Source organism: Curtobacterium flaccumfaciens, from assembly GCF_013359815.1.
Taxonomy (GTDB): domain Bacteria; phylum Actinomycetota; class Actinomycetes; order Actinomycetales; family Microbacteriaceae; genus Curtobacterium; species Curtobacterium flaccumfaciens.
The window spans coordinates 1-104,662 of the sequence record NZ_JABMCF010000031.1 but is presented as its reverse complement, the minus strand read 5'-3'; the positions used below and the strand labels follow the sequence as shown (position 1 = coordinate 104,662).

Below are 104,662 nucleotides of genomic sequence, written 5' to 3'. Positions count from 1 at the left end.
AGTTGTAGCCGATGCCGGTGATGACGTCACGGACGAGCTTGGGGATCTCGACGTAGCCGGAGGTCGTGACCTCGCCGGCGACGTGCACGAGCCCGGTGGTCACCATCGTCTCGACGGCGACGCGCGCGTTCGGGTCGACCGCCAGCAGTGCGTCGAGGATGCTGTCCGAGATCTGGTCGCAGATCTTGTCGGGGTGCCCCTCGGTCACCGACTCGGACGTGAAGAGGCGGAGAGCAGCTGCAGTCACCGGGATCAGTCGGTGGGCTGCTGCTGCTTGGTGACGGTGAGCTTGTCCTCGTTGATCTCGTGGAGCGCGACGGACAGCGGCTTGTCGTCGATCGTCGAGTCGACGAGCGGTCCGACGTTGTCGAAGAGCGAGCCCTCGTGCAGGTCGGCGTAGTAGTCGTTGATCTGGCGGGCGCGCTTCGACGCGAAGATGACGAGCGCGTACTTCGACTCGACCTTGCTGAGCAGGTCGTCGATGGGCGGGTCGATGATGCCCTGGGGGTTGGCCATGGTGTCTCCTCGAAGTCAGTGCACCCGTCAGGGCGCAGAGAACAAGTCTACGACCTCACGTGCCGCGGTGCCGACATCGGAGTTCACGATCCGCACGTCGAACTCGTCCTGCGCGGCCAGCTCGACCTTCGCGGTCTCGAGACGACGCGCCTGTTCCTCCGCGGATTCGGTGCCGCGGCCGATGAGCCGGCGCACCAGTTCCTCCCACGTCGGGGGCAGCAGGAACACGAGCACCGCCTCGGGCATGGCGTCGCGGACCTGCCGGGCGCCCTGCAGGTCGATCTCGAGCATGACCTTCTCGCCGGCGTCGAGCGCGCGGTCGATCGGCGGGCGCGGGGTGCCGTAGCGGTACGAGTTGTGGACGGTCGCCCACTCGAGCAGCTCGCGGTCGCGGATCATGCGGTCGAACTCGTCGTCGTCCACGAAGTAGTAGTGCACGCCGTCGACCTCGCCAGGGCGCGGCTTCCGGGTGGTGGCGGAGACGCTGAGGTTGACGTCCGGGTAGTGCTGTCGGATGTGCGCGCTGACCGTGCCCTTGCCGACCGCGGTGGGTCCGGCGAGCACGACGAGCTTCGAGGCACCACGCTTGCGCCCGCGGGCGGCGAGCCAGTCCGCCAGGGCGGTGCGCTGCCGGGTGCCGAGGCCACCGAGGCGCTTCGACGGGGCGATCCGCAGGGTCCCCATGATCGCCTCGGCTCGTGCGGGGCCGATGCCCGGCAGGCTCACCAGCAGGTCACGGACCCGCAGCGATCGTTCCGCCGAGGTCGTCTCGACCAGCGAGTCGTCCCACGCGGCACGGGCGACGTCGAGTGCCGAGCGCTCCCCCGACGCGATCGCGGCCTTCACCGCGGCCCGGGCGCGTCGCGCGGCGACGGCGGCCTTCGCCGCGGCGACGCGGTCCACCTCTGGCGGGGTCCGGTGGGCGGGCAGGCCCTCGTGCTCGTCGGTCACGCTGCCGCCACCAGTGCGGTGCGGATGCGGTCCGCGCGGTCGGTGACGAGCGCCGCGACGCCGTCCGGACCGTCGGTCAGCAGGCCGCGCGACTCGCTCACGAGCACCTGCTCGGCACGCGCGCCGTACAGCGCACGGAGGTCCTCGATGCGGGCGCCCTGGGCACCGAAGCCCGGCGCGAGGACCGGCGCGGCGCCGATCGCGTCCGCGTCGATGCCGAAGTCGTCGAGGTGAAGGGTCGCGCCGAGCACGAGCCCGACGTCGCCGAGGGCCTGATCGCCCACGGACCGGTTGTCGTCTGCCACGTCCAAGACGATACCGGCCGCGACCGTCCGGCCGGTACGCGGTCCTTCCGCGAGCACCGCGGTCTGCAGCACCCGCGCCTCGGGGTTGCTCGTCGCCGCGAGCACGAAGACCCCCGCACCGTTCCGGCGCGCGACGTCGATCGTGCCCCGGAGCGAGCCGTACCCGAGGTACGGCGACACCGTCATCGCGTCGGCCGCGAACGGCCCGTCGCGGTCCAGCCACGCCAGCGCGTAGTCGTCGCCGGTGGTCCCGATGTCGCCCCGCTTCACGTCGGCGACGACCAGGAGGCCCGCATCGCGTGCCCGGCGGATCGTCGCGTCGAGCGCACGGTAGCCCGCGACCCCCGCCGCCTCGAAGAAGGCGACCTGCGGCTTCACGATCGCCGCGCGGCCGGCGGCCGCGTCGACCAGGGTCGCGCCGAACGCCGTCAGGCCCTGCTCGTCGCGGGCGAGCCCCCACGCCGCCAGGGTGGCGGCGTGGGGGTCGATCCCGACGCAGAGCGGTGAACGCTCCCCCATGGCGGACGCGAGGCGGTCGCCGAAGGAGGCCGGGCCTCCCGACCGGTTCGTTGCCATGCTGGCAGCCGTCACCAGGTCGCGCGCTCGAGCGCGTAGTCCTGCAGGCTGCGGACGTTGAGCGGCGAACCGATCGTCTCGATCGCCGCGACGGCGGCCCCGATCTGCGCGATCGTCGTGAACAGCGGCTTGTCCGCCGCGACCGTGGCCGCACGGATCTCGTACCCGTCCGCACGACCGGCGGCACCCGACGGCGTGTTGATCACGATGTCGACCTCGCCCCTGGCGAGCAGGTCGACGACGCTCTCGCCGCCCTGGCTGTACTTGCCGACGATCCCGACCTCGATGCCGTTGCGGCGGAGGATCTCCGCCGTGCCCTCGGTCGCGATGATCGTGAAGCCGAGCTGCTGCAGGCGGTGCACCGGCAGTACGATCGCGCGCTTGTCGGTGTCGGCGACGCTCACGAAGACCGTCCCGCTGGTCGGCAGGCCGCCGTACGCGGCGTCCTGCGACTTGAGGAACGCCCGCGGGAAGTCGCGGTCGATGCCCATGACCTCGCCGGTGGAGCGCATCTCGGGGCTGAGCACCGAGTCGACGACCTGGCCCTCGCGGGTGCGGAAGCGACGGAAGGGCAGTACGGCCTCCTTCACGGCGACCGGCGACTGCGCGGGGACGAACGCCCCGTCACGCTCGGGCAGCATGCCCTCGGCGACGAGCTCGGCGACCGTGGTGCCGGTCATGATGCGGGACGCGGCCTTGGCCAGCGGGATGCCGAGCGCCTTCGAGACGAAGGGCACGGTGCGGCTGGCGCGCGGGTTCGCCTCGAGGACGTAGAGCACGCCGGCGCCGATGGCGAACTGGACGTTGAGCAGGCCCTGCACGCCGATGCCGCGGGCGATCTTCTCGGTCGCGTCGACGACGCCCTGGATCTCTGCGCGGCCGAGGCCGACCGGGGGCAGGGTGCAGGCCGAGTCGCCGGAGTGGATGCCGGCCTCTTCGAGGTGCTCCATGATGCCGCCGATGTAGAGCCGCTCGCCGTCGAAGAGCGCGTCGACGTCGATCTCCACGGCGTCGTCCAGGAACCGGTCGACCAGCAGCGGGAGCTCCGGGCCGATGATCGCCTGGTCGGCCATCCGGTCGAAGTAGTCCGCGAGCGACGGGGAGTCGTACAGGATCTCCATGCCGCGGCCGCCGAGCACGAACGACGGGCGGACGAGGACGGGGTACCCGATCTCCTCGGCCACCGTGGTCGCGCTCGCCAGGTCGTGGGCCGTGCCGTTGCGCGGTGCGAGCAGACCGGCGGCGTCGAGGATGGCGGAGAACTGCCCGCGCTCCTCGGCCGAGTCGATCGCGGTGGGGCTGGTGCCGAGGATCGGGATGCCCGCGGCCTCGAGCGGCTTCGCCAGGCCGAGGGCGGTCTGGCCACCGAGCTGCACGACGACGCCGACGAGTTCGCCGGACGCGGCCTCGGCCTCGATGACCTCGAGGACGTCCTCGGCGGTCAGCGGTTCGAAGTACAGGCGGTCCGAGGTGTCGTAGTCGGTCGACACGGTCTCGGGGTTGCAGTTGATCATGATCGTCTCGAACCCGGCGGCGCTCAGCGCGAAGGACGCGTGCACGCACGAGTAGTCGAACTCGACGCCCTGTCCGATGCGGTTCGGGCCGGAGCCGAGGATGACGACCTTCTTGCGGTCGCTCGGCGTGATCTCGGTCTCGGTGTCGTACGAGGAGTAGTGGTACGGCGTCAGGGCGGGGAACTCGCCGGCGCAGGTGTCGACGGTCTTGAAGACCGGTCGGATGCCCTGGGCGTGCCGCTCGTCACGGACCTGCTGCTCGGAGACCGGAGCCGCGTCCGTGCTGCGCAGGCTCGCGATCTGGGTATCGCTGAAGCCGTGCTCCTTCGCCCAGCGCATCGTGTCCGCGTCGAGGGTGTCGGCGGCCCGGACCTCGTCCGCGACCTCGTTGATGAGCACGATCTGGTCGATGAACCAGGGGTCGATCTTGGTGGCCTCGAAGACCTCGTCCGCGGTGGCGCCCGCGACCAGGGCCTGCTGGACCGTGACGATGCGGCCGTCGGTCGGGATCGACGACTTCGCCAGCAGGGCGTCCTTGTCGAGCTCGGCCGCCGGGGTGTCCCAGTGGAAGCTCGACCCGCGCTTCTCGAGCGAGCGCAGCGACTTCTGCAGTGCCGTGGCGTAGTTCCGGCCGATGGCCATCGCCTCGCCGACGCTCTTCATCGTCGTGGTGAGGGTGGCGTCGGCGGCCGGGAACTTCTCGAACGCGAACCGCGGGGTCTTCACGACCACGTAGTCGAGGGTCGGCTCGAAGCTCGCTGGGGTGACCTTCGTGATGTCGTTCTCGATCTCGTCGAGCCGGTAACCGATGGCGAGCTTCGCGGCGATCTTGGCGATCGGGAAGCCCGTGGCCTTCGACGCGAGGGCCGACGAGCGGGACACGCGGGGGTTCATCTCGATGACGATGACGCGGCCGTTCGACGGGTCGACGGCGAACTGGATGTTGCAGCCACCGGTGTCGACGCCGACGCGACGGATGATGTCGATGCCGATGTTCCGCATGTTCTGGTACTCGCGGTCGGTCAGGGTCAGCGCGGGGGCGACCGTGATCGAGTCACCGGTGTGGACGCCGACCGGGTCGACGTTCTCGATGGAGCAGATGACGACGGTGTTGTCGTAGTTGTCGCGCATCAGTTCGAGCTCGTACTCCTTCCAGCCGAGGATGGATTCCTCGAGCAGGACCTCGGTCGTCGGGCTGGACTGCAGCCCGTCGCCGACGAAGCGGACGAGTTCGGCCTCGTTGTAGGCGAAGCCCGAACCGAGGCCGCCCATGGTGAACGACGGGCGGACGACCAGCGGGTACCCGAGGTCCTTCGCGAACTCCTTCGCTTCTTCGAGCGTGTGCGCGATGTGGCTGCGGGCGACGTCGGCACCGGACTCGAGCACGAGCTCCTTGAAGAGCTGGCGGTCCTCGCCGCGCTGGATCGCCTCGACCTTGGCGCCGATGAGCTCGACGCCGTGCTTGGCGAGGATGCCGGCCTCGTCGAGCGCGATGGCCGCGTTCAGGGCCGTCTGGCCGCCGAGGGTCGGCAGGACGGCGTCCGGCTTCTCGATGCGGATGATCTCCTCGAGCGACGCGTTCGTGATCGGCTCGATGTAGGTCGCGTCGGCGAAGTCGGGGTCGGTCATGATCGTCGCCGGGTTCGGGTTGACCAGGATGACCCGGACGCCCTCGGCCCGGAGGACACGGCACGCCTGGGTGCCGGAGTAGTCGAACTCGGCGGCCTGACCGATGACGATCGGGCCGGAGCCGATGACGAGGACGGAGTTGATGTCTGCGCGCTTGGGCATCAGTTCGCTTCCTTGGTGATGTCTGCTGCGGGGGTCGTGGCGTCGGCGGTGGCCGCGTCGAGCGGCTCTCCGTCGCGACGCTCGCGCACCATGTCCGCGAACCGGTCGAAGAGGTACATGCTGTCGTGCGGTCCGGCGGCGGCCTCGGGGTGGTACTGCACGCTGAACGCCGGCACGTCGAGCGCGCGGAGGCCCTCGACCACGTTGTCGTTCAGCGAGTAGTGCGAGACCTCGACCCGACCGAACCCGGCCGGCGACTCGAGGACCTCGCCGAGGGGCGCGTCGACCGCGAAGCCGTGGTTCTGGCTCGTGATCTCGACCTTGCCCGTGGTCGTGTCGAGCACCGGCTGGTTGATGCCGCGGTGACCGAAGGGCAGCTTGTAGGTGCCGAAGCCGAGCGCGCGACCGAGCAGCTGGTTGCCGAAGCAGATGCCGAAGAACGGCCGGCCGGTGCGCAGGCTGTCCTGCAGCAGCTCCACCTGTGCGTCCGACGCGGCGGGGTCGCCGGGGCCGTTCGAGTAGAACAGGGCGTCCGGTGCGAGGGCTTCCAGCTCCGCAGCGGAGATGTCCTGCGGCACCACGTGCACCTCGAAGCCGCGGGCGGCGAGGTACCGGGTGGTCGAGGCCTTCACGCCGAGGTCGAGCACGGCCAGGGTGCCGATCTGCTCGCCAACGGCGGGGACGACGTAGGTCTCCGGGGTGGACACGACCGCCGAGAAGCTCGCGCCGGCCATCGTCGCCTGCGACACGACCGCGTCCAGCTGCGACTCGGCCGACAGCGCCGCGTCCGCACCGCTGAAGACGCCGCCCTTCATGGCGCCGGCGTCACGGATGCGGCGGGTGAGTGCGCGGGTGTCGATGCCGGAGATGCCGACGATGCCGTCGCGCACCAGGTGGTCGTCGAGCGTGGCGTTCGCGCGGTGGTTCGACACCACGCGGCTGGGGTCGCGCACCACGTACCCGGCGACCCAGATGCGACGGGACTCGGGGTCCTCGTCGTTCACCCCGGTGTTGCCGATGTGCGGAGCGGTCTGCACCACGATCTGTCCGGCGTAGGAGGGGTCGGTCAGCGTCTCCTGGTAGCCGGTCATGCCGGTCGCGAAGACCACCTCGCCGAGCGTGCGCCCACGGGCGCCGTAGGCCCAGCCGTCGTACCGGGTGCCGTCTTCGAGGACCAGGACGGCCCGTTCGCGTGTCATGCTTTCTTCCCTTCGCCCGCGGTTCGCGGAGCATCGGCCGCAGTCGCCTGCGGCCCGGTCTCGGTCAGTCCCTGCAGGGCGTGCAGCGCGGCTGCGTCGCCCTCCGGGAACCGGAAGTAGGTGTCCAGGTCCGTCGCACCTGCGGCGCCGGTCGCCGTCCATCGCAGACGGACCAGTCCCCCGGGTTCGACCACTCGGTCGATGGCCCACGTGGATCGGTCGGCGCCGCGGACCGCGTCGCGCGCGATCCAGCGGTCGTCGGTACCGGCGAGGCGCATCGCCACGCCGGTCGCGTGGACCGTCACCCCGCCGCGGCCGCGGAACCCGAGGCCGCCTGCGGTGATGCGTTCCAACGGCTGGTCGGCGCGGGTCGTCGCGACGGTGAACCCGTCCCACGACCCGACCGCCGGTGCCAGGTCGGCCGGCACCCGGACTGGAGGCACGGCTTCCGCCTGCTTCCTGGTCCGCGTCCGCCAGGTGCGCGCCATCGCGACGAACAGGGCGGCGACCGCGAGCAGGATCACCGCGCCGAGGAGCCAGCGCTGCGCGTCGCCGCTCATGCGCGCGCCCCTGTCCGGAACGCCGCGGCGTGCGCCGCGATCGTGTCCGCGTCGACGACCCGGCCGTCGAGCACCGTCGCGTACCCCTGGTGGAAGGTCGCGACGACCCGGCCAGGCAGGGTCATGCCGAGGTACGGCGAGTTCTGCGACTGGCCGGCGAGGTCGGTGACCGCGAACTCGCGGCTGGCCGACGGGTCGTAGAGCGTGATCTCGGCGGGTGCTCCTTCGGCGATGCGCTGCCCGTGCCCCTCGACCTGGCCGATCCGCGCCGGCGCCTCGGACAGCACCCGGGCGACGTCGGCCCAGTCGAGCCGGCCGTCGTCGACCACGGCGGACTGCACCACGCTCAGCGCGGATTCGAGGCCGACCATGCCGTTCGCGGCGGCGGGCCACTCGCAGCACTTCGCCTCGGCGGTGTGCGGTGCGTGGTCGGTCGCGACGATGTCGATGGTGCCGTCGGCCAGGGCCGCGCGGAGCGCCTCGACGTCCTCGCGGGCGCGGAGCGGCGGGTTCACCTTGTAGCGGGCGTCGTAGCCGGGGGCACCGTCGTGGCCGGCGATGAGGTCCTCGGTGAGCACGAGGTGGTGCGGGGTGACCTCGGCCGTGACGTCGATGCCGCGGGACTTCGCCCACCGGATCACCTCGACGCTGCCGGCCGTCGAGACGTGGCAGACGTGCAGGCGTGCTCCGACGTGGTCGGCGAGCAGGACGTCGCGGGCGATGATCGCCTCTTCCGCGACGGCGGGCCACCCGGCGAGGCCGAGCTCCGAGGACAGCCGGCCCTCGTTCATCTGCGCGCCGATGGTCAGCCGGGGCTCCTGGGCGTGCTGCGCGAGCACCCCGCCGAAGCCCTTGATGTACTCGAGTGCGCGGCGCATGAGCAGCGGGTCGGCCACGCAGGAGCCGTCGTCCGAGAACACCCGGACCTTCGCCCGCGAGGTCGCCATCGCACCGATCTCGGACAGGTGCGTGCCCTGCAGCCCCTGCGACACGGCGCCGATCGGGCGGACCGTCACGTAGCCGGCGTCGTCACCGAGTGCCTGGACCTGCTCGACGACCCCGGCGGTGTCGGCGACGGGGCTCGAGTTCGCCATGGCGTTCACGGCGGTGAAGCCGCCGGCGGCCGCGGCCCGCGAGCCGGTGAGGACGGTCTCGGACTCCTCGTGACCGGGCTCGCGCAGGTGCGTGTGGAGGTCCACGAGACCGGGCAGGGCGATGAGGCCGTCCGCGTCCACGGTGGTGGCGCCGGCCGTGTCGAGACCGGACCCGACCGCGGTGATGCGCCCGGCCTCCAGACGGATGTCGGCACGCGAGCCGTCGACCAGCTGCGCGCCACGGATCAGGTGAGCGGTCATGCGGCGGACTCCTTCGCGTCGGTGCCGGTGCCGGCACTGCCCGTCAGGGCGAGGTAGAGGACGGCCATCCGGACCGAGACGCCGTTCTCGACCTGCTCGACGACGGTCGAACGGGGGTCGTCGGCGGCGACGCCGGCGATCTCGAGCCCGCGGTTCATCGGACCGGGGTGCATGATCAGCGTGCGCTCGGACAGCCGACCGAAGCGTGCCGCCGTCAGACCCCAGTGCCGCGTGTACTCGCGCGGGTTCGGGAAGAAGGCGTCGTTCATCCGCTCCTGCTGGATGCGGAGCGTCATGACGACGTCCGGGTCCTCGGCCAGGGCGGTGTCGAGGTCGTGGTGCACCGCGGCGCCGAACGGGGTCGGGGTGGCGGGCAGCAGCGTCGGCGGCGCGGCGAAGGTCACGCTCGCGCCGAGGGTGCGGAGCAGCCAGGCGTTCGACCGGGCGACCCGGCTGTGCAGCACGTCGCCGATGATCAGGACGCGCACGCCGTCGAGGCCCTGGCCGCGCGAGCCGGCACCGTGCAGGCGGCGGCGCATGGTGAAGGCGTCGAGCAGCGCCTGCGTCGGGTGTTCGTGCGTGCCGTCACCGGCGTTGACCACCGGCACGTCGATCCAGTCGGCGTCGGCGAGCACCCGCGGCGCGCCCGATGCACCGTGGCGCATGACGATGCCGTCGATGCCCATCGCGCCGAGGGTCTGCACGGTGTCCTTCAGGGATTCGCCCTTCGAGACGCTCGAGCCCTTCGCGGCGAAGTTGAGGACGTCGGCGGACAGGCGTTTCGCGGCGGCCTCGAACGAGATGCGCGTGCGCGTGGAGTCCTCGAAGAACAGGTTCACCACGGTCTTGCCGCGCAGGGCCGGGAGCTTCCGGACCTCGCGCGTGTTGACCTCGGCCATCTCCTCGGCGACGTCGAGGATGTGGACGGCCTGGTCGCGGGACAGGTCGGCGGTGGAGAGCAGGTGCCGCATCACGCCACCCCCTGCTCGATGAACACGGTGTCGTCGCCGTCGGTCTCGGCCAGGTGCAGCGTGACCCGCTCGTCGGACGCGGTCGGCAGGTTCTTGCCCACGTGGTCCGCGCGGATCGGCAGCTCGCGGTGGCCACGGTCGACGAGCACGGCGAGCCGGACGGCACGCGGCCGGCCGATGCCCTGCAGCGCGTCGAGCGCGGCGCGGACGGTGCGACCGGAGTACAGCACGTCGTCGACGAGCACGACGACCTTGCCGTCGATGCCGCCGGCGGGGATGACCGTCCGGTGCGGCGCGCGGCCGATGCCGTGGCCGAGGTCGTCGCGGTGCATGGTGACGTCGAGCGTGCCGACACGCTCCGTCCCGATGCCACCGGCGGCCGAGGACCACTCCGGCTCGATGCCGGCCAGGATCCGGCCGAGGCGTTCCGCCAGGACGGCGCCGCGGGTCGGGATGCCGAGGAGCACGAGGTCCGAGCCCCCGTGGTTGGCTTCGAGGATCTCGTGCGCGATGCGTGTCAGGGCACGCGTGATGTCGGGCTGTTGCAGGACCGTTCTGGTTCCCACGTCGACCCCCTTCCCCGCCTCACTGGACGGCATTAAAGGATGCTGACGTGGTCAACCCTACCGGGACTCCTGGTCTCCTGCGACCGTCCGACCGGACGGTGCACGACCGCCGGCGACGGCCCCGAGCACGCCGTTGACGAAGCCGGCGGAGTCCTCGGTGGACAGCGACTGCGCGAGCTCCACCGCCTCGGCGATGGCGACGGCGTCGGGCACCTCCGGGTTGAACCGGAGCTCCCAGACGGCCATCCGCAGGATGCAGCGGTCGAGGACCGGCATCCGGGCGATCGACCAGCCCTGGGCGTGGTCGACGATGACGGAGTCGATCTCGTGACGGGCGTCGTCGACACCGGTGACGATCTGGCGGGCGTAGTCCCAGCTGGAGGCACGCTCCGGCTGGTCCAGGTGCCGGACCGTCTCGGTGGCGAGGACGTCCGCGATCGGCAGCTCGCGCACCTCGGCGACGTACAGCATGTCGAGGGCGCGCTTGCGGGCCTTCGAACGAGCACTCATACGGTCAGCGCCTAGGAGTTGACGCGGCCGAGGAAGCTGCCGTCGCGCGTGTCGATCTTCACCAGGGTGCCGCTCTCCAGGTACAGCGGGACCTGGATGCGGTGGCCGGTCGCGATGATGGTCGCGTCCTTGGTGCCGCCGGAGGAACGGTCACCCTGCAGGCCCGGCTCGGTCTCGACCTCGGTGACGATCGACGTCGGGAGCTCGACGTACAGCGGGTTGCCCTCGTTCATCGCGATGGTGACCATCGCGGACTCGAGCAGGTAGTTCTTGGCGTCGCCGACCACGGTCGCGGAGACCGGGATCTGGTCGTACGTGTCGGTGTCCATGAACACGTAGGAGTCGCCGTCCTCGTAGAGGAACTGGTAGTCACGACGGTCGACGACGGCGGTGTCGATCTTCGCGCCGGCGTTGAACGTGCGGTCCACGACCTTGCCGGAGACGACGTTCTTGAGCTTCGTGCGGACGAACGCGCCGCCCTTGCCCGGCTTGACGTGCTGGAACTCGACGACCGACCACAGCTGGCCGTCGATGATGAGAACGGCGCCGTTCTTGATGTCTGTGGTACTGGCCATGAGTCGTCGGTGTCCCGTTCGGTCGTGTTGTGAAGTGTCCTCGGGCCGCGGACGGCCCCGGACGAGTGTAGCGGACGCCCGCCCGGCGGCCGGAGCGGTGCGCGTGCGTGCCGGACGCGCCGGTCCCGGGCGGGCGCCGGGCCCGCGGTCAGCGTCGCCGTCGAGCGAGCCAGGCGTCGATCGCCGCCCAGCCGAGCAGCACCACCGCCGCTCCCCCGAGCAACCCGCCCGCGACCCCGGTGGACAGGGCCGCCGTCGGTCGCGCCGGCAACGACAGGTAGACGATCGCCAGGATCCCCGCCCCCGCACCGAGCAGCACCAGCAGGATGCGCCGGATCATGCCGGACACGAGCTGCCGGTCGCGGCTGTCCGCGAAGAGCCGGATGTTCACCGTGAACCGGCCGGTCTCGATCGCCTCGCCGATGCGGTCCACCCGGCGGGGCAGGCGACGAGCGGCCGACACGACGCCGAGCAGCTCCTTCGCCGCCAGGTCGCGGAGCTTGCCCGGCCGGAGCTGGTCGGTGATCTGCTCCCGGGCGAGTCCGCGGGACTCCTCGAGCAGGTCGAACGACGGCGCGAGCGTCCGGAGCGTGCCCTCGAAGATGGCCAGGGCGCGGGCCGCGGCGACGAAGTCCGGCGGTGGCTTCAGCCGGTACCGCCCGAAGACCTCGACCGCGTCGTCCACGGTGTCGACGCCGATGCGCGCACCGGGCCCGAGCTCGTCCGCGACGAAGCGGGCGATGTCCCGACGGAAGTCGGGCTCGTCGTGCGCATCGCGCACGGGTGCCATCCGCAGGACCGCATCGGCGATCCGCGACGTGTCGTCCTGCAGGTAGGCGGCCAACAGGTCCTGGACCGTGTCCCGGAGACCCGGGTCGAGCCTCCCGACCGATCCGAAGTCGATCAACGCGGGCCGACCATCGGGCAGCACCAGGACGTTCCCCGGGTGCAGGTCCGCGTGGTACAGGCCGTCGAAGACCACCTGGCGCAGGAAGGCGCGGAGGATGGCGCGCATCGGCGCGTCGAGGTCGCGCTCGGAACGCTCGGCGCGGATCGCGCTGAGCGTGTCGCCCTCCAGGAACTCCATCACGAGCACACGCCGGCCGGACAGGTCCGGGTAGGGGTCCGGGAACCGGACCTCGTCCGGACGCGCGCTGCGGGCCTGGGCCGCACGCAGCGCGGTGAGGTTCCGGAGCTCGGAGACGAAGTCGACCTGCCGGATCAGGTCGTCCGCGTACTGGCCGGCGATGTCCTGCACGCCGACCTGCCGCGCCTCGGTCGACCACCGGGCCATGAACCGGACGACCCGCAGTGCGATGTCCACGTCGCGGCGAACCGCGGCGTCGATCCCCGGCCGCTGCACCTTCACTGCGACCGCCGTGCCGTCGGGCAGCCGGGCGCGGTGCACCTGCGCGATGGACGCCGCTGCGACGGGCACCGGGTCGAAGGTCGCGAAGACCTGGTCGACCGGGGCGCCGAGCTCCTGCTCGAGGAGCGCACGGACCTCGTCTGCCGGCGCCGCCGTGACGTTCCGCTGCAGGTGGGCGAGTCCCTCGGTCCACTCCTCGGGCAGCAGGTCGTCGCGGGTGGAGAGCAGCTGGCCCATCTTCACGAACCCGCCACCGGCTTCCTCGAGGGCCCGGCGCAGGTGCTCGGCCTGGTCGCGACGCAGGTCCGACGTTGCCGGGTCGTGCGAGAAGTCGAGACGACGGAACGGCACCAGGTGGTGGCGGCGGGCGATCGAGAGGAGTTCGGTGAAGCGTCGACCACGGGAGCGCAGGGTGCCGGTGTCGGCGTCGCGCGGGCCGGAGAGGTCGCTCAGTCGGGGTGGGGTGGGCACGCCCGTCAGTCTGCTCCCCGGTGCTGGGTCCGCAGCGTGCGGGTGGCGCGGTCCGTCGCGTCGTCCCATCCTCCTCCACAGCTTGGAGGCCCGGCGCGGCCTCCACAGGTCCGCGTGGGTCCGGCGCGGGGCTCGGACCTGGAGTGGATTCGTCAGGTCCTGCGCTGACCGAGCAGGCTAGACGCCGACCTCCTGGTAGGCGGTGAAGAGCAGGTGGTCCTCGGGGCCCTCGAGCACGACGGGCTTGCCGACGCCGTCCAGGATGATGAACCGCAGCATGCCGGCACGGGCCTTCTTGTCGCGACGCATCGTGGCGAGCAGCCCCTGCCACCGCCCGACACCGTACGAGGTCGGCAGGTCGAGCGACTCGAGGATCGCCCGGTGCCGGTCGACCGTGGCGTCGTCCAGGTGGCCGGTCAGTCGGGCGAGCTCGGCGGCGAACACCATGCCGACCGACACCGCTGCACCGTGGCGCCACTGGTACCGCTCAGCGTGCTCGATCGCATGCCCGAGGGTGTGCCCGTAGTTCAGGATCTCGCGTCGGCCCTGCTCCGTGAAGTCGTCCGAGACGACCTCGGCCTTGAGCGCGATGGCGAGCTCGACGACCCGGCGGAACTCCGGGGTCGTCGGATCGGTGACCCGGTCGACGTCGGCCTCGACGATGTCCAGGATCTCGGGCACGGCGATGAACCCGGCCTTCACGATCTCGGCGAACCCGGTCAGGATCTCGTTGCGCGGTAGCGTGCGGGCGAGGTCGAGGTCCACGACGACGGCACGGGGCGCGTAGAAGGCGCCCACCAGGTTCTTGCCCTCGTTCGTGTTGATGCCCGTCTTGCCGCCGACGCTGGCGTCCACCATGCCGAGCACGCTGGTCGGGACGGCCACGTACGGCACACCGCGCAGCCAGGTCGCGGCGACGAAGCCGGCCAGGTCGGTGACGGCGCCGCCCCCGAGGCCGATCACCGCGTCGGTGCGGGTGAAGTCGGCCTGCCCCATGATCTGCCAGCAGAACGCCGCGACCTCGACTCGCTTGGCGCCCTCGGCGTCGGGGACCTCGGCGATCAGGGCTTCGAGCCCGGCCTCGACCAGGAGCGCGCGGAGCTCGTTCGCCCGGGCACCGAGCGTCGGCGAGTGCACGATGAGGACCTTGGCGACGCGCGGGCCCAGGATCGCGGGCAGGGCACCGAGCAGGTCCGTGCCGACGGCCACCGTGTAGCCGTCGTCACCGCCGACCCGGATCTCGGTGGTCCCGGCGGGCAGGGTCGACTCGGTCACGGTGCTCCTTCGGTGCTGGTGGTGCTGGTGGTGCTGCTGGTCGTGCTGCCGGGCGCGGCGGTGGTGCCGCTGCGCTCGGTGGTGTCTGCGTCGCTGCGCTCGGTGCTGCCGGCGTCGCTGCGCAGCCACGTGACGACCTCGTCGACCACGCGGGACATCGGCCGGCGCGACGTGTCGACCACGACGTGCGCGAGCTCGGCGTAGGTGGCGGCCCGCTCGTCCATGATCGTCTGCCAGGCGTCCATCCCGCCGTTTGCCAGCAGGGGCCGGTCGGACCCGGCGATGCGGTCGGCGACGGCCTCGGGAGACACGGTGAGCAGGACGATGCGAGCCCCGCTCAGGGCCTGCCGGGTGTCCGCGTGGGTGACGGCTCCCCCGCCCACGGCGATGACGCCGCCGGTGGCCAGCGCCGCCCGGACCGCCTGGGCCTCGAGCGCGCGGAACGCCGGCTCGCCGCGGTCGGCGAAGATCCCGGGGATCGGCCCGTGCTCGCGCACGATGACCCGGTCGGTGTCCGTGAACGGGACGCCGAGGGCCTTCGCCACCCGCTTGCCGACGCTCGACTTGCCGGCGCCCATCGGGCCGATCACGACCACGGGCGCGTCGGCGCGTCGGACGTCGGTGCTCACAGGTCGGTCGACGTCGCCGACGGCTCGGTCCGGCGCGTGCGCAGGGTCTCCGGGATCGCCGCGAGGTAGGCGTCGAGGTTGCGCTTCGTCTCGACGACGTTGTCGCCGCCGAACTTCTCGAGCACCGCGTCGGCGAGCACCAGGGCCACCATCGCCTCGGCGACGACACCCGCAGCCGGGACGGCGCAGACGTCCGAGCGCTGGTGGTGCGCCGAGGCGTCCTCACCGGAGACGACGTCCACCGTGTGCAGGGCGTGCGGGATGGTCGCGATCGGCTTCATCCCGGCGCGGACACGCAGCACGGTGCCCGTGGACATCCCGCCCTCGGTCCCGCCGGCGCGGTCGCTCGTGCGGTAGATCTCGCCGTCCTCGCGGTACAGCTCGTCGTGCGCGGCGGAGCCCCGGCGGGCGGCGGTCGCGAAGCCGTCACCGACTTCGACCCCCTTGATGGCCTGGATCCCCATGATCGCGGCGGCCAGGCGGGCATCGAGCCGGCGGTCCCAGTGCACGTGCGAGCCGAGGCCCGGCGGGACGCCGTAGAACAGCACCTCGACGACGCCGCCCAGGGTGTCGCCGTCCTTCTTCGCGGCCTCGACCTCGGTGACCATGCGGGCGGAGGTCTCGGCGTCGAAGCAGCGAAGCTGGTCCTCGTCGAGGCGGTCCACGTCGTCGGGCAGCGGCAGGTCCGTGCCGTCGGGGACCCGGACGGTCCCGACCTGCAGCGTGTGCGCCACCGAGCGGATCCCGAGTTCGGCCAGGAACGACTTGGCGACGGCACCGAGCGCCACGCGTGCGGCGGTCTCACGGGCACTCGCACGCTCCAGGATCGGGCGCGCTTCGTCGAAGCCGTACTTCTGCATGCCGACCAGGTCAGCGTGGCCCGGACGCGGTCGGGTGAGCGGCGCGCTCCGCCCGCGGGACATCTCGGTGGACTCGATCGGCTCGGGGTTCATGACCTCGACCCACTTCGGCCACTCGGTGTTGCCGATGCGGATCGCGATGGGGCTGCCGAGCGAGTAGCCGTGCCGGACGCCGCCGGACACGTGCAGCTCGTCCTGCTCGAACTTCATCCGCGAGCCACGGCCGTAGCCGAGCTTGCGGCGCGCGAGATCGGCACGGATGGACTCGAACGACACCGGGACACCCGCGGGCAGGCCCTCGAGCATGGCGATCAGTTCGGGTCCGTGGGACTCACCAGCAGTCAACCAACGAAGCATGCCGCAATCCTCCCACAGCGTTGGTCCGTGCGACGTCGTCGCCTACTGGTAGTCGGGGTGCGCCCGCAGCCACGCCTGGAACTGCTCGACCGCCACCAGGTGCTGGTCGTAGGTGTCCGAGAAGACGGTCTTGCCCGACTCCAGGTCGACCGTCACGAAGTACAGCCACTTGCCCGGGGCCTCGTTCGTCACGGCCTTGATCGCGATGTCACCCGGGTTGGAGATCGGTGCGGGCGGGAGCCCCTCGTGCACGTAGGTGTTGTACTCGTTCGAGGCGTCCGCACGCTCGGCGTCCGTGGTCGTCACGGTGTGCGTGTTGCCCGTGCCGTACGCGACCGTGGCGTCGGACTGCAGCTTCATCCCCTGGTCGAGGCGGTTCTGGAACACCCGGGCGACCTTGGGGTAGTCGGCCGCGAGGCCGGCTTCCTTCTGCACCAGCGACGCGAAGACGATGGTGCGCTCCTGGTCGGCCTCCTTGACGCCGGCGGCGGACAGGTGCTCCTTCATGGTGTCGACCATCGACTTGAAGTACTGCTCGGCCGTCCAGCCCGGGTTGATCGGGTAGGTCGCGGGGAAGAGCCAGCCCTCGAGCGTCGTGACGCCGGACGGCAGGTCGTAGGCCGACAGGTCCTTCGCGGCCGCGTCGACCTGCTTCTCGGTCAGACCGGCCTTCGAGACCATCCCGGCCTTGATGTCGGCGAGTGCCGTGCCCTCCGGGATGATGATCGACGCCTGGACGCGGTTGTCCTTGTCCTGCAGGGCCGCCAGCGCGGACTTCGAGCTCATCTGCTTCTTCAGCGCGTACGAACCGGGCTGGAACTGCACGTCCGGCGAGGCCAGCAGGAGCTTGTAGAACACCTTCGAGTCCTTGACGACGCCGCTGCGCTGCAGCGTCGCGGCGACGTTCTCGCCGATGTCGCCCTGCTTGATCGTGATGGTCACCTTCGAGGTGCCGTTGCCCGTGTAGTCGTCGGGCTCCTGCGCGCCGCTGATCGCCGCGATGAGCTGCTGGATCTTGGGTGCGGCGAACGTGTACGCCCCGACGCCGGCAGCGAGCACGACCGCGACGATGACGAGCCCCGCGACGAGCGGTCCGCGCCGGCGCTTCGGCCGTGGCTCGCGGGGCGGCCTGGAGGCGCGTCCTCCGCCGCCTCGTCCCCCGCCCCCGCCGCCTCCCGCGGCACCACCGCCGCCGGTCGCGTCACCGTCGTCCGTCCCGTCGGCTCCGGATCCGCCGGCCGCGGCGGTCGCCGCGGACTCGGTCGGCAGCTCGCCGGTCAGCAGTGCGGCGACCTCGGGGTGCAGGTCTTCGGGGCGGGTGGCGATCGGTGCGTCGGCGGGGGACGCAGGGCGTTCGTCGCGTGCGGCTGGCGGAGCCTCGGTGGTCCGTTCGGCGGCAGGCGGCTCCTCGGTCGCTGCGACGCGGGCTCGTTCGGCCTCGAGGGCGCGGGCTTCGCGTCGGGACAACGGAGGCGCCGGCGGTGGGGTCACCTGACCAGCGTCGTCGCGGTCATCGGTGCCTGTCGTGCGGTCGGAAGTCGCCTTCCGCCGCTCGGCGTCGTTGCCGGGCGCGATGATCGCGTTCCAGTCCAGATCGTCTGCCAACGTCCTCGGTCTCTCGGTCGGGAACTCCACCTGGGCACCGTCGTCCTCACAGCTGACGACGAGAGCACCCATGTGCGGTACCGGGCAGCCCTGTCAGGGAAGCGTGGTGCCCGGAGGGGCACCGGCACTGCGCTCGTGGTCGAGCGCGTGTTGCAGAATGATAACAGCGGCTGCTTGGTCGATCACGGCCCGGGACTTCTTCGTGTTCTTGCCGGCCTGGTGCAGCCCTCGCTGGGCGGTCACGGTCGACAGTCGTTCGTCGACCAGGCGCACCGGCCGACGCGCCGCGATCCGGGCCGCGAACACGCGGGCGTCCTCGGTCGAGGCCGTGTCCCCACCCGACATCGACAACGGCAGTCCGACGACGACCTCGAGCACGTCGTACTCGTCCGCGAGCTCGAGGATCCGCCGGAGGTCCTTCGAGTCGTCACGACGGACGGTCTCGACCGGCGTCGCCAGCAGGCCGTCGCGGTCGCACACGGCGACCCCGATCCGGGCGCGTCCGACGTCCACGCCGAGCCGCCGCCCGGACCGGATGCCCACGGTCAGCCCGCGAGCCGTGCGGTCACGGCACGCAGCGCCGCGGGGAGCGCTGCTGCGTCGGTCCCGCCGCCCTGCGCCAGGTCCGGCTTGCCGCCGCCACCGCCACCGAGCACGCCGGCGGCCTCCTTCGCGAGGGGGCCCGCCTGCACGCCCGCAGCACGAGCGGCGTCGTTGGTCGCGACGATCACGATCGGCTTGCCGCCCACGACGGCACCGAGCACGACGACGGCCGCGCCGTCACCGAGCTGGCCTCGCACGCCGGTGGCGAGCGAGCGCAGGTCGTCGCCGGACTGCAGGCCGTCGACCGTCTCGGCGACCACGGTGGTGGCACCGACGGTGGTGGCGTTCCGGGCGATGGCGGGCACGCGCTGCTGCAGGTTCGCCGACTCGTACTCGGCGAGCTTCTTCTGGGCGGACCGGAGGTCCTCCATCAGGTTCTGCACGCGGGCCGGCAGGTCGGCACGGGGAGCCTTGAGCGCGCTGGAGAGCTGCGACACGATCGTGCGCTCGACGGCGAGGTCGCGGAACCCCTCGAGCCCGACCAGCGCCTCGACGCGGCGGTTCGTCGAACCGACGCTCGACTCCCCCACCAGGTTGACGAGCCCGATCTGCGCGCTCGAGGCGACGTGCGTACCACCGCAGAGCTCGCGGGACCACGGGCCGCCGATGTCGACCATGCGGACCTCGGCGCCGTACTTCTCACCGAACAGGGCCTGTGCCCCGAGGGCCTTCGCCTCGTCGATGGGCAGGATGCGCGTGGAGACCTCGAGGTCGGTGCGGATCGCGGTGTTCACGACCTCCTCGATCTCGGAGCGCGTCTCGAGCGAGACCGGCTGCGACCACGAGAAGTCGAGGCGCATGTAGCCGGACTTGTTGTACGAACCGGCCTGCAGCGCCTCCGGCCCGAGGATGTCGCGGAGCGCCGCGTTCACCAGGTGCGTCGCGGAGTGCGCCTGGGTCGCGCCGCGGCGGTACTCCGCGTCGACGACGGTGCTCGCGGCGTCACCGACGCCGACCTCGCCGGAGCGGACCTGGACGGTGTGGCTCCACAGTCCGGAGACCGGTCGCTGGACGTCGAGGACCTCGAGGTCGAACCCGTTGCCGACGATCGAGCCCTGGTCGGCGTCCTGGCCGCCCGACTCGGCGTACAGCGAGGTCTCGCCGAGGATGACCTCGGCGATGTCACCGGCGACCGCACGGTCGACGCTCACACCGCCGACGATGATGCCGAGCACGCGCGTCTCAGCCTCGAGCGCGTCGTAGCCGAGGAACGTCGTCTCGCCCTTGGCCCGGAACGCGCTGTACACGCTCAGGTCGGCGATCGCGGTCTTCTTGCTCTTCGCGTCGGCCTTCGCCCGGGCACGCTGCTCGGACATCAGGGTCTCGAACGCCGTGCGGTCGACGTGGACCCCGGCTTCCTCGGCCATCTCCATCGTCAGGTCGATGGGGAACCCGAAGGTGTCGTGCAGCAGGAACGCCGTGTCGCCGCCGATCGACGGGGCGCCGTCCTGCTTCGCACGCTCGACGGCGACGTCGAGGATGGTCGTACCCTGCGCCAGGGTGCGGAGGAAGGTCTCTTCTTCCGCGTACGCGATGCGGGAGATCCGGTCGTAGTCGGACGCCACCTCGGGGTAGGCGTCGCGCATGGCGTCGCGGGACGCCGGGAAGAGCTCGGGGAACGTGGGCGCCTCGACACCGAGCAGGCGCATCGCGCGGACGGTGCGACGGAGCAGACGACGGAGGATGTACCCACGGCCCTCGTTCGACGGGCTCACGCCGTCGGCGATGAGCATCAGCGAGGAACGGACGTGGTCGGCGATGACGCGCATCCGCACGTCGTCCTCGTGCACGGCGCCGTAGCGTCGGCCGGAGATCTCGGCTGCGCGGTCGAGCACCGGGCGCACCTGGTCGATCTCGTACATGTTGTCGACGCCCTGCTTGATGAAGGCGACGCGCTCGAGCCCCATGCCGGTGTCGATGTTCTTGTTCGGCAGCTCGCCGGTGATCTCGAAGTCGTACTTCGACCGCACGTCGGCGATCTGGTACTGCATGAAGACGAGGTTCCAGATCTCCACGTAGCGGTCGTCGTCCGTCGCCGGGCCGCCGTCGATGCCGTACTCGGGGCCACGGTCGAAGAAGATCTCCGAGCAGGGACCCGCGGGTCCGGGCTGTCCGGTCGACCAGTAGTTGGTGTCCTTGCCGAGGCGCTGGATCCGCTCGTCGGGCAGCGAGGAGTGCTGCTTCCAGAAGCCGATCGCCTCGTCGTCCTCTTCGTAGACGGTGACCCAGAGGTCGTCGGGCGAGAAGCCGAGCCCACCGTCGGTCTCCGGCTTGGTCAGGAACTCCCAGGCGAACTGGATCGCCTGCTCCTTGAAGTAGTCGCCGAACGAGAAGTTGCCGTTCATCTGGAAGAACGTGCCGTGGCGAGGGGTCTTGCCGACCTCTTCGATGTCGTTCGTGCGGATGCACTTCTGCACGCTCGTCGCCCGCGGGAACGGCGCCGGGATGAGACCGGTCAGGTACGGGATGAACGGCACCATGCCGGCGACCGTGAAGAGGAGCGACGGGTCGTCGGAGACGAGGGACGCGGACGGGACGACGGTGTGGCCGCGGTCACCGAAGTACTGGAGCCAACGGCGGCGGATCTCTGCGGTCTGCATGGTGCTTCCTGGGTTCAGGTCGTGGGTGGAGGAGGGTCGAGGCTGCTCGGTCGGAGCGCTCAGACGTCGGTACGGAGCTCGGCCTCGCGCGACCGGTAGCCGTCCGCGACGGCACCCGTGAAGGCCTTCGTCTTGGCGTTCACCTCGGCGAAGAGCCGGGCGCCACCGGAGGTCTGGGCGACCCGGTGTGCGACGGCGAACCCGATGACGATGCCGACGGCGACGAAGAACAGCTGCTTCACGGGGCCTCTCCCTCTGTGCACCCGGGCGGTGCATGCCCGCACAAGCTTAGTCGCCGGTGCCGGAACGCCGAACGGCGGGTCGCCCTCGAGAGGACGACCCGCCGTTCGGGTGTGATCAGTGGATCAGCGAGCTGCGTAGTACTCGACGACGAGCTGCACTTCACAGGTCACGGGGACCTCGGCGCGCTTCGGGCGACGCACGAGGCGGGCCTGGAGCTTCTCGATCTCGACCTCGAGGTAGCCCGGGACCTTCGGGAGGACTTCCTGGTGGCCACCGGCAGCGGCGACCTGGAAGGGCTCCATCGACTCGGACTTCGCCTTGACGTGGATCAGCTGGCCCTCCTTGACGCGGAAGGAGGGGCGGTCGACGAGCTTGCCGTCGACCAGGATGTGGCGGTGCACGATCAGCTGACGGGCCTGCGCGGTGGTGCGGGCGAAGCCGGCACGGACCACGAGGGCGTCGAGGCGCTGCTCGAGGAGCTCGACCAGGTTCTCACCGGTCAGGCCCTTCGTCTTGCGGGCCTCTTCGAAGACGATGCGGAGCTGCTTCTCGCGGATGCCGTACTGGGCGCGCAGACGCTGCTTCTCACGGAGGCGGACGGCGTAATCGCTGTCCGCACGACGGCGCGTACGGCCGTGCTCACCGGGCCCGTAGGGGCGCTTCTCGAGGTAACGGGCGGCCTTCGGCGTCAGCGGGATGCCGAGTGCGCGCGACAGGCGGGTCTTGCTGCGGGTACGTGACTTGGTAGACACAGGGTCCTTTTCTCTGTTCGAACTGAATACTCACCGGAGGCCGGGCACGCGAGTGCCGGTGGCCCCGACGACGGGATCCAGAGGGATGAGCCTGTGGGATCGGACGGCTACAGTCCGAACCTCTGCCCCCGTACCACCGGAGTGGCACTCTGTCCTCGACGCAGCCGTGCTCGAGGACCAGGACGTAGGCCCGGCAATGCTAGCAGCATCGGGGCGAGCGCAGAAGCACCGACGCTACTGGCCGCGTGTGATCTTCCGGAGTCGTTCGAGCCGCGGCCCGACCTCGCGCTCGTGGCCGTTGGCCGTCGGCGTGTAGTACTCGGTGCCCTCGAGGGCGTCCGGCAGGTACTGCTGTTCGGCGACCCCGTGCTCGGCGTCGTGCGAGTAGACGTACCCCTTGCCGTGCCCGAGGCGCTTCGCTCCGGCGTAGTGCGCGTCGCGCAGGTGCATCGGGACCGTGCCCATCCGCCCGGCCTTGACGTCGGCCATCGCCTGGTTGATGCCGTTGTAGGCGGCGTTCGACTTCGGCGCCGTCGCCAGGTACACGACGGCCTCGGCCAGCGGGATCCGCCCCTCTGGCATCCCGATGAGCTGCACGGCCTGGGCCGCGGCGACCGCGATGGGCAGCGCCTGGGGGTCGGCCATGCCGATGTCCTCGGACGCGGAGATGATGATCCGCCGCGCGATGAACCGGGAGTCCTCGCCGGCCTCGATCATCCGGGCGAGGTAGTGCAGGGCCGCGTCGACGTCGCTCCCCCGCACCGACTTGATGAACGCGCTGATGACGTCGTAGTGCTCGTCACCCTGTCGGTCGTAACGCAGCAGGGCCCGGTCGACCGCGGCCGCGACGGTGTCGGCGTCGACGACGGGCACGGTGTCGTCGTCCTCGTCCTGCGCGGCGGTGGCCGACGCCGCCGCGGCCTCGAGCGCGGTCAGGGCACGTCGGGCGTCGCCGGACGCGAGCCGGATGATCGCACTGCGGGCCTCGTCACCGAGGACGACGGCACCGCCGAGCCCGCGGGGGTCCTCCACCGCGCGGTCGACGAGCATGCCGAGGTCGGGATCGGTGAGCGGTTTGAGCGTCAGGAGCAGTGAGCGGGACAGCAGCGGCGAGATGACCGAGAACGACGGGTTCTCGGTGGTGGCGGCGATCAGGATGACCCACCCGTTCTCGACGCCGGGCAGCAGGGCGTCCTGCTGGGCCTTGCTGAACCGGTGGATCTCGTCGAGGAACAGCACCGTGGTCGATCCGTACAGGTCGCGGTGGGCCAGCGCCTTCTCCATGACCTCGCGCACGTCCTTCACGCCGGCGGTCACGGCGGAGAGCTCGACGAACTCGCGGCCGGACTGCCGTGCGATGGCCTGCGCCAGCGTGGTCTTGCCGGTGCCCGGCGGTCCCCACAGGATCACGGAGACCCCGCCGGGGTTCTCACGCGTGCCGGTGGCCAGCTGCACCAGGGGCGAACCGCGGCCGAGCAGGTGCTGCTGACCGGCGACCTCGTCGAGGCTGGTGGGGCGCATCCGGACGGCGAGCGGGACGGAACCCTGCGCGAGACCGGCGCGACCACCCGTGGTGGGCGCGTGCATTCCCGAACGATCCGCTGCCATCCTGCAATCGTAGGCCGGTCCACCGACGCAGGCCGCGCCTCCCGGCTGGTGGCGGTGCCCCTTCGGCTACGCTCGTTGCACACTGCGACGAGAGGGCAGACCAGCACCGTGGCACCGAAGAACCCAGCGCGTGACAACCGTGAGGCGCGCGAGCGCCTCCGCCTCTACCAGGCCCGCCAGGGCCTCCACGAGCGGCAGCGACGCCGCCGCGTGCGGGACAACCTGATCGGTGCCGGTGCCCTCGTCCTCGTCGCGGCCCTCGCCACCGGGTCGCAGATCGCCTTCGCTGGATCGCGGGGGTCGGATGCCCCGGCCCCGAGCGCCTCCGCGACGTCGACGGCCACGCCGTCGGCCAGCGCCACGGCCGGCAACACCGGCGACGTGCCGAGCAAGTCGATCGCGAAGGGCGCGACCTGGACCGGCAGCCTCACGCTCAACAAGAGCATCGACCTCGGCATCGAGCTGGACGGTGCGAAGGCGCCGCAGGCCGCGAGTGCCGAGATCTCGTTGATCCGTGAGCAGTTCTACAACGGCACCACCTGCCATCGGCTCGCCGACAGCGACGGCCTGAAGTTCCTGCAGTGCGGCTCCGCGAACGGCGACGGCACCGGCGACGCCGGCTTCGAGTACGGCCCGCTCGAGAACGTGCCGGAGGACGGCGTCTACGAGAAGGGCACCATCGCGATCGCGCGGTCGGACTCCCCGTACTCGCAGTCGACGCAGTTCTTCATCGTCTACGGGGACACCACGCTCGACGGCTCCACGGGCGGCTACACGGTCGTCGGCAAGGTCACGAGCGGTCTGTCCGAGCTCGAGTCGGAGATCGCCTCGAAGGGCATCGCGTCCCCCGGCAGCGACGGCACCGGTGAGCCGAAGGTGGCGACGAAGATCACCGACGCGACCATCGCGGAGCAGAAGTAGTCCACAACCCGTGGCACCGGTCGGGCGGCGGAGCCCGTCCGTGCAATAGGCTGACGACCTGACCGTGCCGACGGTGACGTCGGCGATGCACGACCACGATCGAGGCGAGACCTGTGGGATCTGACGAAGCAACGACCTGGGGGCGGGTCGACGAGAACGGGACCGTGTACGTCCGGTACGAAGAGACCGAACGTGCTGTCGGTGAGTACCCGGACGCCACCCCCGAAGAAGCCCTCGCCTACTTCGCGCGGAAGTACGCCGACCTCGAGGGGCAGGTGAAGATCGCCGAGCAGCGCGTCCAGCGCGGTGCGTCGGCGAACGACGTCGCCCGGACGGTCGAGCACCTGACGGCCCTGGTCGCCGACGCGCGGGTGGTGGGTGACATCAAGTCGCTCGAGACCCGCGTCGGCGTCCTCGCCGAGCAGCTCGGCTCGCTCACCAAGGAGCAGGCGGAGCAGGCGCAGCAGGCCCTGCAGGACGCCCTGGCGCACCGCACCGCCCTGGTCGAGGAAGCCGAGGCACTCGCCGCGGTGGACCCCGCACGCGCGCAGTGGAAGCAGATCACGGCACAGCTCGACGACGTGTTCGCGCGCTGGCAGCAGCACCAGCACGACGGGCCGCGGATCCCCAAGAACGAGGCGAACGACCTGTGGAAGCGGTTCCGCGCAGCGCGGTCCACCGTCGACCAGCACCGTCGTGCCTTCTACTCCGAGCTGGACGCACAGCACCGTGACGCCCGGACCCGCAAGCAGGAGCTCGTGGCGCAGGCCGAGGCCCTCGCGCCCCGCGGTTCCGACGCGATCCCGGACTACCGCCAGCTGCTCGACGACTGGAAGAACGCCGGACGTGCCGGCAAGCGCCACGACGACGCGCTCTGGGCACGCTTCAAGGCCGCCGGAGACGTGCTGTTCGAGCAGCGCCACGCCGAGAGCGCGGCCGAGAACGAAGAGTTCTCCGCCAACCTCGAGGCGAAGCAGGCCCTGCTGACCGAGGCCGAGCCGCTCCTGCAGGCGACCGATCGTGTCGCGGCGCGCAAGACCCTCACCGGCATCCAGCGCCGCTGGGACGAGATCGGCAAGGTCCCCCGCGGCGACGTCCGTCGGGTCGAGGACCGCCTGCGTGCGATCGAGGACCACGTCCGTGGGCTCGAGGACGCGCACTGGAAGGAATCGAACCCGGAGCGCAAGGCCCGTCAGAACGGCCTCGCGAGCCAGCTGGAAGACGCGATCGGCAAGCTCCAGTCCGAGCTCGCCGCGGCGCAGGCCACCGGTGACGCGCGGAAGATCAAGGACGCGCAGGAAGCCCTCGACGCCCGCAAGATCTGGCTCGACGCCCTGGGCGGCTGAGCCTCCGCAGCACGAACGACGCCCCCGTGACCGATGGTCACGGGGGCGTCGTTCGTGGTGGCCGCTTCAGCGTGCTCGGCAGGTCAGACCGGCGCGGGCAGTCCGAGCAGCAGCCGGATGTCCAGGTCGTCCTGCCGCATCTGCGCGGCGAGCTCGTCCATCGACGAGAACTTCACCATGCCGCGCACGTACGACACGAAGAGCACGGAGATCCGATCGCCGTACAGGTCGATGTCGACGTCGAGCAGGTGCGCCTCGATCTGCTTCGCGGGCACACCCTCGAACGTCGGGTTGTTGCCGACCGACACCGCCGCCGGGTAGACGGTGCCGTCGTGCAGCACCCGGGCGGCGTAGACACCGTCGGCGGGGACGAAGCCCTCGCACGCCGGGTCGAGGTTCGCTGTGGGGTACCCCATCGCACGGCCTCGCTGGTTGCCGTGCACCACGACGCTCCGCACGGCGTGTTCCCGCCCGAGGAGTCGTGCGGCTTCGGCCACGCGGCCCTGGCCCAGGAGCTCCCGGATCCAGGTGGAGGACACCCGGCGCTCACCGTCGGGTCGGACGTCGTCGATGAGGTCCACGTCGTCGATGAGCTCGACGGTGAAGCCGTGCTGCTCCCCCAGGGTCCGCAGCAACGCGACGTCACCGGCGCCCTTCGCACCGAAGCGGAAGTCGCTGCCGACGAAGACGAGCCGGGCGTGCAGGGTGTCGACGAGGATCTCGGACACGAACGCCTCGGGCGACTTCGACTGCAGTTCCTGGTCGAAGCGGAGCAGCAGGGTGGCGTCGACCCCAGCCTCCTCGAGCAGTTCGCGGCGCTGCGCGGTGCTGGTCAGTGCCGGCGGGACGTGCGGCGGGTCGATGACGTTGAGCGGGTGGCGGTCGAACGTGACCACGGTGGCCACGAGGTCGTGCTCGCGGGCGGCGCGCTCGAGGTGTGCGATGACGGCTCGGTGCCCGACGTGCACGCCGTCGAACTTCCCGATGGTGACGGCGCTCGGGCCGAACCCGTCCGCCACGTCGGCGGTGTCCTCGTAGAACTGCACGGTGGCTCCTACTCGCTCGCCGGGGCGGTGGACGAGGACGCAGCCGGTGCCGACGGCTCGGTGACCGTGCGGTGGTGCTTGCGGAGCCACCAGAGCCCGGCGATCGGCAGCACGAGCGGCGCGAAGGCGTAGCCCAAGCCGTAGTACGACCAGATGGTGTCGTCGGGGAACAGCTGGCGGTCGAACAGCGACAGGGTGCCGATGACGAGCACGCCGGTCATCTCGAACACGATCGTGACGCAGGCGACCCGGTACCAGAACCGGCCGGGCACGATGAGGGCGATCATCGCGACGATGTAGACGACGGCAGCGATGGCACTGAGCGTGTAGGCGAACGGTGCGAACGAGAACTTCTCGATGATCTGCACGACGCTGCGTCCGGTCGCCGCCAGCGCGAGGATGCCGTACACGGCGATGAGGACGCGGCCGATGCCGGTCGCGAGTGAGGATCTGGTCGCCATTGCACCGATTCTACCGACGCGCGGCTGCGCGCATGACCTCCGGCGTCAGTTCAGCGCGAACCAGATCTGGTACATCCGGTAGACCATCACCGCGACGGTGAAGGCCCCGGCGCCGAGCACCACGGTGCTCCACTTCGTGCGGTCGATCAGTGCCCACACGACCGCGGCCGGCGGGACGAGCAGGACAGAAACGGCGTACACCCCGAACTCGAGCGCGTTGCCGTCGGGCGGACTGCCCGTCGCCGGCAGCACGATCGAGATGACGCCCTGCACCAGGAGCAGCAGCTCGATGAGCACGAGGGCGCCGACGGTGTAGTCGTTCGGCTTCCAGCCGATGAACCCCACGACGACCGCGAAGAGCCCCACCACGACGGCGAGCACCAGCTGCACCCACATGTACCACTCGATCACGCGCGGGCTCCGGTCTGCGAGGAGGACGACGCACCGGGCGTCGGGAAGTTCGTGATGACCCGGAGCAGTCCGCGGCGGACGGAGACGAGGCCGACCAGCCGGTCGTCGGACGCCGTGACCGCTGCCACCGGCCCGTCCGAGTCGGGGTGCTCGGCCGCGACGCGCTTGCCGTCGGTGAGGTCCTTCGCCGAGGCTGCGTCGAGCGTCACCGACGAGAAGAGTCGCCGGGCGATGTCCGCCGGACGTGCGAGCGCGGCGCGGACGTCGACGGCGTCGTCCTCGAGGTCGATGGCGTCCTGCACGTCGAACGGTCCGACGCGTGTCCGACGGAGGGCGACGAGGTGCGCCCCGGTTCCGAGGGCAGCGCCGACGTCACGGGCGAGCGCGCGGACGTAGGTGCCCGACGAGCAGGTCACGACGACGTCGAGGTCCGCCACGGCGACGTCGGTGCCGTCGACCGCGACGGTCCGCTCGTTCCGCGTCGTCACGTCGAACTGCGAGACGGTCACCGTGCGGGACTTGAGCTCCACCGCCTCGCCCTTGCGCGCCAGGTCGTAGGCGCGGCGCCCGTCGACCTTGATCGCGCTGACCGTGGACGGGACCTGGTCGATCACGCCCCGCTGCGCCGCGACGGCGGTCTCGACGGCGTCGTCCGAGACGTCCGCAGCGGCCACACCGACAGCAGCGATCGGCGTGCCGTCGGCGTCGTCGGAGTCCGTGGAGACACCGAGCCTGATGGTCGCCGTGTAGGTCTTGTCGAGGCCCACCAGGTGCGTGAGCAACCGGGTGGACGGCCCGATGCCGAGCAGCAGCAGCCCGGTGGCCATGGGGTCGAGGGTGCCGGCGTGGCCGACCTTCTTCAGGCCGAGGCGCCGACGGGCGATGGAGACCACCCGGTGGCTGGAGATCCCCTGCGGTTTGTCGACGAGGAGGATGCCGTCCGGCGCGGTTTCGAGCACCAGGCGAGATTACCAGCGCCGGTCAGCAGGCGTCGTTCCACTCGCGGCGGGGGTGCTCGGGATCGGTGACGTCGAGCACCGCGGAGGCCGCGATCTTCACGTCGGCACGGCGCTCGAGTCGGCCGGACTCCTGCTCGACCCACAGCGACCAGCGCCACAGGGTACGGACCCCGGGGGCCAGGATGCCCCGCCCGTGCACGATCAGGACACCGTCACCGGCTCCGGTCGTGCGGAAGGGCGTCACCAGGTCGGACCGGAGCGTGTCCTGGTCGGCGGACGGCGCGGCGGCCGCCATCGCGGAGATCCCGTGCTGCTCGAAACCGGTGACGAGCGCGGCCGCGACCCGCTCGAGGTCGGTGCCGTCCTGCCCGTCGATGCCGATGACGGTGCGGTTCGTGCCGACCTGCGCGATCGCCTCTGCGGCGATCGCAGCCATCGTGTCGGTCTCTTCGGGTGCCCAGCGTGCCATGCGTCCACCGTAGGCTGTCGAGGTGAACGCGAGTCGGGCCTCCAGACCGGATGTGGACAAACCGACCGCGCGACGCGGTGTGCAGGAGCCGGCCACGCCGGAACGGCCCGACATCGCGACCCCGCTGATCGCGTGGTTCCGGCAGCAGGCGCGCGACCTGCCGTGGCGCCGCCCCGGCTTCCCCGCGTGGGGGACGCTCGTCAGCGAGATCATGCTGCAGCAGACGCAGGTCGCCCGCGTGGTCCCCCGACTGGAGGCCTGGCTCACCCGGTGGCCGACGCCTCGCGACCTCGCGGACTCGCCCCCGTCCGAGGCGGTGCGTGCCTGGGACCGGCTCGGCTACCCGAGACGCGCGCTCGCGCTGCACGCGGCGGCGACCGCGATCGCGACCGACCACGGCAACGTCGTGCCGCGCGACGTCGACGCGCTGCTCGCACTGCCGGGCATCGGCGACTACACCGCCCGCGCCGTCGCGGTCTTCGCGTACGGCGACCGGCACCCGGTCGTGGACGTCAACGTGCGCCGCGTGCTCGCACGTGCGGTCCTCGGCCAGGGCGAACCCGGGCCGGCGAAGGCGAAGCAGGACCTCCCGCTCATGGAGTCCGTGCTGCCGGCGGACCGCGACGACGCAGCTGCCACGAACGCCGCCGTGATGGAGCTAGGCGCGCTCGTGTGCGTTTCCCGCTCCCCCGCGTGCGATGCGTGCCCCATCGCGGACCGCTGCGCGTGGCGTGCGGCCGGGTACCCGGAACACGACGGGCCGCGGGCTCCGCGGCAGGCGAAGTTCGCCGGCAGTGACCGCCAGGTGCGCGGCCTGATCATGGCCGAGCTGCGCGCCAGCGACGTGCCGGTCACCCGGTCCGAGATCGAACCGGTGTGGCCGGACGCCGACCAACGGGACCGGGCGCTCGCGTCGCTCCTGCGTGACGGACTAGCCGTCGGGGACGACGCGAGCGGCTACCAGCTGCCCGGGGTCTAGGAACGCGGCTCGGCGGAGCCGTCGGTCTCGGCCGCGTCGTCGTCGGCGTCGTCGTCCTCGTCGCGCTTGTACGGGTCGGCGTCCCCGGCGTACGTCGCGCCGACCGAGGCTGCGCGGACCTGCTCGTCGCGCACCTGGGCCTGCACGAGCAGGTCCTCCATGTGCGCCGAGGTCTCGGGCAGGGCGTCGGCGATGAACTCGAGCGACGGCGTCAGCCGGGCGGTGATGTTCTTGCCGACCTCGGACCGGAGCATGCCGGTCGCGGCCTTGAGCGCCGCGGCGGAGTCCGCACGCTCCTCGTCGGTGCCGTACACGGTGTAGAAGATCGACGCGTGCTGCAGGTCACCGGTCACACGGACGTCGGTGATCGTGACGAACCCGAGTCGCGGGTCCCGCAGACCCTTGTCGAGTCGACGTGCGACGACTTCCTTGATGCGGTCCGCCATCTTGCGTGCGCGCTGCGGATCGGCCATTGGGTGCCTCCTGAGGCAGTGGCGGGACGCTTCCCGCCGGTGGTCCTGCGTGGGAAAGGGGTCGGGCCCCGGCCTCCCGCGTGGGGAGGCCGGGGCCCAGAGGAGTCACGCGATCAGTCGCGCGGCTTCTCGACGAGTTCGGTCGTCTCGACCTCGTCGCCGATCTGGATGTCGTTGAACTTGCCCAGACCGATACCGGCTTCGAAGTCCGTGCGGACCTCGGTCACGTCGTCCTTGAAGCGACGCAGTGACTCGATGGCCAGGCCATCGGCGACCACAACACCCTCGCGGATGACGCGCGCCTTGGCGTTGCGCGTGATCGTGCCGGAGCGGACGATGACACCCGCGATGTTGCCGAACTTCGAGGAACGGAACACCTCGCGGATCTCGGCGACGCCCGACTGGACCTCTTCGTACTCGGGCTTGAGCATGCCCTTGAGGGACTGCTCGATGTCGTCGAGTGCGTTGTAGATGACCGAGTAGAAGCGCACGTCGATGCCTTCGCGCGCCGCACGTTCACGGGCCTTGACGTCCGGACGGACGTTGAAGCCGATGACGATGGCGTTGTCGATCGTGGCGAGGTCGATGTCCGACTCCGTGATCGCACCGACACCGCGGTGCAGGATGCGGAGCTGGACGCTGTCGTCGACCTCGATGTCCAGGAGCGACTGCTCGAGTGCCTCGACGGCACCGGAGACGTCACCCTTGATGATGAGGTTGAGCGACTCGACCTTGCCCTCTTCGAGCGCACGGGTGAAGTCCTCGAGCGAGATGCGCTTGCGCGACTTCGCCAGCAGGGCGTTGCGCTCGGCGGCTTCACGCTTCTCAGCGATCTGACGCGCCGTGCGGTCCTCTTCCGTGACGAGGAAGGTGTCACCGGCGCGGGGCACCGAGGACAGACCCTGCACCTGGACCGGGCGGCTCGGCGTCGCGGCCTTGACCGCGACCCCGTTCTCGTCCGTCATCGCACGGACTCGACCGTAGGCCGTGCCCGCCACGATGGCGTCACCGACGTGGAGCGTGCCGGACTGGATGAGGACCGTGGCGACTGCACCGCGACCCTTGTCGAGCCGGGCCTCGATCGCGACACCACGGGCGTCCTTGTCGGGGTTCGCTCGCAGGTCGAGACCGGCGTCCGCGGTGAGCAGCACGGCGTCCAGGAGCTCCTGGATGCCGATGTTCTGCCGCGCCGACACGTCGACGAACATGACGTCGCCGCCGTACTCCTCGGCCACCAGGTTGTACTCGGTGAGCTGCTGGCGGACCTTGGCGGGGTTCGCGCCTTCCTTGTCGATCTTGTTGACCGCGACGACGATCGGCACACCGGCCGACTGCGCATGGTTCAACGCCTCGATGGTCTGCGGCATGATGCCGTCGTCCGCCGCGACCACGAGGATCGCGATGTCCGTCACCTGGGCACCACGGGCACGCATGGCCGTGAAGGCCTCGTGACCCGGGGTGTCGATGAAGGTGATCGGGCGGTCGATGCCCTCGTGCTGCGCGACGATCTGGTACGCACCGATGTGCTGGGTGATGCCACCGGCCTCGCCCTCGACGACCTTCGAGTTGCGGATCGCGTCGAGGAGGCGGGTCTTGCCGTGGTCGACGTGACCCATGACGGTGACCACCGGCGGCCGCTGCTGCAGCACGTCGTCGTCTTCGTCCTCGAGTTCTGCGTCGAGGTCGATGTCGAAGCCCTCGAGGAGCTCCTTGTCCTCGTCCTCGGGCGAGACGATCTGGATCTTGTAGCCCAGCTCGTCACCGAGGACCTCGAACGTGGCCTCGTCCAGCGACTCGGTCGCGGTCGCCATCTCACCGAGGTGGAACAGCACCGTCACGAGGTTGCCGGGCATGGCGTCGATCTTGTCCGCGAAGTCCGAGATGCTCGCACCACGACGGAGTCGGACGACCGTGTTGCCGTCGCCGCGAGGGACCTGCACACCGCCGAGCGACGGGGCCTGACGCATCTCGTACTCGGCGCGCTTCGTCCGCTTCGACTTGCGGGCACGGCTCTTGCCGCCACCGCGACCGAACGCACCGGCGGTACCACCACCGGGGCCACGACCACGGCCACCGCCACCGGCGGGACGCGGGCCGCTGAAGGCCGGACGCGGGAAGCCGCCACCGGCACCGCCGCCGGCACCCGGACGGGCACCGGGGCCGCCACGGCCACCACCCTGGCCCGGGCGCTGCCCGAAGCCGTTGGGACGGTTGCCCTGACCGGGACCACCCGGACGCGGAGCACCCGGACGGGGCGTGCCCGGACGCGGGGGCTGCGGACGCGGGATGCCACCGCCACCGGCTGCGCCGGCGGCCGGGCGCTGGCCCATGCCCTGGTTGGACGAGTACGGGTTGTTGCCGGGGCGCGGCGGGCGCGAGCCCATGCCCTGGTTCGACGAGTACGGGTTGTTGCCCGGACGTGCACCGGGCTTGGGGCCACCCGGCTTCGGACCGGCTGCCGCGGGAGCCTTCGGGCTGGTGCCCGGCTTCACGGCGTCGGACTTCGGAGCAGCGTCGGTCGACCCGCCTGCCTGCTCGGCGGCCTGCTTCTCAGCGGCCTGCTTCTCGGCACGGGCCTTCTGCGCAGCCTCTGCCTCGGCCTGTCGCTGGGCGACGGACTTCGGGGCGGCCGGCGCGGGGACGTCGGCAGCGGGTGCTGCCGGGGCCTCGGGCTCGGGAGCCGGTGCCGGACGAGCCGGACCCGGACGGGGGCCGCCGGGCTTGGGTGCACTCGACTTCGGCGCGCTGGCCTTGGCGGGTGCGCTCGGCGCGGACGCCGAGGCGGCGGGCTTCGCCGCGGGGGCGCCGTCTGCCTGGAGGGCGGCACGGAGCTTCCGTGCCACGGGGGGCTCGATGCTCGAGCTGGCACCCCGGACGAACTCGCCGAGCTCCTTGAGCTTCTCGAGTGCGGTCTTGCTGTCGACGCCGAGTTCGCTTGCGATCTCGTGTACGCGTGGTTTAGCCACTGTTCTCCTTCACGGGTCCCACCCCGTGAAGGGGCAGGACTCAATGGATGACGGGTCTCATTTCGAGCCGCTCATCAGTTGTCCATAAGCCGTTCAGCCTGTTCTGTCATGTCCGGGCGCTCGGCCGGTTCCTGTGGGAGACCGACGATGTGGTCGAGCACCGCGGACGTGTCGGGATCGCGATCCAACCGGAGCGCACGGCGGAAAGCCCTGCGCTTGACGGCCAGATCGTAGGCATCGACGGTCGGTGTGAGCCACGCTCCCCGGCCCGGCATGACTGCCTTCGGATCCGCCACGACACGGCCATCGCTCAGGGCGACGACTCGGAGGAGGGAGGATCGGGAAGCGCGACGACGACTGCCGATGCACGTTCTGACGGGAACCACTCTACTCCTTGCCTCGGACGTGCGCGATCCGGCGCGCCCTCGCAGGGCGCGCCGGGAGCGAAATCGTCCTAGTCCTCGCCGTCCAGGATGGAGTCCGGCTGGATGTCGATGCGGGCACCGGTGAGCTTCGCGGCGAGACGGGCGTTCTGCCCCTCCTTGCCGATCGCGAGCGACAGCTGGTAGTCCGGCACGAGCGCGCGGACGGCCTTCGTCGAGGCGTCGAGCACGAACGCGCTCGTCACCTTGGCCGGCGACAGGGCGCTCGCGACGAACGATGCGAGGTCGGACGAGTAGTCGACGATGTCGATCTTCTCGGCACCGAGCTCGTTCGTGACGGCCCGGACACGTGCGCCGAGCTCGCCGATGCAGGCACCCTTCGCGTTCACGCCGGGCTCGTTCGCCTTGACGGCGATCTTCGTGCGGTGGCCGGCCTCGCGGGCGAGCGAGGTGATCTCGACGACACCGGACGCGATCTCCGGGACCTCGAGTGCGAAGAGCTTCCGGACGAGGCCCGGGTGCGTGCGCGACACGATGATCTGCGGGCCCTTGTTGCCACGGGCGACGCTCGTCACGTAGACGCGGATGCGGGAGCCGTGCTTGTACGACTCCCCCGGCACCTGCTCTTCGGGCGGCAGGATCGCCTCGATCGTGCCGAGGTCGACGTGCACCATCTTCGGGTTCGGGCCCTGCTGGACCACGCCCGCGACGATGTCGCCTTCCTTGCCGCGGAACTCGCCGAGGATCTTGTCGTCGCCGATGTCGCGCAGGCGCTGGTTGATGACCTGCTTCGCTGCGAAGGCCGCGATGCGTCCGAAGTCGCTCGGCTGGTCGACGGCTTCACCGATGACGGTGCCCTCGTCGTCGAGCTCGGGGACGTAGACGCTGACCTCGCCGGACTTGCGGTCGAGCTCCACACGCGACTGCGCGTGGGCCGGCTCGCCGTTCTCGTCGGCGTGCTTCTGGTAGGCGGTCAGGATGGCAGATTCGATGATCTGGACGAGCTCGTCGAACGGGATCTCCCGCTCGCGCTCCATGAGTCGCAGGACTGCGAGATCGATCTTCACCGAGGTGCCTCCGTATTCAGATGAGTCGCTCCTGCGGGGTGGAACTGCGCAGAAGTCGGCCACAAGCGTACCCCAGAACCAGGAGGCGGACAGGAGGCCCGTGGCGGCGTCGCACCCCTCCCTCGCAGGCTCGGTCGGCGCGCCCCGCGTGACGCTGGCGCGTCACCGCTGAGCGGGGCGCGCCCGTCCGTCAGGGGTCGCGTCTAGATCGCGCGGACCGCGTCGAGCAGCTCGGCCACCGGCACGTCGCGGCGGTCGCCGGTCGCGCGGTCCCACAGCTCGACGACGCCCTCGGCGGCGCCGCGACCGGCGACGACGACGATCGGCATGCCGAGCAGCTCGGCGTCGCGGAGCTTCACGCCGGGCGAGACCTTGGGGCGGTCGTCGTACAGCACGTCGAACCGCTCGCCCTCGAGCTCGGCGACGACGGAGGCCGCCAGCTCGTAGGCGACCTGGTCACGGCCGGTGGCGACGATGTGCACGTCGAACGGCGCGACGTTCTTCGGCCAGACCAGGCCCTTCTCGTCGTTGTGGGACTCGGCCAGGATGGCGAGGATGCGGGTCACGCCGATGCCGTACGAGCCCATCGTGACCGTCGCGAGCTTGCCGTTCTCGTCCTGCACCTTGAGACCGAGCGCCTCGGCGTACTTCCGGCCGAGCTGGAAGACGTGCCCGATCTCCATGCCGCGCGCGGTCTCGAGCGGGCCGGAGCCGTCCGGGGACGGGTCACCGGCGCGGACGTCGGAGACCTCGACGACACCGTCGGCCACGAAGTCACGGCCGGCGACGAGGCCGGACACGTGCACGCCGCGTTCGTTGGCGCCGGTGATCCAGCTCGTGCCGTCGACCACACGCGGGTCGACGAAGTAGCGGAGGCCGGTGGCGCTGTCGGCGCCGAGGACCTGCGGGCCGATGTAGCCCTTCACCAGGCCACGGTGCTTCTTGAAGTCGTCGTCGCCGGCGGCCTCGACCTCGGCCGGGGCGAACGACACCTCGGCGCGCTTCAGGTCGACGTCGCGGTCACCGGGCAGCCCGACGACCACGACCTCGCGCGTGCCGTCGAGGTGGGTGAGCGCCAGGACGACGTTCTTCAGCGTGTCGGCCGCGGTCCACGGGGCACCCTCGCGCGGCGCGACCTGGTTCGCGTGGGCGACGAGCGTGTCGATCGTCGGGGTGTCCGAGGCGGGCAGCAGCACGGGCTCGGGCTGGCCCTCGATCGGCAGCGACTCGGGGACGGGGGTGACGTACGCCTCGACGTTGGCCGCGTAGCCGCCGGCACTGCGGACGAAGGTGTCCTCGCCGACGCCGATCGGGTGCAGGAACTCCTCGGACTTGGAGCCGCCCATCGCGCCGGCGTCGGCCTTGACGATGACGTAGTCGAGCCCGAGGCGGGCGAAGATCTTCTCGTACGCGTCGCGCATGACCTGGTAGCTGCGCTCGAGGCCCTCGTCGGTCAGGTCGAACGAGTACGCGTCCTTCATGGTGAACTCGCGGCCGCGCAGGAGTCCGGCGCGGGGCCGGGCCTCGTCGCGGTACTTGTCCTGGATCTGGAACAGCGTGACCGGCAGGTCCTTGTAGGACGAGTACAGGTCCTTCACCAGGAGCGCGAACATCTCCTCGTGCGTGGGTGCGAGCAGGTAGTCGGAACCCTTGCGGTCCTGCAGGCGGAACATGCCGTCGCCGTACTCGGTCCAGCGGTTCGTGGCCTCGTACGGCTCACGCGGCAGGAGCGCGGGCAGCAGGACCTCCTGCGCACCGGCTGCGACCATCTCGTCGCGGATGATCGCCTCGATCTTGGCGCGCACCCGGAGGCCGAGCGGCAGCCAGGCGAAGATCCCCGGGGACTGGCGACGGACGTACCCGGCGCGGACGAGCAGCTTGTGGCTCGTCACCTCGGCGTCGGAGGGGTCGTCGCGGAGCGTACGGAGGAACAGATGCGAAAGCCGTGTGACCACGGGGCAAGCCTAGTGGCGGCGGGCCGAGGGCGCGGGTTCCCTGCGGTGTGCCCGCCGCTGGGCGCGAGCGGCGCCGTTCGGCACGGTGCGAGGTTCGCTGGCCCGTGGGGCGGCAGCCGCTGCGTGCGCGCCTGCACGCTCGCACCGGGCGATCAACGCGGCGGCCGCTCGCGAAGTCCGCACCGTGCGGAGGGGACGCACGTCGAGCAGCCGCAACGGGCCTCCGGGCCGGGCCCCGGTCCGGCACGCGCGTCGCGGGCGCCGCCGGCGACGCGGAGCGGAGCCGCACCGTGCGAGGTTCGTCGGCCGGTGCGGCACCAGCCGCTGCGTGCGCGCCTGCAGGCTCGCACCGGGCGATCAACCCGGCGGCCGCTCGCGAAGTCCGCACCGTGCGGAGGGGACGCGCGTCGAGCAGCCGCAGCGGGCCTCCGGGCCGGTCCGCGGTGTGTCGCGCGCGCTTCGGGCGCCGCCGGCGACGCGGAGCAGAGCCGCACCGTGCGAGATTCATCGGCCGGTGCGGCACCAGCCGCTCCGTGCGCGCCTGCAGGATCGCACCGGGCGATCAACCCGGCACGGAACCGCGAAGCACGCACCGTGCCGACCGGCGCTGGCGCCAGCGCCAGCGCCGCCCGAGGACGGACCGGAGGCCCGGTGCCAGCTGGCACCGGGCCTCCGGTCCGAAGGGGTGGTCGCGCCTACGGCGCCATGATCACCTGGGGCGTGCCGGTGGCGGCGGCCGGACCCATCTCGTCCGCGATGCGGTTCGCCTCGTTGATGAGCGTCTGGACGATCTCGGCCTCGGGCACGGTCTTGACGACCTGGCCCTTGACGAAGATCTGCCCCTTGCCGTTGCCCGAGGCGACGCCGAGATCGGCCTCGCGCGCCTCGCCCGGGCCGTTCACGACGCAGCCCATGACGGCGACGCGGAGCGGGACGGTCATGCCCTCGAGCCCCTTCGTGACGTCGTTCGCGAGCTGGTAGACGTCGACCTGCGCGCGACCGCAGCTCGGGCAGGAGACGATCTCGAGCTTGCGCTCGCGCAGGTTGAGCGACTGCAGGATCTGCAGGCCGACCTTGACCTCTTGCGCGGGCGGGGCGGAGAGCGACACGCGGATGGTGTCACCGATGCCCTCGGCCAGCAGGATGCCGAACGCGGTGGCGCTCTTGATCGTGCCCTGGAACTCCGGGCCGGCCTCGGTCACGCCGAGGTGCAGCGGCCAGTCACCGGCGGCGGCGAGCTGCCGGTAGGCCTTGACCATCACGATCGGGTCGTTGTGCTTGACCGAGATCTTGAAGTCGTGGAAGTCGTGCTCCTCGAACAGGGAGGCTTCCCACACCGCGGACTCGACGAGCGCCTCGGGGGTGGCCTTGCCGTACTTCTGCAGCAGGCTCGGCTCGAGCGACCCCGCGTTCACGCCGATGCGGAGCGAGACGCCGGCGTCCTTGGCGGCCTTGGCGATCGCGCCGACCTGGTCGTCGAACTTGCGGATGTTGCCCGGGTTGACGCGGACGGCGGCACAGCCGGCGTCGATCGCCTGGAAGACGTACTTCGGCTGGAAGTGGATGTCGGCGATCACGGGGATCTGCGACTTCTTCGCGATGATCGCCAGCGCGTCGGCGTCGTCCTGCGTGGGCACGGCAACCCGGACGATGTCGCAGCCCGAGGCCGTGAGTTCGGCGATCTGCTGCAGCGTCGCGTTGATGTTGGTGGTCTGCGTCGTGGTCATCGACTGCACGGACACCGGGGCGTCGCCGCCCACGAGCACCTTGCCGACCCGGATCTGCCGCGACTTGCGACGCGGAGCGAGGGTTTCGGGGGACTTGGGCATACCGAGGTTGACTGCGGGCACGTGAGCACTCTACGCGCTCGGTCTGACCGTGCCGGGTCCGGTCCCCGTGCGTCCGTTCAGAGCTCCCTGACCGAGTCGACGACCGTGATGAGCGGGGCGTAGAGCCGCATCACCGCGAGCGCGCGGTCGTGGTCCTCGTCGGTCCCACCGGCGCAGGCGTCCGCCACGACGGTCACCGTTGCACCGGCGTCGGCCGCGGCCAGCGCGGTCGACAGCACGCAGCAGTCGGTCGACACCCCCGTGAGCACCAGGTGCGGGTGGTCGCCGACGACGGCCTGGAGGCTCGTCCCCCACTTGGCGAAGGTCGGTTCCGTCACGACGGGGTCGTTCCGGTCCGCGGCGGCCGACGCGAACGGCTCGGTGAGCGCGTACAGCGGGTCGGCGTCCGGCACCAGTGCGAAGGGCCAGTCACGGTAGTAGGGCACCCACGCACCCTCCGGCTCCGCCGGTGCCACGAAGCGGGTGAACACCGTGCGGCCCGTGAACCGCGGGAGGAGCCGCTCGATACCGGCGCCGGCGTGGTCGTACCGCGGGGCGGCCCACGGGTTCTCGCCGGTGAAGACCTGCTGCATGTCGATGACGACGAGCCAGGCGTCGTCGGGGATCTCCGCGCTCATCGCAGGTCGTCCGGGGTGGCGAGTGCTTCCTGACGGCGGATCGAGCCGCGCGCGAACAGCAGCGTGCCGAGGAACCCGACGACCAGGGCGACGAGGACGCCGAGGTTCGCGTAGGCCCAGGGCCCCTCGCGTCCGCCGAGGCCGAACGGGCCGAGCAGGTAGCCCTGCCAGGTCAACCACGTGGGTGACGCCAGCGTGACGAGGCCCCACCCGAGCGCAGTGCCGACGACGACCAGGGCGATCGCGCCCCACCGGACGTCACCGTACCGGCCGCGGCGGTCGTCGAGCTCGGCCTCTGCGTAGGCGCGACGACGCAGCAGGACGTCGGCGACGAAGATGCCGGCCCACACCGCGATCGGCACGCCGAGGGTGATCAGGAACGCCTGGAACGGCTTCGCGAAGCTGGTCGCGAAGAAGGCGATGTAGATCGCCCCCGCCACCATGAACACGCCGTCGACCCCGGCGGCGACCGGCCGCGGGATCTTCACGCCGACGCTCAGCAGCGCGAGGCCCGACGAGTAGATGTCGAGGACCGCTCCCCCGACGAGCCCGAGGATCGCCACGATCGCGAACGGGATGAGGAACCAGATCGGCAGGATGGTGGTGAGCGCGCCGATCGGGTCGTCCTGGATGGCGGCGTTCAGGTCCGGCGACGACCCGGCGAGCAGGACGCCGAAGACCACGAGGATCGCCGGGGCCAGTGCGCCGCCGAAGGTCGTCCACCCGACGACCCCACCGGTGGACGCGGCCCGCGGCAGGTACCGGGAGTAGTCGGCAGCAGCGTTCACCCAGCCGAGGCCGAAGCCGGTCATCACCAGGACCAGGGCCCCGATGACCTGCTGACCGCTGCCGGACGGCATCGCGGCGATCGCGGCGAAGTCGATGGAGGGCACCGCGAGCACGATGTAGACGACGGTGAGCACCCCCGTGATGACCGTGATCCAGGTCTGCAGGCGCATGATCACGTCGAAGCCCGCGACGCCGGCCCCGACCACGAGCGCGGCGACGACGACCAGCGCGACGACCTTCGTCAGCACCCCGCCGTCCCAGCCGAGCTCGGTGAAGACCGTCGAGGTCGCCAGGACCGCCAGTGCGGCGAGCGAGGTCTCCCACCCGACGGTGAGGATCCAGCTGAGGAACGAGGGCACCCGGTTGCCCCGCACGCCGAACGCCGCACGGCTCAGCACCATCGTCGGCGCCGACCCCCGCTTGCCGGCGATCGCGACCACGCCGCACAGCAGGAACGAGAACACCACCCCGACGACCGAGACGGCGGTGGCCTGCCAGAAGGAGATGCCGAACCCGATGACGAACGCCCCGTAGGCGATGCCGAGGACGGAGATGTTCGCGGCGAACCACGGCCAGAACAGTCCCCGTGGGGTGCCCTTCCGATCGGACTCGGCGATGACGTCGAGGCCCTGGCGCTCGACGGTGCGAACCTCGGGAGGGTTCGGGGCGGCTGTGGTCATCCGCTGAGCGTAGCGCCGGAGCGACTACCCGAACAGGTTCACCGGCCGCACGATGTCGGCGTAGATCAGCAGCGCGCTCATCCCTGCCAACAGCACCACGACGACCATCGTCAGGGGCATCGTCTTCGCCAGGTCGATGGGCCCCGGGTCCGCCTTGCCGACGAGCTTGAACGACCGTCGCTTGATCGCTTCCCAGAGCGCACCAGCGATGTGTCCGCCGTCGAGCGGCAGCAGCGGCACCATGTTCAGCACGAACAGGCCGATGTTGAGCGAAGCCAGCAGCCCGAGGATCGTGTACGCCTTGTCGACCACGGGGACGCCGCTCATCGACGAGACCTCGCCGATCGCACGGCCCACGCCCACCACCGACACGGGGCTGTCCTGTGACCGCTCCTGGGCACCGAACGCGGCGTTCCACACGGCGACCAGGCGCTGCGGCAGGTCGATGATCAGGTGCGCGGACGCCGCGATCTGGGCACCGGTCGCCGGCAGCACCTCGGCCGGGGACTGCCGCACCAGGGACTGCCCGATGCTGACGCCGACCACGCCGACGCGCTGGGTCTTCGTGGTGCCGTCGTCGTTCTTGACGACCTTGCCCTCGGCGTCGTAGACGTCGCGGGTGGCGGTCGTCGGGGTGATCTCGAGGGTCTTGCGGGCACCGTCGCGCTCGACGACCACGGTGACCTGCTCACCGGCGGACTCCTGGAAGACCTCGGAGACGCGGCTGATGGTGGGGTCCTGCTCACCGTTCACCGAGAGCACGACGTCGCCGGACTCGATGCCCGCCTGCTTCGCCGGGGACACCGCGTCGCCGGGCGAGCACTCGGTCGTCCGGCTGTTCGGCAGCACGCACCCCACGCTCGACGTGAAGGTCGTCGTCGGTGCCCCGAACCCGCACAGCAGCACACCGAACAGCACGATGCCGATCACCAGGTTCATGGCCGGGCCTGCGACCATCACGATGATCCGCTTCCACGGCGTCAGGCGGTAGAAGGCGCGGGAGTCGTCACCGCCGGAGTCCGCGATCTGCTCGGCGCTGGCCTGGCGGGCGTCCTGCACGAACGCGCCGTACATGCCGGTGTTCGTGATGGCGTTCGCCCGGCCCGAGGCGCGCGGCTTGAGCATGCCGACCATCGAGATGTACCCACCGAGCAGGATAGGGCGGATCCCGTACTCGGTCTCACCCCGCTTGAACGACCACATCGCCTTGCCGAAGCCCAGCGAGTACTGCGTCACCTTGACGTTGAAGAGCTTCGCGAAGGACAGGTGCCCCAGCTCGTGGAGTCCGATCGAGACCAGCAGGCCGATGATGAAGACGACCACGCCGAGGACGAAGAGCAGGACGGATTCGACGGTCACCGGGAAAGAGTACGGGACTGATTCCATGACGGAGCCGAGCGCCGTCTGAGAGGCGAGCTGGGCCTCCAGGCCTGTGCGTCACGTCCGCGATCTGCCGCCTCCGCGTCGGACGGGAGGCGCGACTCGCGTCAGCGGGTCAGCGCGCGGTCCGCAGCGGTGCGGGCCCACTGCTCCGCGGCGAGCACGCCGTCGAGTGACGGCTCCCCCGCGGTGTGCTCCTCGACGACGCGCTCGACCGTGTCGACGATGTCGAGGAAACCGATCGCACCAGCGTGGAACGCGGCGACGGCCTGCTCGTTCGCGGCGTTGAACACGGCCGGGAACGTGCCGCCCAGCTCACCCACCCGCTTGGCGAGGGCGACGGCGCCGAAGGCGTCCTGGTCGAGCGGCTCGAACGTCCACGTGCTCGCGGTCGTCCAGTCGAGCGGCACGCCGACGCCGGGCACCCGGTCCGGCCAGGCCAGGCCGAGCGCGATCGGCAGCCGCATGTCCGGCGGCGACGCCTGGGCGATGGTGGAACCGTCGACGAACTCGACCATGGAGTGCACGATCGACTGCGCGTGCACGGTGACGTCGATGCGGTCGTACGGCACGTCGAAGAGCAGGTGGGCCTCGATGACCTCGAGCCCCTTGTTGACCAGGGTCGCGGAGTTCGTCGTGACGACGAGACCCATGTCCCAGGTCGGGTGCGCCAGTGCCTGGGCGGGGGTGACGTCACGGAGCTGTTCGCGGGTGCGCCCACGGAACGGACCGCCACTCGCCGTCAGGACGAGCCGCTGCACCTCGGCGTCGGCGCCGGAGCGCAGCGCCTGCGCGATGGCGGAGTGCTCGCTGTCCACGGGCACGATCTGCCCGGGCGCCGCGGCGTGCTGCACGAGGGAGCCGCCGACGATCAGGCTCTCCTTGTTCGCGAGGGCGAGCACGGCACCGGTCTCGAGGGCCGCGAGCGTCGGGCCGAGGCCGACCGAGCCGGTGATGCCGTTCAGGACGACGTCGGCCTCGACGCTCCGGACGAGCTGCTCCGAGTCGGCCGCGCCGAACGCCGTGTCGCGGACGCCGAACCGAGCGGCCTGCTCGGCGACGAGGTCGCGGTTGCTGCCGGCGGTGAGCCCGACGACCTCGAACCGGTCGGGGTTGCGGGCGACCACGTCGAGCGCCTGGGTGCCGATCGAGCCGGTGCTACCGAGGACGACGATCCGCCGACGGTCCGGACCGGTGGTGCCGAGGCGGCCGTCCGTCACGGTCAGCCCTTGGCGAGGATGTCGACCACGAAGACGAGCGTGGCGTTCTTCGGGATGCCCGAGCCCTCCTGCGGGTTCGCGCCGTAGGCGTCCTCCGGCGTGGCGACGATCAGGACCTGCGAGCCGACCTTCTGCCCGACGAGCCCGGTGACGAAGCCCTTGATGAGCGCGCTCTCCGACACGGTGAAGGTGGTGGGGACACCCTTCGACCACGAGGAGTCGAACTCCTTGCCGGTGTCGTAGACGACGCCCTTGTACTGCACGAGTGCGGTGTCGCCGTCGGCGATCTCGGTGCCGTCGCCCTGCTTGAGCACCTCGACCGTGGTCTTCGTGGGCGCCTTGACGCCGTCGGGGACCGTGATCTCCGGCTCGCCCGAGGCCTTGTCCTTGACCGTGGGCAGGCCCGGGTCCTGGTCCTGCGGGGTGCCGGTCGCCTTGGTCGGGGTCTGTGCGACGACGTCGGCGACCACGACGATCTCGCCGCCGGTGTTGAAGCCGAGTGCGGAGGACTGTCCGACCGCGGCGACGCGGTCGCCCACCTTCGAGCAGGCGAGGAGCGCACCGAAGCCTGATCCGCCGACGGAGAGCACCTGCGGGTTGCCCTCGTCGAAGCCGACGGTGCCGAGCTTCTTGGCGTCCGAAGCCTCGTACACGCTGTAGGAGACCTGCGCGTAGTCGCCCTCGTCGAGCGCCGCGCCCTTGCCCTTCACGAGGCGGGTGGCCTGCGGCGTCTTCGCGGACAGGCCGGACGAGAACTTCACGGTCGGGGCCTTCGGTCCGCCGAACGACCCGGTCGCCTTGATGGCATCGGACGACTTGCCCGGGTCGGGGCAGGAGGTGATCGCCGAGGCCGTGGCACTGGCCGACGGGGTCGGCGAAGCCGAGGACCCGTTCGAACCGGAGCCGGAGCAGGCGGCGAGTCCCAGCACGACGGCGGGGACGATGGCGATCGGGAGCAGGCGGAGACGCTTCACGAGGACCTAGTCTGCCCCACCTGTCGAAGAGTCCCCTGCCAATGACGCAGGTCGGACGACCAGCTGCGGCTCGTGGTGCACCGGGAACGCCACGGACCGCGCGATGAAGCAGAGCTCGTTCGCGGTGACGTGTGCTGCTTCGGCGTCCGCGGCCCGGTCGGCTTCGAGGATGGTGACGACCGGGTGCAGGGTCGCCTCGGTCAGTTCACCCGAACCGTCGCGGTTCAGGCGGAGCGACGCGGTCGCGGTGTCCTGGTAGTCGACGACGGTGAAGCCCTTCGTCACCGCGACGTGCAGGTAGCTGAGCATGTGGCACTGGGCCAGCGCCGCGACCACCATCTCCTCGGGGTTCCAGCGGTCACGGTCCCCGCGGAACGTCGGGTCGGCGGAGCCGGGGACGTCGGGCTTGCCGGTCGCGGAGACCACGTGTTCGCGGCCGTAGTCGCGGTACCCGGAGGTGCCGGTCCCGCGGTCGCCGGTCCAGCTGACGGAGACCTCGTAGGAGTGGTCGTGCACGGGTGCGCCCCTTCGCCTTGGCTAGCATGGCGGCATGACGGTGAGCCCCGAAGTCCGCAGTGATCGCCATCCTCTCACCGCCGACGGTTCCGTCGAGCTGGCGGTGCTCGAACGCTCAGGGTTCGACGAGAGCCGGCACGTCGGCGCCGGCGTCGTCGTCGACGCGAGCGGCACCGTGATCGACTCCGTGGGCGACGTGACCGCGAGCATCTACCCGCGTTCCACCATGAAGCCGTTCCAGGCCCTGGCCGTCCGACGTGCCGGTGCACTGTTCTCCGACGAGGAACTCGTCCTCACCACCGCGAGCCACGCCGGCACCGCGGCCCACCAGGCGCTCGCCCTGCACATGCTCGAGTCCTTCGACCACGTCGAGGCCGACCTCGGCTGCCCGCCCGACATGCCCTTCGACCGCGGGACCGCCCGGACGATGGACGGCCCCCGCCGACTGGCGATGAACTGCTCCGGCAAGCACGCCGGCATGCTCGCGGCCTGCCGGGTGAACGGCTGGGACGAAGCCACGTACCTCGACATCGAGCACCCGTTGCAGCAGCGGGTGCGTGCCGTGGTCGAGGAGTACACGCACGAAACCGTCGACCTGGTCGGTACGGACGGATGCGGCGCCCCCGTGTTCCCGCTCACCCTGACGGGGTTGGCACGCGGGTTCGCCGGTGTCGTGGCACGGGCCGACGACGACTCCGCTGCCCTGACCGACGCGGTCCTGGCGCACCCGTGGGCGATCGACGGCGTCGGACGCGCGAACACGGTCACCATCGAGCGACTGCAGGTGCTGGCGAAGCTCGGTGCCGAGGGCGTCATGGTCATGGGGTTGCCCGGAGGCGCCGCCGTGGCCGTGAAGGTGCTCGACGGCTCGCAGCGGGCCGGCACCCTGGCGGCCCTGGCGCTGCTCGAGCGGAACGGACTCGTCGCGTCGGACGGGGTGGCCGAGGTGCTCGAGGCGACCGGTGAGCGGGTGCTCGGCGGTGGCATGCCCGTCGGCGCGGTGCGGGTCGGCGCAGGGTTGCGCTGATCATTGCTCGGCGCGGTGCGGGTCGACGCGGGGTTGCGCTGATCGTTGCTCGGCGCCGGTCAAGGGACGGCGCTGGTCATCGCTCGGGGCTGGTCATCGATCGGCGCTCACGGGGTCGGGGACGAGGACCGGCAGCGCCGGGGACGCCCGGACGACCGCGTGGTCGTCGGGTCGTCGGACGGAGCAGCCGTACCGTGAGACCTCGACGGTGACGTCCCGCTGACGAGGCGCCGATCCGAGTCCGGCCACGAGCACCACGGAGCCGTGCGGTCGGCCGTCGGCCCCCATCCGCACAGCGACCGAGGTCCCCGACGGCAGGGCGTGCACTGACAGGCTGCTCGCTGCCCGGGTGCTCGCTGACCGGGCGCTCGGGGCTGGATCGGCGCTGCTGGTCCCCACGGCGTCGAGGACCTCGGGAGCAGCGGCCCAGCGCAGGTCCTCGTCGGTGTGGGCGGCAGCGGCTCGGAGCTGCTCGGCGAGCCCGCGGAACACCGCGACGGCGAGTGCTCCGGCACCGACGACCACGACGTGGGACGCGGCGTCGACCCGGAGTACGCGGCCGCCCGGACCGTGCCCGAGGACGAGTGCCTGCGTGCCGTCGCCGTCCTCGGGAACGGCGCCCACCAGCGTTTCCGGCGCACTGAGCGGTTCTGGCTCGGCGGGCTGGTCGGGTCCGCGCGGAGCGACGACCGCGACCGGGTCCGGGTCCGGGTCCGGGTCCGACGAGGACGAGCGGTGCAGCACCACGTCGACCAGCGCGCAGCACGCACCCGCACCGAGCAGGACGCCCTGCCCTGTGCCGCTGATCGGCGCGAGGACCCCGGCCACGACGAGCGCGACCGCGGCCCCCACGATCACGCAACGTGCGGTGAACCGGGACATGACCCCATCGCACCAGGAACGAGCAGCTCAGCGCTGGCCCGGGACCCGATCTGTGGAGAAGTCGCCTACTGCACCAGGAAGAACTGCTCACCGATGTCGACGCGGGCACCACGCTCGACGCGGTACCGGCGACCGGGCTCGCAGCGGCGGATCGATCCGTCGATGTGCCGGACGACCGTGCCGTTGCCGGAGAACCGGTCGGAGACCCACAGGTCGTCGCCGTCGCGGCCGAGCTCGAGGTGCGTCTTCGACACGGACTTGCCCGGGTCGTGCACGGTCAGCAGGTCGTCGTAGCGCTCCCCCGGCTGCGGTCGCGGCAGCCGGCCGAGCAGGCCCGTGCCGTGGACGCCGAGCCGCTCACCCGTGCTGAAGTGCAGCACGAACGGTGCCCGCGTCGGGGTCTTCGCGACGATGCGGGTCTCGTCGACGTCCTCGTCGAGGTCGTCGAGCGCGCCGGCCGCTGCGGGCGACTCCGACCGGTCGACGGGCGGGAGCGGCAGCGCGGGTCCGGTCGCTCCCGGGATCGGGGGCAGCGGTGCAGCGGAGGGCACGCCGGCGGTGTCGGCGGACGGTGCCGAGGAGGGGACGGTGGCGGAACCGGGCACCGGCGGGATCGGCGTGCGCGGCACGGCGGACGCCTCGGTCGGCGGCTCGGGCTCGGTCACCGGTGCAGCGTGCGCTCCGCGGGGACGTCGACCGGCATCGGACTGCTCGACCTCGGCGCGGAGGGACTCATCGTCCACCGGGATCTCGTCGTCCGGCTCGTCGCCTGCAGCGCGCTCGTCGGACTCGTTCGGACCCGCGGGCTCGGCGGAACCCGCGTCGGGCTCGTCCGGCTCGTCCGGCTCGTTGCCCGCGTCGGGGGCCTGCGTGCTGTCGGGCTCCTCGGCTGCCCAGTCGGGTCGGGTCATCGGCAGCGGCATGACCGGGCCGGTGAAGGCCGCGGTGACCGCCGGACGGACGGCTCCGCACTCGCCGCAGAAGATGTCGTCGGGTTCGAGCCGGTTGCCGCAGACGTGGCAGATGGTCGTCTCGTGCATGCCCGGGGTGACGAGCGGGGCCGGACGGGGCGGTCGACGGTCGATCAGCGGCTCGACCACGGCGGTGTCCCCGGGCTGCGGGGGCGACACGACGGGCGGCTGGTCGTCGGTGGCGCTCGTCTCCGACGCGGCCACGATCGCTTCGTCGGGCTCCGGCTCGGAGTCGCCCAGGGCAGCCTGTGCGTCGTCCCGGGCGCTCTGTGCGTCCCGGGGTTCCTGGGCGTCCTGTGCGTTCTGGGCTTCCTGCGCGCCGAGTTCGTCGGGGGCAGGAGCCGCAGCATCCTGCTCGGGAGCAGGTTCGGCGGGTGCTCCCGGCATCGGCGGGACGACCGGCTCGGCGGGCGCCTCGGCAGCCGGGGTACCGCGACCGACCCACCAGGACGGACCGGCGGGTGCCGCCGGGGGTGCGGTGGCAGCTGGCGGTGCCCACACCGGCACGGAGGGCTCGGCAGCGGGCGGCGGCTCGACGGGCTGGGGCATGACGGGCTGGGGCTCGACGGGCTGTCGCGCCGCCTGGTCCGAGACCGACGACGCAGCATCGCGGATCGGGTCCTCGGGCGTCTCGGGGCGACCGGGAGCCGGGGCGATGCGGGTGCGCTCGGGGTCGTCGGCATCGAGGGGTTCGGACGGGTACGCGTCGGGGTCGAGGGGAGGCTCGGACTCGCCCGGCGCACCCGACCAGTCCTCGAGCCCGGAGCCGGCACCGTGCACATGGGAGGGGGCCTGGCGCGGCGCGAAGTCATCGGGACGCTGCACCGGCACGGGTGCCGGCGGTTCGGTGCCGCGACGGTCGGCACCGGTGAGCCACGCACGCGTGGCGGGATCGAGCGTGGCTTCGGGCAACCAGGCGTCGGAAGCCGGGTCGGACCGTCGGCCGTGGGCGTCGGGCTGCTGCAACGGTGGCGGCGGTGCCTGTTCGACGGGGGTCGGCGCGACCGGGCGACGGCTCGCGGCGGCGGTGACCGCGCGACCGCACTCACCGCAGAAGATCGCTCCGTCCGGGAGCATTGATCCGCAGTGTTCGCATCTGATCACGTGGTGCCTCTGTCCTCACTCGGCCGTCCACGACGCTCGTCCGGCCTCTGGACATCGTAGTCGCCGCGCCCCGACGCAGCCTGGCGGTCGGTCCTCCGACGGGACCGTGCCGTCGGACGGCGTCCCGTTCCCCGCAGGGACCGGAGCGAGACGGCGGTGCGGAACCGCTCCCGCCGGGTCCGCCCCGTCCGGAGCGAACCGATCGCGTCGTCGGTCGCCGCCCACATGCGGTCGGCGGTGGTCTGGTCGGCGTCACTCGGACCGAACACCGCACGGTCGGCCAGCGCCGCCAGTCCGGTGCCGCCGTCACCCGGTGCACCGACCACGGCTTCGCGTCGGGTTGCTGCCTGCCGCACGTCGTGCCCGCGGTCGAGCAGTGCGTCGCGGTACTCGTCCCAGGCGCCGACGATGCGGCCGCGGGGCGTGGTGGCGTTCCGCCGTCGGCGGCGCCGCAGTCGCTTCAGCAGCACGATCACGGCGTACGGCAGCAGGACGAGCGCGACCACGCCGAGGGTCCCGAGGGCCCAGGGCAGCACCGCGAGCAGGATCTGGAGCCAGAGCGGCTGCACCGGCGGCGTGTTCCGGTCACTCTCCGGCGGCGTCTGCTGGTCCTGGTCCTGCCGGTCGACCGGGGGCGGCGGCACCACCGTCTCCGGTCGGGTGACCGGCTGCGGGGTCTGCTGCTGCTCGTTCGGGATCTCGCGCACCTCGGGGTTGGGGTTGAGCATCACCCATCCCCACTGCGCGGTGTCCACCTCGATGCGAGCCGTGACGTCGGACCCACGGAAGGTCGTCGTCCCGCCACGCGCTGCGGTGCCGTCGCGGCCCGAGTCTCCCCCGGCCGTGAAGCCCATCACGACCCGTGCCGGGAACCCGATCTCGTCCGCCATCAGTGCAGCCGCCACGGCGTACTGCTCCTGGTCCCCGATCATCAGGGGTGCGGTGAGGAGCTCCTGGACACGGTCGGCACCGTGACCGGACCGACTCAGCCGGTCGTCGCCGACACCGTGGCTGACGTACCCGTTCCGCTGCAGCGACTGCACCGCGGCGAGGAGCTTCGCACCCGGTGCCGACACGTCCTTCGTCGTGGACTCCACGGTGTCGCGCACGGCGTCGGGGACGTCCCGTGCGGTGGGCACGGCGGCGCTCCCCGGCCGTGCGGTGGCCAGCTGCCGTTCCGTCGGCTGGTCGGGCAGCACCGCCGTCAGGTCGTAGGAGGTGCCGTCCTCCACTCCGCCGACCACGGCGCCGGTACCGGTCGACCCGTTGTAGAAGAAGGCGCCGCGCTCGTCGTCGGCGTCCTGCCCGGTGAACTCCACGCGCTCCAGGTCACCGACCGTCGGCAGCCACACACCGCGGTACCCGTCGACCGTCACGCCGACGTCGACCGTGGTGCCCCGGACGCCACGGACGTCGACCGCGGTCGGTACCCGTTCGAAGGTGCCCGAGCCGGCGGAGCCATCGGTCCCACCGACGCGGTAGACGACGCCGTCGTAGGTGTCGAGCGTCGCGATGCGGACGAACCCGCCCTCGGGCAGGCCGGTCACCCGGAGCTGGGTCGCGTCGGAGGCGGTGGACTCCTCGTAGGCGCGGAACCCGCTGAGCGGACTGACGTAGTCGCGTGGGTCGAACGGCTTCACGACGTCGGTGCGTGCGACGGTGCGCTCACCCGACGGAGGTGCCACCAGGCCGAGTCCGGTCGCGACGACCGCCGCGGCCACGATGGTGCCGGTTCCCACGAGGGCGGGGCGGACGATCGACCGCGCGACCGGCACGCGTGCACCAATGGTGGCCGCCACCGCGACGGCGCGACGCGCGTGCCGCACCGTCAGCGCCCAGACGAGGGCGAGGCCGACCAGGACGACCGCCGTCACGATCGACGTGTCGAGTCGGCTCGGCCCGACGACGACCCCCACCGCGAAGAGCACCAGTGCCGGGATGCTCGCGAGTTCCTGCTTGGAGGCGCGGGTCGCCACGCTCACGGCGGTCACCGCCGCCACGAGCAGCGTCACGAAGTAGGGCACGAGGAGCGCTTCGTAGGAGCCCACCGGCAGGCTGATGGTCACCAGCTGCTTCCAGCCGAGGGCGACGCCGGCGAAGAGGTCGAGGAGTCCGCGTCCGGTGGGCAGCAGGCCGTTGGCCTGACTCGGCACGGCAGCGGGGACGCCGGTGAGCGTGAAGGCGGCGACGGTCGCGACCGCCACGACGGCCGTCGGGAGCCGGAACAGGGTGCCGAGGAGCGCGACGACCGTCCCGATGACGATCGCGGTCACCGCGGCGGTGATCATCGTGCCGTCCCGGTACACCGGCCACCAGGACGTGCTCGCGACGGCCAGCAATAGCCAGACCGCCAGTGTGCCGCCTGCGAGCCGGAACGGCACGAGCCGCCGTGCGTCGCGCCGGTCGGAACGCCGGGTCGAACGTCTCGCCCGGTCCGCGGCCGGGGCCGGGTTGGTCACGGGTGCGGCGCTCATGCTGCCGACGCCGATCGGTGCAGGGCGTGCCGGAGGTCGTCCAGGTAGCCGATGGTCATCACCGTCAGACCCGCGACGCGCAGGAACCGCGGCTGGGCCTCGGGCTCGCAGATCACCGCGACGACCTCCACCCCGACGGGGAACCGCGTGGCGGCGAGTCGGAGCGCGGGCAGGCCGACGGTCGACCCCACCACGAGGAACGCGACGGAGATGCCCTCGGTGTCGCTCCCGACGATCCGGGAGACCTCGGCGATCGGCAGGCACGCGACGGCGAGGCCGACCGAGGCGAAGTCGTCGAGCAGGCGCGTCGGCGTGACGGTGGGGAGCGTCCGCACGGCGTACACGGCACGCTTCGCGAACTCGGGCGTGCGCTGCGACACCACGACCGAGACCTCACGGCCGTCGCGGATCGCCCGCGCCCCGAGGGAGGCGGCCGCGCTGACTGCGAGCTCGAACTCCTCGTCGTCGGCGAACTCACCGCGGGCGATGCCGAGCGCGACGACGAGGTGCGAGCGACGGGTGTCCTCGAACTGCCGGACCATGAGCGCGCCGGACTTGGCGGTCGACTTCCAGTGGATGGTGCGCGGATCGTCGCCGGGCATGTACTCGCGGATGGCGTGGAAGGCGATGTCCGCGGGTGACAGGTCCGTCGTCGCCTGCCCCTCGAGGTCGCGCACCAGGCCGGTGCTCGTCGACGGGATCGCGATGGTGCGCGGGTGCACGATGACCTGCTCACGGGCGGTCCAGACCAGCTCGCGGCGGACGAGTCCCACCGGGTCGGCGCGGACGCCCGTCACGGGACCGACGTCGAGCACCCCGCGGCGGAGCGTCGGGACCGGGACCTCCCGCTCGAAGGTGCCGTGCGGCCCGATGGCCGGGATCGCGACGTCGACCAGGCCGGATCCGACCGGCACCTCGACCGTGGTCGGCACCGACGGCAGACGCGTGGGGTTTTCAGCCGTGATGATCACGCCGGCGTCGTCGCCGACCGCCACACGGTGCTGCGGCAGCCGCATCCGGATCGCCAGCCGCGACCGGCCGATCAACGCCACCGCGGCGACCACAGCGAGCACGGCGCCGGCGAACCCGACGACGACGATCTCCCGCAGGCCGAACCGGTAGCCGGTCACGAACGCGACGAGCGTCAGGGCGGCGACCGTCCACCCGAGCCCGGTGACGACGGACGAGACCTCGCCCCAGAGACGCAGGACGAGCCTCCAGGCCGTTGCCCAGAGCCGGACGATCCCGATGACCGCATCCGCTGCGACGCCCTCGCGGTCGCCGACGATGCGCGTCCGGACGTTGGTCATGCCGGTGACCGTCCCCGTGCGCTCGTACGCCGTCGTGCCACGACGCGACCGCGTCGAGGACGGACGGCGCGAGCGCGTGGAGACGGGCCGGCGGTCCGTCACGTCGTGACTCGGTCGGCGGGCGGCGGGGTCTCCACCAGGAGCTGCGCGATGACGCTCGGCGCGCTGACGCCGTCGAACTCGGCCTCGGCGTCGAGCACCAGGCGGTGCGCGAGGACCGGGACGGCCAGTGCCTTCACGTCGTCCGGCGTGACGTAGTGGCGACCGCTCAGCGCCGCGAGGACACGGGAGGCACGGATCAGGCCCATCGCCCCACGGACGCTGACGCCGAGCCGGACCTCGCTCGCCGAGCGGGTCGCGTCCACCAAGCGCGCGACGTAGTCGGCGATCACCGCGTCGACGTGCACGGTGCGCGCCAGGGCGGCCATCTCGGTGATGGTCGCGGCGGGTACGACGCTCGCCAGCGGGACCGACGCCGACGGAGCCGACGAGGTCTCGAGGATCTTCACCGTCGCGGCGTGGTCCGGGTAGCCGATCGACGTCTTCATCAGGAAGCGGTCGAGCTGCGCCTCGGGCAGACGGTACGTGCCGGCCTGCTCGATCGGGTTCTGGGTCGCGATGACCATGAACGGAGCGACGAGACGGTGGTTGACGCCGTCGACCGTGATCGCGGACTCCTCCATGGCCTCGAGCAGCGCGGACTGCGTCTTCGGGCTCGCACGGTTGATCTCGTCGGCGAGCACGATGTTCGCGAAGACCGGCCCGCGGTGGAAGTCGAACTCCTGCGTCCGCTGGTCGTAGACGCTGATGCCGGTGATGTCGCCCGGCAGCAGGTCGGGGGTGAACTGGATGCGGTTCGTGCTGCCCTGCACGCTCTGCGCCATCGCCCGGGCGAGGCTCGTCTTGCCCGTTCCGGGGACGTCCTCGAGGAGCAGGTGCCCCTCGCTGAGCATCGCCGTGACCGCGAGGCGGATCACGAACGTCTTCCCGAGGAGCACCTGCTCGACGTTGGTCACGATGCGGCCTGCGACGTCGGCGAACCAGGTGGCCTGCTCCGGGGTCATGCTCATGCGGGGTGGTCCTTCGGTCGTGGCGGGAGGTGTGCGGCGGCGGGAGGGTCGGGGCAGGTCGGGCGGGCGTCAGCCGCCTGGAGCGGGTTCCGGGGCGGGCTGCTCGGGAGCGGGCTGCTCCGGTTCGGGTGCCGCATCGATCGACGCGCTCGGCGGGTTCGGGTCCTCGTGGCCGTCGACGATCGCCGCGACGTACACGTAGCGCGAGAGCGGTGCGTCCTCGACCGTCGGCAGGGCGTCCGGCGCGTAGACCGTGCCCTCTCCGCAGAGCTGGTAGTACCGCGAGGCGCAGAAGACGACGCGGTAGCCGGTCGGCTGGAGCCCGGCGTTCTGCGGCGGCGCAGTCACCGCCAGTTGTGTCCCGGCCGTCACAGAATCCGGCAGCGTGGCACGGGTCTGCACCGGGCGCAGCCCGCCCACCGTGGAGCCGTCCCCGCAGAAGTTGGACGTGCCGTCCGCGCAGGCGACCACGGTCACGCTCACCGTCGAGCCGAACGCGGCACCGGTGACCCAGGAGCCGTTCCCGCCGAAGGACACGAGGCCGCCGCCGTTGACCGAGTAGGCGTAGTGGTCGATCGATCCGTTGGGGCTCGGCTGGGCCCGAGGGTTCCGGATGCGGATCGCGTACGTTCCGTCGTCCTCACTGAACCGCTCGACGCCGATGTCGGCCGACGCCGTCCCCGGGGCGGAGTACCCCTGCACGGACGCCGCACGGCTCGGCGTGCAGAACAGACCGTTGTCGGCAAGCGCGACGTACTGGAAGTTGCCGTTCGAGTTCAGCGTGTCGCTGGCGCTGCCGCCGTCCCAGCGCTTGTCCGAACCAGTGGTCGAGCAACCGTTCGGGATGTTCGCCCCGGGCGGGTACCGAACGATCGTGAGCGTTCGACCGCCCCCGGCCCAGTCGTTCTCGGCCGCACTGAGCGACACGTTGGTCCGCCCGGGCGACACGTCACGCGACGCGTTCAGCGTCGGGACGCCCGGTGTCCCGACGGCACTGCCGGTGGCGGACGCGGAGTTCCACTGCACGACGGTGCCGTTGCGGTCGGCGTCGTTGCGAGCGGACACGGTGACCTTGTACTGGGCAGCGCTCTGGGCGCCGGTGAACGAGGTGTTCGTGGCGGTACCGGTGTGCCGCGTGGTCGACAGGCCCGGGCCCTCGATCGTGACGATGTAGTCGTCGACCGCGCTGCCGTTGTTCGGCGCGGACACCTTGCCCCACTTGACGTCGAGCTGGTTCGGTGTCGCCTTGCTCGGCGTGACCGTGATGCCCTTCGGGGGTGCCGGCACGAAGTCCGCACTCATCGGACCCGAGCGGGACGAGGGCTTCGAGTCACCGATCGCGTTGGTCGCCACGACCTGGAACCGGTACGACGCCTTCGGGTCGAGTCCGGTCAGCGTGCACACCGTCGCGGTCCCGCAGTTCTTCGAGACGCCGTTGGTCCCGACGACCCGGTAGCCCGTGATGGGCGAGTTGTTGCCCTGCGGAGTCGACCACGTGAGCGTGACCTGACCGCCGTCGTAGGAGCCGGTGCGGGTGGGTGCACCCGGAGCGTCCGGGACGTCCTGCACCGAGATCGTGACGTCGCCCCAGACGTACCGGTCGGGGTCGTTCGTCGCGTCCGCCACCTGGTACTGCAGGTGGGCGTCGCCGGGCTTCGCGGTGTCGGCGACCGACACCTGCAGGCGCGTGCGGTCACCGCTCGGGGTCACGGTGACGCCGCTCGGCAGCCCGCCGGACAGACCCCGGATGTTCACGACGCGCAACCGCTCACCCGGGAACGGGTTGGTCGGCTGGTCGTTCGTGAGCACGTCGATGGTGGTGGTCGCCCCGCGCTTCGTCACCGACCGGTCGGCACCGGGCTGGACAACGGGACGGGTGGAGGCGACGACGCCGACGGTGACGGTGCCGGCGCGACCGGTGTTGGCGTCGTCCGCGACACCGATCCCGATCGACGCGGTGGTGTTCTTCTTCGCGGTGTCGGCGACCGAGATCGTGAGCTGCTGCTTCGCGATCGACGCGGTCGTCCCCGCGGCGGGCCGGCCGACGATCGAGTACCGGAGCTCGGGCAGGTCCCTGGGGTACGGGTAGTCGGTCAGCTTCGTCAGGTCGATCTTGCGCGTCTCGCCCGGCTGCATCTCGACCGAGGATCCCGTGAAAGCCGGCGGCTGGTTCGACCGGGGCGTGACCGTGATCGGGAGCACGAGGGTGGCGACGCGGCCCTTGCCGCCGTTCGCCGACGACCCGTCGGTGACCTCGAACGAGATCGACGCCTTGCCGTAGTAGAGCTTCGACGACGTGAACTGCAGCGTCGACGAGTCCACCACCAGGCTCTGCCCGTTGGCGTGGGTGGCCTTGACCGTGCCACGGTCGGTGATCTTCGCGGTCTCGCCGTTCGCCGTCACCACGAAGTCCTGCAGCGGGATGCGGACGGTGGCCTCGCTCTTCACCGTGACCGCACCGGCGCTGCGGTTGATCTGCGGCAGGGCGTCGTCGAAGCCCGGCACGTTGATGAAGCCGTAGGAGACGATGTCCGGGTGGTCGGCCCGGGCGACCGAGAACGGGATCACCTGCGAGTCGTCGGTCAACCGGACGGTGATGCGGCCGTCGTCGGTGGGCGTCGCGGTGTCGCCGTAGCCGGGGACGACCCCGACCCGGAGGTCGGCCGCGGTGCCCTCGGCGAAGAAGACGTTGTCGAGCACGTCGACGGTCACGCTCTGCCGGTGCAGGATGTCCTGCAGGTCGAGGGTCGTGTCGTCGACCTCGGGCCGGAGCGGCTGGGCGTCGGGGTCGACGGTCACCGTGAGGAAGGCCGTGCTCGACCCCCCGCTGCTGTTCGCGACGGTGTAGAGCACCGCGAAGTCACCGCTCTTCGCCGACTCCGGCGGCGTGACGCGGATCTGCTGCTTCCGGAGGACCTTGGCGGTGACGTCCTCGGCCGTCGGCTCGGCCTGCGCGACGGTCAGCTGCCCGCCTTCCGGGTCGGAGTCGTTCTGCAGGACGCGCACCGTCACCGACCCACCGGGGCGGATCGTGACGTGGTCGGCCTCGGCCACGGGGTTCGAGGCCTGCTCGGCGCGGGGTGCGATGCCGACCCGTACGGTGCCGGTGGCGCGGGCCCCGAGGGCGTCGACGACGGTGTAGGTGAACTCGTCGGTGCCGGCCGAGTAGTCGCCCGCCTCGTAGGTCAGGGCATCCGAGGCGACGTCCGAGACCGACCCCTTGTCGGGGTTGGAGCCCACGCCGACCAGCTGGACGGAGTCGCCGTCCGGGTCGATCCCGTTCAACGGCACGCTGACACGCACCGACGACCCGGCGACGACGCGCGCGGTGACGGTCTGCGGGACGGGCGGGTTGTTCGTGGCGGCGTCGCGTTCGCGCACCGAGATCGACACCGCGGCGTCGGCGTACTGGCCGTCCGGGCCGGCGACCCGGTAGACGGCGGTGTAGTTGCCCGGCGTCTTCGGGGCGAGGTACCGCAGGTGGTCGCCGGAGACGAACAGCAGGCCGCCGTCACCGGGGACGTTCTGCACCAGTTCGGGCTGCAGCGTCAACGGCTCGCCCTCGGGCTGGGTGTCGTTGTCGAGCACGTCGATGTTCGCGACGTCACCGACACGGACGGTGGCGCTGTCCGGCTGGGCGACCGGTGGCTGGATGCGGTCGGGCTTCGGGATCTCGACGACCGTGATCGTGCCGGGTGACGACGCCAGGCCGTTCGTCTCCGTGTACCCGAACGAGACCGGCCCGTCGAGGGGTGCCGTGAGCGTGACACGGACCGTGTGCTGGTCGAGGATGCTCGCCTGCACACCGCTGCCCCGTGGGGGTCCGTCGAGCGCCGTCACGAGCAGCACCCCGCCCGCCGGGTCGATGTCGGTGGCGGTGACGTCCGTGTCCTTGGTGGACAGGGTGTTGACGAACACCGTCTTCGGCGTGGTGATCGGCGCCGTCGAGGCGTCCGGTGGCGCGAGGACGGTCACCCGGACGATGCCGCTCGAGGTCTTGACGCCGTCGGTCACCGTGTACTCGAGCTGGTGGTCGCCCGCCCGCTCCCCCTGCACCCGGAAGGTCCCGGCGTCGTAGCTCGGGGTGACGGTGAGCCCGGACGCCGACGACACGCTCGTCAGCGTCACGGTGCCGTTGCCACCGCGCACGTGGTCGAGCGGCTCGACCGTGAAGGCCTTGCCGGCGTACCCGGACACGGGGAACGGATCGGCGCGCAGCGGGACGGTGCCCTGCTTGGCGACCCGGACCGTCACGGCACCCCGGCCGTCGGCGCGACCGTCGCTCACGACCAGCTGCACGGAGCGCTCACCGGTCCGGCCGCTGTCGTTCCGGAAGTCGAGCAGGCCGTCCGGTGTGGTCGACACCCGGTCGCCGTTCGACGCGGTCGCCGACTCCAGGTAGACCGGGTCGCCGTCCGGGTCGGCCCAGTCGCCGAGGACGTTCGAGACGACGTGCCCGTTCTGGACGACGTCGGCCGAGGTGTCACGGACCTGCCGCGGCGCCTCGTTCTGACTGTCGGGGCGCACGCTGATCCGGACGGTCGCGGTGTCCGATCCGCCGTTGCCGTCGGTGATCGTGTACGGGAACGTCACGGTGCCGGTGGCCCGCGACGACAGCGTGACCTGCAGACGTTGGCCGTCGCCGACGATCGCGACGCGGCCGGCGGACTTCGAGATGGCGCCGACCTCGCTCACGATGATCGGGTCACCGTTCGGGTCGTAGTCGTTGAGCAGGACCGGGAGGCTCGTGGTGCGTCCCGGACGAGCGCCCAGTTCGTCGTCCACCGCCACCGGCGGCTTCTGGTCCTTGTCGACCTCGGGATCGTCGTCGGAGACCTGCTCCTGCTGCTGCTCGTCGTCCTGCTTGATCAGGTCGGCCCAGTTGTCGATGAGCTGACCGCTCCGGTCGATCGCCCAGGAACGGCCACTCGTCGGGTCGTTGGCGACGACGGTGTCGCCGTTGTGCAGGATCTGCAGTTCGCTCGTGCCGCCGGTGCTCGCCAGCCGCTGCAGCGCGTTGCCGTCGCACGTGTCGATCGCCTGCCCGCCCGCCCACGCCGCGTACGTGCAGGAGCCGTCGACGTAGGGCCGCGCGGCTCGTCCGGCCACCTGGAGCGCGGTGGCGTCCACGGTGCCGGAGTCGCTGACGCGGACCAGGCCCGCCGTGCCCGCGACCGTGACCTGGGCTGTGCTGTCGGAGGACCGCTGGAGGGCCGGCGACGACCCCACCCGGTCGCCGAGCTCGACGGTGCGGCCGTCGACCGACAGGGCACCGCTCGTGCGGTCGAGCACGGCGAGGTGACCGTCGAACGTGGCGACCTGGAAGTCGTCGCCCCGGTCCATGTCGACCTTCCACCGTTCGGCGACGGTGAGTGTCGTGCCGACGTCGACCAGCGACGCCGTCCCGGTCTTCGCCGAGTAGACCGCGACGTGGCCGTCGGAGGCGTCGAAGACGGTGTCTGCGCCCAGGGTCAGATCAGCCTTGGCCGACGCGTCGAACTCCGCGAGGTCGTTCGCGGGGGTCGCCCAGAGCTCACCCGTGTCGGCGTTGCCGATGACCGCGGTGTCGCCCGCGAAGAAGACCTGCGGCGCCCCCGCCGGCAGCGTGATCGCATCACCCACGGTGGCGTCGGCGACGTCGACCCGGGCGACCGTGCCCTTGGTCTCGTCCACGCTGTAGACGGTGGAGCCGCGCTGCAGCAAGGACAGGTCGTCGCTGGCCGTCTCGACCGCGGTGTTGAGCTGCAGGATGCCGGTGTTCGCCCGGCCGACCGCGCCGTACTCGGCCGAGGGCACCCAGACCGTGCCGTCGCCCAGGTCGACGCGTTGCGTGTGGTACCCGGTGGAGACGATGGCGGTGGTCGCGACGACGGCGGCGACGAGCACCGAGGCACCGGTCGTCACGGCGGCGGAGCGGTGCTTCGCGAGAAGGGCGCGGATCACCCGGCGCTCCCGATCGTCGCGCACTTCTGCGCACTCGCGGCACCCGTCTTGCCGTCGCGGTTCACGGCGACGGCGATGCACTCCTCGTCGCCCCGCTCGCCCGAGACGACGAACGTCGTGCCGGTCTGCTGGCTCGACGACCCGTTGGAGGAGATGACGTACGTGTCACCGCTGCGCAGCCCGGGATCGGTCCAGCTGAAGGAAACGGACTGCGGCGACGGCTCGGCTCGGACCTCGGCCACGACCGGGATCGCCCCGGCGCCGAGCCGACCGACGACGACGACCGTGGCGATCGCGAGGGCGGCGACCACGACGACGGCGAGGGACGTCGCCCAGACCAGGGTCGAACGTGTCCGGCGCCGGGCACGCGTCACGGACCCGGTGCGGTGCACGGTGCCGACGCTGTGCGAACCGCCGGCCACGACCCCGCCCTGCACCGCACGGCGGGTCCGACGACGCCCGCCGACCCGGGTGGGTGGCTGCAGCTCACGGATCACGGTGCGCTCACCGTGCGGGGTCGGCGTCGAGATCGCCCAGGCCTCGACCGCGACGTCGGCGGACGTCTGCGGGATGCCGAGCTCGGCCTCGACCTGCTGGAACCCGCGGACGAGTTCGATCACCGTCGCGGGGCGTCCCTGCGGCTTGCGGGACAGCGCCGAGGCGAGCAGGCGCTCCAGCGAGGGCGGCACGTCGGTGCGACCGGTGGGCTTCACACCGCCCTTGTCGATCCGGTGCATCAGGTCGTTCGCACCGTTCTTGCCGCCACGGACCTCGAACGGGCTGCGCCCGGCGAGGAGCGAGTACACGGTCGCCGCGAGCGAGTACACCTCGGACTGGATCGTGCCGCGCGACTCGTCGATCAGGACCTCGGGCGCGGACCAGGGGATCGACATGCCGATCGGCTCGTCGGGGTCGGTGCCCCCGATCGTCGCGGCGATTCCGAAGTCGGAGAGCACGGGGTTGCCGTAGGCCGTCAGCAGGATGTTCGACGGCTTGATGTCGCGGTGCAGCACGCCCTCACGGTGTGCGGTCTCGAGCGCCGACCCGATGCGGATGCCGATCGACAGCACCTCGGACACCGGGATCGGTTCGCGGCGGTAGCGCTCACTGAGGGACGAGGAGCAGAGCTCCATGACCAGGTAGGGCCGACCGTCGGCGGCGACGCTGGCCTGGAGGACGGTGAGGATCGACGGGTGCGTGCTGAGCCGGGCCATCAGGTTGGCCTCGGCCTGGAACATCTGCCGGACGCGGTCGTCGACGACCTCGTCCAGCAGCACCTTCACCGCGACCTGTCGTCGGGGCATGTCCTGCTCGTAGAGGAAGACGTCGGCGAAGCCACCGGACCCGAGGACGTGCACGGGACTGAAACCGCCGATCACGGGCGGGTTGGACGGCAGGCGTCTCGCCATGGTCCTCTCCTCCCCCGGCCGAGCGGCCAGCTCTCTCGACGTGGCCATGTCATTGTACGAAGCGTGGGTGACCGACATTCCGCACGCCGATCCCCCACAGCTCGACGCGTTCCCCCAGTTCGGGGGCCAGCTAGTGGCGCGGCAGCGTGTCCTCGAGGTCGCCGTCGTCCGGTGCGGCATCGACCTGCAGCACCACCACGGTGACGTTGTCACGACCGCCGGCCACGACGGCGTCGCCGACGAGGCGCGCCGCAAGGTCCTGCGCGCCCGGCTCACGTGCCGCGATGCGCGCGATCCCGGCGTCGCCGAGCTCCTTGGTGAGCCCGTCGGAGCAGACGATGTAGCGGTCGCCGGCCCGCAGGGGCAGGGTCCACCAGTCCGGCGCCGGCGGTTCGCCGAAGCCGACCGCACGCGTGATGACGTTGCTGTCCGGGTGCTGCTCGGCGTCCTCGGCACGCAGCAGGCCGGCGTCCACCATCTCCTGCACCACCGAGTGGTCGACGGTGACGCGGCGGAGCACACCGTCCTCGATGCGGTAGGTGCGGGAGTCACCGACGTTGAACACGAGCGCCGCGGGCTGCCCGAGCGAGGCCACGAGCGCGATCCCGGTGACGGTGGTGCCCGCGCCGATGGCGTTGCCGCCGGCTGCACGCTCGATGTCGGCGGTCGCGAGGAGCAGCGCACGCTGGATGCCCTGACGCGTGGTGAACGGTTCGGCCGTCACCTGCTCGAGCCGACGCACGACCGCGTCACTGGCACGGTCGCCCGCGAGGTGTCCGCCCATGCCGTCGGCGACGACGAAGAACGGCGCGCCCACGATGTAGCTGTCCTCGTTGTGGTCACGCCGCCGACCGACGTCGGTCGCGGCTCCCCACGAGAGTGTCAGGGTGGCGCCGTCGGCACCGGGGACGTCGATGGCGTGCGCAGTGGCTGCTCGGCCGAGTTCGGTCACGTGTCAGGATCGCTCTCTGGTGGGTCGGGGCGTGCCGTGTGCTGTCTGATCGGAGGGCCACGGGGGAACCGGAGGCAGCCCCTCTGCCGTCGGTGCGACCCGGAGGTACGGCGAGAGGACCTCGATGGCGTTGCCGTCACCGATCTCGACTACCGTACCCGTCAGCGCGACGATCGACGCACCCGACGCCATGCGGTAGGCGGGTGCCCCGGCCGGGCGGACGACGGTCCCGTTGGTGGACCGGAGGTCCTGCACGACGACGGCTTCGCCCTCGGCGTGCATCCGGACGTGGGACGACGACACCTGCCCGTACGTCGACCGCACGGTCACGAGTTCGGGCTGCGGGCCACGGGTGACCCGCGGCAGCGACGGCCGTCGCCCGATGACCACCGGGTGGTCGAGCCGGAAGGTGCGGTCGCCGATGCGGATCGAGGGCACGCGTGCCGTGGGGGCGGCGGGCACCGCCGGGACGGCCGGGAGGCCCGGGGCGGCACCCAGGAACGGGCTCGCTCCGGCGCCGGGTCGCGCCGGCACCCGGACGACGGTGTCCTCCGGATCGACGTCATCCACCGCTGCGGGTGGCTGGTCGGTCGCCCCGGCCGCGGGCCGGATGACCGTGTCACCGAGGACCCCGTCGTCGGAACCGGGGTCAGAGTCGGAGTCGGGACCGGCTCCCGGAACGACGGGACCTGCGCGCCGGATGACGGTGTCGTCGACGGCGTCCGCCGTCCGGTCGCCCAGCGATCGTCGGGGTCGCCGGATGACGGTGTCCTCGATGTCGTCGTCGTACAACCGGAGCCCTCCCAGTGTGGTCTCCCCCACCGTAGACGATCCGGTCGACCCCACGTCATCGACGCTCCCACGACGGCCCGCTGCCCGCGACGACCGAGCGCAGGACGAGCCCCGCGAGCGGGTCGTCCGCGCGGGTCTCGAGGGCGTACCGGGCACGCGTCTCCGCCCGGGCCCACGACCCGAGCGCCCACGCACACCAGGCGCCGAGCGACAGGGCGCCGGCAGCGCCCGACGATCCGTCGAACGGGCCGTCCTGCGCCCGCCACACGCGCCACGCATCGGCACACCGGTCACCGGCGAGCCGCACGCGGGCCCGATCGGGAGCCGGGCCGAAACCGTGGAGCGCCGGCGGTGTCGGGTCCGCGAAGGGGTCGAACACCCGGATCGACCGGGGATCGGGCGTGCCCTGCGCCGCGATGAACGGCACCAGGGCCATCCGGGGCGCGAGTGCGCCGCACGCGGTCACCACGGCCGTCGCAGCGGCCGTCGACAGGTCGGCGCGACCGGGCGCGACAAGCGCGGCCGCCGCAGCGGGGAGGGTGACCGCCGCGGCGATCTCGCGAGGGAAACGGACTGCGGAGCCGGGGCCGGACTGTGCCGTGAGAGGGATCATGCACGCCATCGAAACGTGCTGGGAGCCTCCAGGCAGGGTCGCCCCGACCATCTGTGGACCGGAGCGAGCCCGCTCACGCCTGTGGAGGACGAGCCGACCCGGCACCCGCTCAGGCGACGACGGGCTCGAGGCTCTCGGCGACCAGGTCCCAGCCACCCTCGTTGCGCTCGACGACCACGCCGTTCGCGGCCGCCCAACCGACCAGGTCGTCCATGCTGCCGATGCTCGCGCCGGTGCGGGCGAGCAGCGCCACCAGGCGACCCTTCGCGGTCTTGTTCCAGTGGTTCAGCGCACGACGACGACCGGAGCCGTCGACGCTCACCACCCGTGGTGCCACTGCTCCGGACACGGGACCGAGCTGCCGGTACCCCTCGGACCGCAGGTCGAGCACCAGGCCGTCCGCACGGGTCAGCAGGGAACGGGTCGACACCGCGGGCCAGTGCGCGGCCAACCGGATCGAGCCGAGCCGGGAGTCGTGCGAGAGCCGGTACGCCGGGATCGGGTCACCGGCACCGATCGGACCGAACATCGCGGACTGCACGATCACGTGTTCCGCCCACCACGCACGGGTCGCCGCATCCGCGTCCTGCGCGCTCAACGGGTCGTAGAGGACCCCGGTGTACCGCTCGATCGCGGGCATGGTGCCCGAGGTGTCGAGCTCGAGGTTCCTGAGCCGCTCGGCGATCGACTTCGGACCGAGCTTGAGCGCCGTCCTGGCCGAGGACTCCTCGGAACTGACGAAGCGGGCCGCGGTGATCACCGCGGCCCGCTCATCGGCCAGTTCCGGGAACGAGAGTGCACGCAGATCGAGCGTGCGCCTCGTGTCCCCGCCCTCCCGCTTCGTCTCCGAAGGCGGGAGCAGGACGGTCAGTCCGGTCAGGACGCCAGCGCGGCCTGCCGCGCGACGATCGTCACCGTGTCGTGCTCGACCGACAGGAAGCCGTCCTCGGCGTCGACCGCGACGGTCGACCCATCGGCCCGCGTGATGCGGACCTGACCCTGCGCCAGGATCGCGAGCATGGGCTCGTGTCCGGCGAGGATGCCGATCTGGCCCTCTGTCGTCCGTGCGACGACCATGGTGGTGTCGCCCGACCAGACCTCACGGTCCGCCGAGACGACGCTCACGCTGAGACCCGCCATGTCAGCGGTTCTCCTTCTGGATCTGAGCCCACTTCTCTTCCACGTCGTTGATGCCACCGACGTTGAAGAACGCCTGGGTCGCAACGTGGTCGAACTCGCCGTCGGCGATGGCGCGGAAGGACTCGATGGTGTCCTTGAGCGGCACCGTGGAGCCCTCGACACCCGTGAACTTCTTCGCCATGTAGGTGTTCTGCGAGAGGAACTGCTGGATACGACGAGCGCGCTCGACCGTGATCTTGTCCTCTTCGGAGAGCTCGTCGACACCGAGGATGGCGATGATCTCCTGCAGTTCCTTGTTCTTCTGGAGGATCTGCTTGACGCGCGTGGCCGTCTCGTAGTGGTCGGCACCCAGGTAGCGCGGGTCCATGATGCGCGACGTCGACGCCAGCGGGTCGATCGCGGGGTACAGACCCTGCGATGCGATCTCACGGGAGAGCTCGGTCGTCGCGTCGAGGTGCGCGAACGTGGTGGCCGGAGCCGGGTCGGTGTAGTCGTCAGCCGGCACGTAGATCGCCTGCAGCGAGGTGATCGAGTGACCACGCGTCGAGGTGATGCGCTCCTGGAGCACACCCATCTCGTCGGCGAGGTTGGGCTGGTAACCCACGGCGGACGGCATGCGGCCGAGCAGCGTCGAGACCTCGGAGCCGGCCTGCGTGAAGCGGAAGATGTTGTCGATGAAGAGGAGCACGTCCTGCTTCTGGACATCGCGGAAGTACTCCGCCATCGTCAGCGCCGACAGGGCCACGCGGAGACGCGTTCCCGGCGGCTCGTCCATCTGGCCGAACACGAGGGCCGTCTTGTCGAAGACACCCGCCTCTTCCATCTCACCGATGAGGTCGTTGCCCTCACGGGTGCGCTCCCCGACACCGGCGAACACCGAGACACCGCCGTGGTCCTGCGCGACGCGCTGGATCATCTCCTGGATGAGGACGGTCTTGCCGACGCCCGCACCACCGAAGAGGCCGATCTTGCCACCCTGCACGTACGGGGTGAGGAGGTCGATGGACTTGATGCCGGTCTCGAACATCGAGGTCTTGGACTCGAGCTGGTCGAAGGCCGGGGCCTTGCGGTGGATCGGCCAGCGCTCGGTGATCTCGAGCTTCTCGTCCGTGTTGAGCACGTTCCCGAGGACGTCGAAGACCTTGCCCTTGGTGACGTCGCCGACGGGGACCGAGATCGGAGCGCCCGAGTCACGGACCTCCTGGCCACGGACCAGGCCGTCGGTCGGCTTCAGGGAGATGGCACGGACGAGGTCGTCGCCGAGGTGCTGCGCGACCTCGAGGCCGATCTCCTGCGACGAGTCACCGATGGTGATGGTCGTGAACAGGAGGTTGTACATCTCCGGGATTGCGTCGTGGGGGAACTCGATGTCGACGACGGGGCCCGTGACACGGGCGATCCGGCCGACACCGGGCGCCGACGACGTCTCGACCGCGGTGGTTGCGGTGTCGGTCATGGCTGGTGCCTTCCTGAGGGTGGGTATCTGTCCGCGAACGACGCGGACTACTTCTTCTTCGACGAGAGGGCGTCGGCGCCGCCGACGATCTCGGAGATCTGCTGGGTGATCTCCGCCTGACGCGCGTTGTTCGCGAGTCGGGTGAAGTCACGGATCAGCGAGTCGGCGTTGTCGCTGGCCGCCTTCATCGCCTTCTGACGCGCGGCGTGCTCGGAAGCAGCCGACTGCAGCATGGCGTTGAAGATACGGCTCTCGATGTAGACCGGGAGCAGCGAGTCGAGCACCGCATCGGCGTCCGGCTCGAACTCGTAGAGCGGCAGGGGCTCGTTGCCCTCGGGCTCGTCGATGCCCTCGACGACCTCGAGGGGCAGCAGGCGAACGACCTGCGGCTCCTGGGTCGCCAGGCTGATGAACCGGTTGAACACGATGTGGATCTCGTCCACGCCGCCCTCAGCGGTGTCCTGGAGGAACTTCGCCACGACGGCGTCGCCGATCTCCTTGGCCGTCGAGAACTCCGGCTGGTCGGTGTTGCCGACCCACTGCTGCTCGGACGGACGCTCACGGAACGCGAAGTACCCGACGGACTTGCGGCCGACCAGGTAGTAGACGACGTCCTTGCCCTCGCTGCGGAGCAGGGAGGCGAGCTCCTCGCCCTGCTTGAGGACGTTCGTGCTGAACGCGCCGTTCAGGCCGCGGTCCGAGGTGAAGAGCACGACGGCAGCACGGGTCGACGACTCCGGCTCGGTGGTCAGCACGTGGTCGACGTTCGAGAACGTCGCCACGGCCGACACCGCACGCGTCACGGCCCGCGAGTACGGACCGGACGCAGCCATGCGGGCCTGCGCCTTCTGGATCCGCGACGCCGAGATCAGCTCCATGGCGCGGGTGACCTTCTTCGTGGTCTTCGCCGACTTGATCCGCTGGCGGTAGACCCGGACCTGCGCTGCCATCTAGCGACGACCCTTGACGATCTGCTCCTGGTCGACGTCCTCGGCGTCAGCCGCGTCGAACTGCTCGGAGCCGAGGGTCTTGCCGTCGCTCGTCTGGAAGCTCTTCGTGAACTCGTCGATCTGCTTGTCCATCTCGGCGACGGTCTCGTCGCTGAGCTGGTTCGTCTCGCGCAGGGTCGTGAGGACGTCGGAGTTGCGACGCAGGTGGTCGAGCAGTTCGGACTCGAAGCGGAGCACGTCCGGCACCGGGACGGTGTCGAGCTTGCCGTTCGTGCCGGCCCAGATCGAGACGACCTGCTCCTCGACCGGGTACGGCGAGTACTGCGGCTGCTTGAGGAGCTCGGTCAGCCGCGCACCGCGCTCCAGCTGGCGACGCGACGCCTGGTCGAGGTCGGACGCGAACATCGCGAACGCCTCGAGCGAGCGGTACTGCGCGAGCTCGAGCTTCAGCGTGCCGGAGACCTTCTTGATCGACTTCACCTGGGCGTCACCACCGACGCGGGACACCGAGATGCCCACGTCGACGGCCGGACGCTGGTTCGCGTTGAAGAGGTCCGACTGCAGGAAGATCTGGCCGTCGGTGATGGAGATCACGTTCGTCGGGATGTACGCCGAGACGTCGTTCGCCTTGGTCTCGATGATCGGGAGACCCGTCATCGAACCGGCGCCGAGCTCGTCGGACAGCTTCGCGCAACGCTCCAGCAGACGGGAGTGCAGGTAGAAGACGTCACCCGGGTATGCCTCGCGGCCCGGCGGACGACGCAGGAGGAGCGACACCGCACGGTAAGCCTCGGCCTGCTTCGACAGGTCATCGAAGATGATGAGGACGTGCTTGCCCTGGTACATCCAGTGCTGGCCGATGGCCGAACCGGTGTACGGGGCGAGGTACTTGAAGCCGGCCGGGTCGGAGGCCGGGGCGGCGACGATGGTGGTGTACTCCATCGCACCGGCGTCCTCGAGCGCACCCTTGACCGAGGCGATCGTGGAGCCCTTCTGGCCGATGGCGACGTAGATGCAGCGAACCTGCTTCTCCTCGTCGCCGGACTCCCAGTTGGCCTTCTGGTTGATGATCGTGTCGATCGCGATGGCCGTCTTGCCGGTCTGGCGGTCGCCGATGATCAGCTGACGCTGACCACGGCCGACGGGGATCATCGCGTCGATGGCCTTGATGCCGGTCTGCAGCGGCTGGTGGACCGACTTGCGGGCCATGACGCCGGGAGCCTGGAGCTCGAGGGCACGACGGCCCTCTGCGGCGATCTCGCCGAGACCGTCGATCGGGGCGCCGAGCGGGTCGACGACGCGACCGAGGAAGGCGTCGCCGACGGGGGCGGAGAGGACCTCACCCGTACGGGTGACCTCCATGCCCTCCTCGATGCCGCCGAACTCGCCGAGCACGATGGCACCGATCTCGTCTTCGTCGAGGTTCTGCGCCAGGCCGAGCGTGCCGTCCGCGAAGCGGATGAGCTCGTTCGCCATGACGCCGGGGAGACCCTCGACGTGGGCGATGCCGTCACCGGCGTCGGTGACGTGCCCGACCTCGGCCGTGGAGGCCTTCGTCGGCTCGTAGTTCGAGACGAAGTCCTTCAGGGCATCACGGATCTCATCGGGGCTGATGGTGATGTCTGCCATGGGATTTTCCTTGTGGTTTTCCGGGGCCCTTCGGCTCCGAGAGGGTGACGCTGCCGGACTCGGCAGTTCCCGTTGTGGACTTGGGGAGGAGCGGCTTCGACCGTACGCCTAGCCGGCGAGCTGGAGCCGGAGCTCCGAGAGTCGCGTGGACACGGTGCCGTCGATGACGTCGCCGCCGATCTGCACCCGGACCCCGCCGACGACCGTGGGGTCGACGACCTGGTTGATGCTGATGTCCTTGCCGTACCGCTCGGACAGACCGCGCGTGACGCGGGCCGACTGGGCGGGGGTCAGTGGCGTCGCCGTGACGACGGTCGCGACGAGCTTGCCGGCCTGCTCGGCCACGATGCGCGAGGCATCACGGACGATCTCACCGATGCGGCGGCCGCGGGGCTGCTGCACCAGGGCCGACACGATCGTGATCGTCTGCTCCGATGCCTTGGCACCGAGGAGCCGCTCGACGAGCGCGCCCTTCTGCTGGGGGCTGCCGAGCTTGGTGCCGAGCGCCAGCTCGAGGCCGGCGTCCGAGCGGACGGCGGTCTCGAAGGCGAACAGCTCCGACTCGATCGACGAGTCCGGACCCGCGGTGGCGGCGACGGCGCGGATGCCCGCGTCCTCGATGCCCGCGAGCAGGTCCTGCTGCGAGGACCAGCGCGAGCCGGCCACCGCGGTCAGGACCGCACGCGTCGCGTCCGACTGTCCGGCGAAGACGCGGTCGATGAGGACCTTCTTGCCGGCCGCGTCGGCCGTGGGGTCGGACAGCAGCCCGAGCAGCTGCGGCGCACCGGCGATCGCACGCCCGGAGGCGAGGATCTCGGCACCCGCGGCCAGGCCGGCGCTCGGACCGAGGTCCGACAGCACCGCCCTGGTGGACGCGAGTGCTTCTCTGGTAGCGCTGCGCATGCTCAGTGCTCCCCCGTCTTCGTGGCCTGCGAGGCCTCGAGGTCGGCGAGGAAGCGGTCGACCACTGCGGTCGACTTGGCGTCGTCCTTGAGCGACTCACCGATCACACCGGACGCGAGGTCCAGCGCGAGGGTGCCCACTTCGGACCGGAGTGCCTGGACGGCGCTCTGGCGCTCGGCCTCGATCTGCGCCTGGGCGTTGGCCGTGATGCGTGCTGCATCGGCGGCCGCCTGCTCGCGGACCTCGTTGCCGATCGCCGTGGCGTCGGCGCGGGCCTGCTCACGGATGCGCGAAGCCTCGGCACGTGCGTCAGCGAGCTGCTTGTTGTACTCGTCGAGCGCAGCAGCGGCCTGCTCCTGAGCGGCCTCGGCCTTCTTGATGCCGCCCTCGATGGCCTCGGTGCGCTCATCGAGCATCTTCGTGATGCGCGGCGTGACGACACGCCACATCACCAGGAAGATGATGACGAAGGCAAGCGCCGACCAGACGACGTCGTACAACGGCGGGATCAGCGGGTTGTGCGTCTCCTCCGCCGCGATGATGAGTGCGTTGTGCATCGAGGAGCCTTAGTTGGTGCCGGTGAAGATGAAGTACGTGGCGATACCGATGAAGGCCAGGGCCTCGGTGAAGGCGATACCGATGTACATGAGGGTCGTCAGGCGGCCCTGGAGCTCGGGCTGGCGAGCGACGGACTCGATCGTCTTACCGACGACGATGCCGACACCGATGGCCGGGCCGATCGCTGCGAGGCCGTAGCCAACCGTCGCGATGTTGCCGTTGATCTCCGCGAGAACGGTCGTTGCGTCCACGTGTTTTCCTTTCGAGGTGCGGGTCCGACGGTCGCCGGTCCCGTAGGGGGTCAGTGAGGAATCAGTGCTCGTCAGCCAGCGCCAGCTGGATGTAGACGGCGGTGAGGAGCATGAAGACGTAGGCCTGCAGCAGCGCGACGAGGACCTCGAAGAAGCTGAACGCGATGCCGAACGCGATGGTCCCGACGCCGAAGGCCTTGAAGCCGAGCGAAGCGTCGAAGAAGAAGAACTGCGTGGCCGAGAAGAACAGCACGAGGAGCAGGTGCCCCACGACCATGTTCATCAGGAGTCGCAGCGTCAGGGTGACGGGACGGAGCACGAAGGTGGAGACGAGCTCGATCGGCGTCACGATGATGTACAGCGGCCACGGCACCCCGGGCGGGAAGAGCGAGTTCTTGAGGAACGTGCCCGGGTGCTTGCGGAGGCCGGCGTAGATGAAGGCGAGGTACGCGACGATCGCCAGGATCATCGGCATCGCGATGCGGCTGGTGCCCGCGAGGTTCATGAACGGGACCAGACCGGTCAGGTTCATGAAGAGCACGCCGAAGAAGATCGTCGCCAGGAGCGGCAGGAAGCGCTTGCCGTCCTTCTCTCCGAGGTTGTCGAAGGTGTTGCGACGGACGACGTCGAACGCGTACTCGATGAACGCCTGACCGCGGTTCGGCACGAGCTTCAGTGCACGGGTGCCCACGAACGCGAACACCAGGAGCACGGCGACGGCGAAGAAACGGATGAGGACGAGCCGATCGATCTCGAACGGCGTCCCGGCGAAGAAGATCGCATCCGGGAAGAACTCGTTGATCGACGGACCATGGAACTCGGCGGCCTTGCTGCTCCCCGCCGCGACGGTGTCAACCGCAGCGGAGAGGGACAGGGGAAGAGCGTGGGATAGCAGCGCTGTCTCCTGTGTCGGCGCGCGCACATCATGGCACGCGATGGTGGACGTTGTGGAGGCTCGTCCGCCCCGAGCGAAAGGCTCCGGTAGCGGACTTCGAGAAGCCTATCAGGTGCGAGAGGCTTCCCGGCTTCTCAGACGCGGGGGGTCGGGTTCCCAGCGTCCGCGGAGTCGTCGAGGCCGTCGCCCGGCAGCCGGACGCCGATCGGGGTGCGGGCCTTCGCGACGGCGACGACGTCGATCACCAGGGAGCCGACGACCCCCGCGATGATCACGATCGCCAGCACCGGGAAGTCGACCCAGTCGCGGTCCTTGAGCAGGACCAGCAGCACGATGAAGACGATGAACTTGAGCAGCCAGGTGCCCATCACGATGCCGAAGAAGGCACCGGAGATCATCTGGCCCTTCGAGACGCGCAGCGCGACGAGGACACTGACCGCGGTGAGCCCGAGGAACACGACGCTCAGCACGGCGCCGAGCAGTCCCCCGACCAACCCCGGGCCGTCCGCGACGAGGAACCCGATGAGCCCGCCGACCACCGCGAGGGCGACGGCGAGGACCGCTCCCCAGGTGATGATGCGGCGGAACACCGGACGGACGTGGTCGAGCGCGTTCGGTGCGGTCACGTGATGTCTCCAGGGATCGTGCGGTCGTTGGCGGCCCGGTCGAGCGGGTCGAGGCTGGCGTCCACCACGGCGGCGGAACGGTTGGCGGTCTGGGCGGCGATCTCGGTGCGTTTCCGGCCGAGCGGCGCGAACGTCGCGACGGCGCAGACGGTGAAGCCGACGGACACGAAGACGACGACCCAGTACCAGTCCACGAAGAGGAACAGCAGGCACCCGAAGGCGACGGTCGCGGTCCACGCGTAGAAGATCAGCACCGCGTGGAAGTGCGAGTGCCCCATGTCGAGCAGGCGGTGGTGCAGGTGCTTCCTGTCGGCCGAGAACGGCGACTTGCCCGCGCTGAGCCGTCGGGTGACCGCGAGACCGAAGTCCAGGATCGGCACGATCAGGATCGCGAACGGCAGCAGGATCGGGATGAACGCCGGCAGCAGCGCCTGGCGTGTCTGCACCGCGGCCGGGTCGATGTTGCCCGTGACCGAGACCGCGCTCGTGGCCATCAGGAACCCGACGAGCAGCGCACCGGCGTCGCCCATGAAGAGCTTGGCGGGGTGCCAGTTCAGGATGAGGAAGCCGAAGCAGGCCCCGACGAGCACCGCGGTGAGCAGCGACGGCAGGTTGAAGAAGAACTCGGTCTGCACGACCACGCGGTTGATGAAGAACGTGTAGAGGAAGAACACCCCACCGGCGATGATCGCGACGCCGGCCACCAGGCCGTCGAGCCCGTCGATGAAGTTCACCGCGTTCATCACGAGCACCACCGCCAGCACGGTGAAGATCAGGCTCATGTACGACGAGCCGACGCCCAGCGTGTTGCCGATGGGCAGCGAGACGATCGCGACGCCCTGCCAGGCGAGGATGCCCGCCGCGATGATCTGCCCGGCGAGCTTCGTCATCCAGTCGAGGTCCCAGATGTCGTCCGCGACACCGAGGACCACGATGATGGTCGCTCCCCCGAGCACCGCGAGGACGCGGCCGGGTTCGGAGAACACGAGCCGGAAGTAGTCGGTCCCCGCGATCGACGGGAACAGGAACCAGGCCGCGAGCAACGAGACGATGACGCCGATGTACATCGCGATGCCGCCGAGCCGCGGCGTCGGGGTGCGGTGCACGTCCCGCTCGCGGACCTGCGGGTACCACTTGTACTTCAGCCCGAGCTTCCAGACGATCAGGCTCATCACGAAGCTCACGACCGCGGCGATGGCACCCGCGAGCAGGTAGTACTTCATGTGACGAGGTCGGCTCCGACGACCCGGACGATCTCCTCGTCGGGGATCACCCCGTGCCGGACGATGCGGAGCTTCCCGCCGTCCGACAGCCCGGTGGCGTCGACGATCGTCGAGCCGGTGCTGGCCTCGAAGCCGTCGTGCACCTCGACGGGTCCGCCGTCCAGGTAGATCGCGACGCTGTCACCGAGCATGCGCTCAGCGGCGTCGACGTCCATCGCGGCCGGGTCGCCCGTGGAGTTCGCGGACGAGACCGCGAGGGGCCCGACCTCCTGCAGGAGCTCGAGGGCGATCCGCGAGTCCGGCATCCGCAGCGCGACCGTACCGCGCGTCTCGCCGAGGTCCCAGTCGAGCGACGGCTGTGCGTGCAGGATGACGGTCAGCCCGCCCGGCCAGAACTCCGCCACCAGGTCGCGTACCGGCTGCGGGACCTCGCTGGCGAGGGCGTCGAGCGTGGGCGGACCGGGGATGAGCACGGGCGGCGGCGACTGCCGCGTGCGGCCCTTCGCGTCGAGCAGCCGCTGCACGGCCGTCGCGCTGAAGGCGTCCGCGGCGAGGCCGTAGACGGTGTCGGTGGGGACCACGACGAGCTCTCCGCGTCCGAGGGCGGCACGTGCGAGCCGCATCCCGGTCAGGAGCCCGTCGGAGTCGGTGCAGTCGTATCGGGATGCCATGACTCGACGATGATAGTGCGACACAATGGTGGACATCGTGAACGAGACGCCCGCACCCCCGCTCCTGTTCCTCTTCGACATGGACGACGTCCTGGTCCGGTACGACTGGCAGGTGCGCATGGCCGCACTCTCCGACTTCACCGGACACGAGTTCCAGGAGCTCCGTCGCCGCTGGTGGGACTGCGGTCACGAGATGCGCGCCGAGGCCGGTGGGTTCGCCGACGGCGACGAGTACCTGGCTGCGTTCGAGCGTGCGATGGAGTGCGACGTCCCCGAGGCCGACTGGGCCCGGATCCGCGGATCCGCCATGACCGAGCTGCCCGAGCGCATCGAGGCGGTCCGGATCGCGAGCGAGCACGGGCGTGTCGGGCTGCTCACCAACAACGGTCCGCTCGCCGGCCGCTGGATCCACGAGTGGGCGCCGTCCCTGCCCGAGGTCTTCGGCGAGCACCTGGACACCTCGAGCAACTTCGGCGCCCGGAAGCCCGAGCCCGAGGTCTTCCAGCGCGCGATCGCCCACCACGGCGTCCCCGCGGAGCGCACCTTCTTCGCCGACGACATGCCCGAGAACATCGCGGGTGCGCGGAGCGTCGGCATCCACGCGGTCCTGGTCGAGCACGACACCGACCTGCGGGAGCACGTCCGCGCCTTCGTCGCGGCGCAGCAGCGCGAGGCCTCCCCCGTCTCGTAGCCCACCACGCCCGTTCCTTCCCATCGCGGTCGCGCTGGAAAGCAGGAACGGGCACACCTGGTCATCCCGAACGACCCGGTACGCCCGATCCCACCAGGTACGCCCGGATCCGCCCAGCACACGCACGCGGCCGAGCGACGGGAGGCCCGCCCAGCGCCCGCCACGCCCGTTTCTTCCCATCGCGGTCGCGCTGGAAAGCAGGAACGGGCACACCTGGTCATTCCGAACGACCCGGTACGCCCGATCCCACCAGGTACGCCCGGATCCACCCGGCACACGCACGCATGGCCGAGCGACGGGAGGCCCGCCCCACGCCCGCCACGCCCGTTCCTTCCCATCGCGGTCGCGCTGGGAAGCAAGAACGGGCACACCTGGTCATTCCGAAAGACCCGGTACGCCCGATCTCACCAGGTACGCCCGGATTCTCCCGGCACGCCCGGATCCACGCGGCACCGGCCTGGAGGCGCGGCTCGGCTCCGGCTAGCGCGTCGCGGTGGTGGTGCGGTCGCGCCCCGTCAGGTCGACGTGCGTCTCCGGGGTGCGGAACCCCCGGCGCGCCAGGACCTCCCGGACGCCGGCGCCCTGCGGCTCGGCGTGCTCGACGACCAGGACTCCCCCGGGCACGAGCAACCGCCAGGCCGTCTCGGCGAGAGCCCGGACGGCGTCGAGGCCGTCCGGCCCGCCGTAGAGGGCCATCGCTGGGTCGTGGTCGCGGACCTCGGGGTCGATCGGGATCGCGTCGTCCGGCACGTACGGCGGGTTCGACACGACGACGGACACGGTGCCGTCGAGCTCCGGCAGCGCGTCGGCGAGGTCGCCCTCGACGAGCCGGACCGTCCCACCGTGGGCGTCGACGTTCCGCCGGGTCCAGGGCAGGGCCTCGGCGGACCGCTCGACGGCGTAGACCACGGCGTTCGGCACCTCGGTGTCCATCGCGATCGCGATCGCACCGCTGCCGGAGCCCAGGTCCACGGCGATCGGCTCGGGGACCGCGGTCGCCCGCAGCGCGTCGATGCCGAACTGCACGACGCCCTCGGTCTCCGGACGGGGCACGAACACGCCCGGTCCGACGGCCAGGGTGAGCGCGCGGAAGTACGCCTGCCCGGTGATGTGCTGCAGCGGCTCACGGGTGGCCCGACGGGCGACGGCGTGCCGGAAGCGCTCGACGTGCTCCGGTGCGATGCCGCCGCCGATGAGCGCACGGGCCTGGACGGCGCCGCGCGAGGTGTCGGTCGCCCACGCGAGCAGCAGCTCCGCGTCGACCCGGGGCGTCGGCACGCCGACGGCGACGAGCGCCGCGGTCGCCTGCTCGAGCAGGCGATCCGCGGCGTACGTGAGGGGCGTGTCGGCGGTGATCCTCCCCACCGGCTCGGCCGGGCCGTCGCTCCGCAGGCTCCGCGACGCCCCGGTACCGGCCGGCGTGGGCCCAGCCTCCAAGGTCACGCGTCCTGGTCGCCGATGGCGGCCAGACGCGCCTCTTCGTCCGCCTGGATGGCGGACTGGATGACGGGCTCGAGGGCACCGTTCATCACACGGTCGAGGTCGTACGCCTTGTAGCCGGTGCGGTGGTCCGCGATCCGGTTCTCCGGGAAGTTGTACGTGCGGATGCGCTCCGAACGGTCCATCCCGCGGATCTGCGACTTGCGCGCGTCCGAGGCGATCGCGTCGAGCTCCTCCTGCTGGCGCGCGAGGATGCGTGCGCGGAGCACGCGCATGCCGGCCTCGCGGTTCTGCAGCTGCGACTTCTCGTTCTGCATCGCCACCGTGATGCCCGTGGGCAGGTGGGTGATGCGGACCGCGGAGTCCGTCGTGTTGACGGATTGTCCGCCCGGGCCGGAGGACCGGTAGACGTCGATCTTGAGGTCGTTCTGGTTGATCTGGACCTCTTCGGGCTCGTCCACCTCGGGGAACACCAGCACGCCGGTGGTCGAGGTGTGGATGCGCCCCTGCGACTCGGTCTGCGGCACACGCTGGACGCGGTGCACACCGCCCTCGTACTTCAGGTGCGCCCAGACGCCCTGGGACGGATCGGTCGTGTTCGACTTGATCGCGACCTGGACGTCCTTGTAGCCACCCAGGTCGGACTCGGTGCGCTCGAGGAGCTCGATCTTCCAGCCCTTGGTCTCGGCGTAGTGCGAGTACATGCGCAGGAGGTCGGCCGCGAACAGCGCCGATTCCTCGCCGCCCTCGCCGCCCTTGATCTCCATGATGACGTCACGGCCGTCGTCGGGGTCGCGCGGGATGAGCAACCGCCGGAGACGCTCCTGGCGCTCCGACAGCTGCTCCTCGAGCCCGGGGACCTCGTCCGCGAACGCTGCGTCTTCACGGGCGAGTTCCTGGGCGGCGGCGAGGTCGTCCCCCGCCGCCTGCCAGGCCTCGTACGCGGACTTGATCTGGTTGAGCTCGGCGTACCGCCGGTTCACCTTCTTCGCCCGGGCCGCATCGGCGTGGAGCGCGGGGTCCGACAGCTGCTGTGTCAGGTCCTCGTGTTCCGCCAGCAGCCCCGCTACCGACTCGAACACGCGTTACTCCTGGTGGCCGTTGTGGTGGGCGCCGGTCGAGGGGACCGACTTCTGCACCTGCACCAGGAACTCGACGTTCGACTGCGTCTCCTTGAGGTTCCGCAGCACGATCTCGAGGGCCTGCTGCGGGTCGAGCCCGGCGAGGGCCCGGCGCAGACGCCAGGTGATCTTGACCTCGTCGGCGGAGAGCAGCTGCTCCTCGCGACGGGTGCCCGAGGCGTTCACGTCGACGGCGGGGAAGATCCGCTTGTCGGCGAGGTGACGGTTCAGGCGGAGCTCCATGTTGCCGGTGCCCTTGAACTCCTCGAAGATGACCTCGTCCATCTTGGAGCCGGTCTCGACGAGCGCGGTCGCGAGGATGGTCAGCGAGCCGCCGTCCTCGATGTTGCGCGCGGCACCGAAGAAGCGCTTCGGCGGGTAGAGCGCCGCCGAGTCGACGCCACCGGAGAGCACGCGGCCCGACGGCGGGGTCGACAGGTTGTACGCACGGCCCAGGCGGGTGATCGAGTCGAGCAGCAGCACGACGTCGTGGCCCAGCTCCACCAGGCGCTTCGCACGCTCGATGGCGAGCTCGGCGACGGTGGTGTGGTCCTCGGCGGGACGGTCGAAGGTCGAGGCGATGACCTCGCCCTTCACCGTGCGCTGCATGTCGGTGACCTCTTCGGGCCGCTCGTCGACGAGGACGACCATCAGGTGCGCCTCGGGGTTGTTCTTGGCGACGGCGTTCGCGATGGCCTGCAGCACGACGGTCTTGCCGGCCTTCGGCGGGGACACGATGAGACCGCGCTGGCCCTTGCCGATCGGCGACACGAGGTCGATGATGCGGGTCGACAGCTTGCCCGGCTCCGTCTCGAGGCGCAGGCGCTCGTTCGGGTACAGCGGGGTGAGGTCGTTGAAGTCGACACGGGCCGCGGCCTCGTCGGCGGACTGGCCGTTGATCGACTCGACGGCGACGAGCGCGTTGTACTTCTGGCGGCTCTGCTGCTCGCCGTCACGCGGCTGCTTGATCGAACCGACGACGGCGTCGCCCTTGCGCAGGTGGTACTTCTTCACCTGGCCGAGGGAGACGTAGACGTCGCTCGGGCCCGGCAGGTACCCGGTGGTGCGGACGAACGCGTAGTTGTCGAGGACGTCGAGGATGCCCGCGATCGGGATCAGGACGTCGTCCTCGGTGACCTCGGGCTCGAAGTCGTCGTTCTGGCCGCCACGGCCGCGCTTGCGGTCGCGCTGGCGACGGCTGCGGCCGCTCTCGGCCTCGTCGGCGTGCTGTTGCTGCTGCTGCTTCTGCTGGCCGCTCGTCTGCTGCTTCTGCTGACCGGCGTTCTGCTGCTGCTTCTGGTCGGCCTTGTCGTCCTGCTTGGCCTCGGCCTGCTTCGGCTGGTCGTTCTGCTTCTGGCCGCCGTTCTGCTGACCGTTCTGCTGCTCGCCGCCGTTCTGCTTCTGCTGGCCACCGTTCTGCTGGTCGGCACCGTTCTGCTTCTGCTGGCCGGCGTTCTGGCCGCCGTTCTGGCCGCCGTTCTGCTGCTCGGCGCCGTTCTGCTGCTCGCCGTTCTCGGCGTTCTGGCCACGGCCACGACCGCGACCACGGCTGCGACGACCGCGACGCGAGCCGCCCTCGCCCTGCTCGGAGTTCTGGTCGCCCTGGTCGCCGGACTCGTTCTGGTCCTGGTCGGCCTGGACGGCGGACGTCGGAGCCTGCTGGCCCTGCTGGCCCGCCTGGCTCGGCTGCTCGGCCTCGGCGGGTGCCGACGCCTGCTGGCCCTGGTCGGCGGCGCGCTGCTCGGCGCCACGCTGCTCGGTGCCACGCTGCTCGGTGCCACGCTGCTCGGCGTTCCGCTGGCCACGGCCACGGCGCTGGGAGCCGGACTGCGCGGCTTCCTGGGCGTCCTTCTCGGCGCGGACCTGGTCGAGCCCGGCGAGGAGGTCCTCGGTGCCGGTCTGGCCGTGGTTGGTGTGCTCGGCGGCCGAGGTCGGCGCGGCGTTCACGGTGCCACCGGACGACGCGCGGCGCGAACGACGGGCACGGCTCGGGGCTGCCGACTCGGCGGGTGCCTCGGGGTCGGCGACGGGTGCCTCGGCAGCGGGCTGCGCGGGGGTCTCGGCGGGCTCCGGCAGGGTCGGCTGCTCGGTGGCGGCCGGCTCGGCGGGGGTCTCGGCGACGGCGGCGGCCGGGGCGGCCGGCGTCTCGTCGACGGGACGCTTGTCCTCGATGGAGGCGATCAGGTCGCCCTTGCGGAGCTTGGAGAGCCCGGTGATGCCGAGCGAGGAGGCGATGCGCTGGAGCTCCGGGAGACGGAGGGCACGCAGATCGCTGGGGATCTCCACCTGGGCGGAGTTGTTGTCGGTCAAGGTCGGTGTTTCCTTTCGAACCGCAGAACGCGGAGAGTTTCCACCGTCCCGGATGCAGGGTGAGCATCGACCGCCGTTCAGACGACGGATCGGGATTCGGTGATCAGAAAGAGATGCACACTCGCGCACCGGACCCTGCGACGTCGCAGGAGCTGTCCTGAGGACGAGCGATCCGTACGGTTACGCGGGTTCGGCTTCGAGCGCCGAGTGCGCTGCCACTGTAGCACCACCGAGATCGACGGCCAGCATGAGCGGCCGCCAGTCGGATTCGGCGTGTCGCTGCACCAGTTCGGCGGCGGTCAGGCGCTGCGCCGGGTCGCTGCCGAGGACGAGCAGGCTCGGCCCGGCACCGGAGACCACCGCGGCGAGGCCGTGCTGTCGGAGCAACCGGATCAGGGCGTCGGTCTCGGGCATGGCGCTGGCGCGGTACGCCTGGTGCAGACGGTCCTCGGTCGCAGCGAGCAGCAGTTCGGGGCTCTGGATGAGTGCCGCCACGAGCAGCGCCGAACGGGAGACGTTGAACGCGGCGTCGGCGTGCGGGACCTGCTCGGGCTGCAGGGAGCGCGCGAGCTTGGTCGAGAGCGTCGAGGTCGGCACGAACACCACCGGGGCGACACCGCGGTGCACCAGGAGCCGCTTGTAGGCCGGGCCCTCGGCGGTCATCCACGCGATCGTCAGCCCGCCGAAGAGTGCCGGCGCGACGTTGTCCGGGTGGCCCTCCATCTCGGTGGCCAGGGTCAGGAGCGTCGAGGCGTCCAGGTCGACGATGCCCTCGAGGAGCCCACGGGCCGCCATCAGCCCGGCGACGATCGCCGCGGCGGAGGAACCGAGACCGCGGCCGTGCGGGATCGCGTTCGTGGCGTGCAGCTCGAGACCGGGCTGGTCGACACCGGCGTGCTCCAGACCACGGCGGACCGCACGGACGACGAGGTTCGTGTCGTCCGTGGCGACCTCACCGGCACCGACGCCCTCGACCGTGACGGTCGCGCCGGGTTCGGAGCGCACGCGCACCACGACCTCGTCGTAGAGCGAGAGCGCGAGGCCGAGCGAGTCGAAGCCGGGGCCGAGGTTCGCCGACGTGGCCGGTACCCGGACGCGGACCGCCGACCCGGTCGGCAGCGCACGGACCGCCCGTCCGGCCGGTACAGCACTGCGGGCGGTCATGCCCTCACCCGGTCCGGACGAGCGGTCGGAGATCACTGCTCGCTGACCAGACCGAGCACGTCGGCGATCGACTTCGTGTCGACCGGCACGCTCGTCGGGGTGACCTCGCCGCCGTCCGGCGTGCGGAGGGCCCACTGCGGGTCCTTCAGGCCGTGGCCCGTGACCGTGATGACGACCTTCGCGCCCTTCGGCACGACACCGGCGTCGGCACGCTCGAGGAGCCCGGCGACACCGATGGCCGATGCGGGCTCGACGAAGACGCCGACCTCGGCCGACAGGATGCGGTGTGCCGCGAGGATGGCCTCGTCGGTGATGGCACCGAAGTAGCCGTCGGTCTCCTCCCGCGCCTCGAGCGCGAACTGCCACGAGGCCGGGTTGCCGATGCGGATCGCCGAGGCGATGGTGTCGGGGTGCCGGACGACCTCGCCGTGCACGATCGGGGCGGAACCGGCGGCCTGGAACCCGAACATGCGGGGCAGCTTGGTGCTGCGGCCGGCGGCGACGTCCTCGCGGTAGCCGCGCGAGTACGCGGTGTAGTTGCCCGCGTTGCCGACGGGCAGGAAGTGGAAGTCCGGTGCGTCACCGAGGACGTCGACGACCTCGAACGCGGCGGTCTTCTGCCCCTCGATGCGGTCGTTGTTGACGGAGTTGACGAGGTGCACGGGGTAGTTCGCCGCCAGGTCGCGGGCGATGTCGAGGCAGTCGTCGAAGTTGCCCTGCACCTGCAGCAGCTGGGCGTCGTGGGCGACGGCCTGGCTGAGCTTGCCCATGGCGATCTTGCCCTCGGGTACGAGCACCGCGGCGGTGATGCCGGCGTGCGTGGCGTACGCGGCGGCCGAGGCGCTGGTGTTGCCGGTCGAGGCGCAGATGACGGCCTTCGCGCCGTGCTCGACGGCCTTCGAGATCGCCATCGTCATGCCGCGGTCCTTGAACGAACCCGTCGGGTTCATGCCCTCGAACTTCACGTAGACCTCGGCGCCGGTGCGCTCGGAGAGCCGACGAGCCGGGATGAGCGGCGTGCCGCCCTCACCGAGCGTGACGATGGGCGTCGCCTCGGTCACGTCGAGTCGGTCGGCGTACTCGCGCAGGACTCCCTGCCACTGGTGGGCCATCAGGCTTCTCTCTCTGTCCGGTGGGGTGGATCTGGTGGTGGTGCGGCTGGGTGGGCCGGCTGGTCGGCCTGGAGGCCCGTGGTCGCGTCAGCGACCGACGACGCGCAGGACGCTGGTGATGTCCAGGACGACGTCCTCGCCGCGGAGGGCGACGACGGTGTCGGCCAGGTCGGCCTCGCGCGCCAGGTGGGTGCCGATGACGAGCGTCGCGGTCCCCTCGGCTGCGCCGGTGGTGGTCTGTTCGACCGTCTCGACGCTGACGCCGTGCTTCGCGAGCACGCCGGCGACCGTCGACAGCACGCCGGGGGCGTCCGTGACGTGCAGGGTGATCTGGTAGCTCGTGCGGACGGTGCCGATCGGGAACACCGGCAGCTCGGACTGCGTCGACTCGGCGACACCCGGGCCGCCGATGACGTGCCGACGGGCCGCGGAGACCAGGTCGCCGAGGACCGCCGAGGCCGTCTCGACACCACCGGCACCCGCGCCGTAGAACATCAGGTCGCCGGCGGCCTCGGCCTCGACGAACACGGCGTTCTTCGCACCGTGCACGCTCGCGAGCGGGTGCGACTCGGGCACGAGGGCCGGGTAGACGCGGGCGCTGACACCCTCGCGGCCGTCCTCGTCGGTGAGCCGCTCGGCGGTCGCCAGGATCTTCACGACGTAGCCGGCCTTGCGGGCGGCGCGGACCTGGTCGATCGTGACGTGGGTGATGCCCTCGCGGTGCACGGCGGCGAGCGGCACCGAGGTGTGGAACGCCAGCGAGGCCAGGATCGCTGCCTTCTGCGCGGCGTCGTAGCCCTCGACGTCGGCGGTCGGGTCGGCCTCGGCGTAGCCCAGTTCCGTCGCGGTGGCCAGGGCGTCCTCGAACGTGGAACCCTTGCGGTCCATCAGGTCGAGGATGAAGTTCGTGGTGCCGTTGACGATGCCCATGATCCGGACGATGCGGTCACCGGCGAGCGAGTCGTGCAGCGGACGGATGATCGGGATCGCCCCGGCCACGGCGGCCTCGTAGTAGAGCTGCGCGCCGACCTGCTCGGCCGCGGCGAAGAGCTCCGGGCCGTGGGTCGCGAGCAGCGCCTTGTTGCCGGTGACGACGTCCGCGCCCGACTGCAGGGCCTGGAGCACGAGGGTGCGTGCCGGCTCGATGCCGCCGATGAGCTCGACGACGATGTCCGCGCCGAGGATGAGCGATGCCGCGTCCGTGGTGAAGAGCTCCGCCGGCAGGTCGACGTCGCGCTTGGCGTCCACGTCGCGCACGGCGATCCCGACCAGCTCGAGCCCGGCACCGGCGCGCGAGGCCAGCTCGTCGCCGTGCTCGAGGAGCAGTCGCGCGACCTGGGAACCGACCGAGCCGGCCCCGAGCAGCGCGACACGGACGTTGCGGTATTCGATCATCTGGTAGCGGTTCCTGTCGGTGGGGGTGCGCCCTGCGGGGTGGGCGGACCCGGTCGGGTCGGGGGTCAGCGGCCGGTGCCGTCGGCGGGCACGGCGGCGACCCCGGTGTCACGGGCGAGGAGGTCGTCGATCGTCTCGCCCCGCACGAGGATACGGGCTGCGCCGTCCGCGACGGCGACGACCGGCGGGCGGCCCACGTGGTTGTAGTTGCTCGACAGCGCCCAGCAGTAGGCCCCGGTGGCCGCGACGGCGAGCAGGTCACCGCGCTGCACGTCGCCGGGCAGGTACTCGTCGTTCACCACGACGTCGCCGCTCTCGCAGTGCTTGCCGACGACGCGGCTCAGCACCGCCGGGGCGTCGGAGGTGCGGGCGAGCCGGGCCGTGTAGTCGGCGCCGTACAGGGCGGGACGGATGTTGTCGCTCATCCCGCCGTCGACCGAGACGTACGTGCGGGTCGCGCTGCCGCCGTCCTCGGTCTCGAGCGTGACCGGCTTGATCGTGCCGACGGTGTAGAGCGTCACCCCGGGCGGGCCGATGATGTAGCGGCCCGGCTCGACGGCGATGTCCGGCACCGGGATGCCGCGCTCGGCGCAGGCCTCGCCGATGATCGTGGCCAGCGCGTCGGCGACGTCCTCGGGGGCGAAGGCCGAGTCGGCCTCGGTGTAGTCGATGCCCCAGCCGCCGCCGAGGTTCAGCTCGGGCACCGGACCGGAGGCCACGAGCGTCGCGTGCACGTCCATGAGCCGACGTGCGGCCTCGCGGAAGCCGGCGTCGTCGAAGATCTGCGAACCGATGTGGGAGTGCAGGCCGACGAAGGCGAGCGAGGGCTCGGCGCGGACGGCTGCCGCGGCCTCGACGGCCTCGGACAGCGGGATGCCGAACTTCTGGTCCTCGCGGGCGGTCGCCAGGTACTCGTGGGTGGACGCGTGCACACCGGTGTTGATCCGGATGCGCACGCGCTGCACGACGCCGGCGGCGGAGGCGGCACGGGCGACGCGCTGCACCTCTTCGTGACTGTCGAGCACGATCGTGCCGATGCCGACCTCGACCGCGCGGGCGATCTCGGCGTCGGACTTGTCGTTGCCGTGGAAGCCGAGCCGGCCGGGGTCGATGCCGCCGGCCAGGGCGACGGCGAGCTCACCGGCGGTGCAGACGTCCACGCGCAGGTCGGCCTCGGCCATCCACGCGACGACCTGCGTCGTCAGGAAGGCCTTGCCGGCGTAGTACACGTGCGCGTGGCTGCCGATGCGCTCGAACGCCTCGGCGAACGCGTTCCGCACGCGGACGGCACGGGACTGGACGTCACGCTCGTCGACGACGTACAGGGGCGTGCCGAACTGCGCGACCAGGTCCGTCGCGCTGATGCCGCCGATCGCCAGGGTGCCGTCGTCCGTCCGCGTCGCGGACGCGGGCCAGATGCGGTCCACCAGTTCGGAGGCGTCCGTCGGGAACCGCAGCCGCGGCGGTGCAAGGGGGTTCTCGCTCACGGGACCCGATCCTACCGACGCGAGCCGTTCCTCCAGGCCGCGTTACGCACCCGTCCGCTCAGCCGCAGCTGCCGACCGTCCGCAGGCCGTCCTCGTTGAGCGGCAGCGCGTCCGCGGTGATCCGGACCGTCGCGTCCGACCGCGACACGTCGAGCGAGCGCACGCGCAGCGCCTCGGGCAGGAACTGCGCGGTGCAGACCTGCACCGGGACGCCGGTGACGCCCGGGATCGAGTCGACCTTCAGGCCGAGGTCGGAGTTCGTGATCCGGACGCTCTCCGGGGTGATCGAGATGCCACGGCCGTCGTCCTGCGCGACGACGGCGCCCTTCGCCGCGTAGGTGATGTCGTAGCCGAGCACCGACGACGACCCCGTCAGTTCCACCCCGCCGTCGACCAGGTTCAGCCGGTCGAACAGCGGGCTGTACTTCGCCAGGTCCTTGACGCTCGACGACGCCAGCGTGACCGTGCCGTCGACGTCACGGACGTCGCCCTTGCCGTCCACCGGCACGTCCTGCGCGGTGACGTCGGCGGCGAGCGGGATGCCGTCCACCGTGAGCTTCTCCGAGGAGATCTCGACGCGGTCGAGCGTGCCGCTGATGAGCTGCGGGATGACGATGCCCTCGGCGTGGGCGTCGACCTCGCCGGTCGTGCCGTCGGGCAGCGACTGCTCGACCTGCTGGGCGATGATCCGGTCGACGACGCCGCGCAGCACGAACTCGGCGATCACGACGAGGGCGGCGAGCACGACGACGACCACGAGCAGGACGACGGGCCAGCGGCGGCGCGTGGTGGGGCGTTCGGTGGCTGCGGGCATGCGTCCCACCCTGCCAGTCCGTCCCGGCAGCCTGCCTGGAGGCCCGGTGCGCGTCCGGCGCAGCGGCTGCCGGGATGCAAAACACCGGTGTTCGCGCTCGACACCGCGGAATGCAGGTGTTCGGTGCGCGAACACCGGTGTTTTGCGGAAGGAGTGCCGCTACATGCGGGACGGAGCCGACACGCCGAGCAGGCCGAGGCCGTTCCGGACGACCTGGCCGGTGGCGTCGTTCAGCCACAGGCGCGTGCGGTGCAGGTCGGTCACGGGCTCGTCGCCGAGGGGCGTGACACGGCAGGAGTCGTACCAGCGGTGGTACAGGCCGGCCAGCTGCTCGATGTACCGCGCGATGCGGTGCGGCTCGCGCAGTTCGGCGGCGTGCCGGACCACCCGCGGGTACTCGGCGAGGGCTCCGAGGAGCGCGCTCTCCGACTCGTGGGTCAGCAGCGAGGCGTCGAACACCGACCGGTCGACCCCGGCCGCCGCGGCGTTCCGGGCCACCGACTGCGTGCGGGCGTGGGCGTACTGCACGTAGAAGACGGGGTTGTCGTTCGTGCGCTTCGTGAGCAGGTCGAGGTCGATGTCGATCGCGGTGTCGCTGGCGAACCGCACCAGGGCGTAGCGGCCGGCGTCGACACCGACGGCGTCGACGAGGTCCTCCATCGTGACGATGGTGCCGTTGCGCTTCGACATGCGCATCGGCTCGCCGTCCTTGAGCAGGTTGACCATCTGCCCGATCAGGATCTCGAGGTTCTTGCCCGGCTCGTCCCCGAACGCGGCGCACATCGCCATCATGCGGCCGACGTAGCCGTGGTGGTCGGCGCCGAGCATGATCAGGTTCCGCTCGAACCCGCGCTCGCGCTTGTCGAGGTAGTACGCCAGGTCGCCGGCGATGTACGCGGGCTCGCCGTCCGACTTGATGACGACGCGGTCGCGGTCGTCGCCGAAGTCGGTCGTGCGGAGCCACTCGGCACCCTCGGCCTCGTACATCACGCCGGCCGACCGCAGTCGGGCGATGGCACGCTCGACGGCCTTCGACTCGTGCAGGGCGTTCTCGTGGAAGTAGACGTCGAAGTCGACGCCGAAGTCGTGCAGTGACGACTTGATGTCGGCGAACATGAAGTCGACGCCCTCGCGACGGAAGAGCTCCTGCGCCTCGTCACGCGGCAGGTCGCGGACGTCCATGCCCGGCTCGAGGGTCGCGATGACCCGTGCCGCGATCTCGGCGATGTAGGCGCCGCCGTAGCCGTCCTCGGGCGTCGGCTCACCGAGTGCGCTGGCGACGAGGGAGCGGGCGAAGCGGTCGATCTGCGCGCCGTGGTCGTTGAAGTAGTACTCGCGGGTGACGAGTCCGCCCTGCGCCTGGAACACGCGGGCCAGGCTGTCGCCGACCGCGGCCCAGCGGACGCCGCCCATGTGGATCGGGCCGGTGGGGTTGGCGGAGACGAACTCCAGGTTGATCCGGACGCCGTCGTACAGGTCGCCGGTGCCGAAGGACTCGCCGCCGTCCACGATGGTGCGCGCGATCTCGCCAGCGGCGGCCGCCTCGAGCGTGATGTTGATGAAGCCGGGGCCGGCGACGTCGACGGAGTCCACACCGTCGAGCTCGGTCAGCTCACCGGCGATCTCGGTCGCGAGCTCGCGCGGGTTCGTGCCGAGCCGCTTCGCGAGCTGCATGGCGGCGTTCGAGGCCCAGTCGCCGTGGGCGCGGTTCTTCGGACGCTCGAGCACCACGTGGGACTCCTCGATCGTCACGGTCTCGGACGCGCCTCGGCGCTCGACGATCCCGGTCAGGATCGACAGGTACGCGGCGGAGAGTTCGGCAGGAGTCACGAGGACCGATCCTACCGGGACGCCCAGGTCCGCACCGGTCGATGCAGCATCATGTCGGGATGACCCCCCGCAGCCGTGCCCGGGCGCTCACCGTCGCCACCCTCACCACCGCAGCAGCCGTCGTGCTCGCCGGGTGCTCGGGCGGCGGGGACAGCACTCCGTCGGCCAGCGCGACCCCGGCGGGCAAGCCGGTGTCGCAGACCTGCGCGGAGCTCCTGCCGACGAGCGCACTGTCGGTGTACGGGCAGACCTTCGAGCTCGACGACTCCTTCACCCCGGCGAAGGGCTCCCCCGCCGCGACCATCGCGAAGCAGCAGGGTCGCGTGTGCCGGTTCGTCAGCACCGACGCCGACGCCACGGCGATCACGCTCGCGGTCGCCGACCTGCCTGAGAAGTCGCTCACCAACCTGAAGGACGCCCTGTACGAGCGGGGCGGGTCTGTCCCCACCTACCGCGTGGAGGGCTACTTTGCCCTGAGCGGCGACGTCGGCCGCGCGGACGCCTTTGCCGACCCGTACTGGATCACCGCGCAGTCGACGCTGTTCACCGAGCCGGGTGGGGCGCAGCCCGTCGTCGACGCGGTGCGCGCCGCGCTGCAGCCGTCCGCGTCGGCGACGGCCGCGCCCGCGGGCTGACGGGGCCGCGCCGGCACGGTGCGGGCTCCGCCGTCCGGTGCGAGGTTGCGCACGTGGTGCGCGCTTGCAGCGCCGCACGGAACACGGAACCTGGCACGGGATCGCGACGGACGCACCGTGCGGACGGGAGGCCCGTGGCGGGCCCGAACCGCGCCTCCCGGCCGGCGGCGGCCACGCACCGTGCCGCGTCCGCCATCCGGTGCGAGGTTGTGTGTGCGGTGCGCGCTTGCTGCGCCGCACGGAACACGGAACCTCGCACGGGATCGCGACGCTCGCACGGTGCCGGGTCCGCCATCTGGTGCGAGCTTCCGTGCGTGGTGCGCGCTTGCAGCGCCGCACGGAACACGGAACCTCGCACCAGCTCACGAGGGACGCACCGTGCGGACGGGAGGGCCGTGGCGGGCCCGCACCGCGCCTCCCGGCCGTCCGACGGCACGTCCACAGCGCGACACGCGCTGTCCAGGACCACCCGCCGGACCTGCTACGGTTGTTGACACCCCTTGGCCCCCATAGCTCAGGGGATAGAGCACTGCCCTCCGGAGGCAGGGGCGGAGGTTCGAATCCTCCTGGGGGCACTGGAAAGTACGCCGAAGAGGTTCCCGAAGGGATCGAGCAGCTGGCAGAGCCGCTCTCCCGTGAACACCGTCTTCGGGCCCCGGTGCGCGACAGCACCGTTGGCGACCCAGTCCTCGACGACGGCGTCCACGTCGGGCACGGTCCAGTACGGCACCGTGCCGGACGGCCCCGGCGTGTTCAGTTCGTCGGTCCGGTGCAGCGTGAGGCGGACGCCCGCGATGTCGAACGCGACGAGCGCGCCACCACGCACGACCGGTTCGCGGCGGAGCCTGGCCGCGTACCAGGCGACCGCGGCGTCGAGGTCGTCGACGAACAGGAAGACGTTGCCGACCGGGCCGATCGCGAGCGGCGCTGTGGAGTCGTCGGGCACGGGGGTCCTCCTTCGTCGCGCGCCGCTCAGCGGCGCTCGACCCCGAGCGTCTGCGCGAGGAACGTGAGCGATCCGGGCAGCGCGTGGTCGGTGTAGCCCTCGGCGTGACGGAGACCGGGGATCAGCTGCAGCGTGTTCGGGACGCCGACCGCGGCGAGCGCCGCCTGCAGGGCGATCGGGTCCGACCGCGGGACCCACTCGTCCAGCGAGTTGGCGAGGTAGACGGGGCCCGTCGACGCCGTCACGTGCTCGATCGTGGACGCCGCGGCGAGCGCCGACCGGTCGCCGCCGACCTCCTGCAGGATCACCCAGCGGAGGAACGGGTCGTCCCGCCCGGTCTGGTCGATGTCGGCGCTCCGCATCGCGTCGAGGTCCTGCGTCGTCGGCGCCGCGGAGACCGTGCCGTCCGTCGCCCGGATGATCTCGGCGAGGCCGAAGATCCCGGACCAGCTCACGGAGGGACGGCCGGTCGCGATGCCGCCCTCGACGGCGAGGTTCCCCCCGGCTGACCCGCCGAAGAAGGCGACCTTGCTCCGGTCGAAGGGGACGTCGGACTGCAGCGCCCACTCGTACGCGGTGAGCACGTCGTCCCTGCTCGCGGGGAACACGTCCGTCGGTGCCAGCCGGTAGTTCGGGACGAAGACCGTGTACCCGGCGTCGACGAGTCGGGCGGACAGGCCGTCCTCCTTGGACTTGTCCCCGCGGAACCAGCCGCCCCCGTGCACGAGCACGACGGCGCCGGTGCTCGCGGGCGTTCCGGGGCCCGGGCTGTGCACGTCGAGGACCAGGGCGTCGTGCCGGTCCGAGTACCGCACGTCGCGGTCGATGTGGGGAGGTGGCTGGGTGGGCATCGGTGACGACCTTCCTCGGGTTCCCGACGCCGCGACCGGCGGCGGTTCGTGGAATCCGATTCTCATCGACGGTGTCACGGGGCGATTGGGTCGGATGACTCGATGCGGGTCGGTCCCGGGGCGAGGAGCGGCACAACCGGGTCCGGAGCATCCCGGTAGCGTTCCGGCATGACGATGACGTTCCCGGTGCCCGGAGTCCACGCGCTGCGGGGCGGCCCCGAGCTCCGGTGGGGTGTGATCGGCCCCGGGGAGATCGCGAACGACTTCACCACCACGCTGCACGCGAACTCCGACCAGCGCGTCGTCGCCGTGGGCTCCCGCTCCCCCGAGCGTGCCGCGGCCTTCGCCACCCGCCACGGCGTGCCCGGTGTGCACGGGTCGTACGAGGCCCTCGTGGCGGACCCGTCCGTCGACGTGGTCTACGTCGCCTCGCCGCACCCGCAGCACCTCGGGCACGCGCTGCTCGCGATCGCCGCCGGCAAGCACGTGCTCGTCGAGAAGCCGATGACGACCTCGGCAGCGGACACCCGCACCCTCGCCGACGCCGCACGGGCCGCGGGCGTCCTCGCGATGGAGGCGATGTGGACCCGGTACCTGCCGGGCACGACCGTCGTCGCCCGTCTGCTCGCGGACGGAGTCCTCGGCGACGTCCGGCTCGCGACGGTCGACGTCGGGTGGCCGCACGACCCGGCCCCGGCGGACCGGATGTTCGACCCCGCAGCAGGCGGGGGTGCCCTCCTCGACGCCGGCGTGTACGGGCACTGGTTCGCACGGTTCGCCACCGGCGCCCCGGTGACCAGCAGCACGACGGGGGCAGTCTCGGACCGCGGGGTGGACCTCCAGTCCGTCACGGTGTCGACGGCGGAGCGTGGCGCGCAGGCGGTGGTGGCCACGTCGATGACGGCGTGGACGCCGGGGCTGGCGGTGATCGCCGGGAGCCGGGCCACGGTCCGCTACACCGACCACTTCGTGTTCCCGGCGTCGTTCGCGGTGCACCACCGGAGTGGGGAGGACCACTGGGCGGAGCCGACGGGGCTGCGGGGTCGTCAGGGACTCGTGTGGCAGGCGGCGGCACTCGCGCAGTACGTGGCGGACGGTCGCACGGAGTCCCCGGTGCACTCGCTGGACGACTCGATCGGGATCGCGACGGCGCTCGACGCGGCCCGTGCGGCACTCGAACCGTCCGCTGCGGCACTCGAGCCGACCGGTACGGCACCGTCCGTTCCCGAGCAGGACACCTCGACCCTCTAGGATCACGGGCCGGTCGTCCCGCACACGACCGGGAAGAGGCCTCGATGACCACCGGCACCGGGAACGCGCAGCTCGAACTCGCCCGCGGCGGCGACGCACCCGCCCCACGGACCCTGTTCGACGTCCTGGCGGCGACCGCGGCGACCCACCCGGACGCGACCGCCCTCGAGGACCCCGCCGGCAGCGTCGACTACGCCGCCCTGCTCGACCTCGTGCGCGCGCAGGCCGACGACCTGGCACGCCGGGGCGTCCGTCGCGGCGACCGGGTCGGGGTGCGCATCCCCTCCGGTGGGCGTGACCTGTACCTGTCGATCCTCGCCGTGCTCGCCGCCGGAGCGGCCTACGTGCCGGTCGACGCGGACGACCCCGAGGAACGCGCCACCCTGGTGTTCGGCGAGGCCGGTGTCGTCGGGGTGATCGGCGCGGGCGGTGTCCTGCGCGACCACGACGGCACCGAGCTGCCGGTGACGGACCCTGCGGCGAGCGCCGAACTCCCCCGTGAGACCGACGACGCGTGGATCATCTTCACCTCCGGGTCGACCGGGGTGCCGAAGGGGGTGGCGGTCACCCACCGCAGTGCAGCGGCGTTCGTGGACGCCGAGGCACGGATGTTCCTGCAGGCGGCGCCGATCGGTCCGGGTGACCGGGTACTGGCGGGGCTGAGCGTGGCGTTCGACGCGTCGTGCGAGGAGATGTGGCTGGCGTGGGGGCACGGCGCCGCGCTGGTGCCGGCACCCCGGTCGTTGGTGCGGACGGGGGTGGACCTGGGGCCGTGGCTCATCGCGCACACGATCACGGTGGTGTCGACGGTGCCGACGCTGGCGGCGCTGTGGCCGGACGATGCGCTCGAGCAGGTGCGGCTGGTGATCTTCGGTGGTGAGGCATGCCCGCCGGAGCTGGCGGCGCGCATCGCGAGTCGTGACCGTGAGGTGTGGAACACGTACGGGCCGACCGAGGCGACCGTGGTGGCGTGCGGGTCCCTGCTCGACGGGAGCCAGCCGATCCGGATCGGGCTGCCGCTGGACGGCTGGGACCTGGCCGTGGTGGACGGTGCCGGACAGCGGGTGGAACCGGGCGGCGTCGGTGAGCTCGTGATCGGTGGCGTCGGGCTGGGGCGGTACCTGGACCCGGCGAAGGACGCGGAGAAGTACGCGCCGTTCCCGGAGCTCGGGTGGGAGCGGGCGTACCGGAGCGGTGACCTGGTGCGGTACGAGCCCGAGGGGCTGGTGTTCCAGGGGCGTGCGGACGACCAGGTGAAGCTCGGTGGCCGGCGGATCGAACTCGGGGAGATCGATGCGGCACTGCAGGCCCTGGACGACGTGGCGGGTGGTGCCGCGGTGGTGCAGCGGACCCCGGCGGGCAACCAGGTGCTGGTCGGGTACGTGGCCCCGGTGGCGGGGGCGACGGTGGACGTGGCCGCGGCGAACGCCCGGTTGCGGCAGGAGCTGCCGGCGGCGCTGGTGCCGTTGGTGGCCGTGGTGGAGTCGCTGCCGACGCGGACGTCGGGCAAGGTCGACCGCGCAGCGCTGCCGTGGCCGCTGCCCGGTGCCTCGGACGCGGCGATGCTGCCGGACACGGTGGCGTGGATCGCCGAGCGGTGGGCGGCGATCCTGGGGGTGCCGGTGGCGAGCGTCGACGACGACTTCTTCGCGCACGGCGGTGGGTCGCTGACGGCGGCGCAGCTGGTGTCCGCCATCCGGGAGCGGTTCCCGACGACGACGGTGGCCGACGTGTACGACCACCCGCGGATCGGGGCGTTGGCGGCGGCGCTGGACGAGTCCGGCCCGGTCGAGGCCTCGTCGCGTGACGTCACGCCGGTGCCCCCGGCGACGGGGTTGCTGATGACGCTGCTCGGGCTGCCGGTGCAGGTGCTCCGGGGGTTGCGGGTGCTGACGTGGACGGCCCTGGTGGCCGCGGTGCTGCACGCGACGACGCTGCCGTTCCTGCCGGTGCTGCCCTGGCCGGTGCTGGTGCTGGCGCTCCTGGTGTTCGTGACGCCGATCGGCAAGATGGCGCTGACGGTGGTGCTGGCGCGGCTACTGCTCGCCGGGGTCCGGCCGGGGTCGTACCCCCGTGGCGGTTCGGTGCACCTGCGGGTCTGGCTGGCCGAGCGCATCGCCGAGGCGGTCGACGGCCCCTCGACGGCCGGCGCCCCGTGGATCAGCTACTACGCCCGGGCCCTCGGCGCGCGGATCGGCAGGGACGTCGACCTGCACACGCTGCCGCCGGTGACGGGGATGCTGACGATCGGCAAGCGTGCCTCGATCGAGCCCGAGGTCGACCTGGCCGGGCACTGGCTCGACGGCGACGTGTTCCACCTGGGGCACGTCCGCGTCGACGAGGACGCCGTGGTGCGCAGCCGGACGACGCTGCTGCCGGGGGCGCACGTCGGTGCGGGTGCCGAGATCACAGCGGGTTCCGCCGTCGGCGGCCCGGTGCCCGCGGGCGAACGCTGGGCAGGGGCACCTGCGGAGCGCACCGGGTCGGCTCGTGACGACCGGGAGGCCCGCCCCGCGACCCGACGACGCTGGCTGCTCGCGTACGGGGCCGGGTCCCTGGCCGTGGCCGGGTTGCCGGTGGTCGGTGTCGCGGTCGGACTGCTGGTCGCCCTCGCCCTGGTCGGGCGGGCGTCGACCCTGGGCGACGCGGTGCTCCGTGCGCTGCTGACGGTCCCCCTGGCGACGGTCGTCGCCGGTGCCGTGTACGCGCTGCTGGTGGTGGTCGCGGTGCGGCTGCTCGGCATCGGCCTGCACGAGGGACGGCACCCGGTGCGCTCCCGGATCGGCTGGCAGGTGTGGTCGACCGAGCGGGTGCTCGACGCGGCGCGCACCCTGCTGTTCCCGTTGTACGCCTCGCTCGTGACGCCGGTGTGGCTGCGGCTGCTCGGCGCCCGCGTCGGGCGGGACACCGAGATATCGACGGTGCTGCTCATCCCGGCGTTGACGCAGATCGCGTCGGGGGCGTTCCTGGCCGACGACACGATGGTGGCGACGTACGAGCTCGGCGGCGGTCGGGTGCGGATCGGTCGCTCGAAGGTCGGCCGTCGGGCGTTCCTCGGCAACAGCGGGATGACGGGCGCCGGACGCTCGGTGCCGCGCGAGGCGCTGGTCGCGGTGCTGTCCGCGGTGCCGAAGAAGGCCAAGCGCGGGTCGTCGTGGCTCGGGTCGCCCCCGGTGCGGCTGCGGCGCGCGGCGACGGAGTTCGACGAGGCGCGCACGTTCCGCCCGTCCAGGCGGCTCAAGGTCGCCCGCGGCTGCTGGGAGCTGCTGCGTCTGGTCGCCCCGATGGTGTCCGCCGCCATCGCGCTCGGCGTGGCCGGAGCACTGCTGGCGCTCTGGTCGGCCGTCGGGATCGGGTGGACGGTGCTGCTCGCCGGACCGGTGCTCATCGCCGCCGGTGCCGTCGCCGCCGTGGTGTCGACGATCGCGAAGTGGGCGTTCGTCGGCCGGATCACCGCCCGGGAGCACCCGCTGTGGTCGTCGTTCGTGTGGCGCAACGAGGTGCAGGACACCTTCGTCGAGACCGTCGCGCGCCCCTGGTTCGCCGAGCAGGCCACCGGCACCCCCGCGCTGGCCGTCTGGCTGCGGAGCCTCGGTGCGACGATCGGCCGCGGCACCTGGCTCGAGACGTACTGGCTGCCCGAGGCCGACCTGGTCACCATCGGCTCCGGCGCGTCGGTCGCGCGGGGCACGGTCGTGCAGACGCACCTGTTCCACGACCGCGTGATGCAGCTCGACACCGTCCGGATCGACGCGGGTGCGACGCTCGGGCCGCACAGCGTGGTCCTGCCGGCGGCCGGCATCGGTGCCGGGGCGACCGTCGGGCCGTCCTCGCTCGTGATGCGCGGTGAGCAGGTGCCGACGGGCTCCCGCTGGTCCGGAAACCCGATCGCTCCGTGGACATCGGCAGCTCCCTCGGTGACCGCCCCACCGGCGCCATGAGGTTGACTGTCCCCGTGCCCTCCGATCCCGCCGCAGACCCGTACACCCCGCACAGCGGCGACCGACGGTGGAGCGCCGAGCACTACGAGCTCCGTCTCGACTACCGCGTCGCCACGAACCGCCTGGACGGCACCGCCACGATCACCGCGCGTGCCCTCGAGCCGCTCGACAAGGTCGTGATCGACCTGCACGGGCTCACGGTCGACCGGGTCGACGTCGACGGACGCCGGGCCAAGAAGGTCTCGACCGCGACGCACAAGGTGACGGTCACCCCGGCCGAACCCATCGCCGCGGACACCGTGTTCAGCGTGCACCTGCGGTACCGCGGCACCCCGCACCCCGTCCGGAGTGCGTGGGGGCAGCTCGGCTGGGAAGAACTGTCCGACGGCGTCATCGTCGCCGCGCAGCCCACGGGAGCGCCGTCGTGGTTCCCGTGCAACGACCGCCCCGACGACAAGGCCACGTACCGGATCGAGATCGCGGCCGAGGCGGCGTACGACGTCCTGGCGAACGGGGAGCTGCTCGCCAAGGAGCGCGACCGCGTCGGCACCCGCTGGACCTACGCCACCACCGAGCCGATGGCGACCTACCTGGCGACCGTCCAGATCGGCCGGTACCGCACCACGAAGCTGCGCACGAGCGGGGTCCCCGTCACGCTGCACCACCCCGCTGACCTCGCCGCCGCCGCGAAGACCGACTTCGGCCAGGTGCCGGAGATGCTCGCGCTGTTCGGTGACCGGTTCGGCCCGTACCCGTTCGCGGCGTACGGCGTCGTGGTGACCGACGACGACCTGGAGATCCCGCTCGAGGCCCACGGCCTGGCGGTGTTCGGCCGGAACCACGTCGACGGCGAGCACGGCACCGACCGCCTCATCGCCCACGAACTCGCCCACCAGTGGTTCGGCAACTCCGTCACGGTCACCCGGTGGCAGGACATCTGGCTGCACGAGGGGTTCGCCTGCTACGCCGAGTGGCTGTGGTCCGAGGACCGCGGCGACGACACCGCCGACCAGTTGGCCGAGCGGTATAGGCAGGGACTGCTCGAGCAGCCGGAGGACCTGGTCGTCGGTGACCCGGGTGCGAAGGACATGTTCGACGACCGCGTCTACAAGCGCGGCGCCCTCGCCCTGCACGCCGTCCGCCGCACGTTCGGCGACGACGCCTTCTTCGCCGGGCTGCGGAGCATCACCGAGCGGCACCGGCACGGATCCGTCACCGTGCCCGACGTGCTCCGTGCGTTCGCGGACGCCGCCGGCCGTTCGGTCGCGGACGTCGGTGCGGTGACCGGGCCCTGGATCGACGAGGCGTCGGTGCCGGCACTGCCCGCTGGCGAGCAGCCTCCGCCGGCGCGTCGGTCAGCAGGCTCCGCCGCCGCGTCGGCTAGCCCGCCAGCTCGCCGTCGGCCGGGTCGCAGCTGACCTCGGACCACATCGCGTCGAGCGACAGGCCGACCACACCGGCGACCGACGCGATCGTCGAGAACGCCGGCGTCGCGATGCGGCCGGTCTCGATCTTCCGGAGCGTCTCCGGCGAGATCCCCGCGGCCAGGGCGGTGTCCACGATCGACCGCGGACCACGGGCACGACGGAGCAGCGCACCGAGGCGACGACCGCGCGCGACCTCGTCGGGACGGAGTGGGAGACGGACCATGACCACATAGTAATACCGGTATGATCATCCGCGTGATCGAGATCCTGACCCCCGCCGAGGTCGACAAGGGCCGCGCCACCGGAGCCCTCGTCGGCACGATCCTGCAGACCCTGCGCGAACGCACCCGCGTCGGCACGAACCTGCTCGAGATCGACCGGTGGGCGAAGCAGATGATCGAGGCCGCCGGTGCCGACTCCTGCTACGTCGACTACGCCCCCTCGTTCGGCCGCGGTCCGTTCGGCCACCACATCTGCACGGCCGTGAACGACGCCGTCCTGCACGGGCTACCGCACGACCAGGTGCTGCAGGACGGCGACCTGCTGACCCTCGACCTCGCGGTGTCCCTGGACGGCATCGCCGCCGACGCCGCGGTCAGCTTCGTCGTCGGCACCGCACGCCCCGAGGACCTCGCACTCATCGACGCCACCGAACGCGCACTGGCCGCGGGCATCGCCGCCGCCGGACCGGGCGCCCGCATCGGTGACCTGTCCCACGCGATCGGCACCGTGCTCGAAGCCGCGGGCTACCCGGTGAACGTCGAGTTCGGCGGGCACGGCATCGGCTCGACCATGCACCAGGACCCGCACGTGTCGAACACCGGGCGCCCCGGTCGCGGCTACACCCTCCGGCCCGGGCTCCTGCTCGCGCTCGAACCGTGGGTGATGGCCGACACCGACGTCCTGGTCACCGACGCCGACGGGTGGACCCTGCGGAGCGCCACCGGAGCGCGGACCGCCCACACCGAGCACACCATCGCGATCACCGAGGACGGCGCCGAGGTGCTCACGCTCCCCCGCTGACCATCCCGACGACCTCGACGGGCAGGCCACCCGCCGCGACGACGAGCACGACGTCCGGCGCGGGGTACAGCACGGTGAGCGGTTGTTCGGCACCCTCGAACCGGGCGGTGCCGACGGCGACGTCGACCTCCACCGCGAGCGGGTCGACGCGGAGCCCGCGTCCGTCGCGTTTCAGCACGGCCTCCTTGGCCGCCCATGCCGTGGCGAGGAGCGCCGGGTCCCCGTCGGCGCGACGGAGCTCGTCCGGGGTGAAGGCGTCGAGCGGCGCAGCGGCGACCCGCGAGACCCGTTCGACGTCGACACCGAGCGCCGACGGACCGACCGCGAGGGCGACGACCCCCGGTGCGCGCGACAGGCTCACGCCGACCGAGACGCCCGTGGCGGTCGCCCACGGACGACCGTGGTCGGTCCCCGCGCAGTGCGGGCAGACGCGCCCCGCGCGCACCGCGACCGGCTCGACGCCGGTCGCCGACGCGACGGCGGCGACCAGGGCCTCCCGGTCGTCCGCGCGGTCAGCAGCCGGCGTCCGGAGCGTCACCGTGACGGTCTGGAGGCGCGACCCACCGACCGGAGCAGCGCCCGTCGGTCGTGCGGTCGCGCCCAGAGCGGATCAGGCGTGCGTCAGCGCGATGAGCGCGACGTTCATGGTGCTGTACTGCCCCTCGGAGCGGGTCGCCTGGCGAACTCGTCCGCGCAGGACCTCGTAGCGGCCGTCGTGCTCGCGCACGAAACCGATCACACCCGTCGCCGGAGTCGACACCCGGTGGTAGCCGTCCTCGAGCGGGACGACCTCGGTGCTCGTGGTGCGTTCCATCGTTCTTCCCCTTCCGTTCATCCTCGAACAGTGGCGCCAGCATACCCCGGTACGGGGGACAAGACGTCCACAGGAAGCACGCTCCGGAGCGTTCCCCCAGAGTCTGTCCGTGCCCCTGCGTGGCCTGGATAGACTCCGGGCGACAGCGCACTCGTGGCGCGGTCCGGTGCGGTGCCACGGGGTACCGACCGGCGACGGACGGAGGACGGATGCGAGCGGTCCAGCACGGATCGGGCACGGACGGATCGAGCGGGCACAGGGGGACAACGCGGCTGTGGAGCCGTGTGACGGCCGCCCTCGTCGCGATGCTGATCGTCCTGGCTCCGGCAGCGACCGCCCACGCCACGGCGCCCGTCGACCTGGGCGGCGCGTACGTCCTCGACGAGGCCGACGCGCTGACCGCGTCCCAGCAGTCGAAGGTCGAGCAGGCCGTGCAGGACCTGTACTCCGAGACCCAGACGCAGCTGTACGTCGTGTTCGTGCCGTCCTTCACCGACCCCACCGACCACACCGAGTGGGGTCGGGCGGTGCTCGAGCAGAACCAGATCGACAGCGACGGCATCCTGCTCTCGGTCGCGGTCACCGAGCGCAACTACGACGTCCAGCAGACGAACGAGACCGCGATCTCGGAGTCCGACGTGCAGAACGCCGTCGACGATTCGCTGCTGCCCCGGCTCAAGCAGGATGACTGGTCCGGCGCCGCCGTGGCCTTCGCCGACGGGCTGACCCAGTCGCAGGCCCCGGTGGACCTGACCTGGCTGTGGATCCTGCTGCTCGTCGTGGTCGTCGGGCTCGTCGTCGTGGTCCTGGTCATCCGGACCCGCAACAAGCGCCGCACCGCCGCAGCGACCGAGGCGCAGGAAGCCTCGCTCGCCGACCTCGAACGCACCGCCGGCGGCGCCCTGGTCACCATCGACGACGAACTCCGCACCGCCGAGCAAGAGGTCGGGTTCGCGAGCGCGCAGTTCGGCCCCGACGCCGCCAAGCCCTTCGCCGACGCCGTGCAGGCCGCCCAGCGCGAGGTCCGCAAGGCCTTCACGATCCGGCAGCAGCTCGACGACGAGATCCCCGACACCCCGCAGCAGCGCGCCGAGTGGGCGAACCAGATCATCGTGATCTGCGAACGTGCGCACGCCGCGATCGAGGAGCAGACCGAGGCGTTCGACCAGCTCCGCTCGCTCGAGGACGGCATCGAGGACGCCGCGGCATCGCTCGCCCAGGCCGTGGCCGCCGCGCCGGCATCGGTCGGGGCCGCCGCCGCGGCACTCGACCGCGTCCGCGCCCGCTACACCGGCCGCACCCTCGCCACCGTGGCGAACAACGTCGACCAGGCCCACCAGGTGCTCGCCTTCGCCACCGAACGCTCGAACGCCGCCACCGCCTCCATCGCGGCCGGCGACAAGGGCGAGGCGGTCGTCGCCGTGCGCGACGCCCAGCACGCGCTCGCGCAGGTGCAGCAGCTCACCGACGGCGCACTCGCCGCCGAGCAGTCCTTCGACGAGGCCACCGCCCGCGCCGAGGCGATGCGCATCGACATCCAGGGCGACGTCGCCGCCGCCCGCAGCCTGCGCTCGGGCGGGCCGGACCTCGCCGCCGCGGTCACCCGCGCCGAGGCCGTGCTCCGCCAGGGGCTCGACCCGAAGGACCCCGTGGCGGCCGTCGACGCGCTGACCCGGGCGAACACCGAGATCGACCAGGCCATCGCCACGGCGCGGGGTGCCGAAGAACAGCGCCAGCGGGCCACCCAGGCGCTCGACGCGGCCCTGCGCGATGCCCGGAACCGGATCAGCCAGGCCCGCGACTACGTCTCCCTGCACCGCGGCGGCATCGGCCCGACGGCCCGGACCCGGCTGTCCGAGGCCCAGCGCGCCTACGACGACGCCGTCGAGCTCGCCCCGAACAACCCCGGCCAGGCACTCAACGCCGCCCGCGCGGCCGAGCAGTACGCGGCCGCCGCGATGGATGCCGCCAACGACGACCTCGGCGGCTGGGGCGGCGGCCAGGGCGCTGGCGGAGGCGGCGCCCAGCTCGGCGGCCTCGTCACCGGACTCGTCCTCGGCGGCCTGCTCGGCGGACGCGGCGGCAGCTACGGCGGCGGTTCCTTCGGGGGCGGCGGCTTCGGCGGCGGCGGGGGCTTCAGCGGCGGTGGCGGCTTCGGCGGAGGCGGCGGCGGGGGCGGCGGCGGCTTCTCCGGCGGCGGCCGCTTCTGACCCGACGCACTCCCCCGGCACCCAGAACCAGACACGACCCGACAACACCGTCCACAGGACTTCCACGAAAGGGAACAGCAATGGCCAAGCAGACCATCTTCGGACGCATCTCCACCCTCGTGCGCGCGAACATCAACCAGATCATCGACGACGCCGAGGACCCGCAGAAGATGCTGGACCAGCTCGTCCGCGACTACACGAACAACATCGCGGACGCGAAGACCGCGATCGCGCAGACCATCGGCAACGTGCGCCTGCTCGAGCAGGACCACGAAGAGGACAAGAAGGCCGCGGTCGAGTGGGGCCAGAAGGCCGCCAACGCCTCCGCCGCCGCCGACAAGTACCGCTCCGAGGGGAAGTCGGCCGAGGCGGACAAATTCGACAACCTCGCGAAGATCGCGATCGGCAAGCAGATCGCCGCCGAGCAGGAGGTCAAGGACGCGGAGCCGAACCTGGCGTCGCAGAACGAGGCCGTCGAGAAGCTCAAGACCGGTCTCGCCGGCATGGAGCAGAAGCTCGAGCAGCTCCGCGCGAAGCGGGACAACCTCGTCGCCCGCTCGAAGACCGCCGAGGCGCAGTCCCGCGTCAACGACGCCCTCGGCAACATCGACGTGCTCGACCCGACGAGCGACCTCGGCCGCTTCGAGGAGAAGGTCCGCCGCGAAGAGGCGAAGGTGCTCGGCCAGCAGGAGCTGCAGTCGTCGAGCCTCGACGCACAGTTCGAGAGCCTCGAGGACGTCGGCAAGGACGCCGAGGTCGAGGCACGGCTCGCCGCGCTGAAGTCCGGCGGATCCTCGAGCATCTGACGAACGCCCTGACGACGCCGGACCCCAGCTGACAGACTGAGACGATGCACTTCCTCGTGGTCGGTCAGTGGCAGGGTTCGGCGTCGTCGCGCGCGATGCGCCTCGGGGACGGTGCGTCGGCGATCGCGGCCGACCTCCCCCGGGCGTCCACCACCGTGGTCGACGTCCCGGCCGGAGCGGGTGACCGCCTCGAGACCGCCGTCGCCCGCTACACCTCGGTGCTCGCCGTCGCCGAACGCGTCGCCGAGGAAACAGCCGTCGCAACCGAACCGGTGCTCGTCGTCGGCGGTGACGGCGCCAGTGTCCTCGGCGCGACCGCCGCCCTCGCACCGGACACCGCGTTCGTCCGCATCTCCGGGTCCAGCGGGTACCGCGCGCTCAACCGGGCCCAGCCCGTCGCCGCCGAGACCGCCGCCCTTCGTCTGCTGGTCGACCGTCCCGACGACCTGTTCCCCGGACTGCCGGTGGTGCCGGCGTCCTCGGTCGTCGTCGCCGGGGTCCGCGGGGTCGAGGACGCCGAACGAGCCGCCCTCGACAAGGCCGGGATCGTGCACCTCGACGTCGATGCCGCCACCCCGGACGCCCTCGCCGCAGCGGTCGAGCGGACCGGTGCCGCATCGGTCTTCGTGCACGTCGACCTCGACGTCCTCGACCCGTCCGAGGTCGACGGGCTGCTCGAACCCGTGCCGTTCGGGCTCGACGGCGCAGCGCTCGTCGAGCGCATCCAGGCCGCGACCCGCGGCCGGCGCCTCGTCGGCGCTGCGCTCACCGGATTCGCCCCCGTCGACCCGGACCGGGCGGTGGACGACCTCGGCGTGATCCTGCGCGTCGTCGGAGCGGTGACCAGCGCCTCCCGGGTGGGCTGACCACGCGCACGACGCGACCGGCGGACCCCCTGCCGGTCCGCGTACGCTCGGCAGCATGACGGACTACGACCTCATCGTGATCGGAGCCGGCGCTGTCGGCGAGAACGTGGCGGACTACGCCAGGAAGCGCGACCTGTCGGTCGCGATCGTGGAGGCCGAGCTCGTCGGCGGCGAGTGCTCCTACTGGGCGTGCATGCCCTCGAAGGCGCTCCTGCGCAGCGGACATGCCCTCGCCGCCGCCAAGCGGCTCGACGGTGCGAAGCAGGCCGTGACCGGCACGCTCGACGCGGCCCACGTGCTCGCCCGCCGCAACTCGTTCACCTCCGACTGGAAGGACGACAGCCAGGTCTCGTGGCTCGAGTCCGCCGGCATCGACCTGATCCGCGGGCACGCCCGCATCACCGGCCCGAAGACCATCGACGTGGACGGCGAGACGCACACCGCGCGCGCCGCCGTCGCGGTCGTCACCGGCTCCCTGCACACGCTGCCCCCGGTGCCCGGTCTCGCCGAGGCGAAGCCGTGGGGCACCCGCGAGGGCACCAGCGCCCAGCAGGTCCCCGAGAGCCTGCTCGTCATCGGCGGCGGCGTCTCCGGCTCGGAGCTCGCGACCGCGTGGGCGTCCCTCGGCGCGAAGGTCACCCTCGTCGCCCGGCACGGTCTGCTCGGCGGCATGGAGCCCTTCGCCGGGGAACTCGTCGCCGACTCCCTGCGCGAACTCGGTGTCGACGTCCGCACCGGCGTCAACCCGGTCCGGGTCGACCGCGACGAGCACGGTCTCGTCACCACGGAGCTCGACGACGGCACCACCGTCATCACGAGCGAGGTGCTCGCCGCCACGGGCCGCGCCGCACACACGCGTGACCTCGGGCTCGAGACCGTCGGCCTGACCGCGGGCGACTGGCTCGACGTCGACGACACCATGCTCGTGCACGGCACCGACTGGCTGTACGCCGTGGGTGACGTCAACCACCGCGTCCTGCTCACGCACCAGGGCAAGTACCAGGCGCGTGCCGCCGGCGAGGCGATCGCGGCCCGGTACCAGGGCACGCCGCTGCACACCGAGCCGTGGGGTGCCCACGTCGCCACCGCCGACCACGCCGCCTCGCCGCAGGTCACCTTCACCGACCCCGAGGTCGCGAGCGTCGGACTGACCGAGGCGAAGGCCCGCGAGCAGGGGCTGAACGTCCGCGCGGTCGAGTACGACCTCGGTGCGATCGCCGGGTCCTCGCTGCAGGCAGACGGTTACACGGGCCGCGCGAAGATGGTCGTCGACGAGGACCGCGGGGTCGTCGTGGGCGTCACGTTCGTCGGCCAGGACGTCGCCGAGATGCTGCACGGTGCCACCGTCGCCGTCGTGGGCGAGGTCCCGATCGACCGCCTGTGGCACGCGGTGCCGGCCTACCCGACGATGAACGAGATCTGGCTCCGCCTGCTCGAGACGTACGGCCGCCCGGCCTGAGCGTGCGCAACCCGCTGCTCGACTCCCCCGTGTCCCGTGCGGGGTGGGTGTTCGCGACCGCCGTCGGGCTCGCCGTGGGCGTCCCCCTGTCGACCGGGCGGATCCGGGTGGAGGACGGGCTCGTGGTCTGCACGGGGCTGCCGCGCTGGGTGTTCCGGCGCGGCGGCACCTGCGTCGGGTCGGTGTACCTGACGCGCGACAACGACGGCCCGCGGGTGCTCCGGCACGAGCGGGTGCACGTCGAGCAGTGGCGCCGGTACGGCATGCTCATGCCGCTGCTCTACGCCGTCGCCGGGCGGGATCCGCTGCGGAACCGGTTCGAGGTCGAGGCCGGCCTGGAGGACGGCGGGTACCGCTGACGCGTGCGCGGCGGGGGCGGCTCGGGAGCGGGAGCGGGAGCGGGGCGGGTGTGCTGCGGTCGCACGACACGCCGCGTGCGCATCGTCGTGGTTGCGCGAACCGTCGTGCCGACGCCGGTCGGGCGGCAGATCGTGCGACCTCGGCGGGCGTCCCGGTCGGTCACAACACCCCGCCGGGCACGCGGCGAGCAGTCGCAGACCGTCGCCTGCGGCGCCGCCAGCGGACAGTTCGTGACCACTCGGCGCCCCTCCGACGACGAGTCGTGACCACTCGGCGGCGGGCCCCCAGGCGACGGAACGCGACCGGTCGACGGCCTGGAGGCGCGTGCCGGCACCGCCCCGAGCCTCCAGGCCGCCGCGCCCGCCGGCCGGTCGCAACACCCCGCCGGGTGCGCGGCGAGCGGTCGCAGACCGTCGCCTGCGGCGCCGCCAGCCGACAGTTCGTGACCACTCGGCGCCCCTCCGACGACAAGTCGCGACCACTCGGCGGCGGGCCTTCCAGGCGACGGAACGCGACCAGTCGACGGCTTGGAGGCGCGTGGCGGCGCCGCCCCGAGCCTCCAGGCCGCCGCGCCCCACGCCCACCGCGCCCGCCCGCCCGCCGGTCACAACACCCCGCCGGGCGCGCGGCGAGCGGT

General features: G+C 71.5%; 89 protein-coding genes, 1 tRNA gene and 1 pseudogene. 16 read left to right on the top strand and 75 right to left on the bottom strand.

Features of this window, described 5'->3' with window-relative positions:
* The 22 genes from HP445_RS03340 to HP445_RS03235 form a co-directional block, all read right to left on the bottom strand.
* On the bottom strand, window positions 1–247 hold a 247-nt coding region (locus tag HP445_RS03340), incomplete at its 3' end, for an S-adenosylmethionine synthetase N-terminal domain-containing protein (protein ID WP_347343917.1).
* Between the two features lie 5 nt (window positions 248–252).
* Entirely contained in the window at window positions 253–516 is a 264-nt protein-coding gene (rpoZ, locus tag HP445_RS03335; protein WP_017887186.1) for a DNA-directed RNA polymerase subunit omega, read from the bottom strand.
* Window positions 517–543: 27 nt separating this feature from the next.
* Window positions 544–1,467, bottom strand: coding sequence for a guanylate kinase (gene gmk, locus HP445_RS03330; RefSeq protein ID WP_239001435.1), 924 nt, complete (start codon window positions 1,465–1,467; stop codon window positions 544–546).
* On the bottom strand, window positions 1,464–2,348 hold the full coding sequence (pyrF, locus tag HP445_RS03325; RefSeq protein ID WP_128779976.1) for an orotidine-5'-phosphate decarboxylase: 885 nt from the start codon (window positions 2,346–2,348) through the stop codon (window positions 1,464–1,466). Before pyrF ends, gmk begins: the two co-directional genes overlap by 4 nt.
* A gap of 11 nt (window positions 2,349–2,359) precedes the next feature.
* Window positions 2,360–5,653 (bottom strand): carbamoyl-phosphate synthase large subunit, encoded by a 3,294-nt coding sequence (gene carB, locus HP445_RS03320; protein WP_111046413.1) that lies wholly within the window; start codon window positions 5,651–5,653, stop codon window positions 2,360–2,362.
* The gene (gene carA / locus HP445_RS03315) at window positions 5,653–6,852 is read right to left on the bottom strand and encodes a glutamine-hydrolyzing carbamoyl-phosphate synthase small subunit (protein ID WP_071403717.1); all 1,200 of its coding nucleotides are present in this window, start codon (window positions 6,850–6,852) and stop codon (window positions 5,653–5,655) included. Before carA ends, carB begins: the two co-directional genes overlap by 1 nt.
* Complete coding sequence (locus HP445_RS03310) at window positions 6,849–7,412, bottom strand: PH-like domain-containing protein (RefSeq protein WP_128779977.1); 564 nt, start codon at window positions 7,410–7,412, stop codon at window positions 6,849–6,851. Before HP445_RS03310 ends, carA begins: the two co-directional genes overlap by 4 nt.
* Window positions 7,409–8,767 (bottom strand): dihydroorotase, encoded by a 1,359-nt coding sequence (locus tag HP445_RS03305; protein WP_128779978.1) that lies wholly within the window; start codon window positions 8,765–8,767, stop codon window positions 7,409–7,411. The genes HP445_RS03310 and HP445_RS03305 overlap by 4 nt, the downstream gene beginning before the upstream one ends.
* Complete coding sequence (locus HP445_RS03300; protein ID WP_110864574.1) at window positions 8,764–9,738, bottom strand: aspartate carbamoyltransferase catalytic subunit; 975 nt, start codon at window positions 9,736–9,738, stop codon at window positions 8,764–8,766. Before HP445_RS03300 ends, HP445_RS03305 begins: the two co-directional genes overlap by 4 nt.
* Window positions 9,738–10,337 carry a bifunctional pyr operon transcriptional regulator/uracil phosphoribosyltransferase PyrR gene (gene pyrR, locus HP445_RS03295; protein WP_017887177.1) on the bottom strand — a complete coding sequence of 200 codons (600 nt, stop codon included), beginning with the start codon at window positions 10,335–10,337 and terminating at the stop codon, window positions 9,738–9,740. Before pyrR ends, HP445_RS03300 begins: the two co-directional genes overlap by 1 nt.
* Window positions 10,338–10,361: 24 nt before the next feature.
* On the bottom strand, window positions 10,362–10,814 hold the full coding sequence (nusB, locus tag HP445_RS03290) for a transcription antitermination factor NusB (RefSeq protein ID WP_027465744.1): 453 nt from the start codon (window positions 10,812–10,814) through the stop codon (window positions 10,362–10,364).
* Window positions 10,815–10,825: 11 nt separating this feature from the next.
* Complete coding sequence (gene efp, locus HP445_RS03285; RefSeq protein ID WP_017887175.1) at window positions 10,826–11,389, bottom strand: elongation factor P; 564 nt, start codon at window positions 11,387–11,389, stop codon at window positions 10,826–10,828.
* A 148-nt stretch (window positions 11,390–11,537) separates the two neighbouring features.
* Window positions 11,538–13,229: an ABC1 kinase family protein gene (locus HP445_RS03280; RefSeq protein ID WP_071403714.1), complete on the bottom strand. Its 1,692-nt coding sequence runs from the start codon at window positions 13,227–13,229 to the stop codon at window positions 11,538–11,540.
* 177 nt (window positions 13,230–13,406) lie between these two features.
* Window positions 13,407–14,504, bottom strand: coding sequence for a 3-dehydroquinate synthase (gene aroB / locus HP445_RS03275; RefSeq protein ID WP_027465746.1), 1,098 nt, complete (start codon window positions 14,502–14,504; stop codon window positions 13,407–13,409).
* A complete protein-coding gene (locus HP445_RS03270) occupies window positions 14,501–15,133 on the bottom strand; it encodes a shikimate kinase (RefSeq protein WP_128779980.1) in 633 nt (210 codons plus the stop codon). Before HP445_RS03270 ends, aroB begins: the two co-directional genes overlap by 4 nt.
* Window positions 15,130–16,350 carry a chorismate synthase gene (aroC, locus tag HP445_RS03265; RefSeq protein ID WP_128779981.1) on the bottom strand — a complete coding sequence of 407 codons (1,221 nt, stop codon included), beginning with the start codon at window positions 16,348–16,350 and terminating at the stop codon, window positions 15,130–15,132. Before aroC ends, HP445_RS03270 begins: the two co-directional genes overlap by 4 nt.
* Before the next feature lie 42 nt (window positions 16,351–16,392).
* Entirely contained in the window at window positions 16,393–17,955 is a 1,563-nt protein-coding gene (mltG, locus tag HP445_RS03260; protein ID WP_164941116.1) for an endolytic transglycosylase MltG, read from the bottom strand.
* Window positions 17,956–18,048: 93 nt separating this feature from the next.
* Window positions 18,049–18,492 (bottom strand): Holliday junction resolvase RuvX, encoded by a 444-nt coding sequence (gene ruvX / locus HP445_RS03255; RefSeq protein ID WP_171907752.1) that lies wholly within the window; start codon window positions 18,490–18,492, stop codon window positions 18,049–18,051.
* 8 nt (window positions 18,493–18,500) lie between these two features.
* Window positions 18,501–21,158 (bottom strand): alanine--tRNA ligase, encoded by a 2,658-nt coding sequence (alaS, locus tag HP445_RS03250; RefSeq protein WP_111023067.1) that lies wholly within the window; start codon window positions 21,156–21,158, stop codon window positions 18,501–18,503.
* A gap of 59 nt (window positions 21,159–21,217) precedes the next feature.
* Window positions 21,218–21,400 carry a hypothetical protein gene (locus tag HP445_RS03245; RefSeq protein WP_027465751.1) on the bottom strand — a complete coding sequence of 61 codons (183 nt, stop codon included), beginning with the start codon at window positions 21,398–21,400 and terminating at the stop codon, window positions 21,218–21,220.
* Window positions 21,401–21,523: 123 nt separating this feature from the next.
* A complete protein-coding gene (gene rpsD, locus HP445_RS03240) occupies window positions 21,524–22,153 on the bottom strand; it encodes a 30S ribosomal protein S4 (protein WP_017887166.1) in 630 nt (209 codons plus the stop codon).
* 234 nt (window positions 22,154–22,387) lie between these two features.
* On the bottom strand, window positions 22,388–23,740 hold the full coding sequence (locus HP445_RS03235; RefSeq protein ID WP_128779983.1) for a replication-associated recombination protein A: 1,353 nt from the start codon (window positions 23,738–23,740) through the stop codon (window positions 22,388–22,390).
* 129 nt (window positions 23,741–23,869) lie between these two features.
* Here HP445_RS03235 and HP445_RS18820 point away from each other — a divergent pair, with 129 nt between their 5' ends.
* Window positions 23,870–24,682, top strand: coding sequence for a peptidylprolyl isomerase (locus HP445_RS18820; protein ID WP_128779984.1), 813 nt, complete (start codon window positions 23,870–23,872; stop codon window positions 24,680–24,682).
* A 113-nt stretch (window positions 24,683–24,795) separates the two neighbouring features.
* Entirely contained in the window at window positions 24,796–26,028 is a 1,233-nt protein-coding gene (locus tag HP445_RS03225; protein ID WP_110864584.1) for a DUF349 domain-containing protein, read from the top strand.
* 83 nt (window positions 26,029–26,111) lie between these two features.
* Here the strand turns inward: HP445_RS03225 and HP445_RS03220 are convergent, their stop codons facing one another.
* From HP445_RS03220 to HP445_RS03200, 5 genes are read right to left on the bottom strand one after another with little or no spacing between them, the layout of a single operon-like run.
* Complete coding sequence (locus tag HP445_RS03220) at window positions 26,112–27,074, bottom strand: bifunctional riboflavin kinase/FAD synthetase (protein ID WP_071414720.1); 963 nt, start codon at window positions 27,072–27,074, stop codon at window positions 26,112–26,114.
* A gap of 8 nt (window positions 27,075–27,082) precedes the next feature.
* Window positions 27,083–27,535, bottom strand: a complete 453-nt coding sequence (locus HP445_RS03215) for a hypothetical protein (protein ID WP_111088743.1) — start codon at window positions 27,533–27,535, stop codon at window positions 27,083–27,085.
* Between the two features lie 45 nt (window positions 27,536–27,580).
* Window positions 27,581–27,946 carry a hypothetical protein gene (locus HP445_RS03210; RefSeq protein ID WP_071244774.1) on the bottom strand — a complete coding sequence of 122 codons (366 nt, stop codon included), beginning with the start codon at window positions 27,944–27,946 and terminating at the stop codon, window positions 27,581–27,583.
* Window positions 27,943–28,905, bottom strand: a complete 963-nt coding sequence (gene truB / locus HP445_RS03205) for a tRNA pseudouridine(55) synthase TruB (protein ID WP_128779985.1) — start codon at window positions 28,903–28,905, stop codon at window positions 27,943–27,945. The genes HP445_RS03210 and truB overlap by 4 nt, the downstream gene beginning before the upstream one ends.
* Window positions 28,906–28,927: 22 nt before the next feature.
* Window positions 28,928–29,374, bottom strand: a complete 447-nt coding sequence (locus HP445_RS03200; protein WP_111023071.1) for a hypothetical protein — start codon at window positions 29,372–29,374, stop codon at window positions 28,928–28,930.
* A 52-nt stretch (window positions 29,375–29,426) separates the two neighbouring features.
* Between HP445_RS03200 and HP445_RS03195 the strand changes: the two genes are divergently transcribed.
* Window positions 29,427–30,353, top strand: a complete 927-nt coding sequence (locus HP445_RS03195) for an HhH-GPD family protein (protein ID WP_372444888.1) — start codon at window positions 29,427–29,429, stop codon at window positions 30,351–30,353.
* Here HP445_RS03195 and rbfA read toward each other — a convergent pair.
* The 12 genes from rbfA to HP445_RS03135 form a co-directional block, all read right to left on the bottom strand.
* Window positions 30,350–30,826, bottom strand: a complete 477-nt coding sequence (rbfA, locus tag HP445_RS03190) for a 30S ribosome-binding factor RbfA (protein ID WP_110864589.1) — start codon at window positions 30,824–30,826, stop codon at window positions 30,350–30,352. The two genes, HP445_RS03195 and rbfA, sit on opposite strands and share 4 nt — an antisense overlap.
* Before the next feature lie 113 nt (window positions 30,827–30,939).
* Window positions 30,940–33,792, bottom strand: coding sequence for a translation initiation factor IF-2 (gene infB / locus HP445_RS03185; RefSeq protein ID WP_110864590.1), 2,853 nt, complete (start codon window positions 33,790–33,792; stop codon window positions 30,940–30,942).
* Between the two features lie 74 nt (window positions 33,793–33,866).
* Complete coding sequence (locus HP445_RS03180) at window positions 33,867–34,178, bottom strand: YlxR family protein (RefSeq protein ID WP_031259737.1); 312 nt, start codon at window positions 34,176–34,178, stop codon at window positions 33,867–33,869.
* Between the two features lie 68 nt (window positions 34,179–34,246).
* Window positions 34,247–35,242: a transcription termination factor NusA gene (gene nusA / locus HP445_RS03175; protein ID WP_071414715.1), complete on the bottom strand. Its 996-nt coding sequence runs from the start codon at window positions 35,240–35,242 to the stop codon at window positions 34,247–34,249.
* A 203-nt stretch (window positions 35,243–35,445) separates the two neighbouring features.
* The gene (locus HP445_RS03170; RefSeq protein ID WP_111029245.1) at window positions 35,446–37,197 is read right to left on the bottom strand and encodes a proline--tRNA ligase; all 1,752 of its coding nucleotides are present in this window, start codon (window positions 37,195–37,197) and stop codon (window positions 35,446–35,448) included.
* Between the two features lie 695 nt (window positions 37,198–37,892).
* Window positions 37,893–39,047 carry a flavodoxin-dependent (E)-4-hydroxy-3-methylbut-2-enyl-diphosphate synthase gene (gene ispG, locus HP445_RS03165; RefSeq protein WP_171907786.1) on the bottom strand — a complete coding sequence of 385 codons (1,155 nt, stop codon included), beginning with the start codon at window positions 39,045–39,047 and terminating at the stop codon, window positions 37,893–37,895.
* Between the two features lie 56 nt (window positions 39,048–39,103).
* Complete coding sequence (locus tag HP445_RS03160) at window positions 39,104–39,664, bottom strand: cysteine hydrolase family protein (protein WP_128779986.1); 561 nt, start codon at window positions 39,662–39,664, stop codon at window positions 39,104–39,106.
* Complete coding sequence (locus tag HP445_RS03155) at window positions 39,661–41,133, bottom strand: purine-cytosine permease family protein (RefSeq protein ID WP_128779987.1); 1,473 nt, start codon at window positions 41,131–41,133, stop codon at window positions 39,661–39,663. The genes HP445_RS03160 and HP445_RS03155 overlap by 4 nt, the downstream gene beginning before the upstream one ends.
* Window positions 41,134–41,157: 24 nt before the next feature.
* Window positions 41,158–42,492, bottom strand: coding sequence for a M50 family metallopeptidase (locus tag HP445_RS03150; protein ID WP_175330776.1), 1,335 nt, complete (start codon window positions 42,490–42,492; stop codon window positions 41,158–41,160).
* A gap of 128 nt (window positions 42,493–42,620) precedes the next feature.
* A complete protein-coding gene (gene dxr / locus HP445_RS03145) occupies window positions 42,621–43,733 on the bottom strand; it encodes a 1-deoxy-D-xylulose-5-phosphate reductoisomerase (protein ID WP_128779989.1) in 1,113 nt (370 codons plus the stop codon).
* A 2-nt stretch (window positions 43,734–43,735) separates the two neighbouring features.
* Window positions 43,736–44,707, bottom strand: a complete 972-nt coding sequence (locus HP445_RS19070; protein WP_071404621.1) for an FKBP-type peptidyl-prolyl cis-trans isomerase — start codon at window positions 44,705–44,707, stop codon at window positions 43,736–43,738.
* 6 nt (window positions 44,708–44,713) lie between these two features.
* Entirely contained in the window at window positions 44,714–45,223 is a 510-nt protein-coding gene (locus tag HP445_RS03135) for an OsmC family protein (RefSeq protein WP_111053976.1), read from the bottom strand.
* Between the two features lie 34 nt (window positions 45,224–45,257).
* Between HP445_RS03135 and HP445_RS03130 the strand changes: the two genes are divergently transcribed.
* Window positions 45,258–46,250 (top strand): asparaginase, encoded by a 993-nt coding sequence (locus HP445_RS03130; RefSeq protein WP_128779990.1) that lies wholly within the window; start codon window positions 45,258–45,260, stop codon window positions 46,248–46,250.
* Between the two features lie 93 nt (window positions 46,251–46,343).
* On the opposite strand, the gene HP445_RS03125 is transcribed toward HP445_RS03130, so the two are convergent.
* The 22 genes from HP445_RS03125 to HP445_RS03020 all read right to left on the bottom strand — a co-directional run bounded on the left by HP445_RS03125 (window position 46,344) and on the right by HP445_RS03020 (window position 74,072).
* Complete coding sequence (locus tag HP445_RS03125) at window positions 46,344–47,132, bottom strand: hypothetical protein (RefSeq protein ID WP_128779991.1); 789 nt, start codon at window positions 47,130–47,132, stop codon at window positions 46,344–46,346.
* Window positions 47,133–47,197: 65 nt separating this feature from the next.
* Window positions 47,198–49,207 carry a zinc-ribbon domain-containing protein gene (locus HP445_RS03120; protein ID WP_128779992.1) on the bottom strand — a complete coding sequence of 670 codons (2,010 nt, stop codon included), beginning with the start codon at window positions 49,205–49,207 and terminating at the stop codon, window positions 47,198–47,200.
* The gene (locus tag HP445_RS03115) at window positions 49,204–51,681 is read right to left on the bottom strand and encodes a transglutaminase domain-containing protein (protein WP_128779993.1); all 2,478 of its coding nucleotides are present in this window, start codon (window positions 51,679–51,681) and stop codon (window positions 49,204–49,206) included. The genes HP445_RS03120 and HP445_RS03115 overlap by 4 nt, the downstream gene beginning before the upstream one ends.
* On the bottom strand, window positions 51,678–52,991 hold the full coding sequence (locus HP445_RS03110) for a DUF58 domain-containing protein (protein WP_164941118.1): 1,314 nt from the start codon (window positions 52,989–52,991) through the stop codon (window positions 51,678–51,680). The genes HP445_RS03115 and HP445_RS03110 overlap by 4 nt, the downstream gene beginning before the upstream one ends.
* Window positions 52,992–53,089: 98 nt before the next feature.
* Window positions 53,090–54,061, bottom strand: a complete 972-nt coding sequence (locus tag HP445_RS03105) for an AAA family ATPase (RefSeq protein WP_128779995.1) — start codon at window positions 54,059–54,061, stop codon at window positions 53,090–53,092.
* Between the two features lie 69 nt (window positions 54,062–54,130).
* Window positions 54,131–60,004, bottom strand: a complete 5,874-nt coding sequence (locus HP445_RS03100; RefSeq protein ID WP_128779996.1) for an Ig-like domain-containing protein — start codon at window positions 60,002–60,004, stop codon at window positions 54,131–54,133.
* On the bottom strand, window positions 60,001–61,413 hold the full coding sequence (locus HP445_RS03095; protein ID WP_111110648.1) for a serine/threonine-protein kinase: 1,413 nt from the start codon (window positions 61,411–61,413) through the stop codon (window positions 60,001–60,003). Before HP445_RS03095 ends, HP445_RS03100 begins: the two co-directional genes overlap by 4 nt.
* A 130-nt stretch (window positions 61,414–61,543) precedes the next feature.
* Entirely contained in the window at window positions 61,544–62,365 is an 822-nt protein-coding gene (locus tag HP445_RS03090) for a PP2C family protein-serine/threonine phosphatase (RefSeq protein ID WP_128779997.1), read from the bottom strand.
* 3 nt (window positions 62,366–62,368) lie between these two features.
* The gene (locus HP445_RS03085) at window positions 62,369–63,187 is read right to left on the bottom strand and encodes an FHA domain-containing protein (protein WP_175330775.1); all 819 of its coding nucleotides are present in this window, start codon (window positions 63,185–63,187) and stop codon (window positions 62,369–62,371) included.
* Between the two features lie 25 nt (window positions 63,188–63,212).
* Window positions 63,213–63,770 (bottom strand): hypothetical protein, encoded by a 558-nt coding sequence (locus HP445_RS03080; RefSeq protein WP_027465775.1) that lies wholly within the window; start codon window positions 63,768–63,770, stop codon window positions 63,213–63,215.
* A 109-nt stretch (window positions 63,771–63,879) separates the two neighbouring features.
* A complete protein-coding gene (locus HP445_RS03075; RefSeq protein ID WP_254699427.1) occupies window positions 63,880–64,632 on the bottom strand; it encodes a YaaA family protein in 753 nt (250 codons plus the stop codon).
* A 14-nt stretch (window positions 64,633–64,646) separates the two neighbouring features.
* Complete coding sequence (locus HP445_RS03070) at window positions 64,647–64,910, bottom strand: F0F1 ATP synthase subunit epsilon (protein ID WP_027465776.1); 264 nt, start codon at window positions 64,908–64,910, stop codon at window positions 64,647–64,649.
* Between the two features lies 1 nt (window position 64,911).
* Window positions 64,912–66,366, bottom strand: a complete 1,455-nt coding sequence (atpD, locus tag HP445_RS03065) for a F0F1 ATP synthase subunit beta (protein ID WP_017885744.1) — start codon at window positions 66,364–66,366, stop codon at window positions 64,912–64,914.
* A 47-nt stretch (window positions 66,367–66,413) separates the two neighbouring features.
* Window positions 66,414–67,316, bottom strand: a complete 903-nt coding sequence (locus tag HP445_RS03060) for a F0F1 ATP synthase subunit gamma (protein WP_110864050.1) — start codon at window positions 67,314–67,316, stop codon at window positions 66,414–66,416.
* A complete protein-coding gene (atpA, locus tag HP445_RS03055; protein WP_027465778.1) occupies window positions 67,317–68,945 on the bottom strand; it encodes a F0F1 ATP synthase subunit alpha in 1,629 nt (542 codons plus the stop codon).
* Window positions 68,946–69,053: 108 nt separating this feature from the next.
* Window positions 69,054–69,848, bottom strand: a complete 795-nt coding sequence (locus tag HP445_RS03050; protein WP_111033768.1) for a F0F1 ATP synthase subunit delta — start codon at window positions 69,846–69,848, stop codon at window positions 69,054–69,056.
* Window positions 69,849–69,850: 2 nt separating this feature from the next.
* Entirely contained in the window at window positions 69,851–70,405 is a 555-nt protein-coding gene (locus HP445_RS03045) for a F0F1 ATP synthase subunit B (protein ID WP_071404610.1), read from the bottom strand.
* A gap of 9 nt (window positions 70,406–70,414) precedes the next feature.
* Window positions 70,415–70,657: an ATP synthase F0 subunit C gene (gene atpE, locus HP445_RS03040; protein WP_017885749.1), complete on the bottom strand. Its 243-nt coding sequence runs from the start codon at window positions 70,655–70,657 to the stop codon at window positions 70,415–70,417.
* 61 nt (window positions 70,658–70,718) lie between these two features.
* On the bottom strand, window positions 70,719–71,579 hold the full coding sequence (gene atpB, locus HP445_RS03035) for a F0F1 ATP synthase subunit A (protein WP_241660362.1): 861 nt from the start codon (window positions 71,577–71,579) through the stop codon (window positions 70,719–70,721).
* A gap of 107 nt (window positions 71,580–71,686) precedes the next feature.
* Entirely contained in the window at window positions 71,687–72,178 is a 492-nt protein-coding gene (locus HP445_RS03030; protein WP_217499674.1) for a Cg1360 family ATP-synthase-associated protein, read from the bottom strand.
* On the bottom strand, window positions 72,175–73,401 hold the full coding sequence (locus tag HP445_RS03025; RefSeq protein ID WP_027465783.1) for an MraY family glycosyltransferase: 1,227 nt from the start codon (window positions 73,399–73,401) through the stop codon (window positions 72,175–72,177). The genes HP445_RS03030 and HP445_RS03025 overlap by 4 nt, the downstream gene beginning before the upstream one ends.
* Window positions 73,398–74,072 carry an L-threonylcarbamoyladenylate synthase gene (locus HP445_RS03020; RefSeq protein ID WP_128780000.1) on the bottom strand — a complete coding sequence of 225 codons (675 nt, stop codon included), beginning with the start codon at window positions 74,070–74,072 and terminating at the stop codon, window positions 73,398–73,400. Before HP445_RS03020 ends, HP445_RS03025 begins: the two co-directional genes overlap by 4 nt.
* A 37-nt stretch (window positions 74,073–74,109) precedes the next feature.
* Between HP445_RS03020 and HP445_RS19065 the strand changes: the two genes are divergently transcribed.
* Window positions 74,110–74,763 carry an HAD family hydrolase gene (locus HP445_RS19065; protein ID WP_164941119.1) on the top strand — a complete coding sequence of 218 codons (654 nt, stop codon included), beginning with the start codon at window positions 74,110–74,112 and terminating at the stop codon, window positions 74,761–74,763.
* A 480-nt stretch (window positions 74,764–75,243) separates the two neighbouring features.
* Here HP445_RS19065 and prmC read toward each other — a convergent pair whose 3' ends face one another.
* The 9 genes from prmC to argS form a co-directional block, all read right to left on the bottom strand.
* Window positions 75,244–76,119, bottom strand: coding sequence for a peptide chain release factor N(5)-glutamine methyltransferase (gene prmC / locus HP445_RS03010; protein WP_110864066.1), 876 nt, complete (start codon window positions 76,117–76,119; stop codon window positions 75,244–75,246).
* Between the two features lie 83 nt (window positions 76,120–76,202).
* Window positions 76,203–77,285, bottom strand: coding sequence for a peptide chain release factor 1 (prfA, locus tag HP445_RS03005; protein ID WP_111033766.1), 1,083 nt, complete (start codon window positions 77,283–77,285; stop codon window positions 76,203–76,205).
* 3 nt (window positions 77,286–77,288) lie between these two features.
* Window positions 77,289–79,634 carry a transcription termination factor Rho gene (gene rho / locus HP445_RS03000; protein ID WP_128780002.1) on the bottom strand — a complete coding sequence of 782 codons (2,346 nt, stop codon included), beginning with the start codon at window positions 79,632–79,634 and terminating at the stop codon, window positions 77,289–77,291.
* A gap of 180 nt (window positions 79,635–79,814) precedes the next feature.
* Window positions 79,815–80,798, bottom strand: a complete 984-nt coding sequence (thrB, locus tag HP445_RS02995; protein WP_175330774.1) for a homoserine kinase — start codon at window positions 80,796–80,798, stop codon at window positions 79,815–79,817.
* 32 nt (window positions 80,799–80,830) lie between these two features.
* Window positions 80,831–81,910 (bottom strand): threonine synthase, encoded by a 1,080-nt coding sequence (gene thrC, locus HP445_RS02990; RefSeq protein ID WP_071404606.1) that lies wholly within the window; start codon window positions 81,908–81,910, stop codon window positions 80,831–80,833.
* Window positions 81,911–81,997: 87 nt separating this feature from the next.
* Window positions 81,998–83,305: a homoserine dehydrogenase gene (locus HP445_RS02985; RefSeq protein ID WP_128780003.1), complete on the bottom strand. Its 1,308-nt coding sequence runs from the start codon at window positions 83,303–83,305 to the stop codon at window positions 81,998–82,000.
* Window positions 83,306–83,370: 65 nt separating this feature from the next.
* Window positions 83,371–84,792, bottom strand: coding sequence for a diaminopimelate decarboxylase (gene lysA, locus HP445_RS02980; protein WP_128780004.1), 1,422 nt, complete (start codon window positions 84,790–84,792; stop codon window positions 83,371–83,373).
* Between the two features lie 58 nt (window positions 84,793–84,850).
* Window positions 84,851–85,606: an LmeA family phospholipid-binding protein gene (locus HP445_RS02975; RefSeq protein WP_128780005.1), complete on the bottom strand. Its 756-nt coding sequence runs from the start codon at window positions 85,604–85,606 to the stop codon at window positions 84,851–84,853.
* A gap of 159 nt (window positions 85,607–85,765) precedes the next feature.
* Entirely contained in the window at window positions 85,766–87,436 is a 1,671-nt protein-coding gene (gene argS, locus HP445_RS02970; RefSeq protein ID WP_128780006.1) for an arginine--tRNA ligase, read from the bottom strand.
* A 59-nt stretch (window positions 87,437–87,495) separates the two neighbouring features.
* Here argS and HP445_RS02965 point away from each other — a divergent pair, with 59 nt between their 5' ends.
* Together HP445_RS02965 and HP445_RS02960 are read left to right on the top strand one after the other, a co-directional pair.
* Window positions 87,496–88,071 carry a hypothetical protein gene (locus HP445_RS02965; protein WP_128780007.1) on the top strand — a complete coding sequence of 192 codons (576 nt, stop codon included), beginning with the start codon at window positions 87,496–87,498 and terminating at the stop codon, window positions 88,069–88,071.
* 503 nt (window positions 88,072–88,574) lie between these two features.
* A tRNA-Arg gene (locus HP445_RS02960) sits at window positions 88,575–88,646 on the top strand.
* Window positions 88,647–88,672: 26 nt separating this feature from the next.
* Here HP445_RS02960 and HP445_RS19300 read toward each other — a convergent pair.
* A pseudogene (locus HP445_RS19300) lies at window positions 88,673–89,017 on the bottom strand (VOC family protein); the annotation flags it as partial.
* A 26-nt stretch (window positions 89,018–89,043) separates the two neighbouring features.
* The gene (locus HP445_RS02955; RefSeq protein ID WP_164941120.1) at window positions 89,044–89,868 is read right to left on the bottom strand and encodes an alpha/beta hydrolase; all 825 of its coding nucleotides are present in this window, start codon (window positions 89,866–89,868) and stop codon (window positions 89,044–89,046) included.
* A gap of 168 nt (window positions 89,869–90,036) precedes the next feature.
* Between HP445_RS02955 and HP445_RS02950 the strand changes: the two genes are divergently transcribed.
* The 3 genes from HP445_RS02950 to HP445_RS02940 are packed head-to-tail and all read left to right on the top strand — an operon-like array spanning window position 90,037 to window position 96,478.
* Complete coding sequence (locus HP445_RS02950) at window positions 90,037–91,119, top strand: Gfo/Idh/MocA family protein (protein WP_164941121.1); 1,083 nt, start codon at window positions 90,037–90,039, stop codon at window positions 91,117–91,119.
* A 44-nt stretch (window positions 91,120–91,163) separates the two neighbouring features.
* Entirely contained in the window at window positions 91,164–95,060 is a 3,897-nt protein-coding gene (locus HP445_RS02945) for a Pls/PosA family non-ribosomal peptide synthetase (RefSeq protein WP_128780009.1), read from the top strand.
* A 14-nt stretch (window positions 95,061–95,074) separates the two neighbouring features.
* Window positions 95,075–96,478 carry a M1 family metallopeptidase gene (locus HP445_RS02940; protein WP_241660363.1) on the top strand — a complete coding sequence of 468 codons (1,404 nt, stop codon included), beginning with the start codon at window positions 95,075–95,077 and terminating at the stop codon, window positions 96,476–96,478.
* Here HP445_RS02940 and HP445_RS02935 read toward each other — a convergent pair.
* Window positions 96,441–96,710, bottom strand: a complete 270-nt coding sequence (locus HP445_RS02935) for a helix-turn-helix domain-containing protein (protein ID WP_128780010.1) — start codon at window positions 96,708–96,710, stop codon at window positions 96,441–96,443. The two genes, HP445_RS02940 and HP445_RS02935, sit on opposite strands and share 38 nt — an antisense overlap.
* Before the next feature lie 32 nt (window positions 96,711–96,742).
* On the opposite strand from HP445_RS02935, the gene map reads away from it, so the two are divergent.
* A complete protein-coding gene (map, locus tag HP445_RS02930; protein WP_128780011.1) occupies window positions 96,743–97,510 on the top strand; it encodes a type I methionyl aminopeptidase in 768 nt (255 codons plus the stop codon).
* On the opposite strand, the gene HP445_RS02925 is transcribed toward map, so the two are convergent.
* Window positions 97,494–98,048 carry a 4'-phosphopantetheinyl transferase family protein gene (locus tag HP445_RS02925; RefSeq protein ID WP_164941122.1) on the bottom strand — a complete coding sequence of 185 codons (555 nt, stop codon included), beginning with the start codon at window positions 98,046–98,048 and terminating at the stop codon, window positions 97,494–97,496. The genes map and HP445_RS02925 overlap by 17 nt on opposite strands.
* 72 nt (window positions 98,049–98,120) lie before the next feature.
* Window positions 98,121–98,324 (bottom strand): hypothetical protein, encoded by a 204-nt coding sequence (locus HP445_RS02920; protein ID WP_017885770.1) that lies wholly within the window; start codon window positions 98,322–98,324, stop codon window positions 98,121–98,123.
* Between the two features lie 284 nt (window positions 98,325–98,608).
* Here HP445_RS02920 and HP445_RS18815 point away from each other — a divergent pair, with 284 nt between their 5' ends.
* The 5 genes from HP445_RS18815 to HP445_RS02895 all read left to right on the top strand — a co-directional run bounded on the left by HP445_RS18815 (window position 98,609) and on the right by HP445_RS02895 (window position 104,024).
* Window positions 98,609–100,534 (top strand): TPM domain-containing protein, encoded by a 1,926-nt coding sequence (locus HP445_RS18815; protein WP_175330773.1) that lies wholly within the window; start codon window positions 98,609–98,611, stop codon window positions 100,532–100,534.
* 80 nt (window positions 100,535–100,614) lie between these two features.
* A complete protein-coding gene (locus tag HP445_RS02910) occupies window positions 100,615–101,340 on the top strand; it encodes a PspA/IM30 family protein (RefSeq protein WP_110859024.1) in 726 nt (241 codons plus the stop codon).
* A gap of 44 nt (window positions 101,341–101,384) precedes the next feature.
* Complete coding sequence (locus tag HP445_RS02905; protein ID WP_027465799.1) at window positions 101,385–102,206, top strand: arginase family protein; 822 nt, start codon at window positions 101,385–101,387, stop codon at window positions 102,204–102,206.
* A 55-nt stretch (window positions 102,207–102,261) separates the two neighbouring features.
* Entirely contained in the window at window positions 102,262–103,665 is a 1,404-nt protein-coding gene (locus HP445_RS02900; RefSeq protein ID WP_027465800.1) for a dihydrolipoyl dehydrogenase family protein, read from the top strand.
* Window positions 103,666–103,667: 2 nt separating this feature from the next.
* A complete protein-coding gene (locus HP445_RS02895; RefSeq protein ID WP_175330772.1) occupies window positions 103,668–104,024 on the top strand; it encodes a Fe-S oxidoreductase in 357 nt (118 codons plus the stop codon).
* Window positions 104,025–104,662 lie beyond the last annotated feature (638 nt).

Coding starts and splice junctions, on each gene's coding strand:
- rpoZ (WP_017887186.1), bottom strand. CDS start 516: ATGGCCAACCCCCAGGGCATCATCGACCCGCCCATCGACGACCTGCTC.
- pyrF (WP_128779976.1), bottom strand. CDS start 2,348: ATGGCAACGAACCGGTCGGGAGGCCCGGCCTCCTTCGGCGACCGCCTC.
- carB (WP_111046413.1), bottom strand. CDS start 5,653: ATGCCCAAGCGCGCAGACATCAACTCCGTCCTCGTCATCGGCTCCGGC.
- carA (WP_071403717.1), bottom strand. CDS start 6,852: ATGACACGCGAACGGGCCGTCCTGGTCCTCGAAGACGGCACCCGGTAC.
- HP445_RS03310 (WP_128779977.1), bottom strand. CDS start 7,412: ATGAGCGGCGACGCGCAGCGCTGGCTCCTCGGCGCGGTGATCCTGCTC.
- HP445_RS03305 (WP_128779978.1), bottom strand. CDS start 8,767: ATGACCGCTCACCTGATCCGTGGCGCGCAGCTGGTCGACGGCTCGCGT.
- HP445_RS03300 (WP_110864574.1), bottom strand. CDS start 9,738: ATGCGGCACCTGCTCTCCACCGCCGACCTGTCCCGCGACCAGGCCGTC.
- pyrR (WP_017887177.1), bottom strand. CDS start 10,337: ATGCCGTCCAGTGAGGCGGGGAAGGGGGTCGACGTGGGAACCAGAACG.
- nusB (WP_027465744.1), bottom strand. CDS start 10,814: ATGAGTGCTCGTTCGAAGGCCCGCAAGCGCGCCCTCGACATGCTGTAC.
- efp (WP_017887175.1), bottom strand. CDS start 11,389: ATGGCCAGTACCACAGACATCAAGAACGGCGCCGTTCTCATCATCGAC.
- aroC (WP_128779981.1), bottom strand. CDS start 16,350: ATGCTTCGTTGGTTGACTGCTGGTGAGTCCCACGGACCCGAACTGATC.
- alaS (WP_111023067.1), bottom strand. CDS start 21,158: ATGCAGACCGCAGAGATCCGCCGCCGTTGGCTCCAGTACTTCGGTGAC.
- HP445_RS03235 (WP_128779983.1), bottom strand. CDS start 23,740: ATGCACGCGCCCACCACGGGTGGTCGCGCCGGTCTCGCGCAGGGTTCC.
- HP445_RS03215 (WP_111088743.1), bottom strand. CDS start 27,535: ATGGCGACCAGATCCTCACTCGCGACCGGCATCGGCCGCGTCCTCATC.
- HP445_RS03200 (WP_111023071.1), bottom strand. CDS start 29,374: ATGGCACGCTGGGCACCCGAAGAGACCGACACGATGGCTGCGATCGCC.
- rbfA (WP_110864589.1), bottom strand. CDS start 30,826: ATGGCCGATCCGCAGCGCGCACGCAAGATGGCGGACCGCATCAAGGAA.
- HP445_RS03160 (WP_128779986.1), bottom strand. CDS start 39,664: ATGAGCGCGGAGATCCCCGACGACGCCTGGCTCGTCGTCATCGACATG.
- HP445_RS03155 (WP_128779987.1), bottom strand. CDS start 41,133: ATGACCACAGCCGCCCCGAACCCTCCCGAGGTTCGCACCGTCGAGCGC.
- HP445_RS03130 (WP_128779990.1), top strand. CDS start 45,258: ATGACGGTGAGCCCCGAAGTCCGCAGTGATCGCCATCCTCTCACCGCC.
- HP445_RS03125 (WP_128779991.1), bottom strand. CDS start 47,132: ATGTCCCGGTTCACCGCACGTTGCGTGATCGTGGGGGCCGCGGTCGCG.
- HP445_RS03115 (WP_128779993.1), bottom strand. CDS start 51,681: ATGAGCGCCGCACCCGTGACCAACCCGGCCCCGGCCGCGGACCGGGCG.
- HP445_RS03110 (WP_164941118.1), bottom strand. CDS start 52,991: ATGACCAACGTCCGGACGCGCATCGTCGGCGACCGCGAGGGCGTCGCA.
- HP445_RS03105 (WP_128779995.1), bottom strand. CDS start 54,061: ATGAGCATGACCCCGGAGCAGGCCACCTGGTTCGCCGACGTCGCAGGC.
- HP445_RS03095 (WP_111110648.1), bottom strand. CDS start 61,413: ATGGCGAGACGCCTGCCGTCCAACCCGCCCGTGATCGGCGGTTTCAGT.
- HP445_RS03080 (WP_027465775.1), bottom strand. CDS start 63,770: ATGATCCCTCTCACGGCACAGTCCGGCCCCGGCTCCGCAGTCCGTTTC.
- HP445_RS03070 (WP_027465776.1), bottom strand. CDS start 64,910: ATGGCGGGTCTCAGCGTGAGCGTCGTCTCGGCGGACCGTGAGGTCTGG.
- atpD (WP_017885744.1), bottom strand. CDS start 66,366: ATGACCGACACCGCAACCACCGCGGTCGAGACGTCGTCGGCGCCCGGT.
- HP445_RS03060 (WP_110864050.1), bottom strand. CDS start 67,316: ATGGCAGCGCAGGTCCGGGTCTACCGCCAGCGGATCAAGTCGGCGAAG.
- atpA (WP_027465778.1), bottom strand. CDS start 68,945: ATGGCAGACATCACCATCAGCCCCGATGAGATCCGTGATGCCCTGAAG.
- HP445_RS03050 (WP_111033768.1), bottom strand. CDS start 69,848: ATGCGCAGCGCTACCAGAGAAGCACTCGCGTCCACCAGGGCGGTGCTG.
- HP445_RS03045 (WP_071404610.1), bottom strand. CDS start 70,405: ATGCACAACGCACTCATCATCGCGGCGGAGGAGACGCACAACCCGCTG.
- HP445_RS03025 (WP_027465783.1), bottom strand. CDS start 73,401: ATGAAGTACTACCTGCTCGCGGGTGCCATCGCCGCGGTCGTGAGCTTC.
- HP445_RS03020 (WP_128780000.1), bottom strand. CDS start 74,072: ATGGCATCCCGATACGACTGCACCGACTCCGACGGGCTCCTGACCGGG.
- thrB (WP_175330774.1), bottom strand. CDS start 80,798: ATGACCGCCCGCAGTGCTGTACCGGCCGGACGGGCGGTCCGTGCGCTG.
- thrC (WP_071404606.1), bottom strand. CDS start 81,910: ATGGCCCACCAGTGGCAGGGAGTCCTGCGCGAGTACGCCGACCGACTC.
- HP445_RS02985 (WP_128780003.1), bottom strand. CDS start 83,305: ATGATCGAATACCGCAACGTCCGTGTCGCGCTGCTCGGGGCCGGCTCG.
- HP445_RS02975 (WP_128780005.1), bottom strand. CDS start 85,606: ATGCCCGCAGCCACCGAACGCCCCACCACGCGCCGCCGCTGGCCCGTC.
- HP445_RS02965 (WP_128780007.1), top strand. CDS start 87,496: ATGACCCCCCGCAGCCGTGCCCGGGCGCTCACCGTCGCCACCCTCACC.
- HP445_RS02955 (WP_164941120.1), bottom strand. CDS start 89,868: ATGCCCACCCAGCCACCTCCCCACATCGACCGCGACGTGCGGTACTCG.
- HP445_RS02950 (WP_164941121.1), top strand. CDS start 90,037: ATGACGATGACGTTCCCGGTGCCCGGAGTCCACGCGCTGCGGGGCGGC.
- HP445_RS02945 (WP_128780009.1), top strand. CDS start 91,164: ATGACCACCGGCACCGGGAACGCGCAGCTCGAACTCGCCCGCGGCGGC.
- HP445_RS02935 (WP_128780010.1), bottom strand. CDS start 96,710: ATGGTCCGTCTCCCACTCCGTCCCGACGAGGTCGCGCGCGGTCGTCGC.
- HP445_RS02920 (WP_017885770.1), bottom strand. CDS start 98,324: ATGGAACGCACCACGAGCACCGAGGTCGTCCCGCTCGAGGACGGCTAC.
- HP445_RS02910 (WP_110859024.1), top strand. CDS start 100,615: ATGGCCAAGCAGACCATCTTCGGACGCATCTCCACCCTCGTGCGCGCG.
- HP445_RS02905 (WP_027465799.1), top strand. CDS start 101,385: ATGCACTTCCTCGTGGTCGGTCAGTGGCAGGGTTCGGCGTCGTCGCGC.
- HP445_RS02900 (WP_027465800.1), top strand. CDS start 102,262: ATGACGGACTACGACCTCATCGTGATCGGAGCCGGCGCTGTCGGCGAG.